104 protein-coding genes and 2 pseudogenes (1 of these 106 cut by a window edge) are annotated in these 115,343 nt (G+C 36.1%); 32 read left to right on the forward strand and 74 right to left on the reverse strand.

From position 1 onward, the window contains the following. Nucleotides 1-1,462 carry the 5' portion of an anaerobic ribonucleoside-triphosphate reductase gene (gene nrdD, locus ACWNCI_RS09050; protein WP_120232205.1) on the reverse strand. The gene continues 332 nt to the left of window position 1, outside the view, so the window shows 1,462 of its 1,794 coding nt (coding positions 1-1,462); the start codon lies at nt 1,460-1,462; its stop codon lies beyond the left edge, outside the window. Nucleotides 1,463-1,841: 379 nt separating this feature from the next. Between nrdD and ACWNCI_RS09055 the strand changes: the two genes are divergently transcribed. Then, the gene (locus ACWNCI_RS09055) at nt 1,842-2,927 is read left to right on the forward strand and encodes an NADH:flavin oxidoreductase (RefSeq protein ID WP_083862212.1); all 1,086 of its coding nucleotides are present in this window, start codon (nt 1,842-1,844) and stop codon (nt 2,925-2,927) included. Nucleotides 2,928-3,295: 368 nt separating this feature from the next. On the opposite strand, the gene ACWNCI_RS09060 is transcribed toward ACWNCI_RS09055, so the two are convergent. From ACWNCI_RS09060 to pckA, 8 genes are all read right to left on the reverse strand, one after another. Further along, the gene (locus tag ACWNCI_RS09060; protein WP_120231278.1) at nt 3,296-3,736 is read right to left on the reverse strand and encodes a Rid family detoxifying hydrolase; all 441 of its coding nucleotides are present in this window, start codon (nt 3,734-3,736) and stop codon (nt 3,296-3,298) included. Nucleotides 3,737-3,799: 63 nt separating this feature from the next. Then, a complete protein-coding gene (locus ACWNCI_RS09065; protein WP_120231279.1) occupies nt 3,800-4,708 on the reverse strand; it encodes an alpha/beta fold hydrolase in 909 nt (302 codons plus the stop codon). A gap of 116 nt (nt 4,709-4,824) precedes the next feature. Beyond that, nucleotides 4,825-5,646 (reverse strand): alpha/beta fold hydrolase, encoded by an 822-nt coding sequence (locus ACWNCI_RS09070; protein WP_116032918.1) that lies wholly within the window; start codon nt 5,644-5,646, stop codon nt 4,825-4,827. A gap of 211 nt (nt 5,647-5,857) precedes the next feature. Next, nucleotides 5,858-6,685 (reverse strand): helix-turn-helix domain-containing protein, encoded by an 828-nt coding sequence (locus tag ACWNCI_RS09075; protein ID WP_120231280.1) that lies wholly within the window; start codon nt 6,683-6,685, stop codon nt 5,858-5,860. Nucleotides 6,686-7,264: 579 nt separating this feature from the next. Then, the gene (locus ACWNCI_RS09080) at nt 7,265-7,834 is read right to left on the reverse strand and encodes a class I SAM-dependent methyltransferase (protein WP_231128661.1); all 570 of its coding nucleotides are present in this window, start codon (nt 7,832-7,834) and stop codon (nt 7,265-7,267) included. A 133-nt stretch (nt 7,835-7,967) separates the two neighbouring features. Continuing rightward, nucleotides 7,968-9,068 (reverse strand): glycine cleavage system aminomethyltransferase GcvT, encoded by a 1,101-nt coding sequence (gene gcvT / locus ACWNCI_RS09085; RefSeq protein WP_449388062.1) that lies wholly within the window; start codon nt 9,066-9,068, stop codon nt 7,968-7,970. 4 nt (nt 9,069-9,072) lie between these two features. After that, entirely contained in the window at nt 9,073-9,453 is a 381-nt protein-coding gene (gene gcvH / locus ACWNCI_RS09090; protein ID WP_153394596.1) for a glycine cleavage system protein GcvH, read from the reverse strand. Nucleotides 9,454-9,471: 18 nt separating this feature from the next. Further along, nucleotides 9,472-11,067: a phosphoenolpyruvate carboxykinase (ATP) gene (pckA, locus tag ACWNCI_RS09095; protein ID WP_153394598.1), complete on the reverse strand. Its 1,596-nt coding sequence runs from the start codon at nt 11,065-11,067 to the stop codon at nt 9,472-9,474. 161 nt (nt 11,068-11,228) lie between these two features. On the opposite strand from pckA, the gene ACWNCI_RS09100 reads away from it, so the two are divergent. Further along, complete coding sequence (locus ACWNCI_RS09100; protein WP_449388063.1) at nt 11,229-11,807, forward strand: hypothetical protein; 579 nt, start codon at nt 11,229-11,231, stop codon at nt 11,805-11,807. A 17-nt stretch (nt 11,808-11,824) separates the two neighbouring features. On the opposite strand, the gene ACWNCI_RS09105 is transcribed toward ACWNCI_RS09100, so the two are convergent. Together ACWNCI_RS09105 and ACWNCI_RS09110 are read right to left on the reverse strand one after the other, a co-directional pair. Then, on the reverse strand, nt 11,825-12,544 hold the full coding sequence (locus ACWNCI_RS09105) for a YoaK family protein (protein ID WP_449388064.1): 720 nt from the start codon (nt 12,542-12,544) through the stop codon (nt 11,825-11,827). Between the two features lie 81 nt (nt 12,545-12,625). Continuing rightward, complete coding sequence (locus ACWNCI_RS09110) at nt 12,626-13,663, reverse strand: PLP-dependent cysteine synthase family protein (protein WP_100375721.1); 1,038 nt, start codon at nt 13,661-13,663, stop codon at nt 12,626-12,628. 319 nt (nt 13,664-13,982) lie between these two features. Between ACWNCI_RS09110 and ACWNCI_RS09115 the strand changes: the two genes are divergently transcribed. After that, on the forward strand, nt 13,983-14,663 hold the full coding sequence (locus ACWNCI_RS09115) for a Crp/Fnr family transcriptional regulator (protein ID WP_153394606.1): 681 nt from the start codon (nt 13,983-13,985) through the stop codon (nt 14,661-14,663). A gap of 224 nt (nt 14,664-14,887) precedes the next feature. On the opposite strand, the gene ACWNCI_RS09120 is transcribed toward ACWNCI_RS09115, so the two are convergent. From ACWNCI_RS09120 to ACWNCI_RS09185, 14 genes are all read right to left on the reverse strand, one after another. After that, the gene (locus tag ACWNCI_RS09120; RefSeq protein ID WP_449388065.1) at nt 14,888-16,078 is read right to left on the reverse strand and encodes a DUF3570 domain-containing protein; all 1,191 of its coding nucleotides are present in this window, start codon (nt 16,076-16,078) and stop codon (nt 14,888-14,890) included. Between the two features lie 24 nt (nt 16,079-16,102). Then, nucleotides 16,103-16,330, reverse strand: a complete 228-nt coding sequence (locus ACWNCI_RS09125) for a DUF4266 domain-containing protein (RefSeq protein WP_153394610.1) — start codon at nt 16,328-16,330, stop codon at nt 16,103-16,105. 40 nt (nt 16,331-16,370) lie between these two features. Beyond that, complete coding sequence (locus tag ACWNCI_RS09130) at nt 16,371-17,297, reverse strand: FAD:protein FMN transferase (protein ID WP_449388066.1); 927 nt, start codon at nt 17,295-17,297, stop codon at nt 16,371-16,373. Nucleotides 17,298-17,303: 6 nt separating this feature from the next. Continuing rightward, nucleotides 17,304-17,750: a thioredoxin family protein gene (locus ACWNCI_RS09135; protein WP_449388067.1), complete on the reverse strand. Its 447-nt coding sequence runs from the start codon at nt 17,748-17,750 to the stop codon at nt 17,304-17,306. Between the two features lie 70 nt (nt 17,751-17,820). Beyond that, nucleotides 17,821-18,210, reverse strand: coding sequence for a hypothetical protein (locus ACWNCI_RS09140; RefSeq protein ID WP_449388068.1), 390 nt, complete (start codon nt 18,208-18,210; stop codon nt 17,821-17,823). A gap of 43 nt (nt 18,211-18,253) precedes the next feature. Beyond that, on the reverse strand, nt 18,254-20,761 hold the full coding sequence (locus ACWNCI_RS09145) for a cation-translocating P-type ATPase (RefSeq protein WP_449388069.1): 2,508 nt from the start codon (nt 20,759-20,761) through the stop codon (nt 18,254-18,256). 71 nt (nt 20,762-20,832) lie between these two features. Then, nucleotides 20,833-21,297, reverse strand: a complete 465-nt coding sequence (locus tag ACWNCI_RS09150) for a heme-binding domain-containing protein (RefSeq protein WP_153394618.1) — start codon at nt 21,295-21,297, stop codon at nt 20,833-20,835. A gap of 28 nt (nt 21,298-21,325) precedes the next feature. Then, a complete protein-coding gene (locus tag ACWNCI_RS09155; RefSeq protein WP_153394621.1) occupies nt 21,326-22,480 on the reverse strand; it encodes an efflux RND transporter periplasmic adaptor subunit in 1,155 nt (384 codons plus the stop codon). A gap of 2 nt (nt 22,481-22,482) precedes the next feature. Further along, a complete protein-coding gene (locus ACWNCI_RS09160) occupies nt 22,483-26,826 on the reverse strand; it encodes a CusA/CzcA family heavy metal efflux RND transporter (protein WP_449388070.1) in 4,344 nt (1,447 codons plus the stop codon). Between the two features lie 135 nt (nt 26,827-26,961). Then, a complete protein-coding gene (locus tag ACWNCI_RS09165) occupies nt 26,962-27,348 on the reverse strand; it encodes a hypothetical protein (RefSeq protein ID WP_449388071.1) in 387 nt (128 codons plus the stop codon). 203 nt (nt 27,349-27,551) lie between these two features. Then, complete coding sequence (locus tag ACWNCI_RS09170) at nt 27,552-28,133, reverse strand: TlpA family protein disulfide reductase (RefSeq protein WP_322924708.1); 582 nt, start codon at nt 28,131-28,133, stop codon at nt 27,552-27,554. Nucleotides 28,134-28,139: 6 nt separating this feature from the next. Then, nucleotides 28,140-28,844: a thioredoxin domain-containing protein gene (locus tag ACWNCI_RS09175; RefSeq protein ID WP_449388072.1), complete on the reverse strand. Its 705-nt coding sequence runs from the start codon at nt 28,842-28,844 to the stop codon at nt 28,140-28,142. Nucleotide 28,845: 1 nt separating this feature from the next. Next, nucleotides 28,846-29,142: a thioredoxin gene (gene trxA, locus ACWNCI_RS09180; RefSeq protein ID WP_322924704.1), complete on the reverse strand. Its 297-nt coding sequence runs from the start codon at nt 29,140-29,142 to the stop codon at nt 28,846-28,848. A gap of 12 nt (nt 29,143-29,154) precedes the next feature. Further along, nucleotides 29,155-29,391, reverse strand: a complete 237-nt coding sequence (locus tag ACWNCI_RS09185) for a hypothetical protein (protein ID WP_322924702.1) — start codon at nt 29,389-29,391, stop codon at nt 29,155-29,157. Nucleotides 29,392-29,500: 109 nt separating this feature from the next. Between ACWNCI_RS09185 and ACWNCI_RS09190 the strand changes: the two genes are divergently transcribed. The 3 genes from ACWNCI_RS09190 to ACWNCI_RS09200 all read left to right on the forward strand — a co-directional run bounded on the left by ACWNCI_RS09190 (nt 29,501) and on the right by ACWNCI_RS09200 (nt 31,756). Continuing rightward, nucleotides 29,501-29,974, forward strand: coding sequence for a hypothetical protein (locus ACWNCI_RS09190; RefSeq protein WP_322924699.1), 474 nt, complete (start codon nt 29,501-29,503; stop codon nt 29,972-29,974). Between the two features lie 8 nt (nt 29,975-29,982). Next, complete coding sequence (locus ACWNCI_RS09195; RefSeq protein WP_449388073.1) at nt 29,983-31,266, forward strand: alginate export family protein; 1,284 nt, start codon at nt 29,983-29,985, stop codon at nt 31,264-31,266. Nucleotides 31,267-31,336: 70 nt separating this feature from the next. After that, nucleotides 31,337-31,756 (forward strand): RrF2 family transcriptional regulator, encoded by a 420-nt coding sequence (locus ACWNCI_RS09200; RefSeq protein WP_322924696.1) that lies wholly within the window; start codon nt 31,337-31,339, stop codon nt 31,754-31,756. Here ACWNCI_RS09200 and ACWNCI_RS09205 read toward each other — a convergent pair. The 13 genes from ACWNCI_RS09205 to ACWNCI_RS09265 form a co-directional block, all read right to left on the reverse strand. Next, entirely contained in the window at nt 31,740-32,945 is a 1,206-nt protein-coding gene (locus tag ACWNCI_RS09205; protein WP_449388074.1) for a hypothetical protein, read from the reverse strand. The two genes, ACWNCI_RS09200 and ACWNCI_RS09205, sit on opposite strands and share 17 nt — an antisense overlap. Continuing rightward, nucleotides 32,945-33,172, reverse strand: coding sequence for a hypothetical protein (locus tag ACWNCI_RS09210; RefSeq protein WP_449388075.1), 228 nt, complete (start codon nt 33,170-33,172; stop codon nt 32,945-32,947). The genes ACWNCI_RS09205 and ACWNCI_RS09210 overlap by 1 nt, the downstream gene beginning before the upstream one ends. Nucleotides 33,173-33,276: 104 nt before the next feature. Beyond that, nucleotides 33,277-33,729: a hemerythrin domain-containing protein gene (locus ACWNCI_RS09215; RefSeq protein ID WP_449388076.1), complete on the reverse strand. Its 453-nt coding sequence runs from the start codon at nt 33,727-33,729 to the stop codon at nt 33,277-33,279. 93 nt (nt 33,730-33,822) lie between these two features. Next, nucleotides 33,823-36,072, reverse strand: a complete 2,250-nt coding sequence (locus ACWNCI_RS09220; protein WP_449388077.1) for a nitric-oxide reductase large subunit — start codon at nt 36,070-36,072, stop codon at nt 33,823-33,825. Between the two features lie 111 nt (nt 36,073-36,183). Continuing rightward, entirely contained in the window at nt 36,184-36,909 is a 726-nt protein-coding gene (ric, locus tag ACWNCI_RS09225; RefSeq protein ID WP_449388078.1) for an iron-sulfur cluster repair di-iron protein, read from the reverse strand. Nucleotides 36,910-36,998: 89 nt separating this feature from the next. After that, nucleotides 36,999-37,418 carry a c-type cytochrome gene (locus ACWNCI_RS09230; RefSeq protein ID WP_322924684.1) on the reverse strand — a complete coding sequence of 140 codons (420 nt, stop codon included), beginning with the start codon at nt 37,416-37,418 and terminating at the stop codon, nt 36,999-37,001. Nucleotides 37,419-37,438: 20 nt separating this feature from the next. Next, nucleotides 37,439-38,002: an SCO family protein gene (locus ACWNCI_RS09235; RefSeq protein ID WP_449388079.1), complete on the reverse strand. Its 564-nt coding sequence runs from the start codon at nt 38,000-38,002 to the stop codon at nt 37,439-37,441. Next, nucleotides 38,002-38,838 (reverse strand): formylglycine-generating enzyme family protein, encoded by an 837-nt coding sequence (locus tag ACWNCI_RS09240; protein WP_322924680.1) that lies wholly within the window; start codon nt 38,836-38,838, stop codon nt 38,002-38,004. The genes ACWNCI_RS09235 and ACWNCI_RS09240 overlap by 1 nt, the downstream gene beginning before the upstream one ends. Before the next feature lie 36 nt (nt 38,839-38,874). Beyond that, on the reverse strand, nt 38,875-39,912 hold the full coding sequence (gene nirK, locus ACWNCI_RS09245) for a copper-containing nitrite reductase (protein WP_322924679.1): 1,038 nt from the start codon (nt 39,910-39,912) through the stop codon (nt 38,875-38,877). Between the two features lie 103 nt (nt 39,913-40,015). Then, nucleotides 40,016-40,447, reverse strand: a complete 432-nt coding sequence (locus tag ACWNCI_RS09250; protein ID WP_276161540.1) for an RrF2 family transcriptional regulator — start codon at nt 40,445-40,447, stop codon at nt 40,016-40,018. Between the two features lie 431 nt (nt 40,448-40,878). Beyond that, the gene (locus ACWNCI_RS09255; protein WP_449388080.1) at nt 40,879-41,316 is read right to left on the reverse strand and encodes a RidA family protein; all 438 of its coding nucleotides are present in this window, start codon (nt 41,314-41,316) and stop codon (nt 40,879-40,881) included. A gap of 63 nt (nt 41,317-41,379) precedes the next feature. Then, nucleotides 41,380-42,288, reverse strand: a complete 909-nt coding sequence (locus ACWNCI_RS09260; protein WP_449388081.1) for an alpha/beta fold hydrolase — start codon at nt 42,286-42,288, stop codon at nt 41,380-41,382. A gap of 124 nt (nt 42,289-42,412) precedes the next feature. Further along, complete coding sequence (locus ACWNCI_RS09265; protein ID WP_449388082.1) at nt 42,413-43,234, reverse strand: alpha/beta fold hydrolase; 822 nt, start codon at nt 43,232-43,234, stop codon at nt 42,413-42,415. Nucleotides 43,235-43,418: 184 nt separating this feature from the next. On the opposite strand from ACWNCI_RS09265, the pseudogene ACWNCI_RS09270 reads away from it, so the two are divergent. Then, a pseudogene (locus tag ACWNCI_RS09270) lies at nt 43,419-44,957 on the forward strand (cbb3-type cytochrome c oxidase subunit I); the annotation flags it as partial. Here ACWNCI_RS09270 and ACWNCI_RS09275 read toward each other — a convergent pair. From ACWNCI_RS09275 to ACWNCI_RS09315, 9 genes and pseudogenes are all read right to left on the reverse strand, one after another. Beyond that, nucleotides 44,883-45,148 (reverse strand): annotated as a pseudogene (locus ACWNCI_RS09275) (glutaminase); the annotation flags it as partial. The pseudogenes ACWNCI_RS09270 and ACWNCI_RS09275 overlap by 75 nt on opposite strands. Before the next feature lie 49 nt (nt 45,149-45,197). Further along, nucleotides 45,198-46,448, reverse strand: a complete 1,251-nt coding sequence (locus ACWNCI_RS09280; protein WP_322924668.1) for a chloride channel protein — start codon at nt 46,446-46,448, stop codon at nt 45,198-45,200. A gap of 66 nt (nt 46,449-46,514) precedes the next feature. Next, nucleotides 46,515-46,880 (reverse strand): DUF488 domain-containing protein, encoded by a 366-nt coding sequence (locus ACWNCI_RS09285; RefSeq protein ID WP_322924666.1) that lies wholly within the window; start codon nt 46,878-46,880, stop codon nt 46,515-46,517. Between the two features lie 85 nt (nt 46,881-46,965). Next, the gene (locus ACWNCI_RS09290; protein WP_322924665.1) at nt 46,966-47,367 is read right to left on the reverse strand and encodes a hypothetical protein; all 402 of its coding nucleotides are present in this window, start codon (nt 47,365-47,367) and stop codon (nt 46,966-46,968) included. 11 nt (nt 47,368-47,378) lie between these two features. Then, entirely contained in the window at nt 47,379-47,639 is a 261-nt protein-coding gene (locus ACWNCI_RS09295; protein ID WP_322924663.1) for a hypothetical protein, read from the reverse strand. A 1-nt stretch (nt 47,640) separates the two neighbouring features. Further along, entirely contained in the window at nt 47,641-48,636 is a 996-nt protein-coding gene (locus tag ACWNCI_RS09300; protein WP_449388083.1) for a cytochrome c, read from the reverse strand. After that, nucleotides 48,636-50,369, reverse strand: coding sequence for a cbb3-type cytochrome c oxidase subunit I (locus tag ACWNCI_RS09305; RefSeq protein ID WP_322924659.1), 1,734 nt, complete (start codon nt 50,367-50,369; stop codon nt 48,636-48,638). Before ACWNCI_RS09305 ends, ACWNCI_RS09300 begins: the two co-directional genes overlap by 1 nt. A gap of 92 nt (nt 50,370-50,461) precedes the next feature. Next, entirely contained in the window at nt 50,462-51,061 is a 600-nt protein-coding gene (locus ACWNCI_RS09310) for a Crp/Fnr family transcriptional regulator (protein ID WP_449388084.1), read from the reverse strand. A 47-nt stretch (nt 51,062-51,108) separates the two neighbouring features. After that, nucleotides 51,109-51,993 (reverse strand): AraC family transcriptional regulator, encoded by an 885-nt coding sequence (locus tag ACWNCI_RS09315; RefSeq protein ID WP_322924655.1) that lies wholly within the window; start codon nt 51,991-51,993, stop codon nt 51,109-51,111. A gap of 98 nt (nt 51,994-52,091) precedes the next feature. On the opposite strand from ACWNCI_RS09315, the gene ccoN reads away from it, so the two are divergent. From ccoN to ccoG, 3 genes are read left to right on the forward strand one after another with little or no spacing between them, the layout of a single operon-like run. Beyond that, complete coding sequence (ccoN, locus tag ACWNCI_RS09320) at nt 52,092-54,353, forward strand: cytochrome-c oxidase, cbb3-type subunit I (RefSeq protein ID WP_322924653.1); 2,262 nt, start codon at nt 52,092-52,094, stop codon at nt 54,351-54,353. A gap of 11 nt (nt 54,354-54,364) precedes the next feature. Further along, a complete protein-coding gene (locus ACWNCI_RS09325; protein ID WP_322924652.1) occupies nt 54,365-54,541 on the forward strand; it encodes a cbb3-type cytochrome c oxidase subunit 3 in 177 nt (58 codons plus the stop codon). A gap of 30 nt (nt 54,542-54,571) precedes the next feature. Further along, complete coding sequence (ccoG, locus tag ACWNCI_RS09330; protein WP_322924650.1) at nt 54,572-56,029, forward strand: cytochrome c oxidase accessory protein CcoG; 1,458 nt, start codon at nt 54,572-54,574, stop codon at nt 56,027-56,029. 862 nt (nt 56,030-56,891) lie between these two features. On the opposite strand, the gene ACWNCI_RS09335 is transcribed toward ccoG, so the two are convergent. From ACWNCI_RS09335 to ACWNCI_RS09355, 5 genes are read right to left on the reverse strand one after another with little or no spacing between them, the layout of a single operon-like run. After that, on the reverse strand, nt 56,892-57,248 hold the full coding sequence (locus tag ACWNCI_RS09335) for a hypothetical protein (RefSeq protein WP_449388085.1): 357 nt from the start codon (nt 57,246-57,248) through the stop codon (nt 56,892-56,894). Between the two features lie 13 nt (nt 57,249-57,261). Next, complete coding sequence (locus ACWNCI_RS09340; protein ID WP_062676339.1) at nt 57,262-57,669, reverse strand: hypothetical protein; 408 nt, start codon at nt 57,667-57,669, stop codon at nt 57,262-57,264. Between the two features lie 23 nt (nt 57,670-57,692). Continuing rightward, on the reverse strand, nt 57,693-59,282 hold the full coding sequence (locus tag ACWNCI_RS09345; RefSeq protein WP_322924646.1) for an efflux MFS transporter permease: 1,590 nt from the start codon (nt 59,280-59,282) through the stop codon (nt 57,693-57,695). Further along, entirely contained in the window at nt 59,283-60,341 is a 1,059-nt protein-coding gene (locus ACWNCI_RS09350) for an HlyD family secretion protein (protein ID WP_322924644.1), read from the reverse strand. 3 nt (nt 60,342-60,344) lie between these two features. Then, nucleotides 60,345-61,667, reverse strand: coding sequence for a TolC family protein (locus ACWNCI_RS09355; protein WP_449388086.1), 1,323 nt, complete (start codon nt 61,665-61,667; stop codon nt 60,345-60,347). Nucleotides 61,668-61,796: 129 nt separating this feature from the next. On the opposite strand from ACWNCI_RS09355, the gene ACWNCI_RS09360 reads away from it, so the two are divergent. Next, a complete protein-coding gene (locus tag ACWNCI_RS09360) occupies nt 61,797-62,588 on the forward strand; it encodes a helix-turn-helix domain-containing protein (protein ID WP_449388087.1) in 792 nt (263 codons plus the stop codon). 565 nt (nt 62,589-63,153) lie between these two features. Then, nucleotides 63,154-64,260 (forward strand): linear amide C-N hydrolase, encoded by a 1,107-nt coding sequence (locus tag ACWNCI_RS09365; protein WP_449388088.1) that lies wholly within the window; start codon nt 63,154-63,156, stop codon nt 64,258-64,260. A gap of 110 nt (nt 64,261-64,370) precedes the next feature. On the opposite strand, the gene ACWNCI_RS09370 is transcribed toward ACWNCI_RS09365, so the two are convergent. The 4 genes from ACWNCI_RS09370 to ACWNCI_RS09385 all read right to left on the reverse strand — a co-directional run bounded on the left by ACWNCI_RS09370 (nt 64,371) and on the right by ACWNCI_RS09385 (nt 72,134). Next, nucleotides 64,371-66,170: a hypothetical protein gene (locus ACWNCI_RS09370; protein ID WP_449388089.1), complete on the reverse strand. Its 1,800-nt coding sequence runs from the start codon at nt 66,168-66,170 to the stop codon at nt 64,371-64,373. A 212-nt stretch (nt 66,171-66,382) separates the two neighbouring features. Beyond that, on the reverse strand, nt 66,383-67,789 hold the full coding sequence (locus tag ACWNCI_RS09375) for an efflux transporter outer membrane subunit (RefSeq protein WP_449388090.1): 1,407 nt from the start codon (nt 67,787-67,789) through the stop codon (nt 66,383-66,385). A gap of 29 nt (nt 67,790-67,818) precedes the next feature. After that, nucleotides 67,819-70,932 (reverse strand): efflux RND transporter permease subunit, encoded by a 3,114-nt coding sequence (locus ACWNCI_RS09380; protein WP_449388091.1) that lies wholly within the window; start codon nt 70,930-70,932, stop codon nt 67,819-67,821. Between the two features lie 32 nt (nt 70,933-70,964). Then, the gene (locus tag ACWNCI_RS09385) at nt 70,965-72,134 is read right to left on the reverse strand and encodes an efflux RND transporter periplasmic adaptor subunit (protein ID WP_449388092.1); all 1,170 of its coding nucleotides are present in this window, start codon (nt 72,132-72,134) and stop codon (nt 70,965-70,967) included. Between the two features lie 292 nt (nt 72,135-72,426). Here ACWNCI_RS09385 and ACWNCI_RS09390 point away from each other — a divergent pair, with 292 nt between their 5' ends. Both ACWNCI_RS09390 and ACWNCI_RS09395 read left to right on the forward strand, forming a co-directional pair. Continuing rightward, entirely contained in the window at nt 72,427-73,473 is a 1,047-nt protein-coding gene (locus ACWNCI_RS09390; protein ID WP_449388093.1) for a sensor histidine kinase, read from the forward strand. Then, entirely contained in the window at nt 73,470-74,234 is a 765-nt protein-coding gene (locus ACWNCI_RS09395) for a LytR/AlgR family response regulator transcription factor (RefSeq protein ID WP_346984568.1), read from the forward strand. The genes ACWNCI_RS09390 and ACWNCI_RS09395 overlap by 4 nt, the downstream gene beginning before the upstream one ends. Before the next feature lie 224 nt (nt 74,235-74,458). On the opposite strand, the gene ACWNCI_RS09400 is transcribed toward ACWNCI_RS09395, so the two are convergent. The 5 genes from ACWNCI_RS09400 to ACWNCI_RS09420 all read right to left on the reverse strand — a co-directional run bounded on the left by ACWNCI_RS09400 (nt 74,459) and on the right by ACWNCI_RS09420 (nt 80,588). Beyond that, entirely contained in the window at nt 74,459-75,013 is a 555-nt protein-coding gene (locus ACWNCI_RS09400; protein ID WP_449388094.1) for a DNA-3-methyladenine glycosylase I, read from the reverse strand. 496 nt (nt 75,014-75,509) lie between these two features. Continuing rightward, nucleotides 75,510-77,087 (reverse strand): DHA2 family efflux MFS transporter permease subunit, encoded by a 1,578-nt coding sequence (locus tag ACWNCI_RS09405; protein WP_346984566.1) that lies wholly within the window; start codon nt 77,085-77,087, stop codon nt 75,510-75,512. Between the two features lie 455 nt (nt 77,088-77,542). Beyond that, nucleotides 77,543-78,646: an HlyD family secretion protein gene (locus ACWNCI_RS09410; RefSeq protein ID WP_346984565.1), complete on the reverse strand. Its 1,104-nt coding sequence runs from the start codon at nt 78,644-78,646 to the stop codon at nt 77,543-77,545. Nucleotides 78,647-78,664: 18 nt separating this feature from the next. Next, nucleotides 78,665-79,978: a TolC family protein gene (locus ACWNCI_RS09415; protein ID WP_449388095.1), complete on the reverse strand. Its 1,314-nt coding sequence runs from the start codon at nt 79,976-79,978 to the stop codon at nt 78,665-78,667. Further along, nucleotides 79,962-80,588 carry a TetR/AcrR family transcriptional regulator gene (locus tag ACWNCI_RS09420; RefSeq protein ID WP_346984563.1) on the reverse strand — a complete coding sequence of 209 codons (627 nt, stop codon included), beginning with the start codon at nt 80,586-80,588 and terminating at the stop codon, nt 79,962-79,964. Before ACWNCI_RS09420 ends, ACWNCI_RS09415 begins: the two co-directional genes overlap by 17 nt. 157 nt (nt 80,589-80,745) lie before the next feature. On the opposite strand from ACWNCI_RS09420, the gene ACWNCI_RS09425 reads away from it, so the two are divergent. Then, on the forward strand, nt 80,746-80,970 hold the full coding sequence (locus tag ACWNCI_RS09425) for a hypothetical protein (RefSeq protein WP_449388096.1): 225 nt from the start codon (nt 80,746-80,748) through the stop codon (nt 80,968-80,970). Nucleotides 80,971-81,005: 35 nt separating this feature from the next. On the opposite strand, the gene ACWNCI_RS09430 is transcribed toward ACWNCI_RS09425, so the two are convergent. Then, nucleotides 81,006-82,124 carry a DNA polymerase III subunit gene (locus tag ACWNCI_RS09430; protein WP_449388097.1) on the reverse strand — a complete coding sequence of 373 codons (1,119 nt, stop codon included), beginning with the start codon at nt 82,122-82,124 and terminating at the stop codon, nt 81,006-81,008. A gap of 159 nt (nt 82,125-82,283) precedes the next feature. Here ACWNCI_RS09430 and ACWNCI_RS09435 point away from each other — a divergent pair, with 159 nt between their 5' ends. Together ACWNCI_RS09435 and ACWNCI_RS09440 are read left to right on the forward strand one after the other, a co-directional pair. Then, nucleotides 82,284-84,557 (forward strand): hypothetical protein, encoded by a 2,274-nt coding sequence (locus ACWNCI_RS09435; protein ID WP_449388098.1) that lies wholly within the window; start codon nt 82,284-82,286, stop codon nt 84,555-84,557. Beyond that, the gene (locus tag ACWNCI_RS09440) at nt 84,550-85,542 is read left to right on the forward strand and encodes a DUF5991 domain-containing protein (protein ID WP_449388099.1); all 993 of its coding nucleotides are present in this window, start codon (nt 84,550-84,552) and stop codon (nt 85,540-85,542) included. Before ACWNCI_RS09435 ends, ACWNCI_RS09440 begins: the two co-directional genes overlap by 8 nt. Before the next feature lie 130 nt (nt 85,543-85,672). Here ACWNCI_RS09440 and ACWNCI_RS09445 read toward each other — a convergent pair. Further along, a protein-coding gene (locus ACWNCI_RS09445) for an IS3 family transposase (RefSeq protein WP_449386732.1) occupies nt 85,673-86,763 on the reverse strand; the annotation gives its coding sequence in 2 pieces (ribosomal slippage) (nt 85,673-86,511 and nt 86,511-86,763; 1,092 coding nt in all). 356 nt (nt 86,764-87,119) lie between these two features. Here ACWNCI_RS09445 and ACWNCI_RS09450 point away from each other — a divergent pair. From ACWNCI_RS09450 to ACWNCI_RS09460, 3 genes are read left to right on the forward strand one after another with little or no spacing between them, the layout of a single operon-like run. Next, entirely contained in the window at nt 87,120-88,418 is a 1,299-nt protein-coding gene (locus ACWNCI_RS09450) for a hypothetical protein (protein ID WP_449388100.1), read from the forward strand. Between the two features lies 1 nt (nt 88,419). After that, nucleotides 88,420-89,013, forward strand: a complete 594-nt coding sequence (lptC, locus tag ACWNCI_RS09455) for an LPS export ABC transporter periplasmic protein LptC (protein WP_449388101.1) — start codon at nt 88,420-88,422, stop codon at nt 89,011-89,013. 3 nt (nt 89,014-89,016) lie between these two features. Further along, nucleotides 89,017-90,060, forward strand: coding sequence for an anhydro-N-acetylmuramic acid kinase (locus ACWNCI_RS09460; RefSeq protein WP_449388102.1), 1,044 nt, complete (start codon nt 89,017-89,019; stop codon nt 90,058-90,060). A 27-nt stretch (nt 90,061-90,087) separates the two neighbouring features. On the opposite strand, the gene ACWNCI_RS09465 is transcribed toward ACWNCI_RS09460, so the two are convergent. Beyond that, a complete protein-coding gene (locus tag ACWNCI_RS09465; protein ID WP_042722070.1) occupies nt 90,088-90,477 on the reverse strand; it encodes a hypothetical protein in 390 nt (129 codons plus the stop codon). A gap of 36 nt (nt 90,478-90,513) precedes the next feature. On the opposite strand from ACWNCI_RS09465, the gene ACWNCI_RS09470 reads away from it, so the two are divergent. Beyond that, nucleotides 90,514-91,122, forward strand: coding sequence for an NUDIX hydrolase (locus tag ACWNCI_RS09470; RefSeq protein WP_346984552.1), 609 nt, complete (start codon nt 90,514-90,516; stop codon nt 91,120-91,122). Here the strand turns inward: ACWNCI_RS09470 and ACWNCI_RS09475 are convergent. Next, on the reverse strand, nt 91,119-92,390 hold the full coding sequence (locus ACWNCI_RS09475) for a UDP-N-acetylmuramoyl-tripeptide--D-alanyl-D-alanine ligase (protein WP_449388103.1): 1,272 nt from the start codon (nt 92,388-92,390) through the stop codon (nt 91,119-91,121). The genes ACWNCI_RS09470 and ACWNCI_RS09475 overlap by 4 nt on opposite strands. A 64-nt stretch (nt 92,391-92,454) precedes the next feature. Continuing rightward, a complete protein-coding gene (gldJ, locus tag ACWNCI_RS09480) occupies nt 92,455-94,050 on the reverse strand; it encodes a gliding motility lipoprotein GldJ (RefSeq protein ID WP_449388104.1) in 1,596 nt (531 codons plus the stop codon). Between the two features lie 163 nt (nt 94,051-94,213). On the opposite strand from gldJ, the gene porU reads away from it, so the two are divergent. The 3 genes from porU (at nt 94,214) to ACWNCI_RS09495 (ending at nt 101,958) form a co-directional block, all read left to right on the forward strand. Next, a complete protein-coding gene (gene porU / locus ACWNCI_RS09485) occupies nt 94,214-98,110 on the forward strand; it encodes a type IX secretion system sortase PorU (protein ID WP_449388105.1) in 3,897 nt (1,298 codons plus the stop codon). 60 nt (nt 98,111-98,170) lie between these two features. Then, nucleotides 98,171-99,334 (forward strand): type IX secretion system outer membrane channel protein PorV, encoded by a 1,164-nt coding sequence (gene porV / locus ACWNCI_RS09490; protein ID WP_346984548.1) that lies wholly within the window; start codon nt 98,171-98,173, stop codon nt 99,332-99,334. Between the two features lie 341 nt (nt 99,335-99,675). After that, nucleotides 99,676-101,958 carry an FUSC family membrane protein gene (locus ACWNCI_RS09495; RefSeq protein WP_449388106.1) on the forward strand — a complete coding sequence of 761 codons (2,283 nt, stop codon included), beginning with the start codon at nt 99,676-99,678 and terminating at the stop codon, nt 101,956-101,958. Here the strand turns inward: ACWNCI_RS09495 and ACWNCI_RS09500 are convergent. Continuing rightward, the gene (locus ACWNCI_RS09500; protein ID WP_449388107.1) at nt 101,939-102,553 is read right to left on the reverse strand and encodes a 4'-phosphopantetheinyl transferase family protein; all 615 of its coding nucleotides are present in this window, start codon (nt 102,551-102,553) and stop codon (nt 101,939-101,941) included. The two genes, ACWNCI_RS09495 and ACWNCI_RS09500, sit on opposite strands and share 20 nt — an antisense overlap. Nucleotides 102,554-102,739: 186 nt before the next feature. After that, a complete protein-coding gene (locus tag ACWNCI_RS09505; protein WP_449388108.1) occupies nt 102,740-103,267 on the reverse strand; it encodes a HugZ family pyridoxamine 5'-phosphate oxidase in 528 nt (175 codons plus the stop codon). Nucleotides 103,268-103,434: 167 nt separating this feature from the next. On the opposite strand from ACWNCI_RS09505, the gene ahcY reads away from it, so the two are divergent. Then, nucleotides 103,435-104,748: an adenosylhomocysteinase gene (gene ahcY, locus ACWNCI_RS09510; protein ID WP_449388109.1), complete on the forward strand. Its 1,314-nt coding sequence runs from the start codon at nt 103,435-103,437 to the stop codon at nt 104,746-104,748. A 95-nt stretch (nt 104,749-104,843) separates the two neighbouring features. On the opposite strand, the gene purE is transcribed toward ahcY, so the two are convergent. Next, nucleotides 104,844-105,347, reverse strand: a complete 504-nt coding sequence (gene purE, locus ACWNCI_RS09515) for a 5-(carboxyamino)imidazole ribonucleotide mutase (protein WP_346984543.1) — start codon at nt 105,345-105,347, stop codon at nt 104,844-104,846. Nucleotides 105,348-105,492: 145 nt separating this feature from the next. Between purE and ACWNCI_RS09520 the strand changes: the two genes are divergently transcribed. The 5 genes from ACWNCI_RS09520 to ACWNCI_RS09540 all read left to right on the forward strand — a co-directional run bounded on the left by ACWNCI_RS09520 (nt 105,493) and on the right by ACWNCI_RS09540 (nt 110,502). Then, a complete protein-coding gene (locus ACWNCI_RS09520; protein WP_449388110.1) occupies nt 105,493-106,398 on the forward strand; it encodes a DMT family transporter in 906 nt (301 codons plus the stop codon). 358 nt (nt 106,399-106,756) lie between these two features. Next, entirely contained in the window at nt 106,757-106,906 is a 150-nt protein-coding gene (locus ACWNCI_RS09525; protein ID WP_449388111.1) for a hypothetical protein, read from the forward strand. Nucleotides 106,907-106,920: 14 nt separating this feature from the next. Next, on the forward strand, nt 106,921-107,484 hold the full coding sequence (locus tag ACWNCI_RS09530; protein WP_449388112.1) for a hypothetical protein: 564 nt from the start codon (nt 106,921-106,923) through the stop codon (nt 107,482-107,484). A gap of 7 nt (nt 107,485-107,491) precedes the next feature. Continuing rightward, complete coding sequence (locus ACWNCI_RS09535) at nt 107,492-109,615, forward strand: cation:proton antiporter (RefSeq protein WP_449388113.1); 2,124 nt, start codon at nt 107,492-107,494, stop codon at nt 109,613-109,615. Between the two features lie 257 nt (nt 109,616-109,872). Beyond that, nucleotides 109,873-110,502, forward strand: coding sequence for a hypothetical protein (locus tag ACWNCI_RS09540; protein ID WP_449388114.1), 630 nt, complete (start codon nt 109,873-109,875; stop codon nt 110,500-110,502). Between the two features lie 45 nt (nt 110,503-110,547). Here the strand turns inward: ACWNCI_RS09540 and ACWNCI_RS09545 are convergent, their stop codons facing one another. Both ACWNCI_RS09545 and ACWNCI_RS09550 read right to left on the reverse strand, forming a co-directional pair. Beyond that, nucleotides 110,548-111,660 carry a 5-(carboxyamino)imidazole ribonucleotide synthase gene (locus tag ACWNCI_RS09545; protein ID WP_449388115.1) on the reverse strand — a complete coding sequence of 371 codons (1,113 nt, stop codon included), beginning with the start codon at nt 111,658-111,660 and terminating at the stop codon, nt 110,548-110,550. Between the two features lie 72 nt (nt 111,661-111,732). Beyond that, nucleotides 111,733-112,284, reverse strand: a complete 552-nt coding sequence (locus ACWNCI_RS09550) for a DUF1543 domain-containing protein (protein WP_346984538.1) — start codon at nt 112,282-112,284, stop codon at nt 111,733-111,735. Nucleotides 112,285-112,369: 85 nt separating this feature from the next. Here ACWNCI_RS09550 and ACWNCI_RS09555 point away from each other — a divergent pair, with 85 nt between their 5' ends. Together ACWNCI_RS09555 and ACWNCI_RS09560 are read left to right on the forward strand one after the other, a co-directional pair. After that, the gene (locus ACWNCI_RS09555) at nt 112,370-113,200 is read left to right on the forward strand and encodes a sulfite exporter TauE/SafE family protein (RefSeq protein ID WP_346984537.1); all 831 of its coding nucleotides are present in this window, start codon (nt 112,370-112,372) and stop codon (nt 113,198-113,200) included. Further along, nucleotides 113,200-113,583, forward strand: coding sequence for a DUF1634 domain-containing protein (locus ACWNCI_RS09560; protein ID WP_449388116.1), 384 nt, complete (start codon nt 113,200-113,202; stop codon nt 113,581-113,583). The genes ACWNCI_RS09555 and ACWNCI_RS09560 overlap by 1 nt, the downstream gene beginning before the upstream one ends. 4 nt (nt 113,584-113,587) lie before the next feature. On the opposite strand, the gene bla is transcribed toward ACWNCI_RS09560, so the two are convergent. The 3 genes from bla to ACWNCI_RS09575 are packed head-to-tail and all read right to left on the reverse strand — an operon-like array spanning nt 113,588 to nt 115,315. Continuing rightward, nucleotides 113,588-114,448: a subclass B3 metallo-beta-lactamase gene (gene bla, locus ACWNCI_RS09565; RefSeq protein WP_449388117.1), complete on the reverse strand. Its 861-nt coding sequence runs from the start codon at nt 114,446-114,448 to the stop codon at nt 113,588-113,590. A gap of 28 nt (nt 114,449-114,476) precedes the next feature. Next, on the reverse strand, nt 114,477-114,854 hold the full coding sequence (gene gloA2 / locus ACWNCI_RS09570) for an SMU1112c/YaeR family gloxylase I-like metalloprotein (protein WP_346984533.1): 378 nt from the start codon (nt 114,852-114,854) through the stop codon (nt 114,477-114,479). Nucleotides 114,855-114,862: 8 nt separating this feature from the next. Further along, nucleotides 114,863-115,315, reverse strand: a complete 453-nt coding sequence (locus tag ACWNCI_RS09575) for a nuclear transport factor 2 family protein (protein ID WP_449388118.1) — start codon at nt 115,313-115,315, stop codon at nt 114,863-114,865. Between the last annotated feature and the right edge of the window lie 28 nt (nt 115,316-115,343).

A 115,343-nucleotide genomic window follows, 5' to 3' on the forward strand; every position in this document is an offset into this window, starting at 1 on the left:
AGAATTTATCGATTAGGTTTTGGCTTTCATCTTCAACAATATAGAAGTAAGAATTGTAGCAGTCTCTCGGAACGTACAGCCAGTCTTCTTTATCCCATTTGGCATTTTTTACACCCAGGTTTTCGGCAGGAACAAATTCTGTATTGAACATATATCCATATTTTTCTTTGGCTTCTTTATTTTTCGTAAAAATCAGTTTAAGATTTTCATTGATGAAGTTTTTGTAGCGCTCATTATCTGAAATTTCAATGCCCAGAAATTCTGCAGCTTCCACCATTCCGTTGATCCCAATGGTAAGGAACTGTTTGTCAAGAGAAATGAAACCCGCATCGTATACCGGAAGCATTCCCGCATTCTTATAATCCTGAATAAGACTTCTGAAAGCCACTTGATATTTATGAATATTATCAATCATTGTCTCTAACGGAATTTCTTTCTGATAAAGACGATTCATATTGATGGTGATTACATTGATGCTTCCTGTAGATACTCCTCCTGCCCCCAAAGAATAGCTGAATGTATTGTCTGATATTTCGTTTCTCAGTCTGCAACAACTTGCCAGAGAATCAGCGTTTTCGGACTGATAAATGAAGAATGAATTTCCTTCGCTCAACTCTTTTGAACAGAAATCTGCAAAGGCCTCATCATAGACTTTTTTGTCCCTAGTGAGCATTGCTGCCGTAATTACAGGGAATGTGAGTACTGCTTTGCAACGTTCTTTATTGAACCATTGCATGAAAAATTGCTGAAGTCTGTCCAAAAAGAAATAATCAGGCTTGCTTCCATCAGGAAAAAAGAATGTTCCGAACATTGAATCGAAGTAAGGTCTGTCGTACAAGGAAATATTCCAGAAAACGGACTGGTAACCGCGGGCTGCAGCCGGCTGATTGATAGCGTATACAACGTGTTGAAGCTCATTTTCAATCATTTCGGCATGTGTTTGAATATAATTTTCACCAAAATCTTTTCTTGCAAAGTGATCGAAATACAGCAGAAATTCCACGGTCGCCACAGCACCTGCGAATTGTGAAGATACTGAAAAAAGAAAATTCACAAAGGAGCCACAGAAACTGCCCAAATGTTTGGGGGCTTTAGACTCGCCACCAAGCTTTGTCAATCCGTCCAAAAGCAACGGATACATGGATACACTTACACAGTATGGTTTTAGACTTGTTTCATCATGAACATAGATTTCATGTTCTTCCAACTGTCTTATATATTCTTTGGCAAGGCTTGCTCCAAAGAGTTCTTCTATCTTATTACCAATAAGATTGCGATTGATCTGGATGTTGATATCTTTGTTCAATTCTGCTTCCATGGTTGCAATATTTTTGGTGGAAACATTCGCGTTCGAGTCAAATATTGCTCCACTTGCGGCATTTTGAGATGCCAAATAGTTTTCAATGAAATTGCATTTGCTGGCCAACTGTTGTTCTGTAAGTCTTGTGAATTTGTTTTTCATAATATTCATTTAATAAGATATAAAGATGTTAATGTCTTTTATTTAGATAGAAGAAAGTTACATTGCCAAACAGGAAAATCCAGTAAAAATGAAACAGACTTCCAAAATCTATTAACAAAAATATAAAATAGTTTTACATACTCTCTATAAAAATACAACTATTTTCATTAGATAATTTAGTAAAATTTGCATCCTTTAGATTCGATCTGTAGATATTATTATTAAAAGAATTTAATTTAAAGTATAACTAGTGTGTTAATAAACCAATCTTATAGAAACATCCATTACAACGTAAAAATAATCCATTTTTAAAGACCTTGTAAAGATCCAACTTTGTAACAGATAAAATTGATAAGTAAAACCATAAAATTTATACAAAATGTCTGTTTCTGATTTATTTAAACCCCTCACTTTTCTGCACGGTTCGCCGATGAGAAACCGTTTTATGTTGGCTCCCCTGACCAGTCAGCAAAGTGATTTTGATGGTACAGCCTCCAAATACGACCAAATATGGATGGAACAATTGGCAAAGGGCGGCTACGGATTAATCCAAACCAGCGCATCTACAGTAGAAGCCGGAGCCATTGCATTTGAACGGCAGTTGGGAATTCACAGTGATAAACATTTACCTGGATTAACGAAAATGGCAACAGCTATTCGTGGAGGGGGAGCTTTATCGGCTGTACAGCTTCATCACGCTGGACACCGAGCCAAACCAGAGTTTGGAGGAATTCCGGCTCCTGCATCAAGCAAAACATTGAAAGATATTAAAGCAATCTCAACCGAAGACGTGGAAAGAATTCGTGACAGTTTTATTGAAGCGGCAAAAAGGGCGCAATTATCTGGTTTTGATGGCGTTTCTGTTCACGGTGCTTTTGGTTGGATTTTGTCTGAATTTCTCTCACCAAACCTGAATGACCGAACCGATAAATATGGAGGAAGTATAGAAAACCGGGCACGATTCACCATTGAAGTGATTGAAGGAATTCGCAAAGCTTGTGGAAATGATTTTCAGATTGGATGGCGCTTGTCGATTGAACGATACGGACTTCGTTTGGAAGAATTACGTGAAATTACCACCGAAATTTTTGATAAAGAATTGATTGATTATCTGGATTTGGCACTTTGGGATTCGGCTCAGCTTGTAAGGGAAGGAAGTTTTAAAGGCAAAACGATGTTGAGTGTTTTTACAGAGCTTCCAAGAAAAGGCGTTCGCCTGGGTGCAGCCGGAAAAATTATGAGCGCACAGCGGGCCGGAGAATTACTGGATGAAGGTTGTGATTTTGTGTTGATTGCCAGAGCTGGAATCCTTCAGAGGGATTTTCCGCTTCAGGTAAAAGCGAATCCGTTGTATGACAGTCCACAGTTGCCTGTAACAGCCGGTTTTCTTCGTGAAGGCGGACTGAGTGAACGTTTTATTGAAACGATGCGAGGCTGGCAAACTTTTGTAAAACCCGGATCATAATAAATTTGAATTTTACTTTGAGCGAACTTTTTAACTAAAGTTCGCTTTTCTATGAATATTAAAGGACCAACTAAAAAAAATCTCCATTACAAAGTAGAAATGATCCATTCTTTAGCGTACTTTATTCCCACATCTTTGCAGTGTAAATTAAATTTTTATACAATGAAAAAGACAGCAATTATTATTCTTTCTGACCCAAAGTCTGGATCGGAAGAAGCTTTTATCAAAACCCACCTTTAAACAAGTAATTATCTTCTGATATGACGATATTATTTTTTTCCATTAACATCTTATTGTCGGGGGTTCACTAGTTATTTTATAACTATAAACATAATCTTAATATAAATCTCATAAATCTATCAAAACAATTAGTTTTTCTGAGTGGCAATGCATTCTATTTCGATGCTTGCATTTCTTGGTAATGACTTTATCTCAACTGTACTGCGTGCCGGAAAGCGGTTTTTGAAATAATGATTATATATCTTATTTACTGTTTCAAACTGTTTCATATCAGTAATGAATATGGTGGTTTTGACAATATGATCAAAATCGGAATGATTGTCCTTGAGAATAGTTTTTAAGTTTTCAAAAATCTGTACTATTTGTTCTTCAAAACCTTCTTTTAAGCGGTTTGTTTTTGGATCTATTCCTATCTGGCCCGATACAAACACTAAATTTTCATAGCTGGTTGAATGGCTGTAGGGACCTATGGCTTTTGGTAAATCCGTATGTTTTACTGCTACAATCTGTTTATTTGTACTGCATGACAACAATGTCAGGGCTAAGAAAAGTAATATAAATCTGTGCATTTTAATTCATTTAATATTAAAAAAGAGGTTAGCTTTTTAGACTAACCTCATACTATAATTATCCTATTTTTTGATGAAGTTTAATAATTCGGTATTAAATTTATCCAACTCTTCGATGAACAAGGCATGACCGCTTTTTTCAAAAGGAACTAAAGTTGAGTTTTTAAGCAAAATATTCATTTGTTCCGCAAGATCATAAGAACAGATTTTATCTAACTTACCGTGTAAGATTAAAGTAGGAATTGTTATTTTCTTCAAATCATTACGCAAATCGCTATCTCTCAGAGTTTTTAATCCTTCAGCCATTGCATAAGGTGATGCCTGAGCCTGAATGCCTCCCAACCAAGCGCCATGACCTTGAGAAACGCTGGTCTCATTGGCTGGAAATATCTTACCGAATGTAGCAAATAATTCTGGACGGTTAGTGTTGTTCAGATTGATCAAACCATTAACATCTTCTTTAGTCCACAGGCCATAATTAAAGTCTGCACGTTTTGTCCAGATCGGTGCTGCCGCTCCAAATAATGCCATCTTGGAAACGTGGGCAGCATTGTATTTGGCCACATAGTGAATCACTGTAGCGCCACCCATGGAAAATCCGCCGATAGTCGCATTTTTAATATTCAATTTGTCCAAAACAACCTTGATATCATCTGCAAATACATCATAATTATATTTGCCTCCCGGCTTATCAGATAACCCGAATCCTCTTAAGGTGATACCAATCACACGATATCCTTTTTGAATAAAATCGGCATACTGATATTCGTACATGGCATCACTCAAGGGCCATCCGTGGATCAAGACAATAGGTTCTCCCTCACCAAGGTCGGTCACATGTAGTTTCACATTTTTCTCTACTTCAATATATTCTTCTCTGCCATAAGATGCAGGCGTTCTCTTCGTTTGTGATAAAACTGTATTTGAAATTAATGTTGTAAATAATACGACTGCTAAAATTAAATTTTTCATGTTTCTTTAAATATTTATTATTGTTGTTATTTTGACACTACAAAGTTGCTCTTATTCCTCAGGCCTTCCAATGGACGGCTTTCGCTTTGAATTGTACTTTTTGCCTCTCTTGATTTCTATTCTTTTATAAATGATAGGATATCCTCGTTGATGACATCGGCATTAATAGTGGGCATTCCGTGGGAGAAGCCCGGATATATGATCAGCTTGCTGTTTTTCAAAAGCTCAGCGGCTTTAACAGCTGTGGTTGCATAAGGCACAATTTGATCATCGTCACCATGCAATACCAACACAGGTATTTCTACACTTTTTAGATCTTCAGTAAAATCGGTCTCCGAAAATACTTTGATACAATCATACTGCGCCTTGATACCACCCATCATTCCCTGTCTCCACCAGTTGTCCTGTATTCCTTTTTTAATAACCGCATCTTCCCTATTGTAACCATAGAACGGAACTGTAAGATCCTGGTAGAACTGTTGTCTGTTATGACGTGTATTATGGCGGATATCGTCAAAAACTGCAAGTGGCACCCCTTCCGGATTATTGGTATCAGCAATCATATAAGGTGTAATTGCGCTGATCAAAACCACTTTGGATACCCGGTCTTTTCCGTTTTGGGCGGCATACCTGATCGCCTCGCCACCACCTGTTGAATGCCCTACATGGATAACATCCCTTAGATCCAGGAACTCTACCAGTTCTGCAACATCAGCTGCATAAGTATCCATGTCATTTCCCTTATAGGTTTGAGTGGATCTTCCGTGACCTCTTCTATCATGGGAGATTACTCTAAATCCTTTTTCAAGGAAAAACATCATCTGAGCATCCCAGTCATCGGATGATAATGGCCATCCATGGTGAAAAAATATCGGCTGTCCTTCACCTAAATCTTTGAAATAAATTTCTGTTCCGTCTTTTACTGTAAACTTGTTCATGTCTTTATTATTTAATGTTGTTTTATTTTGACATTGCAAAGTTGGGGTAAATTCAGGGGCCTATCAATGGATGGTTTTCGCTTTGAATTGCACTTTTTCCCCCGACGAAGGTTATTTGGTGTTAGATAGCATTATCTACAGTTCGAAAGGGTATAATAATGCAAAAAGCACAACCCAACAGGTTGTGCTTTTTGCATTATTTGATAACGCTCTATTTAAACTGTTTTCTAAAGTTCGTTGGTGATATTCCGGTATGTTTTGTGAAAAAACGGACAAAGTACGCATCGTCCTCATAATTCAGGCTGTAGGCAACTTCTTTCACATTCATGGTGGTATGTGCTAAAAGGCGCTTGCTTTCCAGAATTATCCGGTTTTTTATAATATCATTTGGCGTTTCTTTACTGACCATGCTTATTTTTTTGCTGAGGTTCTTTGGTGTAATACAGAGCATGTCAGCATAGTCGGCCACAGTGTGATGCGTTTTAAAATGCTGTTCAACCAATTTGCTGAATTTCCGCAAAAACTGTACGTCAGCCTGTTGCACGCTGTCAGATAATTGGTGCTGTTGCTTCCAGATCCTTGTCGATTTTAATATAATCAGTTTTAACAATGTTCTCAGCATCTCTTCAGTACTAGAATCTTCGTTCCCCAGTTCGGACTGAATATCGCTTATGATCTTTTGGATCTCAACAGACTGCTCTTCGTTTAAACTGATAAAAGGAATCTCAAATACATTATTGTATAAAATACCATCGCAGGCAACTTCATGATCGTGAATTTCTACACAATAAAAATCTTTGTTAAAATGCATCAGCTGTCCACCTATAGTTTCACAGGGCTTTAAAATCACATGTGGATTAATAAACAATAAGGCATCGGTTTTCATGGCTATCTCCTGAAAGTCGACCTGGATGATTGCATTTTTTGGGATAAACAGGACTTTAATATGCTCGTGTATTTTATTCAGGGAATCGTTCTGAGCCGAGGTTTTGCTGAATTCCAGCTTACCAAATTTCTTATATGAAAATTCTTTTATCATTTAATGATTTAAAAGATTATTATGTAGATATCTTTAGTCAAAAACTCTGCTGTAAAAATAGATAATAAAATATCAAAAATGCGATAGTATTTCGTGTTTACTCAACAATGCAAGATGTTTTAGTTTACATCCAGCCAATTAATGGACATTAAATAGATTATTTCACTGTAACATTGCTCATTTACACACCATTGACCAGGTACTATTACCTTTTGCATACAAGTAATGGTTTATCTTTTTTTACAATATAGGTAGCAAGTTCGGAAGCTCTAACCTTGCCAATATTTTTTGCGAAATGATTTTTTCGTGTCGGAACGAAAAGTACTTCATCTACTGTCAGGATAATAGTTTTTTTGCCTTCCAACTGATATATTTAAATATAGCTTCTAGCACTTATACGAAGGAATATAATACCGTAACTATACAAACTGGAAAAAGTATTACTGCAAAAGATTACAGTAATACTAAAAAAAATACATAATATTCAGACCTATGTATTCTGCCGGCAAATAAGATTTCTCAATATTGCCATTTTATTTTTCTTTGATACACTAAATATTGTTCAGGAGTATTTCATTTTTACATTACTTTTTCCCAAAAATTCAATAATTTATCACAGGCGGTATCGATTAAATTAAAGCTATTGGGAATTTCATCCCACTTACTCCAATAGGTAACCAACCGAGTTCCTATGGGTGTTGCATCAAGCTGTTCTCTCACATATGCTGAATAATCGTAGTATAAATCTCTATCATGAATAATTGTATCATCAATTGAGCATGACGTATCTATATTTTCATAAAAAGAATTAAAAAAATAGAATGCTTCGTACTCTAAAAAGGAGATTTCTTTTATGTTTAAATTAATAAAATCAACATTAGATATATTATGTTTATCGGCTATTTTTTTTGATATTTTAGTTAGGGATGCCCTTTGTTCAACTCCGTAGAATATCCCATCTGTAGAAGCTGCCCCTACGAGACAAAATTTACCTGCTCCGGATCCTATATCCAAAACTTTTCTATCGGTATCATCAACTAAGTATTTAGCAGCCATCTTAGCAACATCAACAGGAGTCCAATGACGTTGTGACAAAGCTTTTATATGTTCTGGATAGATCTCATTAAAAGTATTATCATCAATATCCATATTTAATTTAAGGTATTCAAAAATCATCCTATCATTTCGTTATACTCTTCACAGGTTAAGAATTTATTTTTACCAATCACGGGTAAATAAAACAAAATCCAACAATTAAAAAAATTGATACAATCGGATTAAGCTATTTTACATTAATAAAAGGAAGAGCCACTATTATTGCTTTAGTCGGTTTATTTCTAATATTAATAAAAATTTCATTTCCTGCAGCTGAATTTTCAACGGAGATGTATCCCATCCCAATTGCTTTCTTAAGGGTTGGTGACATTGTTCCGGAAGTAACTGTTCCTATGATCTCATGGCTCTCATTCCAAATTTCGTAGCCATGACGAGGAATTCCTTTATCAGCCATTTCAAACCCTACCAACTTTTTGGATACTCCTTTTTCTTTTTGGATTTTTAAAAATCCACTATGAACAAAGTCTTTATTAAATTTAGTAATCCAGCCTAGTCCAGCTTCTAAAGGAGAAGTATAATCATCAATATCATTCCCATACAAACAGTAGCCCATTTCCAAACGTAATGTATCTCTGGCTCCTAAACCTATAGGTTCTATTCCTTCTTCTTTTCCTGCTTCAAAAAGAGCTCCCCATACATGGGCAGCATATTTATTTTCCATGTATATTTCAAATCCTCCTGCCCCTGTATATCCTGTGGAAGATACTAAAGCATTAGGAACACGAGCCAGTTCACCGATGGTAAAGGTATAATATTCCATGTCTTTTAAACTGATATCTGTCAATTTTTGTAAAACCTTCTCTGCTTTTGGTCCCTGAACCGCCAATAATGAAATAGAATCTGAAATATTGCTAACTTGTGCATCAAAGGAATTCTGTCCATGAATCCAGTTCAGGTCTTTTTTTATATTTGATGCATTAACGACCAATAAGTAGTCATCCTTACTGATCATATATACTAAAAGATCATCAATTATTCCTCCGGTATCATTAGGCATACAACTGTACTGTACTTTTCCCGGAAAAAGTTTTGCTGCATCATTGGAAGTAATTTTCTGGATTAATGACAAGGCTTCTTTTCCCTGTATCAGAATTTCCCCCATATGAGAGACATCAAATACTCCCACATTATTTCTTACAATTTCATGTTCATGGTTTATACCCCTGTATTGAACAGGCATTTCATAGCCTGCAAAATCGACCATTTTTGCTCCAAGCAGATGATGCGTTGCATTAAATGCTGTTTTCTTAATTTTTACTGTTTCCATCCTGTTATAAACCAATTAAGGAAACATATGATTCAGCTTTCAAGAGTCCCTCTGAATCAGACATATTATTAATCTTTATTTTAATCATCCATCCCTCTCCATAAGGGTCAGAATTTACAAATTCAGGATTTGATTCCAATTTCGGATTGATTTCTAGTACTTCACCTGCGAGCGGCAAAAAAAGATCTGATACTGTTTTCACTGCTTCAACTGTCCCAAATATAGCATGTTGTTGTAAATTCTCTCCAAGAGTTTCAATTTCAACATATACAATATCCCCCAATTCACGTTGTGCAAAATCAGTTATTCCAATATATGCAATATCATTTTCTATTTTCACCCATTCATGGTCTTCAGTATACAAAAGGTTTTTAGGAATTTCCATTTCTATTTGCTCTTTATTTTAATTGATTTTTTTTTGAATAGGCCCCCCTTCTATAATTTTATTACTGGCAAAAGATTCAAACTCTTTAAAGTTCTCCGTAAATTGATTAGCTAGATGTAGGGCTTTTTTATCATATTGAGATGGGTCTGCCCAAGTATTTTTAGGATTCAGGATTTCAGAAGGAACACCTTCACACTGTACAGGCATTTGAAGACCAAAAACAGCATCACTTATAAAACTTACATTTTCGAATTTGTTTTCTAATGCTGCAGTAATCATAGCTCTCGTGTAAGACAGTTTTATACGTTCTCCTACTCCGTAAGAGCCTCCTGACCAACCTGTATTAATCAACCAAACGTTTACATTATTTTCATTCAGCTTTTTCCCTAAAAGTTCAGCGTATTTTGTAGGATGAAGGGGAAGAAAAGGTTTTCCGAAGCATGCTGAAAATGTGGTCTGTGGTTCAGTAATTCCATCTTCGGTTCCGGCTACTTTTGCCGTATATCCCGAAATAAAATGATACATCGCCTGCCCAGTTGTTAGTTTTGAAATCGGAGGCAGTACACCAAAAGCATCACAGGTCAAAAAGAAAATATTATTGGGAATACCTCCAACAGAAGGATGGATTGCATTATCAATAAAGTCGATCGGATAAGCAGCTCTGGTGTTTTCAGTGACAGAAGTATCATCATAATTAACAATGTCTGTTCCCTCAAAAAACCGTACATTTTCAAGCAAAGTACCTGGACGAATCGCAGCGAAAATCTGAGGTTCTTTCTCTTGACTTAAATTCACACATTTAGCATAACATCCCCCTTCAAAATTAAAAACATTGTCGTTATCCCATCCATGCTCATCATCTCCTATTAATTTTCTGGCCGGATCTGCTGAAAGTGTCGTTTTTCCTGTTCCGGAAAGTCCAAAAAACACAGAGGTATCTCCATCCTGGCCAACATTGGCTGAACAGTGCATTGATAAGACTTGTTTCTCATGTGGAAGAATATAATTCAATACCGTAAAAATGCCTTTTTTAATTTCACCGGTGTATGCACTTCCTCCGATAAGAATGATTTTTTTTGTGAAATTGATAATCGTAAAATTATGCTGACGGGTTTTATCAGTTTCAGGAACAGCTTTGAAACTTGGTACTGCAAGGATGAGCCATTCGTGTTTAAATACTTCAAGCTCTTTTTCATTAAGCCTTAAAAATAAGTTGTTGGCAAATAAGCTTTGCCATGGATTTTCAGTAATAACCCTGATATTTAAACGATATTCAGGTTTTGCACAAGCATAAACATCTTTAACATAAATTTCACTTTCTGAAAGATGAGCAACTACACGATTATATAATCGGTCGAAATCTTCAGGCAAAAACGGATGATTTACTTCTCCCCACCAAATCGAGTTTTGGGTATTTTCATCTAAGACTACATATTTATCTTTTGGGGAACGCCCCGTAAACTCACCAGTATCACAAGCCAGTGCCCCTGATTCTGTTGTAATACCCTGCCCTTTTCTTAAGGTTTGCGAAATTAACTGGGCTTCTGATAGATTCCAAAAGATCTCTTTTGAGTATAAAATTCCGATTTCCTTTAAACTTTCTAAATGATTCATTTCAAGATCACCTTTTTACTTTCAGGCAAAAGTAGTCTCTTTGTGAACAAAATTTAATGATCTATCTTTTTGTAAAATTTGATTTAAGTCAAAATTTTAGGTAATCAAAATAACGTACTTTAATAAGAATTTTTCACTATTTTAATCTCGAATTATTACCAATGGTACATCTACAAAAAGATCTTACAAAAACGGGATTCAGTATTAATCCGTTAAGCTATATTATCAAAAAGAGACAAGGAAAATCAGATTTTAATACATTAGAATATTTTTGTATTCTATTTGTACTTGATGACCTTACCATTACTATTGAAGATCAAACTTATTATATAAAAGGAAACAGTGTTGTTTTTATGGGACCTCATAAGACGCTCTCATTTAATGATTATAAAAGACAAGAAATCTATATGGTTTCTTTTTCCTCTCTTTTTTATGAACACTATTCTAATAACTCCGTTTGTTTATATTCAATCTTATTTTTTAATTCAAGAAGGAATATTTTTATTTTTCCATATGCTCATGCATCCAAAAACATAATAAGATATTCATTGATAGACCGACTTTACAATTTTCAAAATAAAAATAAAAAACTCTTTATTTCTGCAGTTTATACAACAATTGAATCCCTAATTCTTGATGCATCATTAGCTCTCAATAATAGAATAAACAATACAGCTGGAACCTCAGAAAACAGTACTGATATTTTAACTTCTTTCAATATGAAAATTAGCCAAAATTAGCTTTCAAAGGAGCAAATTCATCTTAATTTTCTTTTTAGCACATAATATCTATATAATATTCTATCGTACCGGATGACGAAAAAAAGTACGCCTACAGAAAACAATAATGTTTTTAAACGAAAGGCTTCGTGAATAAAACCACCTATTACACCTCCCAAAAAAAAGCATAGTACAATCACAACTTTCAGCATAATACTTTTTCTTAGTTGGTTGTATACAATTCCGTTACGATAAAAAAATAATTTTGATATTTCTATCCCTAAGTCAGTAAAAATACCCGTAAGATGTGTCGTTCTTACAACTGACTGTGATATTCTTGTTACCAAAGAATTCTGCAATCCCATTGCAAAAAGCAAAAGGCAGGCAATTGTATTCGGGCTGATTGTTATTTTAAAATCCGCTGATAGCGCTATGAAGCTTAAAATGAAAATTTCTATTAATAAAGGAATGAAATGAGATTGTAGTTTTCTGAAACCAGATACAAATTCTACCAGAAGGCTCGAACAGAAAGCTCCTAGCAAAAAACATCCAATAAACAAAAGGTAGACAACAGCTGCATAATAATCTTTCAGCACTACTTCTTCAGAAAAAAAAGCAAAATGCCCAGTAATATTCGTTGTTAATATTTTAATTGATAATACTCCAACAATATTAACTGTCCCTGCAACAAATGAAAGAAGTGATGCTAATTTAAGATTATGAAAATAAGTTCTGTTTTTTCCTCTATGTCTAAACATATCTACCTTAATTTCAACAGTTACAATAAATACTTCAATATCTGTTACAGGATTCTCTCAAAAAAATCTTAAACTTTCATTTTATTTAATGAATTCTGTTTTGAAAACTTCATCGTAATTATGAACACAGTTGTTTACAAATCCCTGCTCTGCCATCCATTTGTCACTATACACTTTGGTAATGTATCTTGACCCATGATCAGGATATATTAAAACAATGATATCGTTTTCAGAAAACTCATGAGATTGTGCGTATTGCATTAATGCCTGAGTAACTGCTCCTGTAGTATAACCTCCCATAATCGCTTCTTTTAAAGCTATTTCGCGGGTTCTGTAAGCAGACATTTCATCGTTTACTCTTACAAATTCATCTATTTTATCAAAAAGCAGGGCAGAAGGAATTAAATTTTTTCCCATTCCTTCGATCTGATAAGGGTGAACATCTTCTTTATGAATCTCACCTGTCTCATGATAGCTTTTGAGAATAGAACCGTCGGCATCAACACCGATCACCTTGATATCAGGATTTTTCTCTTTCAAGAATTTTGCTGATCCCGATAAAGTTCCACCAGTTCCAGTGCAGGCAAAAAGGTGAGTGATCTTACCTCCTGTCTGCTCCCAAATTTCAGGTCCGGTAGTTTGGTAATGGGCATCAATATTTAGCTCATTAAAATACTGATTGATGTAAACTGAATTTGGTGTTTCTGAAGCGATTCTTTTAGCAACTTCATAATAAGATCTTGGATCATCTGCTGGAACATTGGCAGGACATATATAAACTGTAGCTCCAAGTGCTTTCAGATAAGCTATTTTTTCCGGCTTTGTCTTATCACTTACAGCAAGTATACATTTATATCCTTTAATGATGCAGACCATTGCAATAGAAAAACCTGTATTTCCGGAAGTAGTTTCTACAACTACAGAATCTTCTTTTAATAAGCCTTTTTTCTCAGCGTTTTCTATAATGTGAAGTGCAATTCTATCTTTAGTGGAATGTCCAGGATTATATGATTCTAACTTGGCATAAACGGTTGCAGGAATATCTTTTGTAACAGTATTAAGCTTCACCATAGGAGTGTTTCCTATTAGGCCAAGGATATTATCGTAAACATTACTCATTATTTGTTATTTTCAATAAAAAACAACTGGATAAATAAAAGATTAAAAAAATTTAGCTATATCAGTATGTATATGAAGAGTACATGTTTATTATTTATCCAGTATATTTGAAAAGTCGTTATATAATAATTTATCTCTAGATTCTTCATTATATTTGGTTCATTTCTTAAAAAAGACTTTCTTTCCCATTTCAAGAGCAATTTTCTTACTTTTGCAAAAATAATCTGTTTAGAAAGAAAACTTGGTGATTTAAGTAGGCTTAAAATGTGATTTAGGTTAAATTTTGAGTTCTTTTTCAATATTTAAGAAGTAAAAAATTATGATTTCAAAATTTATTTTTAATAATCAATATCTTTTTAACGAGCTTCCTGAGTATGATAAAAATTTACTCGTCACTGCGATGAAAAGTAAAAACTACCGTAATCATGAAGCTATATTTACAGACGGTACAAAACCCACCGGTATTTACTATTTAAATGAAGGTAAAATAAAGAAGTACAAGGTAGATAATGATGGCAGAGAGCAAATTATTTACATTTACAGTTCGGGGGAATTTTTCGGATATTCTGCTATTTTAAGTAATGAGACTTATGGAGATACCACATTAACCCTTGAAAATTCTGTAATCTCATTTATTTCAAAAGAGGATTTCTTACACATCCTTGATCAGTCATCAGTTTTTTCAAGACTATTACTAAAGTCCCTTAGTCACGAGTTTAGTGTCATGGCCAACCTCATGGCTGTATTATCACATCGAACCGTTAGAGAACGGGCCGCTCTCAGCTTATTGATCCTTCATGATAAATATACATCTAACGAGTCCAAGGAAAATGTTTTTATCACGCTATCCCGAATTGATCTAGCCAATATGGTGGGAACTGCAAGAGAAACATTAGCCCGTATTCTCAATGATTTCAAGCAGGAAAAACTAATCAAAATTGAAGGACGTAAAATTCGTTTAATCAATATTGAACAATTAGTCCGTATTGCCAATTTTTAAAAGACTATCTGCTTTTAGTATTATTTAAGCCATCAACGAAAAGAGATTTACCCTATTTTTGAAATAAAATTTGGTAACTATATAGATTTTACTTTACATTTTTTTACCCAATCGCCTAGTCAAGGTAACAAATAGCCAAAAGGCGCCACTTGTTTTAAGTAGCGCCTTTTTCAATACACATCTTAATAGGAGTTTAATCTTGATTATTATAACCAGAAAAGATTTTATTTGAATCTCAGGTTTAATGAAATAATATCTGATTTCATTCCAACAGATTTTGTATAATGTCCATATCTGATTTCCAGCATATTCAGCCTTTCCACTCCAAATAAACCATTTTTCGGACTGATTCTGATTCCTGCTCCATAAAAGTGACTGTCAAATTTTGAAAGATCGTAATTACTCGTATAAAAGTCATCAAAAGCAGTATGCTGCTGATAAGGCGCAAAATATTTAGCTGCTGTCTGAGAATAATATCTGTAAAACGGACTTACCGAAACAAAAGGCGAAATTTTCACCGGTGTTTCCAGGCTGAATGTATTGGACTTCAACCCCCAATCGTCGGTATAATAACGATAATACGCTCTCAGAATAACTTTATCCCCCAGGAAATAATTCGCTCTTACCCCCAAAGGAATTTTAAATCGTTTATCAGGCAAAGCTTCCTGATGAACTGAATTGTCCGCAAAGTAAACACGATGGAAAGGCAAACTTAAATATCCTGTCTGCTGAACTCCATCCGCCAAAAATTCAACCTGAAAATTCTGGTTAATGATCTGTGAATAAGACAGGGACAGTGCAAAAGTATTTCTTCCGCTGGTTCCGTAGTTTTCGTGTTCCCCTCCTGTGCTTCCATTTGTTCTAAGCTCAATCGGGGCAATCAGTTTTACCTGATCGAGATAAGCCTGAAATTTCGCTGTAAACTCTCCCATTCTATTTTTTGTTTTTTGCGAAAAGCCGATATTGGCGCCATAAGACTGATAATCAAACTCTGTTGAAAACGAAACTCCAGCCATTAAAGTGGTTCCCTTCGTATCATTTTCCCAACTCCAGCTAAGAGCAGGATAAATTCTATTGTCTGCACGGGAAGCGGATGAATTGGCCTTTAAATCTATCATATCGGAAGAAGCAGATGTATAATGATCTATCCCCACGCTGAAATTAAATTTATTTTTTCTGGCTTTTTTATCATATTTTACCATTGTTACATCAATGGTATTAGAAATGTCAGTTAATTTTTCTGTTCCTATTCCGCCCGTAACCGCCGAGTTATTTCCATCCTGCTTATAATAACTGGACACCAAATTAGCTTCATCAAAACTAAGCTTTTTAGGCTGTTCATTATTTGAGTTTTCCTGTGCTTTTGCGTTGAAAATTCCGAAAAGAGCGAAAATGCTTATTATAATTTTTTTCATTTTAAATCACACTTAAATTTTACTTTAATTACAACCGCATCCGCCTCCTACTTTCCCTGCATTAGCTCCCGAAGAACCTTCTCTGTAAGATTGAAAGCTGAGTTCTGTTTTTTCAATGGTTCTGTTTCCCAACACCATTTCAGCATCATTAAGTTTATTTTTTTCATATTCTTTTACGGTTGTGCAAGAATGCATCGAACCAACCAGGAAAATAAAAAAGCCTGTTATTATTATTTTTATAAAATTTTTCATTTGACTTGAATTTGTTTTAGTTATAAAATGAAATCTAACTTCATTTTAAATTAATATTTTGAGAGGAATATATATTGTCCTGATCATCAATAATGATACATTCCAGATGATTGATCTGGTTTACCATATTAAGTGACGCATCAATTCCCATAATGCTTACAGGAGTTGCCATTGCATCAGCAATTTCTGCATTAGGACAAAAGATGGTAACACTTTTCACCCCCGAAACAGGCATCCCTGTTTTTGGATTAATGGTATGAGAATATTTTTTACCGTTGATGATCACAAATTTTTCATAATTCCCAGATGTTGCTACCGCCATATCAGTAATATTCATGTAAGAAAATGGTTTTCCGGCGTTATCAGGATCAGCAATTCCAACCGTCCATGGTTTTCCGTCCGCCTGATTTCCCCAGGCTGTTAAATCACCTGATGCATTTACAATTCCTGATTCTACACCTCTGTTCTGAAGAAGTCTTTTTGCCATTTCCGCTGCATAACCTTTCCCAATTCCCCCAAAACCTATTCTCATTCCTTTTTCTTTTAGGAAAACTGTTTGATTGTGATGGTCAAGAATGATGTTATGATAATTAACCAATTTCAGATGTTTTTTGATCAGTTCAGGATCAGGAAGCTGTTGCATCTGCCGGTCAAAATTCCAGAAGCTTTTGTCGATTCCACCGTAAGAAATATCAAAATATCCGTCTGTAATTTTACTGATTCTCAAACTTCTTTCAATTAAACCAAAGATTTCCCCATCTACTTTCACAGGCTTTATCCCTGCGTTTTTATTGATAAGATGGGTTTGGCTTTCGTCGTTGAAAGTAGTTAAAAGTCTTTCAATCCTCCGAATTTCGTCAATAGCTGCATCAATATGCTGATTAGCCAAATTTTCATTGTCACTTACAACGGTAATTTCAAAAGCGTTCCCCATTAATTTCTGAAGTCTTTTGAATTCTCTCAACATATGATCTTATTTATTTTGGTTTTCTTTAATATCCCGTACTTCTTTGGTGAAAGCTAAAGCATTTTCAGATGGAAGCCCTTCCCAGCTTTTCAAAACCTTTCCCTCCGAATTCAACAAAAGTGTATAAGGAAAAAGTCCTTTCGGATTATATTGTTCAGCAAGCACTGCATTTTCTTTTTTCAATTCCGGAGAAAGCTGATTCTTTTTGTTTCTTGGAAAATCTGCATTGATGTAAACGGCGATATTTTCTGTTTCCAGCTTTTTAAATTCATCGGTTTCAATAATATTCTTATGAAGTTTGATGCATGGAATACACCAATCTGAACCTGAAAAGTTCAGTAAAATAAGTTCTTTATTTTGGGACGCCAGTTTTTTGGCACTTTCCAAACGACTCTGCGCATGAATGCCAAAAGCGAATACAACCATTAATATGGCTGAAAATAGTGTTTTCATTATTTAATTTTTATAATGATTTTAGAGAATAATGATGTTGTTTGATTGCAGATCAATCAAATTAAATAGATTATATGGACAAAGATTTCGGTGGTTCCCAGACGGATCCTGTAAATCCTTTGTAACAAAAATCTTCATCTTTTGAAGGAATTTTATGAGATTGTAATGGCCTGAAACTTTCAGCCTTTGCTTCAAAATAAAAGCCTGGGTGAATCGTGAATATCAAAGTTAATGGGGCAGAATGAATTACAAACGGCAGTTTCTGATCTTTACCATAGTCTCCGTCTTTAATGGGATTTTCATAATGAGTTTTCAGAAACGCTGTAAGAGACATTTCCGGATTCAACTTTTTGTGTTCCCAATAATGTTCTATCAAAGTCGGAATTTTCAACAGCTGATATACTTCAGTTGTTGAAATTAAATACAGTGACAATAACAGTATGGAAATCAATTTTTTCACAAATCAAAATTATAAAATATTTTATTTAAGAATGACTATTTTTTTATTTCCTTTCCAAAAGCCTTTTTAGAAGCTTATAGATCTCAAACCACAGCACAGAAACTGCAGCAGTAAGGAATGTTAATCCTAATTCTTTTACTGTAAGAGGCGCTACACTAAAGAATCCTGATACCGGCTTTACATATAGAATAACAAACAATAATACAAGAACCAACGCGGAAATTCCTGCTAATAAATAATTACGATTTTTAAAACTTTCAAAAATACTGTAATAGAAAGATCGATTTACCAAACTCAGTAAAATATTCGCAAATATTAAAGTACTGAACACCAAAGCTCTTGTTGTAGGCTCATCATTCCCCAGGTGAACAGAATATTGATACATCCATAATATTCCTGCTGTGATAACCAATCCCTGAATAATACTTACCATAAGCTCTCCCCAGTTCAGAAATGTATCTGTAAGCACTCTTGGAGGTCTTTGCATTGCATCTTTTTCAATAGGCTCATTTTCATATACAATAGAACAGGTAGGTCCCATTACCAGTTCAAGAAAAATAACGTGAACCGGGGTAAATATGTGAGGGAATACCCATCCCAGGAATAAAGGCAAAGAAACTGTAAGGATAATGGGAATATGAATAGAAATAATATATTGAACAGCTTTTTTGATATTGGCATAAATTCTCCTTCCCGCAGCAATTCCTACTACCAGCTTTTCAAGATCATCATTCGTAATGACGAGTGCTGCTGCTGATTTGGCAATTTCGGTTCCTTTATTTCCCATTGCGACTCCTATATGGGCCGCTTTTAATGCAGGTCCGTCGTTCACTCCATCTCCCAACATGGCCACTACGTTACCCTGTGCTTTCAGCGCATTCACCACTTCAAGCTTTGCTTCAGGAAACATTCTTGTAAACAGAGTCGTTTTTTCAGAAAGCTTCATTAAATCCTCTTCTGAACTTGCGGTGACCTCACTCCCATTAACTGCAGGAGCATTATTGATAATCCCGGCCTGCAATGCAATAGCCTTTGTGGTATCCGCATTATCCCCCGTAATTACCTTTACCTTAATCCCTGCATTATAAATATGCTGAAGCACTTCTTTTATTTCTTTTTTAGGAGGGTCATAAAATGCTGTCAGTCCTAAAAATTCAAAACTAAAGTCCTGCTGGTTTTCAGGGAAATTATTTCCTTCGAAATGAGATTTGGCAACTCCAAGAACCCGATATCCCTGTTCACCAAACTCTTTTACGATATTTCTGATTTTATTTTTTTCATCTTCTGAAAGCTCAGAAACAGTAAGGATTGCTTCAGGAGCACCTTTTGCCGCAATAATTCTCTCTTTTTGTTCATTTTCAAAAAGATGGGTCATCATAGGAGGTTTTCCTTCCAACGGATATTCATGAAATAACTGATAATTTTTTCTGTCGTCAGAATCCTGAGTCTGCTCATAAATCTTATGTAAGGTTATTTCCATCGGATCAAACGGAACTGGCTCACTGCTCCACATCGCATAATCAATAAGTTCATCAAGCTCTTTTGTCTTGAAATTCTCTTGTTCATAAATCGTATCAGACTTATAATCATAAAGATGCTTTAGCTGCATTGAGTTTTCGGTAATTGTTCCCGTTTTATCCGTACATATCACTGTAACACTTCCCAACGTTTCAACAATACTGCTTCGTTTGATAATAATTCCTTCCCGCATCAGCTTCCAGGCTCCCAAAGCCATAAAGGTGGTAAAAGCTACAGGAATTTCCTCAGGAAGTACAGACATTGCCAAAGTCAAACCACTTAATAAGCTGGTCACAAAGTCTTCTGTTTTAATATAGCTGAAAACACATACCGCCATAAAGATCATCAATCCAATAATCGCCATACCTTTTACAAAATTCCGGATCTGGAGCTGTAAAGGAGATATTTCTTCCTTTATCCCCAGTATAGACTGCCCTATTTTTCCTACTTTGGTTTCTTTTCCTATTTGCTCTACCTCAAAAACTGCAAGTCCGGAAACAGTAATTGTTCCGCTATATACTTTATTATCTTCTGATTTGCTGTCTTTAAAAACAGAGAAGCTCTCCCCTGTAAGTGAAGACTGATTAACGGAAAAATCATTGCTATGTACAATAGTACCATCTGCATTGATCAGATTTCCTTCTTCGGTAATACAGAGATCTCCCACAGCAATTTCAAAAGTGGGTATTTTAATAATCTTTGAATTTCTTATGACCGTACTTAAAGGCTCGTTCAATTTTTCAAGTTCTTCCAGGGCCTTTTTACTTCGGCTATCCTGATAGAAAGAGATAGCCGTAACTCCTATTATCGCAACCAACATAAATAAAGCCTCACCATAGTCACCTATGATTACATAGATAAGTGAAACACATATCAATAAAATAAGCATGGGTTCTTTCAGAATATCAATAAGCATATCTGCCCATGTTTCTTTTTTAACCGCTTCCAGCCGGTTATATCCGTATTTTTTTCGGGAAGCTTCCACTTCCGCTTCTGTAAGACCTTTGAGATTTTCAGGGATATTGTAATTCATGTGAAATGGATGTAGTATTAAAATTACTGAATGTTTTTGTCATAACAGAACAATATTGATGATTTTAATTATTAATTGATCTCCTTTTTAACCTGAATCACCCATTTTTCTATTTCCGATTTATCCGTAGAAGATAATTTTGCATTATGATGGATTATTGTATACGAACTAAGTGGCATTTCTCCCTCTTTAACGGTTTCGACAATTTCATCTAATTTCTTCAATTTTTTTTCTTTAGTATAGGTATTAAATTCATCAAAATTCAAATGCCTCTTCCCTGAATTGACGTGATCTGCCAACCACCATTTTACCGGCTGTATATTACTATACCAGGGATATGCCGTATTATTAGAATGACAATCGTAACAGCTTGTTTTTAATAAGCCCTGTACGTGGGATGACACCTGATAATGTTTTTCAATTGCATTTTCAGAAGGAGTGGCTGATATATTCTTATCAGTATCAAAAAATTGGATAACGATGAGAAACAGAACTATAAAGCCTGCTCCTATTTTTATTAAAGATGATGTTTTCATAATTTGTATTTATCTATAAGTTCTTTTATTATTCATCTGCAGTGTTCTTAAGTTTCATAAGAAGGGTATAAGCATTCTTGGTGACAATTTTCTTATTTTTAAAATCATCGGTATTAAGTATCTGTATGAACCCGTTCTCTGTTTCACCCAATGTTACAGGTGTCAGGCGGTAGGTACGTGTTTTCTCTTCCACAAAAACAAAGCTTTTTCCTTCAAAATTGACAATGCTTTCTTCAGGAACCGCATTGGAAAAAGAGGTACTTGTTTCTATTTCTGCATTCATATACATTCCCGGTACAAGGCTCTGGTCATATTTTTCAAAATGACAGTGTACTTCAGCCATACCTCCCGGGTTAACATCCTTACTGATCAGAATAATCTCTCCGTAATATTTCTTATCAGGAGCTGCATTCGTGTAGGCCGTAAACCGTTGTCCCATTTTGAGGTTTCCAAGATCTTTTTCATATACTTTAAGGTTAAGATGTATATCATCCGGATTGATGAGTTCAAAAAGGACATCCGAAGGATTTACATATTTTCCGATATTCACATTTACTTTACTCACAAACCCATTGATGCTGCTGTAAACCGGAACGCTTTTTTTAATATTCCCGGAATTCAGCGATGCTGGGTTAATATTGATAAGGCGGAGCTGCTGTGCCAGGGAGTTCATCAGGATTTTCTGGCTGTTCATTTCAGACTGGGCTTGTTGCATAACTTTATCACTGGTAGCCTGACTTTGATTAAGGGTTTTCTGACGGTTGTAGTCCAGTTCGGCAAAATGCATTTTAGACCTTGCCATTAAATAATCCTGCTGAAGCTGGATAAACTGCGGGTTTTCAATAACGGCAATCACCTGTCCTTTTGAAACCGGCTTTCCTGGCAACAGACTGCTGGATTTGAGATATCCGCCCAGTGGAATACTTACTGAAACCAGGTTTTGCGGAGGAACATCAATCATTCCATTAAGCTTTAAAAGCGAAGATATCTTCTGTAAAGAAAGGGTTGTAGTTGCTATAGGAGCATTTTTTAATTGGGCTTCAGTAAGCGTTACTACGTTTTCATCTTTGGAAGAGACTGCTGCTGGTACCGGCTCCGTTTTTCCATGGTCTTTACACTCATAAAACATGAGCAGTCCTATTATTGGCAGAGAATATGATATGATTTTAAATTTACGTTTCATTATTATGGGTTTAAAGTAAGATATTCCAATTCTATAGCACTCTGATTCAGTTTCCAGACTGCATCGGTATAACTGTTTTTTAAGGTGACTGCCTGGTTGACCAATATTACAAATTCGAGGTAGTTGATCTCTCCGGCAAGAAACTGTTTTTTAGCTGTTTCAGTGATAACATCAGCGTTTTTAAGTTCTGCGCTTTCATAGCGGGAAACAATGTCAAGATTAGCCTGATAAATCCCGGATGCTTTTTTACGCTGATTCTGCAGGTTGAATTCCATATTGGAAATATCATTTTCAGCAACAGATTCTGCAATTTTAGCAGCCTGAATTCTGGCTTTCTGTCCACCTGAAAAAACAGGAACCGAAACACCCAGCTGTACGGAATGAAATTGTGGTGCAGAGCCGTACACTTTGTCATCCGCCCCCGTTCCTTTAAAACTGTTAAGATTGTAAGCAAGCTGCAACCCCGGAAGCAGCTTAGCTTTTTCAAGAGCTGTCTGCTGTTCGGAAACTTTTTTCTGCTGCTGCAATACCTGGATTACAGGATGTGAATTAAGCTCTTCTTTAAGTCCTCCGCTAAATAACTTTTTATCTTCAGGAACAAAATCTGTTTCAGTATTCAAAAGCCATTGCAGCTGATATTTCAAAACTGAAAGCTCCTGATTCAATTGCTTCAGCTGGATTTCAATAGCAGATTTCTGGTTGGAAGCAGTTGTTTTTTCTAAAATATTACTTTCTCCTGCTTTCAGACGAATGCTTGCTTTATCTAGAAAGTCGGTATACAGCTTTAATGTTTCCTGCAGAAGCTTTTCTTTTTCTTTCCAGTAGAGAATATTATAAAAAGTAAGGCTTACGGCTTTCTTTAGCTCATATTCTTTAAGGGAAACATTCAGCAGAGACTTTTTCCATTCTTCCGTATAAAGATTCTTTTGTTTTTTATATACAGTAGGAAATGCTATATTCTGAGAAATACCGAATTTCATATCTGTCAGGGCACTGTTGATTTGGCCATAATCCATCGTAACTCCTGTCTGAGGAATATCTGATGATGATCTGATAAGTTCCTTTGAATACTCAGATTTTAATTTTTCATTTTTAATAATCCGGTTATTTTTCAAAGCTACATCAACGGCTTCCTCCAAAGTAACAGGGGTTTGGGATTTTACTTCAAGTCCAATAAAACAGAATAAAAATACCAATACGGAAGCTATATTTCTGTTTTTCATTTTTTTCATTTTGATTCCTTTTTCAATATTTACATAAAGCAATGGTAAAACAAACAGAGTAAGGAAAGTTGCCACTATTAATCCTCCGATAACAACTGTAGCCAGTGGCCGCTGTACTTCGGCTCCGGCCCCGTTACTCAATGCCATCGGGATAAAGCCCAGCGAAGCAACAAAGGCAGTCATAAGGACCGGGCGGAGACGTGATTCTCCTCCGTCAATAACAATTCTTACAATATTTCTCATTCCGCTTTTGTAAAGACGGTTAAACTCAGATATTAAAACAATTCCGTTCAGTACAGCTACTCCGAAAAGCGCAATAAATCCTACTCCGGCACTGATACTGAAAGGCATTCCTCTCAGAGCCAGAAAAAATACTCCTCCAATGATGGAAAGAGGAATTGCAGTATAAATAAGTAAGCTTTCCTTTACAGATTTAAATGCAAAAAACAGCATTACAAAAATAAGTGCAAGTGCAATAGGAACCGCAATCATGAGGCGCTGTTTGGCATTGTTGAGGTTCTCAAAAGATCCTCCATAGGTCATATAGTAACCCGTAGGGAGCTTCATTTTCTGATCTACTTTTCCCTGCAGCTCTTCAACAATGCTTTGTACATCCCTGTCCTTTATATTAAAACCTACAACAATTCTTCTTTGGGCATTTTCTCTCTGAATCTGGTTGGGACCATTCTTCACTTCCACTTTGGCAAGCTGAGACAGCGGAATCTGATTTCCAAAAGGTGTGGGAACCAAAAGATTCTTAATATCGGTAACATTTTTCCGGTCTTTGGTATCCAGGCGTACTACCATATCGAAGCGTTTTTCACCTTCAAACACCAGCCCTGTACTTTGTCCGGCAAATGCCGTATTGACAATTCTGTTAATATCTGCAACAGATAGGTGGTACTGGGCAATTAAAGGGCGGTTGTATTCTATAATTACTTGAGGCATCCCGGAAATAGGTTCGATGTAAAGATTCTGTGTTCCTTCAACAGTTTCTATAATTTCACCAAGTTTCTGAGCATTCTGGGCAAGAACATCCAGATCATCACCAAAAATTTTCACTACTACATCCTGTCTTGCTCCGGTCATCAATTCATTAAAACGCATCTGCACAGGATATTGAAAGCTGGCTGTAATTCCGGGTACTTCCTGAAGCTGTTTCCCCATTTTATCCGCTAATTCGGGAAAAGTAGAGGCAGAGGTCCATTCTTTTTTATCTTTCAGGATAACCATCATATCCGAAGCATCCATCGGCATTGGGTCTGTAGGCACTTCCCCGCTTCCGATCTTTGTAACGACCTTCTGCACCTCAGGAAATCGGGATTTGAGAATGTGTGCCGCTTTTTGGGTACTCTCAATTGTTGTGGTCAAATTACTTCCCGGAAGCACTCTTGTGTCTACGGCAAAATCTCCTTCTTCAAGGGAAGGAATAAATTCACCTCCCATTTTGGATAAAATGAAAACGGCTGTTATAAATAAGACTGCCACTACCCCAAAAACTATTTTAGGTACTCTGAGAAGTTTGAGCAAAACTGCAAGATAGATCTTCTCTACCTTTTTCATCATTCTGTCTGATAAAGTAGGTTTATTGCTTCTTTTTCTCAGCAATACCGCACTCATCATCGGAATATAGGTCAATGAAAGTAAAAATGCTCCAAGCAGTGCAAAAGCTACGGTCTGTGCCATGGGTTTGAACATTTTCCCTTCAATTCCCTGCAGGGTAAGAATTGGCAGATAAACAATCAGAATAATAATCTGTCCAAAAACAGCACTGTTCATCATCTTTCCGGCAGAATCAGTAACTAAAGCATCCATTTCTGTTTTGCCCACAGAAAATACTCTTTTGAATTTTGAATTATGGGTAAACTGATGCAGAACAGATTCCACAATAATAACTGCCCCATCAATAATAAGCCCGAAATCCAAAGCCCCAAGGCTCATAAGGTTCCCGCTGACTCCAAAAAGGTTCATCATGCAGATCGCAAACAGCATAGCCAGTGGAATTACTGAGGCTACCAAAAGCCCGGCGCGGACATTTCCTAAAAACAGGACCAGTACAAAGACTACGATCAGGGCTCCTTCAGTAAGGTTCTTTTCTACCGTTCCAATAGCATTATTTACCATTTTGGTACGATCCAGAAAGGGTTCTATGACAACTCCTTTAGGAAGTGTTTTCTGAATCTGGGTAATTTTTTCTTTTACATTTTTTATAACCTGATTACTGTTTTCACCTTTAAGCATCATCACCACAGCTCCTGAAACTTCTCCCTGGTCATTAAAGGTCATGGCTCCATAACGGGTGGCAAAACCTGGTTTCACTTCAGCAATATCTCTTATGAACAGAGGAACAGTATTTGTTTTTGTTGCAATAGAAATATTGTTGATTTCTTCAATACTTCCTACCAAGCCTTCACTTCTGATGTATAAAACGGTAGGCCCTTTTTCAATATAGGCACCTCCGGTATTCTGATTATTTGCCTGTAACGCATCAAATATATCATTGATCGTTATTCCATAGGCATTAAGCTTGTCTGGATTTACGGCAATCTCATACTGTTTCAGCTTACCGCCAAAACTGCTGACTTCCGCTACTCCCTTTACTCCCAGCAGCTGTCTTCTTACAACCCAATCCTGGATAGTACGAAGCTCTGTGATATTGTATTTTTTTTCATATCCCTTTTCAGGTCTTACGACATATTGGAAAATTTCGCCAAGTCCTGTAGAAATGGGACCAAGCTGGGGATTTCCTATTCCCTGTGGGATAACAGCCTGTACCTGCTGGAGCCTTTCAGCAACCTGCTGCCTGGCCCAGTAGATATCAACATCATCTTCAAAGACAATGGTGACCAGCGATAGTCCAAATCTGGAAAAGCTCCTGATTTCCTTTAATCCTGAAATATTATTGTTGGCCTGTTCTATAGGAAAAGTAACAAGCCGTTCTATATCTGTTGCACCAAAAGACGGGGCCATCGTAATAACCTGTACCTGATTATTAGTGATATCCGGAACAGCATCTATCGGCAACTTGGTGACCTGATAAGAACCAACTCCGATAAGCCCCAGTATCAACAATGCAATAATGAGTTTATTCTTTACAGAAAACTCAATGATTTTTGTAAGCATAAAATGATTAATTATCTTAATTATTGTAATGAAATTCTGGTATCCTGAAACGTAGCCACAAGCATCTACATTTCATGTAAACACCTATAAGGAACAGAATACCTTCCCAATCAAAAAATGACTGAGAAAAACAGATTAAGATTGACAGAATCTTGGCGGCTGCCAGATAGAATTGAGAATTTCTTTATTGTAAAGAGCACTCTTATAAAAGACCTTTTTGATCTCGATAGGGCTAAATACTTTCCCTATATAATGAAAATCTAAGGAAGGATTAATAGTGAAAACGACAGATAACAGGTTTGCATGTGAAATAAAAGGTAATTTCTGGTCCTGATCGTGGTCACTATCTTTCACAGGATGATCATAATGAGTTTTCAGAAATGCAGTAAGTGACATTTCAGGATTCAGGTTTTTATGCTGAAAATAATGCTCAATGAGAAGCGGCATTTTCAAAAGCTGATATAGTTCGGTTGTAGAAACCAAATACAATGTTAACAACAATATGGAGATCAGCTTTTTCACTCTATCAAAATTATGAAATATTTCATTAAGAATGATTTTAAATAAAAGAATGAGAAATTATTTCGGCTTATATTATTCATGAAGATTTAAAAATAAATTCTCATATTTTACATGTCGTCAACTTCGAATTCCTTTCGTATATAAAGTTACAAAGTCTGTCATAAAAAATGACAAGTCAATATTTTAAGTGAATTTTTTCATTACTATTCATTTAAAAGCTGATTGATTTCGTCATAGAATGAATCTTTGCTGTAATCTGCCATTCCGGTATGATGCATTCTTATATTCCCTGATTTGTCCAGAACTACTGTTGTCGGAAGTGAACCGTTAAAAAAAACCTTTGGAACAAATCCTTCCGAAACCAGAAACGGCACATTAAATTGTTCTTTATTAAGATATGCTTTTCCTGCAGCAGCGTCATCTTCAAGGTTAATGGTCAGAAAAACCAAATCTTTATTTTCTCTGTACTTCTCGTAAAACTTTTGAATCGACGGAAATTCTGCACGACAAGGAAGACACCACGACGCCCAGAAGCTAATGAAAACCACTTTTCCTTTGAGTTCAGAAGTATTGGTAAGCTTTCCGTTATCATTTCTTATACTCAAACTCTCTGTAATTCCGGGTTCTGTTTTCTTTTTTTCAATCTTTGAATTCAGAAGACCGGTAGAGATAATCTGGCGCATCAACCACGCTTTTGTATCAGGACTTACAAGCAATACTATGAATATTGAAAATAGAAGTACAGTGCTCCAGCTTTTCAGGAACCATATTTTAAGTTTATTCATTTAAGACTATTTCAGAATCTGTTTCTTCACTTCTTCTTCAATCACAAATCCGAGATTATCCCACACTACTCTGTCATTTTTATACAGCTTTAAAACCGGAAGTGCTGAAACATTCAGTTCTTTGCAAAGTTCTGTGTTCTCATCAGCATTAATTCTTATAATTTTTACTTTTTCCGGCATTTCAGCAGCCATTTTTTTTAGGTAAGGCTCCATTTTTTTGCAGGGAGCACACCATTCCGCATAAAAATCTACCAAAACAGGTGTACTACTTTTTAGCATTTCGTTGTATTGGGCAAGACTCATTCCTGCAGAATGTGACACTTTAACTTCCGGAAGACTGGCATCTCTCCACTTCATCATTCCGCCCTGCATTTCATAGACATTTTTAAAACCCATTTCCTTGAGTCTCGCAGCTGCGGCCATACTTCTCGGTCCGCTCATACAATATACAAAAACAGGTTTGGATTTGTCCAGGGCTTTTGCTTTTTCATTAAAATCACCCGCACTCCAGTCGATATTGATCGCATTTTTCAGATGTCCGTTACGGAATTCTACGGGGGTTCTTACATCCACAAGCTGTGCCTCTTTGGTCTGGTCCAGTCTTTTAGAAAATTCTGTGGCAGGAAGACTGCTCTCGCTTTTGGTATTCTGGGCTTTTCCGCATCCTGTAAGTACGATAAGAAAAAATACAGCGATTAAGTTTTTATACATTTTAACTGTTTTGCTTGATTAATCTCTCCAATTCATCCGCCTGAAAAACACCGGACTGTTTCCATTTCACTTCGCCATTTTTGAAAATCATCAAAGTAGGAACACTCCGGATTCCAAACTGTGCGGCAACAGCCTGATTTTTATCAACATCAATCTTAACGATACTGGCTGCATCGCCAATATTCTTTTTTAAATCCTGAAGAATAGGAGCCTGCATTTTGCACGGGCCACACCATTCTGCAAAGAAGTCAACCAAAACAGGTTTATCCTGATTAATAAGTTCTTGAAATTTATTCATTTTGCTATCCTTTTATTTAATTTCTTCATATTCAGTGTCATCATTTGTATTGTTTGAATGACGGGTGGGTACGGAACAATTACCTGTTGCACAACATCCGATATTCAATAATGGCATTGCAACAAAAACTGCTCCAACAGCAACTAAAAACCACATTCCTGATTTTACCGCTTCCACTACAAGAACAATTCCCATTACGAGGCGAAGCAGTCTTACAAAGTTCCAGTTTTTTATTATATTTTGTATCATTTTAAATTCATTATTGGTTTCACATGATTTTAACACTAAAAGTAAAAAAAAAAATTAAATAAGATGTTTTTATCCGATTTAATAATATCTTTGCAAAAAGACCTCAGACATGTCAACAATAAAAAGAAAATACTTACTTATCCTATCCCTGTTATCGCTGCTTCTTAATGCAGGACTGCTGTATGTGTTCTTTTACAGGGGCGATAAAGCCGTTGTAAGTCCGGACGGAAGAACGGAAATAAAAATGCCGGAAGAAAACCGGGCTTTTATCATGAAAGAAATGCGCGGTTTCCTGGAAAGTGTCCAACAAATAAATGAAGGAATTGCTAAAAACGATCCGGAAATTATTGCCAAAGTCGGTAATCAATCCGGAACATGTAAAGTGAATCAGGTTCCCCAGGGAATGATAAGGTCTTTACCGTTTGGATTCAAACAAATGGGATTCGGAACCCACGAGCTTTTCGATGAAATGGCAAAAATGGCAAAAGAAAACTACAACCGCCAGCAGACACAAGAAAAACTCAATCAACTGCTTAACAACTGTGTCGCATGTCATAAAACATACAAAATAACTGCTGAATAATCTTTACAATGTATACTCATACCATTATTATAGGTCTTTTACTTACATCAGGAATGGCTCACGCACAAATCGACAGTCTGAAAATGAATATAGACCTGAGAACCAGAGGAGAGCTTGATAACGGTGTCAAAACCCTTATTGCAACAGGAAAATCTCCTGAAACGACGGTTGCTTCACGGGCCCGCTTCGGAATTGATTACTATTATCAAAAGCTGGAGGTTTATGTCTCCGCGCAGGACGTAAGAACCTGGGGTGAAACCAACTCGGTTGCTGCAAAGAATCAGAATTTTACCTTACATGAAGCTTGGGCAAAATATCCGTTTTCTGAAAAATTTGCGGTCAAGCTTGGAAGACAAATCCTGGCTTACGATAATGAGAGACTAATCGGTGCTTTAGACTGGGCCATGCAGGGAAGAAGCTTTGACGCTTTAAAAGGAATATATACAATTAATCAGAACTCAAAGATTGAGGCTGTATTAACGTACAATAACGATGACAATGACGCAAATGACCTTCCTGATAAGGAAATTTACAGCATTGTAGACGGTGGAGAAATAACAAAATCGCTACAGGTTATCCATTACCAGTTTTCCGGACACCATAAATTCCTGTTTTCTGCTATTGCCATGAATACTGTTTTACAGAATCCTTCCGGAACGCATTACGATATGATAACGGTTGGCGTTAATTCTAAAAAATATGTTGACGGTATAGAATTTTTCGGATCTGCGTATTACCAGACCGGTAAAAATACAGACGGACAAACAAAGAATGCCTACGAGCTTTCTTTAAATGCAGATTTTACAGTTTTACCGGCACTTCATCTGACAGCGGGCGCCGAATGGCTTTCAGGGAATAATTATAATACGGAACCCGGAAAAAATCAGTCTTTCAGTCCGTTGTATGGAACCAATCACCTGTACAATGGTCTTATGGACTATTTCTACTCCGGTACCAGTCATTTCAATACATATGGTCTGAATGATTACTATCTTAATTCTACACTGACTTTCAATTCAAATACAGATTTAAAAGCCGCGCTTCACTCCTTTACGACAAATGGAAAAGTAGGATATGACAAATCCGGAAACGATTTATCATCCTATCTGGGAACTGAGCTGGATTTGATTTTCACGAAGAAATTAGGAAAAATCATTACCGCTAATCTTGGCCATTCCTTTATGTTGGCAGGAAGTACAATGGAAGTACTGAAAAACAATCCTGATCCTAAAAAACTACAGACCTGGACCTGGCTTGCATTTAAAATCAACCCGAATTTCAGGTTAAAATAATAATTCCTAAGGTTTGAGTAATCCGCACTCGTTCTTAAATTCATTATCTTTACATTCACAAACCATATAAATGCTGATATTTTCAAATACCTGCCAATATGCTATTAAAGCCTGTATCGTTCTCGCAGAGGAAAGAGAAAAGACAGGCATCCGGGATGTTTCTGAAAAAATCGGAACACCTACTGCTTTTACTTCTAAAATTCTGCAGCATCTGGTAAAAAAAGGTCTGATCTCTTCCGGAAAAGGAAAAGGCGGAGGTTTTTATATGAACGAAGAACAGTATGAAAAGCTCAGCATCAGGGATATTTATGAGCATTTCGAAGGTAAAGAAGTCTTGGAATCATGTCTGCTGGGACTGAAAAAATGCGATGGAAACAATCCCTGCCCTATTCATCATCAGGCCGCTGAAATAAAGCAGAAAGTCGTCCTTATGTTTCAATATAAAATAAAAGATCTTAAAGATTTCGGAAGTGTTATGATGCAGGAGTGAGCTCTTTCAGAAAAGAGGCGATAGAAAGCATGATCAGCACAGAAGCAAAAAGAAGCACAAAGGATGCATACGGAAAAGGGATATAAAAAGCGGAAAGAGCACCCGCCACTACTAAAATAATTTCGTTTAGTACAATACCGGAAATCATCAGTATAATACTTTTTTGAAACATTTTGCTGATTTTTACAGTGTACAGCTCTACAATAATCCAAATCAAAAAGAGACTTACACCCATCAACAGCACCAGGTGAAGATAGGCAATAACTATATTAACATTGCTGAATACTATAGTACCCAATGCGGGAACTGCCGACAAAGTCTGGAGGATACATTTCAAAAAAAATGCGAGTCCGGAAACTGACAAAAGAATTTTCTTTATAAAATCCTGATTCCTGAATACATTTGTTTTTTTACTCCATATTAGCAACTTCATTATTCCCAATACCTGAAGAATGGATATAAAGCAGAAGAATGCCCGACAGATGTCCTCCATTGCGATCCACAGGACAGAAAGACCATAGCCGAATAAACAAGCGGTGAATAAAAGGTAAAAGATGTTTCTGTTGAGTTTTCCCGGGATGCAGATTTTATACTTCTTTAGTACGGTCAGAAACAGTCCGATACACGAAAACATAAAGAAGCCATTGTACTGATAATGCAGATAAAAATAGGTTGATGCCTTAAACAAGACATCATATTCATCTTTTTTTCCTGAAAAATACGCCAGTCCAAAAATTCCTACTGAAGAAAAGATCGCGAAAAAAGCACCTGCTTTCAGCCAGATGACTTCAGGGTTTCTGTTTTTTTTGGTGTCCATCATCAGAAATATAAAATACGCAAAACCAGTAAACAAGACCACCGAAGAGAAAACAATGGAAAGCCAGAAATAGCCTCCGTAGAGAAAAGAAAACAGCATTCCGTAAGATCCCAGTTGGTTGAAGATCATCAAAATTTCGTATTTCCTGATTTTAATTTTATTGATATGCTCGCTGAGATACCGGGTTACAAAAATATAAATAGCAGCACTTACCCATCCGTAAAAAGCAAAATGGGAATGCGACTCCTGCATAAATGTATGGCAAATTCCCCGAAGAGAAAATACCATTCCGTACCTCATCATCACACCGATAACCGATACGATAAAGAAATTAAACACGCAAAGCTTTATCCAAAATCCGGAATTTTTCATTAATCCGGATTTTTGCTTATTGTGCTGCATTTCACTTTATCACCTGTTTTTACAACCGAAACATCAAGATATTGTACAGCTCCGCAGCTGGCAACTTCAAACTCTTTTGCTTTTTTGTCAGCGTATTCGTAGGTATATCCGATTCCCATTACAACCTTGTGGCCATTGCATTCTCCCATAGCCATATAAAGATATTCTCCCAATTCGGGTTTGATTATCGTATTCATTTTTATTCAATATTTAAGTTTACATATATTTAATTTTCAGGTCTTCGACAGCTGATTTTTATACACTTATATCAGTACAACTTTCATCGTATGATTTTTTTAATTTACTTCCAAAATTCATCCGGATAGCTATCTTCCTCTTTTCGATGAACCTGCAGGATATGTTCTCCGATGGTATCCAGCTCCTCTCCAGAAAGCTGCTCTTCCAGATAAGGGAAAATCATTCGTTCTTCAAAACGGATATGTTTATGTAAGGCATCGGCAAAATCAGACAGTAATTCCCTGCTGCCGGCCTGACTAATACTTTTAATAAGCTTCCTGATTTGCCTGTGTTCATCCTGCATCTGGATCTGCAAAGGCTCATTATTAACTTCAGGAAGCACAAGGTCTTCGATGTCAAAATGCCGGGTTAGATTTTTTCCCCAATAATCAGCGACATAATTTTTAATTCTTTCATAAGGAATATTTTTTTTAATTCCTTGTCTGATTTTCCAGCAGCACAGCAATCCAAAGTGATGGTCTCGGGATAGAGGCACTAAATTTTCGTTTCTTTTCATAAAGATATTTTTACGGTAGCTCCTGCTCTATTGTTAAAATATGTAAAGAACCGCCACTGCTTTGCAGCAGCAGTTCTATAATCAGATAATCTATTATCGCTTTTCTTTTAAAGACCAACCTGTTTTCAGTCCGATGATAAATATTACCAGCAGTAATTCTCCGACTGCAAGCAGAATATCACCAGGCACGCGTAACCAACGTAAGGTTTTCATAAGATCAGTATGCATAAATTCTGCAGAACGCGCATACCAGTATCCTTCTTTAATGGAAGCGACAGATTGCATAATTCCTATCGGCAACAGACTGATGGTCACCATCACCAAGAGCCCAATATTGGTAAGCCAAAATGCCCAGCCAATTAGCTTATCGTTCCATTCCCTGTCAGGATATAAGCCTCTCAGCATAAACATCATCAGGCCTATTCCCAAAATTCCGTATACCCCGAACAGTGCGGCGTGGCCGTGAACCGCCGTGGTATTAAGTCCCTGAATATAGTAAAGTGCAATAGGAGGATTAATGGCAAATCCGAAGATTCCGGCACCCAGAAAGTTCCAAAAACACATGGCGATAAAGCAGTAGATCGGCCATTTGTATGCTTTAATCCACTTGGTAGATTTGCTGAGCTGATAATTCTGCCAGGCTTCAAAGCCAATCAGTACCAGCGGAACGATCTCCAATGCACTGAATGTTGCTCCCAATGCTAAAACAGCCGTTGGAGTTGCACTGAAATACAGATGGTGAAATGTTCCCAGAATACCACCGGCAAGAAAAATAATCGTAGAAAACAATACAGCGTGAGTTGCTGATTTCAGCCTTAATAATCCCAACCTTGTAAAAAGGAAAGCAGCTACGACAGTGGCAAAAACTTCAAAAAAGCCTTCCACCCAAAGATGAACTACCCACCATCTCCAATATTCTGCTATAGCCATATGAGTTTGTCTTCCGTACATGAGCCCCGCTCCGTAAAACATGGCAATAGCTACCGCTGAGAGTGTGAACAGCAATAATAAATGTCTGTCACCGTCTCTCTTCTTAAGTGCCGGAAGCAATGCCCGGATCATTAAAATCAGCCAGAGAATAAGACCAACCAGCAATAAAATCTGCCAGATTCTGCCCAACTCCACATATTCATAACCGGAGTGGCCCCAAAGGAAATTATCGACATAGCCCAATTTCTGCATTACTCCCATCCATTGTCCTGCCAACGAGCCGAAAACAACGATCAGCAGTGCCCCGAACAATATATTGACACCCAATACCTGATATTTGGGCTCGTATCCGGAAACAGCGGGGGCAATATACAATCCGGTAGCCAGCCAGGAAGTGGCAATCCAGAAAATAGCCAGCTGAACGTGCCAGCTTCTGGAAATGGACTGGGGAAGAATTTCATCAAGCGGAATTCCGTAAAAGGCATTTCCTTCCACTCCATAATGTGCCGTGACTACTCCGGCAAGCATCTGAACCAGAATAAGCAGCGCCACAACCCAGATATATTTTAATGTAGCTCTCATCGAAGCCGTAGGTTTCATATTCCTGAGCGGATCTTCCAGAGGCAGCATTTCCCTCTCATTGATTTCTTCTTCTTTGTTTCTGGCGTGATATAATACCAGCAGACCGACGCAGCCAAGAAGCAGCAATACACTGAATCCGGACCAGAGGTGCAGCGATGGCGGCGGAACATTTCCTATGGTTTCATCGTGCGGCCAGTTGTTGGTATAGCTGACATCATCACCCGGACGGTCTGTGATGCAGACCCATGCCGCCCAGGAGAAAAAAGCATTCATTTTAGCCATTCTCTCCGCTGTTTTCACGGTATTTTTCGGTATAGCATACTGATCGCGCAGCTTCGCCATTTCAGGAGCATTCATGAAAATTTTAGTATAATATTCGGCTAATTCTGCCTGTACTTTTGCCCGCTCCGGAGAAATGACAATCGTGTTTGTCGTCTGATCCAGTGTATTTTTCCGAAGTTCCTTTTTCAGAAGTACTTTGTATTTTGCCTGCTCATCGTCCGGTAAATCTTTATATACTTTACCGTCCTTTTTAGCAAGTTCTTCCAGCAAAAGCAGCGATTCCCGATGGAGGTAATCAGCACTCCAGTCCGGTGCAATATAGGCTCCGTGGCCCCAAATACTGCCGACCGTCTGTCCCCCAATTGATTGCCATACATTTTGTCCGTCTTTAATGTCCTGTCCAGTAGCAACTGTCCTCCCATCGGTAGTTATTACCTTATCGGGTATGGGCGGAATTTTCCGGTAGATTTCCACTCCATAGAAAATCAGGACTATAAAGGAACCTATGATTACAGCGGCAAGCCAGGTCCATAATTTTTTAGGTGTCATATATTTTTATATTTTAATTCTTAGAATTTGTTTAAATGGTCAAGGTGATGATTCTGTGTTAAGAATTCCTCATTTTTACACCTTAATGACCAATGTTAAACAAACCGCGTGTTAATATGTTGCTGATAATTCTTTTTCCAATTCGATGGCTTTCGGAAAGAGGATGTTATTCTCAAGATGAATATGCCGGTGAAGATCGTTTTCGAAATCCTGAAGCATTGCAAAGGCTACTTTATAGGTATTGCAGGCATCTGCAGGCGGCGTATATTCATCAGTAAGCTCTGCAATTTTTCTCAGGCGTTCACCTTCTACCGTATGCTCGTGCTTCATCATATTGACAGGATTTTCCACGGTACCGAAATGGGGCTGCGGAATGGCGCCTCCATCTATCTCAGACTTCACCATATTTTTGATGAATGGGAAAAGCATTAGCTCTTCTTTCTTCATATGTGCTCCTAAATCTTGAGCAGAAGTATCAAAAAGTTCCCTGATCTGAAACAATTCGGGGTGATGCCCTCCGTGTACTTTGCAGAGCTTATCTAAAAACTGTTGAAGGACAGGTGTCTTTTCTGCTACATAGCGGTGGTGTGTTTTCTCTATATAGTCTGCCAGTAAATCAAGGGGCCAGCTTTTAAAATCAATGGATGATGCAACATTTTGCGGGAGATTTTCAATCTCTTTATAGATGTTTTGTGCATCCAGCTTTTTGGTTTCACAGGCATTTTCAATTGTTCTGTCTCCTTTGCAGCAAAAGTCGATACCATGTTTCTTGAAAATTGCTGCCGTTCTGAAATCTTCTGCAACAATCTCTCCTATAAAATCTGTTTTGATATTCATAATTAAATACTTTTTTATCTTTTATTATTATAAATTTTTTTTATTTTTTTGCCTGTAAAGCAGCGTAACTGCAACGAGCCTTTTAACCATTATTTTTTCATTGAAAGGATATATTTCACCATTTTTTGTGCATTCTCTTTACTGAGTCCTGCATGCGGCGTCATCGGAATTTCTCCCCAAACACCTTTACCTCCGTCAATAACTTTCTGTGCAAGGTGATCTATATCAGCATCCGTATATTTTCCAGCAACATCCTGGTAAGCCGGACCTACTAATTTGGAGTCTACTTTATGACAAGACAGGCAGTCTGCCCCTTCCACAAGAGCTTTTCCTTCGGCTTCAGGAGATGCGGGTGCTTCTTTTGCGGCAACGGCTGCCGAGTCTACCGGTTTCGGCTCTTCCAGCATGGTATTGGATTCGGCAACGGGTACAGGATCAGTATCTTTTTTATCTGAGCAGGAGATGATCGTGAGCGATAACAGCATTGCTGTCATAAATACATTTTTCATTGTTTAAAATTTTTAACGGGTTACAATTCTATTTGTTTTCTAATTTCTTTTACGATGGCATCATTATCCGTGTCCAGCCCTTCCTGCTGAAAAGCAAGTGTTCCTTTTTTGGAATAAACACTGATGATATTGGAGTGTGAAAATTCTATGGGAGAAATTTCTTTGTATTTCACTGCCATTATATTGGCAAGTTCACGGGTGTCGACTTCATTGCTTCGGATGAAGGTCCACTTTTTGTCATCAAATCTGTTGACTGCTAGATAAGCTTTCATCACTTCCGGCGTATCGGTTTCCGGGTCAATGGAAATCAGCAGGAAACTGATGTCTTCCGGATTTGTTTTTCCCACTTTTTCTGAAATTGCCCTCATTTCGGCTGTCAGTCTCGGGCAGGCCGTTTTACAGGAAGTAAAAATCATTACGGTAACAATCACTTTTCCTTTGAAGTCGGAAAAAGTAATGGCATTACCATCCTGTTTCTGCCATTTTGAACTGACGTTGTAAATGGAATCCGAGCTTATTTCTTCATTTTTTTTACTGCAGGATAACACTGTCATCGCAAGCAGAATGTATAGTATACTTTTCATTATTTAAAATTTTTATAATCTTTGGCACATCTGAAACCTAGATTGTTGAGACAGTAATTTGCTTTTAGGCTTCCTCTTAATGCATAGCGCACGAATGCAGCATAATTCCTGAGGTCTGATGAAGTAACTGCTGCTCCTGCACAAAAAAGATTCTCATTGGTGGTGTTATCTTTTCTCGATTCCCCGCTCATCATTACCGAATTAAAATCGTAGGTCCATTCCCAAACCATACCGTACATATTGTAAACACCGTAATAATTGGGCTTTTCGTGTTTTACCAGCTGTCTGGTTTTGTCCTTTTTCTGATAAGATCTCAGCACATAGTCGGTAAACTGCGGTTTTTTTGACGCATTGCGCGAATTTTGGTCGGCCAGTGCCACGTATTCCCATTCATCAATGGTGGGAAGACGTTTTCCTACACTTTGGGCATAAGCTTCCGCTGCAAACCAGGATATATTGGTTACCGGCGATTCGGGATCAAGGTTTTCAGGTATTTCATAATCGTTTTTCCAATGCTTCAGATAGGTACTGTCTGCATACAACCGCAGCACTTTGCTTCTTGCCCATTGTGGATTTTTCTTCAGGAACGTGAGATACTCCGAATTGGTTACTGGACTGTCATCCATATAAAAAGATTCTACTTTTATAATTCTCCCTGTATCTTTACCAATGAAAGCTTCATATGTCCCGCCCTGAACCTTCACCATTTTCTTAGCATCTGCAACAGGCTTCAGTACAAAAATCTGAGGTTTCGCATCAGGAATAGTTTTGTTTTGGCCACAGGAAATTAATGCGGTAACCGTAAATATTCTTAATATGCTGATTAGAATTTTCATTTTTCCCAGAATTAAAACCTCAGTAAACAATATTAACTATGGATTTTTTTTGTAAACAGCAGGATTTTCTGGTCCGGTCACTTTTATTTTACCTAATGCACCTTTATTAAAGGCTCGGAAGATCGCGTGATCAACAATTACATATTCTCCAGGAACCGTTGCTTTGAACTCTACAATAGATGCTCCTCCTGGAGGAATTATTGTAGTCTGTACATTTTCATTAATTTTGCTACCTCCTTCCATATATACTCTATCAAAAATTTCTCCAATGACGTGGAAAGATGAAGTAAGATTAGGTCCGCCATTCCCAACGAAGAAACGAACGTTTTCCCCTACTTTTGCCTGCAATTCTCCATCTCCCAGCAGGGTGCCTGTTTTTCCGTTAAAAACGACATATTCAGGATGTTCAGCAATTGCTTTGTCCATATCAAACTCCTGCAAACCTTTGTCCCCGAATTTTCCTTTGGTATAGAAATCTCCCTGCATGATATAGAATTCTTTATCTACTTTTGGAAGCCCGCCTTCAGGCTCAATCAGGATGAGGCCGTACATGCCATTGGCAATGTGCATTCCTACAGGTGCCGTTGCGCAGTGGTATACGTAAAGCCCCGGATTCAACGCTTTAAAATTGAATATTTTTTCTGTTCCCGGAGCAACAAAAGTAGCTTCTGCCCCACCGCCGGGACCATTTACCGCATGAAGATCGATATTATGTGGGAATGTATTGTTTTCATTATTCTTTAGGTGAAGCTCGATCTCATCTCCCACTCTGGCGCGGATAAAACTTCCAGGAACCGTTCCGTTGAAGGTCCAGAAATGATATTGTGTTCCGTCTGCAAGATCTCCTGTCTTTTCAATCGTCTCCAGCTTGACGATCACTTTTTTCGAAGCACGGCTTCCAACCGGTGCGGGAACATTTGGCGGAGCAACAGACTGTTGAATTTCTGTTGTCCCGTCTGTTTTTATTTTTTCAGTATCAGTTTTATTTTCAGAGTTGTCGGAAGCATTTTGCCCACAGGAAATCAGGCTGATAAATGATGACAAAATAGCGGTGATGAACAGTGTCTTTTTCATGATGGAATTATTATAGTAATTTTAACTTACGAGGTTTTTTATTGTATCAATTATATTTAATAAGATAAAAACACCTTTTAGTATTTTATTAAATTAATTTTTTTTATTTTTTCAGGAATGTAAGCTTTAAATCCAGGTTTTCTACAAACAGCTGAATCTTTGATCCTTCCAGCATTACTTGTATAGCCTGCCTTATGTGCTTAAATTCATTATGAATAGGACAAGGATGATTTTCCGAGCATTCCTTTAATCCCAACCCACAACCTGAGAACAGCTTGTTACCATCAATTTCCCTCACAATATCGGCAATGGATAATCCTAAATTGTTATCATCCATATAAAAACCGCCATTAGGTCCCTTGGCCGATTGCACAAAGTCTTTTCTGCTTAAATCCTGAAGAATTTTTGCAATGAAATATTCCGGTGAATCAATCCCCGATGCAATATCTTTAATCCCGATCCTGCTTCCGTCTTTAGACTTCTGCGCGACATAAATGAGTGCACGGATGGCATATTCACAGGTTTTGGAAAACATTCTCTATTATTTTATATGACAAAAGTAAAACAAGTTTTTCAAATAAAAGAGTAAAAGGTATTTTATTTTTAATGATTATTGTCATAATTTGCTACTCAGCACATTACCATTGGGTAATGCTCCCTTTCGTTGCAGGAAATCTATTTCTCGGGAAACATTTTTTTATAACAAAAAAATATATCTATAGGAAACGAAAAAGTATCATCTTTGATAACGCAATTTTAGTAATAATTTACCATTTCAATCATAATTACAAGGTAATATTGTGGGTATTTCTGTCGGACAAAGATTGATAATATCATTTTTGTAGTGAGTATCCTTTTCGAAGGACGAGGATTTTTATAGATAATCAGCAATTGGAAACGACGGACTGATGATCAGAAAATCTGCCATTCCACACCTATGAAGATCTATATCCTGTATTAAGAAAGTCATCTTTTAACAGCAATACATTCAATCTCAACTGCCGCACCTCTAGCTAATGAAGAGACTTCAACCGTACTTCTTGCAGGCAAACTATTTTTAAAATAACTGCCATAAATTTTGTTGACAGTTTCAAATTGTTTCATATCCGTCAAATAGATTGTTGTTTTGGTAATGTGCTGAAAATCGGATTGATTATTTTTTAAAATAATTTTCAGATTTTCCATGATCTGAACCATTTGTTCCTCGACACTTCTTTTAAGTGTATTGGTTTTTTGGTCTAAACCAATTTGACCCGATACAAAAATAAGATTGCCATAACTGGTTGAATGGCTATAAGGGCCTGATTCTATTGGCAAGCTGGTATGTTTTAACGCTATTATCTTTGATTTTGTGCTACACGAAAATAATAGCAGTGTTGTTAGAAGTAATAGGAATTTTTGCATTCTAATTGATTTTACACAAAAAAATGAGATTAGCTTTTATACTAACCTCATGCTTGAATTATCTTATTCTTTGATGAAGTTTAATAACTCGCCATTAAATTTATCCAGCTCCTCGATAAACAGGGCATGACCACTTTTTTCCAAAGGAACCAAAGTTGAGTTTTTAAGTAAGGAATGCATTTGTTCAGCAAGGTCATACGAACAGATTTTATCCAACTTACCGTGCAGGATTAAAGTGGGAATGGTTATTTTATTCAAATCACCGCGCAGATCACTGTCTCTCAATGTTTTTAGTCCTTCAGCCATTGCATAAGGTGATGCCTGTGCCTGGATGCCTCCTAACCATGTGCCCAGACCTTGCGAAACGCTGTTCTCATTTGCTGGAAATATCTTACCGAAAGTGGCGAATAGTTCCGGACGGTTGGTGTTGTTCAGATTGATCAATCCGTTAACATCTTCCTTGGTCCATTGACCATAGTTAAAGTCAGCTCGTTTTGTCCAGATCGGTGCTGCTGCTCCGAAAAGAGCCATTTTTGAAACGTGAGCGGCATTATATTTAGCCACATAGTGAATTACTGTTGCACCTCCCATAGAAAAACCACCTATTGTTGCATTTTCAATTTTTAGTTTATCCAGTATAACTTTGATGTCATCCGCAAAAACATCATAATTATATTTTCCTCCCGGTTTATCAGAAAGGCCGAAGCCTCTCAATGTAATCCCAATCACGCGGTATCCTTTCTGTATAAAATCGGCATATTGGTATTCATACATCGCGTCGCTTAAAGGCCAGCCGTGAACCAAGACAATAGGTTCTCCCTCGCCAAGATCCGTTACATGCAGTCGAACATTTTTTTCTACTTCGATATATTCTTCCCGGCCCAGTGATGCCGGAGTTCTTTTAGTTTGTGCTATTAATGAGCTTGAGATTAAAGTTGTAAACAGTGTGAATGCTAAGATTAAATTTTTCATGATTTTTGATATTATATTATTCTTGTTGTTTTTTTGTTATTTTGATAATACAAAGTTGGATTAATTTCAACCGCGCAACAATGGATCGTTTCCCCTTTGTATTGTACTTTTTGCCCTTGAAATATTACCCGTTGATAAATGCTAGAATATCACGGTTGATCACATCAGCATTAATGGTAGGCATTCCATGGGAGAAACCGGGATAGATGATGAGTTTTCCATTTTTAAGGAGCTGTGCTGCTTTAACCGCTGTCGTAGCGTAGGGAACAATTTGGTCATCATCACCATGCAGGACAAGTACAGGTACATCTACAGTTTTTAGATCTTCTGTAAAATCAGTCTCTGAAAACACCTTGATACAATCATATTGCGCCTTGATACCACCCATCATTCCCTGTCTCCACCAGTTGTCCTGAATGCCTTTTTTTATGTCAGTACCTTCCCTATTGTAACCGTAGAAAGGCACGGTTAGGTCATGATAGAATTGCTGTCTGTTGTGCAGGGTATTGTGACGGATATCATCAAATACAGCTAAAGGAACTCCTTTCGGGTTATTCTCATCTGCTATCATGTAGGGAGTAACCGCGCTAATCAAAACTAACTTGGAAACCCTGTCCTTACCATATTTAGATGCATATCGAATCGCTTCACCCCCACCTGTTGAATGTCCTACATGGATAACATCTTTTAAATCCAGGAACGCTACCAATTCTGCGACGTCAGCTGCATACGTGTCCATATCGTTTCCCTTATAGGTTTGAGTCGATCTTCCGTGCCCTCTTCTGTCATGTGAAATAACTCTAAATCCTTTTTCCAGGAAGTACATGATCTGTGCATCCCAATCATCGGATGACAATGGCCATCCATGATGGAAAAATATGGGTTGTCCTTCGCCTAAATCTTTGAAATAAATTTCTGTTCCGTCTTTTACTGTAAACTTGTTCATGTCTGTATTATTTAATTGTTATTACTATTGTTTTCTTTTGATATTGCAAAGTTGGGGTAATTTCGAAGGCGCATCAATGGACGGTTTTCACTTTGAATTGCACTTTTTGCCCAAAAGAGTTTATAGCCTCCTCGAATAGCTAATTGTAAGGAACAAAACATTAAAAAAGCACAGCCTTAGAGGAAGGATGGCCAGAATGAATGCCTTTTTTGCATGGAGTACCTGGGTTTGCATCACAGAAAGACCCGGAGATGATGTCACCTATACCAACAACTGGCCTCATGATGAGGCTGTAGGAAATGTTCCACCTCCATCGCTTCACCTGTGGTCAGGATTCAGTGTATTGTTACTGTTGGCTTGTGTTGGACTTCTGGTATTTTATCACGCAAGGAATAAAGAGGAAGAAATCAACGAAGCGCTTCCTCTTGAAGATCCTCTGCGGAATATGAAGCCTACTCCATCTATGAAAGCTACTTTAAAATATATCTGGGTGTTTGCCTTACTAATCCTGGTTCAGATGCTTGCCGGAGTCATTACAGCCCATTATGGAGTCGAAGGAAGTGGTTTCTACGGCATTCCTTTAGATCAGTTTCTTCCTCAATCTGTTTCCAGAAGCTGGCATGTCCAACTGGCAATATTCTGGATTGCTACCTCATGGCTGGCTACGGGATTGTATATAGCACCAGCGGTTTCAGGATATGAGCCCAAATATCAGAAATTGGGTGTCAATGTATTGTTTGGAGCGTTACTGATCGTTGTGTTAGGATCTTTAACCGGGCAATGGCTGGGAGTGATGCAAAAATTAGGGTTGGTAGATAACTTTTTATGGGGACATCAGGGATATGAGTATGTAGAACTGGGGAGAATCTGGCAGATTTTATTGCTGATCGGGCTGATTCTCTGGCTGATTTTGATGGTAAGAGCATTACTTCCTGCTTTAAGACGTAAAGACGGAGACCGCCACTTACTCCTTTTGTTTACTCTTTCTTCTGTAGCAATTGCCATGTTCTATGGCGCCGGTCTGATGTATGGAAGGCAAACTCATATGGCTATTGCCGAATATTGGAGATGGTGGGTTGTACACCTTTGGGTAGAAGGTTTCTTTGAAGTTTTTGCTACCGTAGTGGCGGCATTCTTATTTACAAGATTGGGATTATTACGCCTGAAATCAGCTACCAATGCCGTATTATTTTCTACTATTATTTTCCTTGGCGGAGGTATTTTAGGTACTTTCCATCACCTGTATTTCAGCGCTACGCCTACTGCTGTGCTTGCTTTGGGGGCTACCTTCAGTGCATTGGAAATTGTACCTCTTGTCCTGATTGGTTATGAAGCCTATCAGAATTATCAGCTCAGCAAATCTACAAAATGGATTCAGGCTTACAAATGGCCAATATATTGTTTTATCGCCATGTGCTTCTGGAATTTCCTAGGAGCAGGAATCTTCGGATTTGCCATCAATCCTCCGATTGCCCTGTATTATATCCAAGGATTAAACACAACGGCCGTTCATGGCCATGCTGCCCTGTTCGGCGTATATGGAATTTTAGGAATCGGATTAATGATGTTTGTCCTCAGAGGTCTGTACCCGGACCGCCAATGGAATGACAAATTAATTGGTTGGGCTTTCTGGCTGACCAATATCGGATTATTGGTTATGGTGACGATAAGCCTTCTTCCTATAGGTATTATGCAATCGGTAGCCTCTATTAAAGAAGGATACTCTCGTTAATTCTTCCAAGGATTTCATTCCTCTGTACGAGTTTCCTTTTAAATTTAATTTTGGAAACCATACCGAAACGATATAATGTTTAGGCATGTTGCTACAATTTCGCTCCGTACGCCACTTTTTCCAGGCAAACCAACTCGGAAGGCAAATTCTCCTGATTCGTCATAAAACCCGTATGTTTGCATAAATTATTTGTTTAATTTACACACTTTTAAGAAAAGAAAACAGACATTATTAGCTTTTAATATCATATGAATATACATTATAGGGTATAATTCTCCTAGCTAAGTTTTGCGAAGCCCAACATCCTAATAATACTGGAAAGAATAACACATATCCGTTAGGTGCTAGATTACATACCAAGAAAAGTGCAGTTAAAGGAGCATAAATAGATGCTGATAAAGTAGCGGCAGCCCCAACCAACACAAAATTTACATAAATTAAAGATGTTCCAAAAAAAGTATTGCAAAAAAGAGCAAAGGTAAGTCCCAAGAATGCACCTGCAACAATACTAGGCGCAAAAACACCACCATCTCCTCCAGCGCCAAGAGTTAGAGCAGAAGCTAATGGTTTTAATAAAATTAGAAAAAGAAGAAAAAGAAAGGAGTAACTCTTGGGATGGTTGAGAATTTCCGATAATGAATGATAACTATCGCCATACAAAAACGGAAAACAAAATATTAGCCCCCCTACAATTAAAGCTCCTAAATTTACCCTCAAAAAATTATTGGAAATTCCTGAAAAAAAATCTTTAATCTTAATAACTAAAACTGTAAAATAAACAGATAAAACACCTCCTAATAAACTTAAGATTACAAAAAACGGAAGCGCAGTCCATTTCCATCCAGTAATTTCAAAAGAGAGTAATGGTTCACTTTTTATAAAACAAAGAAAAATAGCGGAAATGGTAGCAGATGCAGTACAGCTTATAAAAAGTGTTTTATTAAACTTTCTTGCAATTACTTCCATAGCAAAAAGCCACCCAGCAATTGGACTTCCAAATAAAATACTTACCCCAGCAACAACCCCAGCACTAATAAGTTCCAATTTATAAATATTTGCAGAAAAATGTTTTTCGTATATCGTATTTCCTAGAGTTGCTGTTGCAACGACCGTAGATACTTCAATTCCAGTGGAACCGCCGAAGATTACAGTAAGAAATCCATTAAAATAATGTGATGGAATCTTGAAAAGAGGTAGATGATTTTTTCTTTGATCAAGAGTTTTGTAAATTTCGGTGATTCCTTTATTTTTTCTATTCAAAAAAAAGTATTTTCTTAAAAAGTAGATTGCTGTAATCCCAATCGTTGGCAGAAAAATAAAAATTAAGGTATTTTCTTCTTCTGCAAAATGAAATATGAGCTTTTGAAAATATTCAGTAATTAACTTTAATGAGTATCCTAGAAAAGAAGCGCAGATACTTATTATGATAGAAATTAAAATTAATCTGAAATAATGGTGTCTTTGTATGCTTTTTCTTTTCATTACCAATATAAATTCAATTTTTTCACAAAATTAGGTGCTGGATAGATGGATTCAAAAAGAAATCTATCATATTTTATCATTTAAAATCAAATTTTCTAAATATTTTTTTAAAATCAAAGGATGGCAATGCTGCTCATCTTTAGCACCATAGACCAAAGTGATGATATCTTGTTTTTTATTTCGATTTAGAAATTCTTTTCCAGAACCATTTTCTTTGAGTTCGGTTTCGTATTTTTCTGAAAAACCCTTCCAAAGTTTAGGATCATGGTGAAACCACTTTCGGAGTTCATTAGAAGGAGCTAACTCTTTATTCCATTCTTCAATATGGGCATTTTCTTTAGAGATTCCTCGAGGCCATAATCTATCTACTAAAACACGGTATCCATCTGTAGGAGAAAAAGTTTCATAGATTCTTTTGAGTTTTATTTTCATTCAGTGTAGTATTAATGTTAAATAAATTAAAAAAATCGTCAAAATTTATCGTGACTAGGTTAATAAAAATAGACAAATATTTAATTTAAAGACTAAAATTCGTAACAATATAAAAAGCTGCCCAAGCTATAAATATCAAAGCGATAACCCAAACCCAAACTGGAATAGTTCTCGGGTTTTCACTTCCTTTAATAATAAAACTCTGATTTCTACCTGTATCATACGCATTGATCATCAATGGTAATATTCCGTTGACGGTTTCATTGTTAGATAGCCCCTCCATATGAATGATCGGTCCATTACGCACATTAAAACGAGTAATTTTCAGGCCTTCTTTATTATCAAATTTGCTAACAATTTTTAAAGTGTGTTCTCCGTCTGCCAATTTCGTGGTATCGAGATTGAAAACTATAGGAGTCTGAAGTTCAGCAATAGGATTCGGTTCCTCATCTATATATAAAAAGACTACGGCATTATGTTTTGACATTTTTCTAAGATTTAAAAATCCAATATATTATTTTTGATATGTTTCTTGCTATTCTCGTTTGGTTTGATTAAGAATTTGAAAGAATAAAACAATGTTCCTAGGGTAATTATTGTAATAATTGTCACAATAACCCAATCCCAGTTTGATTCAGGACCCGTACCATGTGTAAAGTTTTGGGTTATTTTGGGTTGCTGAAGCCTACAGGCATCACAAGCCTGAACATATTCAGTCCAAAGAACAAAAATAGGAATTATAAACTTTAATTTTTTCATACTATTTTATTTTATCCATGATTGTTTTTACTTCTTCAGCAGTTACTTTCTTACCATTATTTCCCCAGCTTGTTCTTTCATGATTAATGATAGCAGCCACATCTTCAGGTTTGAAATTAGCATTGGTCCCTACTGCTGGCATTTCTCCAAATTGAGGTGCCAGACCGTTATATCCTTTCATAATAATAGTAACATACAGTTCCAAATTATCTCCTAAGACTACTTTGTCACCTTTCAATGGTGGGAATGCTCCCGGAACTCCTTCTCCGGTTGCCTGGTGACAGGTGGCACAATTGGCTACAAATAAAGCTTCTCCATCAGGAAGATTATCTCCTCCAACACTTCCTTCAGTTTTTTTCTCTTCTTTTTTGTACAAAAATTCTCTTGCCGGAATACTCTTAGGAAGTTCGGTCTGTTTAAGACTGAGAAGATATGCCACCAGGTCACTGGCATCTTTTGATGGAACAACTTTTCCTTTAATTCCTTTTTTAAATGCGTCAGGAAGACTGATTTCCTTATCTCCAGGATCAAGTTGATCTTTAATTAGGAATAACCATTTATAAGAAGGCATGATCGATTGGGGAACTACAGATCTGGGGTTGAATAGGTGGGAGTATTGCCAGTCTTTACTAGATTGTCGGGCTCCGATATTGGTAAGATCGGGACCTGTTCTTTCTGTTCCCATGAGGGTAGCAGTATTCTGGAAAAGATTGAGTCTTTTGTTTCTGGCATAATCTGCAGCCAGGCTTGGACGGTTACCGAATACTTGGTCCATGTCTACATTACGAACCTGCTGAGTATGACATGCTACACAACCTTCACGGATATAAATTGATTTCCCACGGCTTTCTTCTTCTGTAAGAGGTTTACTTCCCTGTAAAGGTTGATATACTTTTTGGTTGTTCAATGCAGGAAATATGCATATAAACAGGGTCAGAAAAAGGAAAAATGCCAATGCTGAAGAAAAAAGTTTCTTATGATCACTAAAAAAATCCATTATGCTTTTGTTTTTTTATTGTGAATGATTTCTAAAATATCGTCTGGTGTCTGAGGAAGTTTAATTTCTTTTTTGGGCTTTATCATTCTGTAAAAATTATAAGCAAAGATGATGTGTGACAACCACATCATTGTTCCCCCGATCGCTCTCCAGAGCCAGAAAGGCATCATATGCATAACTCCTTCAATAAACGGTTGTTTCTCCATCCACATCATTCCTTTTTCTGTAGAGCCTATCATTAGTGAAACGGTATATACTAAAACCCCAACCAAAGCTAACCAAAAATGTAATCCGACGGTAATACTTGGTGGTTCACATGAAGTAAGTCTTGGTACTAAGGTATAAGTGAAAGACCATAGCATAAATGTAATAATCCCGTACATCGTTAAGTGTGAATGGGCTACCGTAAAATCAGTAAAATGCCATAATAGATTGGTAGATCTGAAAGCTTCTGCCGTTCCTTGCATTGAGCCTGTAAAGTAAAAAATAATAGAAACTACATAAAAAGGTAGTACATAACTCAGTTTCAAGCGATGCCATGACCCACGAATTGTCATCATAAAATTAATACTACCTGCTGCAACAGGAATCACCATGCCCACACTAGCAACAATAGCAATAGTCTGCATCCACCATGGGATAGCACTAAAAATAAAATGATGTGTCCCAATGAGAGTATAAAATAAAATCTGTGTCCAAAACGCAAGTATACTCAAACTATAAGAATACACCGGACTGTTCAACTCTTGTGGAAGAAAATAATACATTAATCCCAAATTGAAAAACATAAACCACATCCCCACTCCCTGATGCATAAAATAACCCTGCGTTATGGTTTCTCCCAAACCGTCTTGCCAAAATGGAAGATAAGCAACCACCAATATGACTACAACAAACATCATAGCCGAGACTACATACCAATTGGAAACATAGATTTCTTCTGTTTTTCGGAACGCGATCGTATTGATATGATTATAAATACTAATTATAATTCCTGTAGCAAAAAGTAACATAACTGGCCAGATATATTCCCTGTACTCTCCGCCACTATTATTGATTCCCGCCATTAAGCAAACGCTACCAAGAAATACAGCAGAATTCATTAATATTAAAGTCACATATCCTATCTTAAGATTGAAAATTTTTGTATTTCCCACCCTTGGAATGACATAATATGAGAAACCTACCATTGCCATAGATGCCCATCCCCAAAAAACCATATTGGTATGTACGGGTCTAAGCCTTCCGAAACTCAACCAGCTGATATGGTCAGCATCCGGAGCGACAAATTTTATTCCAAGATATTCACCAACCGTGGTTCCCATAAAAAGCCAGAATACACTAGTGCCAAGAAACCAAAGGATTAATTTTTTTTCCTCATCCGGAATTTTAATATTCCTTCCCTCCTCTCTTTTGGTTTGCAGAAAACGGATTTCATGAATTTCATTTGCTTGGTCTATTAACCCACGCGGGTCTTTTACTTGCTTATTTGCGGAAAGTTCGTTTCCTGAAAGTTGGAATTCAAGTTCTTTTTTTCGTTCCTCCAACGCAGAAATTTCGCCTGGCTGCAGATGACTCAGATGCTCATATATCCTTTTAAGTTCTTTTTTTTTCAATGTATCAGAAATCATCCGATTTACTCTTATTAAAATAAGAATAAGTGCAAAAATGATGGGAATCAAAAAAAGAACAATTGTAATTTGTAAACCAGGCTCATTAAGAAGTTCGTTCATAGTATAAGTTTTAAGAAACAACTTTATTTACTTAAAACTACTTTGAATGCTTAATTTTCTATTATGATTGAAATCACAACTGGTTAGTTTATTTAATAGTAAATTAATCCTTTTTTTATCTTCAGCAGATTATTTTTTTCCATTAATTTAATAGTTCGTATAACAGTTTCTACACGCAATCCGGTTAGATTTGCCATCTGTTGGCGGGTTAACGGAACAATATATTCGGAATTTAAACCATTTTCTATGCAATAGATATTCTTAAAATAATTCATTAAAGTTTTAAGTCTCGTAGTAGGGTCATTAGAAAATATATGTTGAGACATGATCATTTTATAATATAACCTGCGTGAAAGGCTTTTGTTAATTTCTATCGCATATTTAGGATATTCAGTCAACAGTTTAAAAAAATCTTTGGAAGAAATCTGTATAATCTCACAATCTGTTAAGGCTATGGCATTAGTTGGATACTTTTCATTAATAAATAATAAGACTTCGCCAAATCCTTGTGGTGCATTGATAATATTCTGAATGAATTCTTTTCCATCTTCACTGTAATTATTAAGCTTGACCGTTCCTGATATAATTTGAAAATAACTCTTACAGGTTGAATTTTCCTCATAGATAAAATCTCCACTACTATACTGCGTGATATTGTAATTATAATCTTTTATATGTTTTTCAGAAATCATTTCTATTAATCGTAATTTATTAAATTTATAATACTATTGAATGATTTTTAATACTTATTATAATATTGCTTTCGGAAGGCCTCGGGGGTAAATGATGTATATTTTTTAAAAAATTTTACAAAGTAAGACGGGTCTGAATAATTTAATGCTTCAGCAATATTTGTAATTGATAAATCAAAATTCACCAAAAGTCTTTTAGCTTCCAGAATAATCCTATTTCTAATAATTTCACCAGCTGATAGGTTAATTTGTTGCTTACATATAAAGTTCAATTGGTTAGGTGTTATATTTAGAGAAGTTGCATAATCTTTGGGTAATTTATATTGATGAAAATTAGTTTCTAAAATCTCTATAAACTGCTTTAATATTAAAGAATTATAATTCGTGTCAATAAATATAGTTTTGGAGATAGTATCTTTTCCAGCAAGTGCACAAATCTGAAGTATTAAAGATGCAATCATTATTTGTGACCAAGATTGAATGTCAGTCATTTCTGTAATAATATTTTCAAAACAAACTTTCAACTTACGTTGGTTTTCCTTTGAAATATTTACCATCTGGTCACTTTCAAATAAATTAAAAAATGGAAATTGATCAATTAACGAAGAATTGATCTTCAACTGATCAAAAAAAGTAGTGGAAAAATTAATTACATAACCTTCTGTATTTTCAGCCAATCTCCAACTATGAACCTGTCCCGGACGCATAAAAAAAATCTTTTCTGGAGCAACGTCGTATGTTTTGAAGTCGATTAAATTTTCACCATATCCTTTTACAAAATAGGTAACATGATAAAAAGAATGGCGATGAACTTTTGTTGTTCCAGGATTTTGATCTAAAAATTCTGAAAATCTATCAATGGTAAATACTTCATTAATTGAATTACACGTCGACAGACCTTCAATTTCAAATGTTGGATAAACCTCCTTCATACTTTATTGCTGTAATATTTTAATCATCATAAAAATAGCTATTTTTTCGATGATTAACACCATAAATAAATGATAGTGGTATATTAACTTTGAACATAATGGAAACACAGAATTTTTACTATGATAACACCATAGTACGTGCATTTTTATATGCAACAATAGTTTTTGCGTTAATAGGATTCGTCTTTGGACTGACTGCAGCTCTGCTTTTGTTTTACCCTGAACTGCCTGAATTCATTTTTGGGACAGATGACCAATCTATTCATATCTTGAGAAACGGAGGTATCCAAGCATTGATAGATACTAATGGAGCCTTCGGATTTGGTCGAATAAGAATGTTGCATACAAATACTGTAATCTTTGCATTTGTTTGTAACAGCTTTTTTATTGGGGTATACTACTCTGTACCTCGCCTCTTAAAAACAGAAATGTTTAACAAAACATTAAGTTGGATTCATTTTTGGACGTGGCAGTTAATGGTCGTAGTAACATTTATTACTTTCTTCATGGGAATCAATACATCAAAGGAATATGCGGAACATGAATGGCCAATCGACATACTTCTTACTTTTTCATGGGTAATTTTTGGACTTAATATGTTCGGAACCATCACAAAAAGAAGAGTTAGACATCTATATGTTGCAATTTGGTTTTATTTGGGAACTTGGATTGCAGTAGCAATGCTTTACATATTCAATAACCTTGAAGTTCCCTTATCATTTACGGGGTGGAAATCATATTCTGCGTATGCTGGAGTAAAAGATGCTATTGTACAATGGTGGTATGGTCACAACGCAGTTGCATTTATTTTAACCACTCCAATTTTGGGATTAATGTATTATTTTTTACCAAAAGCAGCCGAACGGCCTGTTTTTTCGTATAAACTCTCAATTATTCATTTCTGGTCGTTAATTTTTGTGTATATCTGGGCAGGACCACATCATCTTCAATATACAGCAATACCAGCATGGGCACAAGCTGTAGGTACTGGTTTTTCAATTATGCTGATTGCCCCATCATGGGGAGGAATGCTGAATGGACTATTGACTCTGAGAGGATCTTGGGATAAAGTACGAGAAAATCCTATTTTAAAATTCTTTGTCGTTGCAGTTACTTGTTATGGTATGGCAACTTTTGAGGGACCACTACTGGCGACTAAAAACATCAACAAAATTGGTCACTTTACCGATTGGGTGATAGGTCATGTTCACCTTGGAGCATTAGGATGGAATGGTTTTATGGCTTTTGGAATGATCTACTACCTTATTCCAATCCTATGGAGAACAAAAATATGGTCTGTTAAGCTGGCGAACTGGCATTTCTGGTTAGGAACTTTAGGAATTATTTTCTACGCAGTACCAATGTATATTTCAGGATTTACACAAGGATTAATGTGGAAACAATTTAACCCGGATGGGACATTATTATGGAAAAACTGGTTAGATACAGTAACGGCAATTATCCCTTATTTTAAAATGAGATTTTTAGGTGGGTTATTTTACTTTTCAGGTGCTATCTTAATGGTCATTAATCTTACAGCTACTATTAGAAAAGGCTCTTTCCAAAAAGAAGTGCCTGCCGAAGCACCGGCCTTAGCCAATATTAGTAATAAAAGGAAAGAGGGAGAAGGTATCCATCTTTGGTTGGAAAGATTGCCCGTCTTATTCACAGTCTTATCTTTTATTGCAGTATCAATTGGAGGAGCTGTAGAAATTATACCAACTTTAATGCTTAAACAAAATATACCGACAATTTCAGCGGTAAAACCATATTCCCCATTAGAATTAGAAGGTAGAGATTTATACATCCGCGAAGGCTGTAATGCCTGTCACTCTCAAATTGTAAGACCATTCCGAGATGAGATTGTAAGATTTAATGGCAAAAACGGCCAGTATTCTAAGGCTGGGGAATTTGTTTATGACAGACCATTCCTTTGGGGTTCAAAAAGAACAGGACCAGATTTACATAGAGAAGGTGGTAAAAACCCAAGTTCTTGGCATTATAAACATATGTATAACCCTAGGTCCACATCCGCCGGTTCTATCATGCCTCGATATCCATGGCTAATAGCCAATAATTTAGATCGATCTAAAATGATCGATAAGCTAAAATTTATGAAAAATACATTTGATGTACCTTACACAAAAGCCCAAATTGATTCAGCTGATAAATGGGCCGATAATCAGGCATCTATAATAGTGAAAGATATTTTTTCGGAGGCTACAGACTTGAAAGAAGCCTACGCCAAAAGGCCACAAGGTGAACTAGAAAAGAAAGAAATTATAGCCCTTATAGCCTATCTGCAAAGATTAGGTACAGATATAAAAACAAGCGATATAAAAACAGCTGGTAACAATTAAATATACATGAAATGATTCCTCAAAACTTTAAAGACATTTTAGCAAATACTGATTATGCAGGATTTTATCAAACGTTATCCATGATTATTTTTTTATTTTTTTTTGTTATTCTCATACTTTATGTTTTCACAAGACCAAAAAAATTTTATCATGAAGCAGAGCGTGCTCCCCTCCGTGATGATCAATAAGAATTACAATTTATATATACTAACACTGAAATGTCAGAAATAAATGAAGAAGTCGTTCGCGGCGGACAGGGGCAAGTTTTAAACCCTGAGACCTATAGAGATTCTATAGGAACAATGGAACAATCAGGTAAGAGAAAATGGGTTTTTCCAAAAAAACCAAAGGGTAAATACACTAATTACAGAGATCTAGTAAGTTATACTCTTTTGATTATGTACTTTGTCATTCCATTTATTAAAATTAATGGAAACCCTTTCTTTTTGTTAAATGTCATTAATGGAGAATATTTTATTGCGGGGCAACCTTTCTATCCGCAGGATTTTTTTATTCTTACCCTAGGTGCTATCGCTTCTCTTATTTTCATTATTGTTTTTACTATTGCCTTTGGAAGAATTTTTTGTGGTTGGATATGCCCTCAAACAATTTTTATGGAATCAGTCTTCCGAAAAATAGAGTTTTGGATTGAGGGTGATCGCAATAAACAAATGAGACTTGATCGACAGGAATGGAATACTGAAAAAATTTGGAAAAGGACTCTAAAATGGGCTATTTATATTATCATTTCTCTCATCATAACCCACATTATGTTTATGTATATTGTTGGTTACGAAAAAGTGTTTAAAATTATCTCGGAAGGACCATTTGAGAACATCACCAACTTTATTGTTATGATTCTTTTTACAGCCACTTTTTATTTTGTATTTGCATGGTTTCGAGAGCAGGTTTGCACATTGGTTTGTCCATATGGAAGGTTACAAGGTGTACTAATTGATAAGGAAACTATTAATGTATTTTATGATTTCAAAAGAGGTGAAAACCGCTCTAAATGGAGAAAAGGGGAAGACAGAAAAGTTACAGGAAAAGGTGATTGTATCGATTGTTATCAATGTGTTGCAGTTTGTCCTACTGGAATCGATATTAGAGACGGACAGCAATTGGAATGCGTAAATTGTACTGCATGTATAGATGCATGTGACGAAATAATGGAAAAAGTAGGTTTGCCAAAAGGTTTGATCAGATACGCATCAGAAAAAGAGATTGAGACCGGGACTCCTTATAAGTTTACTAGCAGAATGAAAGGTTTTGCAGCAATTCTGATATTGCTGATCGGGTTCCTTGGATTCCTTCTGTCAAGCAGAGGTGATATGGAAGCGAAGTTTATCAAACCTGCAGGTAGTACATTTTTTGTAAGAGAAGGAAAAATTATCAATACGTATAATTACACATTTCTTAATAAGACAAATAATAAAAAAATTGTTACTATAAAAGTTATCGAACCGGCACATGCTGAAATTAATTATAGTGCTTCTAGTAAAATAGTCGTAGATCGTGATAAAATATCAAAAGGAACCATCAACATCAGCTTTCCAGAATCACAAATGAATCTTTCCAAACAGAATATTACTATAGGTGTATATGATTTAAATGGGAAGTTAATTGATTCTTATCAGACTTACTTTGAAGGGCCTTTTAAATTACAAATACCTTAAAAGTCATCATAGCAAACGTAGCCAATATTAAAAGTGTTTTAAACTATAGCTTTAGTCATTAATTTATCACCTATTCACACATACATTTAAAAAGATGAAACTGGATAGGTACTCTTTTTTTAGTGAACTACGTTAATTTAGTTTAAAATATTTCAATAACTTGATGTAATGTCAGAGTGAACAAATCGTATTTTCTCAACATAAAAAAACTTGTTTTAATCACAATATTCCATACTCATCAACAAAGAATTAGATACTTTTTTTAAGATAAAACATATTCGCATTGTTTATAACTGTTAAATTACAATTCTTTACCAGACAACCTGTTCAGTAATTTGTTTTAAAGAATCAAGACTATTGTTCAGTGTACAAATTTATTTGTGTTTTGTCATAAACGAAAAAGAAATTTTGATCATTGTTTCGATTGATAATGAAAAAATAAAAGTCAAAAGAATTAATACGCAAATAGAATTTTGATATAATAGCAGAATCTAGATCTTTATGCAAGATCGTGATTGAAAAGTCAAAATTTTGTTTACAATATCTACAAACTATTGTTTCAAAGGTCAAAGACTTGATGGAAGATGAAAATCCGTTTTTACGAACAAAAACACAAGAAAATTGATTCATATAAAAACTATAACCTGTCTTCTTATATGCCTGTTTACTATCTTAGATTTTTTTGAAAAGTAGCCCATAGTAATCCACCGAAAAAATAATAAAAGCTATTCTAAAAATTTCTTAAGCTATTAAAGGCTCAAAATATAGAATAACTCTTAATTTATTCACTTTCGGTCATAAGATTGCATTACGCAATCTTATGATTAATTTTAATTAATCATAAGTGATACTAAATTAATTGTTAAAATATTTTATTATTATTTATTCCAAAAACATAATTTCCGAATTTCTCTATTCCTTTTCTAATTTTCTTGAACAATTCCGAGAACTCAATAATGTTTTCATCTACGCGAATTGAAGTAGTTATTCCTTTTATATTGTTATTTGAATTTGATATTGCAAAAACATAAATTATTTCAGAATTATCGTCATAACATTTATATATTTTATCAACTTTGAACCCAGAAGCTGGAATTTCAGAACCTTTTGTTTTAATATTTTGTATTAAATTTAAATATTCCGTTAGTTCATTTTGTAAAAGATACCCACTGTCTAGGAGTTCTGATATAGTTTCACTAAAAATTCTTATTTCCTCCATACTTGTTTTATTCTTAGTCCCAGGTGCCTTGCATCGAAATACTTAAACTATCGTTTTCAATTTCCATATCAATAGGGAAAACAATTTTATAGTCATCCATATCAATATCACACCTTCCAATATATCCTGAAATCCCGCCCCAAAGCTCCAGGTGGTAATTTTTCCCGTATAGGTTCATGCTTGGCGAAGGATACATTTTTAGAGTTGCCGGCAATGGTAATGTACTTGGATATTCTTCAGTTTGCGCAATCGACTCTGGTAAATCATCAGAAAAAGCTTTTATATACAGCTTTTGTTCGGGTAAATTCTTTGAATATTCAAGAAGCTTCACTGTTTTCAGATGAAAAGTATTGTCATCATTATTACAGGAAAAAAGACCATTTAATATCAAAAGAATAATTAATATATGTTTTAATTTCATAATATAAGTATTGATTAAAAAGTTTAAGCCGGTGAAAGTCTTCGGGATCTAAGATATACACGAGTCCTATTAACATACGGGAATATTGCAATAAGTACCATAATGATTAATAAGAAAATAGCCATCATCTCATAATAATCCATAGCAAAACGGATCTGTGTTTGCATAGTAAGATTTTTAATAAGTAATTTCTCAGAAGCTTTAGAAGATATTCCCTCCAGCATACCTTTGGTACTAAGTTTTGTATTTTGCTTATGCAAAAAGTTTTTTACCATAGGATCTATTTTTGTTAAATGATCCTGAAAAGCATTATAATGCATACTTTTTCTGAAAAGCTCGAAATAATTTATAATAGCAATACTTACAGCATAACCAAAATACCTTATAGCTAATGCAGCAGCAGCAGCAGATGGACCTAACGAGACTGGTACAGAGGCAATAATATAAACAATTGTGGGTACCATAATAAAACCTACACCCATTCCCTGAAGAAATAATGGTAGAAAATAATTAAATTCATCAGCTTGTATATCAAAAAGATAATACATCCTTACGTGGAAAACAAACAATAAACAAAATCCTAATAACCAAATATTTCTGATTCTTTTTTTCTGCAGAATCATCGCAGCAGAAATAATAACTCCAGCTATTATCCCTAAAATATTAAAAACATTCATGTAAGAGAGGTAAAAAGGATCAAACTTCAATACTCCCGTGAAATAGCTATTGGTAATACCTGACGCAAACCGACAGATATACATAACAAAAAGCACAACTAAACCTACTTTACAATTTCGATAAGAAAAAATACGTAAATTGATATAGGGTCGCTTCAATGATTTCTGACGAAATATAGAAATAATTAACAGAATTATTATAGCTAATACACTACCGGAAATCCTGACATCATCAAGCCAATAGTACTCTTGTCCAAATATGGTAATATAACCTAAAAGTGACAGAATAGCACTGTACATTACAAAGCTTTGCCAATCCAATTTGTATAAAGGAAATTTAACGTGTAACCGAAATGAATTCATTCCTGTTATTATAAACAGTAAACCTGGAAAGAAGGAGAATATTGCAGACTTATAAACGATGTTAAAGTTGTAAGAATCTATTAATTCCGCGGTAACCAAATTGTTGAAAGGCAAAGCACAGAGCAAAGTTCCAAAAAATACTGAAAAACCAATTTCTCTCGCACGTTCACTTTTCAACCTTGTAAACATTAAAGATAAAGAGATATTCACATTGGATGCAAACAACATTCCTTGTATAAACCTTACGGGAAATAATATATAAACATCTTTTGTAATGTAACATACCAAACAAGCAAGCATTTGCAGAGTAGTAAAAATTATAAAATATTCTTTCGCAGCTAGAAAAGTAAAGAACCTTCTTTCCAGAGAATAAAATCCTACGTATCCGGCGTAAAAAAGAGCCACTGCAAACTGCATATCTGCGGGTTCACTTCCATAATAGCCTGCTGCTGCATTGATGTTAGCTAGAGGAAGAAAGAAAATCACAATTCCAGGTAGGGTCATACTGAAAAGTACTATTTTCACCATCCAGTCAGGAATCCAAGATTTAAATATTGGGATTGCTGTCTTCATTTAACTATGCTTTTTAGACGCAAATACGTTAACATTCATACCTACCTTTAAAACATCTATTTCTTTCCTCGAACCATCTACTCGTATTCTTATGGGTATACGTTGAACAATTTTAACATAATTACCTGTAGAGTTATCAGGTGGGAGTAACGAGAAACTAGAACCCGTAGCAGGTGAAAGAGAAATAATAGTTCCTTTAAACTCTTTTTCAGGATATGCATCTGCGATAATTTTTACTTCATCACCTATTCTCATATCTTTAATTTGAGTTTCTTTATAATTTGCAACGACCCATTTATCTGTATCGTCATTTACAATAAAAGCAAGAGTTTCCCCTGCATCAATCATTTGACCCACTTCAACTGTACGTCTTCCCATTCTGCCATTATAAGGAGCTGTAATGTACGTATAAGTAACATCTAATTTATGTCTATTTAGCAATGATTTCAACCTTTGAATTTCAGCCTTTACAACATTTCTTTCTGCGCGAATATCTTCTATTTTTGAAACTGATGCAGCGTAGTTTTCTTGAGATGATCTATATTCACTTTTATCTACATCAAGTTGTGCCTGAACTTTTTCGACTTGTTGTTTAGTAGCAGATTCTTCATTATATAGTTTCAGATATCTATCATAATCCAATCCTTGTTTCCATACCTTCGCTTTATTTGCGGCAATCTGTGCTTGAGAAGAAGAAGCTTCATTTTCCAATGTATTAATTGTACTTCCTAAAACGACAAGCTGAGCCTCAGCTTTTGCAAGAGATGCTTGTGTTTGTTCTTGTTGAAGAACATATTCTCTATTATCAATCACCAAAATTGTGTCTCCCTTTTTTACGTTTTGATTTTCTTCAAACTTAACATCAACTATAAAGCCTCCAGCCCTAGAAATAACAGGATTAACATACTCTTGTATTTGTGCATCATTTGTTTGCTCATATTTATAATAATCCATTAAGGATCCTCCCCCCCAAACTATAAGCCCCAAAAGAATTAAACTTGCAATCCACCCTGTAATTTTAGTAACAAATCTATCAGTTACCGTATATTTTTTTTTCATGATTTATAAAATACCTATTATATTTTGTAGTAAGTAATATTTATTTTGTGCCATTATTTTTGCTGCTTCAAGCTCGAACTTTGTCTGCAGAAGTTGTACATCTGCATCTAACAAATCTGTAATTAAAGAAGTCTGATTAAAGTAAGTATTTTTAATAATTCTTGCATTTTCTTTCGCATGAGCCTGATTAGCCTCAGCAACTTTTATCTGTTCTAAAGCCTCCTGATACCTCAGGTAAGCTTCTTTTACTTGTTGTCTTACCTTATCTTCGGTATTTTTATAACTTTCTTCTTCTTTTTCAAACTCTATTTTGGCAGCTCTTACCTTATGGGTATTATGATAAAAAGATGATAAATTGAAAGATGCTCTTAACCCTATTACCCCCAAAGAATACCAATATGGATTGTAAGGAAATAAGAAAATTTGTGGATTTGCATAATAAAATTCTCCATACATTCCAATTTTGGGTCTTACATTAGATTTAATTTGATCTATTTTTATTTTACTGAGCTCTGTTTTGTGTTCTGAAATGTGATAATCAAATGAATGTTCTAAGGCCGTTTTTAAATATTCTTCGTAGGAGGTGGTATTGTTCCAAATGTAAGTCGGTTCGTCTGGAACTACAATTTGTTCGTCAGGAACTCCAATAATAATATTCAGTTTTTGAGTAGCAATAAGAATATCATTTTCTATCGTAATTAATGCCATTTCACGTCTGGAGAGCTCAAGCTCTATTCTCAAAACGTCACTCTTTAGTACAACACCGTTTTTTAATAAGCTACGTATTTCTTTCAGCTGTTTTTTTTGGTCTTCAATATCCTCTTTTATAAGTTTTCTGAAAATTAATATTTTTTGTAAGTCTAAATACAAAGCAGCCGTCTTGTAGTGAATATCAGAAACAGTTTGCTCTCTCTTAATTTCAGAAATCTCGTGAAGTATTTTTTCTTCTTTAATTTGTAGATTAAGTTTATTTCCATTATAGAGATTAAGATAAAAATCAGCACCTGCTCTGTAGAGTGTATGTATTACTTCATGTTGACTTGGTTTTGAAAATAAGCCATTTTCATAAATCGGTATATTGCTTGCTTTTTCTGCACTTCCTTTTATCTGCACTTCGGGAAGCCGCTCCGCTCTAAGATCTTTTACTTCTTCAGCAGAAATACCCACTTCCAAATGTTTTATCTTAATATCGCGACTGTGTTCCTCTGCTTTGTTCCAAGCGTCTTTTAGTGAGAGTTTTAATGTGTCTGCATTCCAAACAGAACTCTGGGCCCAAGTCGAAAAAGTTATTCCAAACATTAGAAATCCAGTGAGATAATTTTTCATTGAAAATTTTAGAATCATTGTATTGCAAATCTACATTATTTACATAAAAAAAATTTATCGACAATAGTCATTCTTTTCATGATTCCGGCCAAATTCATTATCTTTGTTATCAATAAATACAACATTAGTATGGGATTAATTAATTTACTACCAGATATTGATAAGAACGATAAAAGTGTATTTGTAATGCATGAAAAATCTGAAAAATTGATCCCGGTTCATAGACATACCAAAGGACAACTTAGTTATGTTGAAGGAGGTATCGCTTATATTACTATAAATAATCGGACATATGTTGTTCCCGCAAGACATTTCTTCTGGATTCCGCAGGGTTTGGAACATATTTTACAAATTGGTCATTCTGCAACAGTATTACGATCATTATATTTCTTTGCTCATGACGATTTGTCTGATCCTTTTTTCAGTCGTCTTGGTATTTATCCTGCCACAGAACTTTTAATACAAATGATCAAGTATACTGAAATATGGGATGAGAGACATGTAATATCTACTGATGAAAATTTTGAATTTTTAGTAGCATTAAAAAAAATTCTACCCAAAACCCATCAACAACCCTTGCCCATTATTCTTCCTGCCACCAAAAACAAGATGACTAGGAATATTGTTTCTTATCTTGAATGTACAATAGAAGAAAAACACAGTCTTGCTAGTATAAGTAAAAAATTTGGATTGAGTGAACGCTCTCTATCGCGTCTTTTTAAAACAGATTTGGATATTTCTTTTCTCCAATACTTAAAAACTTTAAGAATTATTAAGGCCATTGAACTTCTTCTTAATACAAATAAGTCCATTAATGAAATTGCATATAACGTGGGTTATAATTCTGTAAGCTCATTTAGTGATACTTTCCGCGAATTTACCAGATCGAGACCTTCAGATTTAAGGAAATTAAATAATTGAAATACTATACCTGAAAATATTCAAAAATAAAAATATTTCAACGGACAGTACCCTGCAAATAATTAAATTTTAATAAGACATTTTTAGCATACTCAATATATTAACTAATTCTTCTTTTTTTGGGAGTATTTTCCAGGTAATATTTCAGAAATTCTTTCCAAATCTTCCACCAAATGTTTCGATATTTCTTCGGTTATGGGTACAAAAAAATCCTCTGAAACTATTGTTATCAGAGGATTTTTATTTTAAAGGGTGGCTACGATTTCATCTACATTCAATTTGTTTTCTATTTTAGCAATTATTATTTCAATTCGAATAATCAAAAAATGCCGTGTATTTTTATGATAGCACGAGCAAATAAAATGGATAATTATATAATTTAATGTACCAAAATATATTTTCAATATAAATTAAATTTTTAAGGTTCGTTAAGCTAATACTTTTAGTTAAACACCGTCATATTTTATACAACTAAGCAAGTATTAAATTTAATTACCTTTAAAAAATACTTTTAATGAATCTTATTATATTTGTTGATTATAAATAAATTCATAAATTATTTAATATGAAGTTTTTGTTCCTGCGAATATTTGCAATTTGTACTCTTATTCTATCCAATCAAAGTCAGGCCTGCTCAGCGTTTTTACTTACAGGTAAAAATTATAATGTCATTGGTTTCAATGAGAATTGGAAAACAATGCCCGGAATGATTGTAGTGAACAAGCGTGACGTTCTTAAAAGAAATATCAGCTGGCAAAACTTGACAACAGATCATTTACAATTCAATACGCAATGGACTTCAAAATTCGGATCCGTCACCTTTAATCTTTTGGGATATGATTTCCCTTGCTATGGAGTAAATGAAAAAGGACTTTTTTTAGTGGAATTATATTTAGAAGAAACCACTAAAGTTTATAATCCTAAGCAACCCAATATGTTTTGGGCACAGTGGATTCAGTATCAGTTGGACAATTATAAAACTGTAAAAGAAGTGATAGACCACCTTCAGGGCGGTCCAAATATTGATTGGTGGCCCAATGCAGCTGGTAGTCATTTTTTTCTGACCGATGCCAAAGGAAATTCCGCAACTATAGCTTTGTTAAACGGTAAATACAAAGTATTGACGAATAAAGAAATGCCAATGCCTCTTTTGTGCAACAATCAATATCATAAGGACCTGTCTACTGCTAAAAAATTTGATTTCCTTGGTGGAAAGGAAAAGTTTAATTTTGATCAAAGTACAAAATGGGAAGACCGCTACAATCGTGCCTACTATATGTTGAAGAATTATAAGTACGACGAAAGACCTGTTGATTATGCCTGGAATATTTTGAATTCTATACATCCGGGAGAATGGCAGATTGTTATTGATACAAAGAAAATGAATCTATACTTTAGATCAGATTTGAAAAGAGAAGTCAAGACAATAGAGATTAGCAAATTGGATTTTTCTAAAAATGCTCCAGTAAAATATTTAGACATACACACAGATGAAACTGGAGTTGTCAACAAAAACTTCCAAAATCTTACAGAGGCAAAAAATATTGAATATGTTGACAAAGGATTTCCGATCGGCTACGACAACAAAGAATTTGGAACTTCCGATATTTTTGAGAAATTGAAAAAGAATATCGTTAAATTCTTTCACAATATTTTACCGGAATCTTACTGAGATTTATATTATACAAAATTCGATTTATTAAATATCCGGAATTTTATTTTTGTCAATAGCATGTTCGTGAACTATATTAAATATTATATATAATTATCGTAAAATCTAATTCAATTCCCGAAATTTACAAAATGCGGAATATCGGTACCAAAACTATTCATTGATAAAACGTTATTACGGTTGCTGTTAAAATCAAAAAGCGAATTATTATCAAACGGAACACGAGGATAATACATAAAAGAAATTTGAATCCTGTTGAAAACCAGATACGGATTATTGATCAAAACCCCAATTCCTATTTTAGTGTTTGTTCTTGTTTTCAATAATTTCTCGTCAGGCATACTTAGCCATCCGGCTGCCGCAGTTAAATATGGACTGAAATGAAAATTCTTCCAGGTCTTATTAATGAAAAGCTGAAGCTGATATCGTAAAACCAATTTTTTAGTCCCTATATAATCTGCATTATAAACCGGAAATTCATCCCCTGAAGAAAGATTAATTCGGTCTATGTAAGAATAATTATGCTGCGGGTTTCCCAATGCCAAAGTCGGAGAAAAGAAATGTCTTGCTTTTGCAAATTTCCAATCCATCAGATTTGTAAAATACATTCCATCTAAACGGAAAGACTCACGGTCTTGCCGATCCTCATTAAAAAAACGTCCTAACTGAGCTTTCAGACTGAAATAACCAAGTTTTATAAAGCTGCCATACGTTGCAGAAATTCCGGCATACGGTATCATTTTATTGCTTCTAGATAAAAAACCGGCAGTAACATTCACAGCAGTTCCATAAGCGATATCTTCCGGCAAATCATATTGAAAAATATTTTTCTGCAGTTCAAATTTTCTCTGAATAAATCCGGCGGATGCCAGAAAACTACTGTATGAACTGAAATACTGATACTGGTCAATTCCCGGGCTGTCTTTATACTGATAATTTTGAAATCTTCCGATCAGGGCAATATTACTGGATATTTTTTCACTGGAATTCGAAGAAACGGGAATCTGATAACCGCCCCATAAATCCTGACTATAGACTTTAATCTGGACTTCCGGAAAAGTGGTATCCGTTTCTATCGGAAGCGCAACATTCCGCATAAAATATTCAAAAGAAAAACCACCTGCCCATTTCGTTAATGGTGAGAAAAAATCTCTTCTTACATTAAAATTGATTCTTTCATTTTTAGAGAAATCTCTTTCTCCCAACACCTGAGCATTAATATAAGAACCAAAAAGATTGTAGGCCGTATAACTTCCAAAAAGATAGTCTTGCTTTTCTTTAGAATCGTTTCTGTAAAACAAATCTAATTCATGCCCTAAACCGAGTACATTTTCTTCGGTAACTCCCAAGCCAATTTTGCTTCCGGAATAACTGACTCTCGGTTTCAAGCTCCAGGAATCCAGAACTTTTACCACTACATCCACAGAATCTTTAGTAGAAGTACTGTCCGAAATACTGATATTAACCCTGTTTATAAAAGGCATTGTTCTAAGCAAACGCTCAGATTCATAGATTTTTTGCGCATTATATTCTTCTCCTTTTTCAAAAAGCAGATAATTATTAACCGTAGAAATTCTTGTGTTGGAATGCAGATGATTTGTAAACCAGTCGTACCATCTGGATTTCTCTTTTTTGTCTTTGGAACCATATCCAAATGGATCAATTGTTTCTACCCGAATATTTCTTATGTACTTTCCGTTGTAAGTTTCCTGCGACAGTTTTTCAGTGGTTGTTTTTACAGAAGTCGAATCTGCTTCTCTACGAAATATGAAACGATGAATGAATTTGGTAACTTTCCTTTTGTCCGAAAATTTTTCAATTTTATAATAAATCGAATCTTTTTTCTCCTGTGCGTAAAAAAAAGAAAAACAGCTTACAAAGAAAACCAAAATTACAACCGATTTGTTCATCACTCCACCAGAAATTCAATACCGTTCATACTATCAATTTATAAGCCAAAAAGATATGTAAATATGGGCACTAAATCCAAAGAAATGTCAGGTAAATTATATCAAGTCCTATTTATTATAGTAGCTCAAAATAAACATTAAGAAAATTGTCACAAATGTATCTAAATGACACCATTTTAAGGTCGTGGTGCCATTCTAAAGCTATTAAATAACTAATATAATCCTCCACCCAAAGCAATATAAAGATCCACAATCGCCTGTAACTCCTGTAACTTATCACTTATTCCTTTCAGGCGGGCTGCAAGTAAGCTTTGCTCAGACGTCAAAACATCGGTGTAATTGGTATTGGACGTGAAACGCAGTAATTCCTTGGTAAATTCTACCGATTTGTTGAGATAGACCAGTTGTTCTGTTCGGATCTTTTGCTTTTCCAGAGCATTTTCATACGAAAAAAGAGCATCGGAAACTTCCTGTCCGGCATTCAGTATGGTTTGCTGATAGGTGTTATAGGCAGCTTCCTTTTGTGCTTTCGCAATGGCTAAGCTCGCTTTATTCTTACCTTGTGAAAAAATGGGTTGCGCCAAACCTCCTATGAGATTATAAAAGACAGACTGATTAAAAAAATCTTTAAGTTTTAAAGAAGCAAAGCCTCCTTCTGCAGTTAATGTAAGACTTGGATAAAAATTAGCTTTTGCAACATTTACATCTTCAAAAGCTGATCTGAACTGCAGCTCTGCCTGCTGGATATCCGGACGTCTTTTTAACAGATCGGAAGAAACTCCGGTACTGATGCTGCCGACTGAAGTCTGGTCATCCAGTGAACCCCTTTCTATCTTGCCAGGTGTTCTTCCTAGAAGTACACTTAATGCATTTTCGGTTTCACGAATCTGTTTTTTCAAATCCGGAACAGAAACTTCGGCAGAAAATTTATTGGCCTGGCTTTGTACCACCGCAGCTCCTGTCACTACAGCACTTTCCTTCAGCGCCCTCATTGTTTCTACATCTTTCGTTCTGTTTTCTATAGTTTCCTCTGTAATTTCCAGTTGTTTATCCAATGATAATAATTGATAATAATACGTGGCTATACTGGAAATCAATTGGGTCTGAACAGCACGCTGCGCCGCTTCACTTTCTAAATAATTGGCCAGAGCCTTGCGTTTTAAACTTCCGATCTTTCCCCATATATCAGCTTCCCAACTTGCTGATAATCCCAACTGATAGGTCGTCGTTTTAAGATTGATCTGATTACTTAATCCACCCAAATTCAGCGATTTGGCTGATTGTTTTGAGTGAGTGACCTTAAACGATCCGTCTAGTGTTGGATAATAACCTAATTTAGCCTGTGTCAGACTTGCCTGCGATTCCGATATTTTCAGAATCGCATTTTTGATGTCTGTGTTATTATTCAATCCTTCCTGAATAAGATTTTGCAACTGAGCATCAGTAAAAAGCTCTTTCCACGACAGATTGGCGATAGAAGTACTGTCTTCTGCCGGTCGGTCTGTCCTGTAAATATTTTCTGTTTTCGCAGCTGGTTTCTGATAAGCATCTGTCACTTTACAGGAAGTCACACTGAGAACAGCCACCAATACTATGATATGATTTTTATTTAATTTCATAATGATTCTTATTTGTTATAAATTGATGATCAGCTTTTTCTAAATCTTTCCTGTAAAGACTGAAAAATGACAAATAAGGCAGGAGTGACAAAAACACCGAGAATTGTCCCAAACAGCATTCCTCCAACAGCCCCCGTTCCTATCGATTTATTCCCTACGGCACCCGCACCTGTCGAAAGCATCAGAGGAAGCAATCCTAAAATGAAAGCGAAAGAGGTCATCAGAATCGGTCGGAGTCTCGCCACCGCACCTTCTACAGCAGCCTGAACGAGGCCTAAACCTTCTTTCCTCCTCGCTAATGCAAATTCTACAATCAGAATTCCGTTCTTGGCTAAAAGCCCAATCAGCATAATGAGGGTAATCTGAAGATAAATATTGTTTTGCACACCAAATATTTTAGCAAAAATGAACGCTCCCGCCAAACCTAAGGGTAATGATAACAACACCGCAAAAGGAATGATATAACTTTCATATTGCGCACTCAACAGGAAGTAAACGAATACCAGGCAAAGCACGAAAACATAAACAGTCTGAGAACCGCTGGATGTTTCTTCACGCGTCAATCCGGAAAATTCGTATCCGAAACCCACAGGAAGTTCTTTTTTGGCCACTTCTTCAATCGCTTTAATGGCATCTCCTGAACTATAACCGCTGTTTTGCGAACCCTGCACTGCAATAGAGGTAAATAGGTTGAAACGGTTGATCGCTTCAGCACCATATATTTTTTTCATTGTGATGAACTGGGTAATCGGAGCCATTACATTATCATCGGTACGGACATAAATTTTATTCAGGGTTTCAGGATTCGCGCGGAACTGATCATCTGCCTGATACATTACCCGGTACTGTTTTCCAAAATCATTAAAGTTGGAAGAATAAACCCCGCCATAATAGCCCTGCATCGTACTAAGAATAGTACTGACGGAGACATTGGCTTCTTTTGCTCTTTCCACATCAACATTCATTTCATACTGTGGGAAATTGTTATCAAATGATGTTGTAGCGAACTGAATTTCCGGACGTTTGCTCAGTGCGGCCAGAAATTTTTTACTGGTATTGTTAAAGGTATTCAAATCTCCGCCGGTTTTATCCTGAAGCTGAAATTCGAAACCACTGCTGTTTCCGAAGCCCTGAAGTGTAGGTGGAGCAAAGAAAACGACATTGGCAGAACGGATATTCCCCGTCATTCCAAAGAGTTTCCCCGTGATACTGTTGATATCCTGACCTTTCCCTTTTCTTTCATCCCAAGGTTTAAGTTTTATGATTACCATTCCATATGAACCTCCGGCTCCGGCGATGAAATTCTGTCCGTTAAGTCTGAGTGTCGTCTGTACTTCCGGTAATTGTTTTATCAAGTGATCGACCTTCTCGGTGACCTCAGCTGTTCTTTCCAGCGATGACCCCGCAGGAAGACTGATGTTTGCAAATAAAACACCCTGATCTTCGTTGGGTACAAATCCCGATGGTGTTGTTTTCATCAGCCACCAGAAAAGTCCTCCAAATACAACGATGGAAACAATTGCAAGCCATTTTCTTTTGATTAAAAACTTTACGCCGCCTTTATATTTTTGAGTCATTCCGTCGAATGCAACGTTGAACGAGGTATAAAATCTATGTAAGAAACCCTTTTTATGATGCTCAGAATCCTGATGAGGCTTTAAGAAAAGAGCACATAATGCAGGACTTAATGTCAATGCATTAACCGCCGAAATGACAATCGCTATCGCTAATGTTAAACCAAACTGCTTATAAAAAACGCCTGTAGAACCAGAAATAAATGATACGGGGATAAACACCGCAGCCATTACCAAAGTAATCGAGATGATCGCTCCACTGATTCCGTTCATCGCTTTGGATGTTGCTTCCTTGGCAGATTCTACTCCCTGGTCCAGCTCAGCATGAACAGCTTCTACCACAACAATAGCATCATCCACTACAATTCCAATGGCCAGAACCAATGCAAAAAGTGTCAAAAGATTAAGCGTAAATCCAAATAAATTAAGGAAAAAGAACGTCCCGATAATCGCAACCGGGACTGCAATGGCCGGAATCAAAGTTGAACGGAAATCCTGCAGGAAAATAAATACAACAATAAAAACAAGAATAAAAGCTTCTATCAGCGTATGGATTACTTTTTCTATCGACGCATTAAGGAAATCATTAGCATTCATCAATTCTGTATATTTGATGCCATCAGGAAATGACTGGCTTGCTTTTTCGATTGTTGCCTGACATTGCTGAATCAGCTCATGGGCATTTGACCCGGAAGTCTGCGAAATTCCAATACCCACCGAAGGTTTTCCGTTAGTTGTTGACGAACTCGAATAACTCTGCGAGCCCAGTTCTATCCTGGCAACGTCCTTCAATCTCAGAATATTAGCTTTTGAATTCCCTTTAATAATAATATCTCCAAATTCTGAAACCGATTTTAGACGGCCTGTATATTTAATTGTAAACTGGAAGGCCTGATTTCCTTTTTCACCGAATTTCCCAGGTGCCGCTTCTACATTCTGTTCTGCCAAAGCATTGCTGATATCAGTCGGAATTAATCCATAATTCGCCATTGCATCAGGTTTTAGCCAGATACGCATGGAGTAATCCATACTTCCGAAGACAGATGCATCACCTACTCCATTAATACGCTTGAGCTCCGGAAGCAGATTGATATTGGCATAATTCTGAAGGAATTTCTGATCAAATGACGGGTTATCGCTGTAAAGAGAGAAGATCATCACATTGCTGCTCTGTTGCTTCTGTGTGGTAACACCCGATTTGGTAACCTCCTGAGGCAATAAACTTGATGCTTTGGACACTCTGTTCTGAACATTGACTGCTGCCAGATCAGGGTCCGTTCCCAATTTAAAATAAATAGAGATCTTTGCAGAACCATCATTGCTCGCCGTAGAAGTCATATAGGTCATATCTTCCACACCGTTGATCTGCTCCTCCAAGGGAACGATCACGCTATTCATCACCACATCAGCATTCGCTCCCTGGTAAGAAGTCGAAACAACAACTGTAGGCGGCGCAATCTCAGGATATTGTGAAATAGGAATTGACGAAAGACCAAGATATCCCAGTATCACAATAATCACCGAAATTACTGTTGACAGAACCGGGCGGTCTATAAATTTTTGTAACATATCTTAGATTTATGTATTGATTGACTATGAGTTTAATTGGCAATGTATGCGTTGGTATTTTCCGGTTTGATTTTGGTACTATTTTTCAATGTACCGGCTCCGTCAAAAACAACTTTGTCTCCTGCTTTCAGGCCTTTGGTCACCACGAAATATTGATCTTTCGTAATATCCATTACCTCTACCTCAACACTTTTCACAGTGTTATCAGCATTCACTACATAAACAAATCGTTTTCCCTGTAACTCGTAAGTACTTTTTTGCGGAATCATCACTACCTTATCTAAATGCTCTGTAAGACGGATCGTTCCACTTGCCCCACTTCTGATCAGTCCTTTCGGATTTGGAAAGTTGGCTCTGAAACTGGACGATCCTGTCTGGCTGTTGATCTGGCCCAGAACAGCTTCAAGAGTACCTTTCTGGTCGTATTCGGAACCGTCGGAAAGTAATAATGTAACCGATGGACTGCTTTTCAATTTCTCCTGAACCGTCGCTCCGGGAGTATCTCTCAGAAATTCCAAAAGCTGCTTTTCACTCATTGAGAAATAGGCGAATACATTTCCCGTATCAGAAATTGTGGTCAGCGGTGTGGTACTTGTACTGCTTACATAACTTCCCGTCTTCATTGGAAGACTTCCCACGACACCGTTAATTGGACTTGTAATACGGGTATAATTGAGATTGGTTTTCGCAGTTGCCACCTTAGAGTTCGCCTGGTTAAGCGCTGATTTTCTCATCTGTAAAGTATATTCTGCTGACTCCAGCTCAAACTTGCTGACAATGTCTTTCTGTACCAAAGGTTTTACTTTTCTTACCGCCATATCAGCCGAATTAAGATCTGCTTTAGCACTTATTACGGCTGCCTGGGCATTTTCCAGCTCCTGCTGATACTGAGGATTAAAAATGGTAAATAAGGTTTGCCCCTTATGAACCACAGCGCCTTCATCAATATAAACCTGTTTGACGTAGCCGTCAATTTTTGGCTGAATGTTGACCACTTCCTGTCCGTCTATGGTTACCGGATAATCACGATAAAGATCTGTGGAGCGAGACTGCACTGTAAAAACAGGATAAGTCTGTTCTCCCTGTGGCCCTCCCATACCGGGAGTACCCGAATTCTTATTATCTCCGCCGCAAGATGTCAATAACGATATTGTCATAATGCTCAGAACAGAATTTTTTATACGTTGATTAAAGCTGTACATTATATTTGATTTTGATTAACGTTGCTGAGGAAATAATGTCATTGGAAAACATAATTCCTCTTTTCAAGCATCAAAACAAGTTCAATCAAATCACAAATTTTCGGTTTACAGACCTACAGCAACAACAAATAGATAAAAACCAGAAATCGTATCGATGAAAAATGAATAATCAAAAAATCTCATTTCGTCGGTAAAAACCTTTGGATTCGTCGGTAAATCAGTGATTTTGGGAAGATTCTGACGAAAATTGATTTATTTTGTTTTTATTTACTCCACAAATTTTAAAATCAGAATGAAAAAGAACCTTTTGTGGGCTCCTCATTTATATATCATAATCCCACTTTTTTTATTTTTACTGTTTCCGCTGACATTTCAGATTTCTTTTCCCGAGGAGTTTTGGGTTCTGCAGATCTATCAGCTGATTCTTTATTTTGGGACATTTTATCTGAACTATTATGTCATAGTTCCCAAAATATTATTCAGGAATAAAAGCTTTGTTTTCATCATTGTTTTATGTTTGATCATCAGTATTTCTGCTACTCTCAATTATTATATTGCCGTTTTCTACAAAGTCCATTTAGTAATGGAAAAAATGGACAGCACCAACCAAAACAGCAGAGTCAACTTTCTCACGATCAACAGCTTTATATTTTTGGTTGTCACACTGTTTTTAATATTCATAAGTACGACCGTAAAGGTCAATGAGAGACTGAAAGATATCAGCAATCGCCGCAAAAAACTGGAGCAGGAGAAACTTGCTTCTGAACTCGCCTTCCTGAAAGCCCAGATCAATCCGCATTTTTATTTCAATGTCCTTCATGCCATCTATGCATTAACGGAAACCAATGTAGAGAAGGCTCAGGAAGCATTGCACAGCCTGTCATTGATGATGAGATATGTGATCTATGAAACTAAACATCACTCCTCGATGCTGAGTAAGGAAATTCAGTTTATAGAGCATTATATCAAATTGATGCAACTCAGAATTCCACAGAATACCAAGATTATTTTTGAGAAGCCAAAGTCTGTTCAGGATTACCCCGTTTCTTCGATGATTTTACTTCCTTTTGTAGAAAATGCCTTCAAACACGGAATCACTCATCATAAGGAAGATGAAATTACCATCCGTATTTCACAGGACGAAAACATTCTCTTTTTTGAGGTTTTCAATCCGATTGCAGAAATTAGCACGAAGGATCTGGAAGAAAGCAACGGAATCGGTCTTACCAATACCAAACGGCGTCTGGATCTGCTCTATCCCAATCATTACGAACTGGAAACTACTGAAGATTTAGAGAAAAAAGAATTCAGAATTATCCTTAAATTGCATCTTGTATGAAAATAAGCTGTATCATTATCGATGACGAACCGATTGCACTGGATCTGATCAAAAGATACGTGCTGCGTACTCCTGAACTGGAATTGTCAGCAGAATTCTCGTCCGGTATGGAAGCTATTTCATTTCTAAAAAGCAATAATGTGGACCTGATCTTCACAGACGTCAGAATGCCCGAACTCAGCGGAATGGAAATGGCACAGATCCTTGATAGAAAGCAAATCAGTGAAAAGCCAAGAATCATTTTTACTACTGCCTATGACACTTATGCTTTGGAGGGTTATTCTGTGGATGCATTAGATTATCTGCTAAAGCCTTTTACCTATGTAGATTTCAGCAAAGCGGTCCTTAAAGCTGAAAATTATTTTAAATTGATCAGACAGACTCCTGAAATAAAAGAAGAAAAACCAATTTCTGTTTCTACGGATTCAGCTCCTATTAGCGATCCATTTCTCTATATCAAAGTAGAATATCAATTGGTAAAAATCGTGAAAGATCAAATTTTGTATATCGAAGCAATGAAAGATTATGTCAAAATTTATCTTGAGAAAGAAACAAAACCAATTCTCACTTTAACAACCTTAAAAAGCATCGAAGAAAAACTAAATCCTCACAAATTTTTAAGAATTCACCGCTCTTATATCGTTTCATTAGATAAGATCACAGCAGTAAAGAAAAATTCTGTACAAATTGGACGAATGGAAATTGCTGTCACAGATTCTTACCGGGAAGCCTATAATGAGTTTATGGATCGGTGGAAATAGTTATTTGGTAATTAAATAATATAAGAAAGCTAATATTTCAATCCCGACAACTGTGAAATTCTCTCTAAATCTTCTACCAATATCCCGATTTCTTCGATCTTGAGTACAAAATCATTAAAAACCCCTACCTAATTTAACTTCTTAAATCAATCTTAATGGTTTTATTTCTCAAAGAAGAATTTATTTTAACCATTAAGATTTTAAGAAGTTAATTTTAAAAATCATCACTCAGCTTCCAGCCACTTCGGGTTTTGCTGCAATACGATTTCATGCACGGGGCAGTTTTCAGAATGAGAGCCTTTCAGGTAGCCGATGCTCATCAGGAATTCGTTAACGATTTCTCCGCCGGTGAATTTGAAGGTTTTCTTGAACAGCTTCATCCATTCCGGCAATGTTTTCGGATGGTGATGTTCCAGCCATTTTTCAAATGATCCGAATTCCTTCTGAAGCGCAATGATGGTTTTTGCATTTTCGATGGCAGCGTTTACCTTCAGTTTATTCCTGATGATTCCCGGGTCACTCAGCAGTCTTTCGCGGTCGGCTTCCGTATAGGCGGCTACTTTTTTAATATTAAAATTCTCATACGCTTTTCTGAAGCCTTCTTCTTTTTTCAGGATCGTCTCCCAACTCAGCCCGGCCTGGTTGATCTCCATGATCAGTCTGCCGAACAACTCATTATCATCATGAATCGGGAAACCGTAGTGGTTGTCGTGGTAATTTTGATGAAGTGCCTTGCGATCTTCGGGGGTCATTCTTTCTATTGCTGAACAGTAACTCATTGATAAATATTTTCGGTTTTAGTAAATTTTTTCCGGAGCAGTGCTGATGCAGACCCCGGTGTGACCTGCTAAGTTCACATTTATTCTGTAAATGTACAACCTAATGATGACAGATGTATGTCAGGAGACATTTTTCAATGGTCCGGACAGGTGAATCAGTGGTCATTATACGTCTAAGATATATCGCTATACGTCTTAAACATATCTTTATACGTTTTAGTAATGTTTTTATATGTTTTAAATATATACAGATCCGTTTAATATAAATACAGATATATTTTATATATATCATTCTACGTATAAAACGTATAAATATCTTTCTAAGACGTATAAAAACCTATCCGGAAGACCGCCCGACTACTGATGAACCATTCCATTTAGGTAAATTATAGGTATTAATCCTTTAAAAACCCGGCCGTATTGTTATTGTATCAGAATTTTCAGGATAGATATGAAGACGGATAAAAAAACCTCCGCAAAACGGAGGTTATTTATGTTAATGCATGGCTTCACTAAGATCGATTTTCTGTTTACCTTTTCTTTCTTTAATAAAGAGGATAAACGGAATACAGATCAGGAATATTACCCCGAGATAGAGGAACACATCCATATAAGAAAGTACAGTAGCCTGTTTGGTTACGGAAAGATCAAGCATTTTGTAGGCGGCATTCATCGCAGCATCGGGCGTCATTCCTTTAGCCATGAAGCTTCCTTTTAAAGCCTGGAGTCTCTGCTGAACCGCAAAGTCTGTTTCATCAAGATGAGAGATGAGGTTGACCCTGTATTTCTGACTGGCATTGGCAATGAATGTCGTGATGGCTGCAATCCCGAAAGATCCTCCCAGCTGTCTCATCATCCCGGTAAAGGCTGCTCCCTGACCGATTTCCTGACCTTTCAGCGTACTTAAAGATAAGGAGGTAATTGGAATAAATAAGAGTCCAAGCCCTGCTCCTCTTACGATCAGCATCCAGAAGAAGGCATCTTTACTGGTATCGGGTGTCAGAATTTTATACCCCCAGAAACTGTAGACAAAGAATATAAACAATCCTAAGGCGACAAGAATCTGTTGTTTGGCACCGGCTGATAATAACCGTCCGATAATCGGCATCATGAAGGCTGTTGTAAGTGCCGCAGGAATCATCAGCGCACCAGACTGCAGGGCCGTCCAACCCAGAATACTTTGGGTATAAAGCGGAACGATGAATGTAGAACCATATAAACCGAATCCCAATACAAAGGACATGACTGTACCGATCCTTAAGTTGCTGTTTTTCAAAACCCTTAATTCCACAATAGGATATTTGAAGGTGAGTTCCCGCCAGAGAAAAAGTATAAACCCTAAAACTGCTGATGCTGTAAAGAGTACAATCCATCCGCTTGCAAACCAGTCTTCTTCATGACCTCTTTCCAAAATATACTGTAACGACCCAACGGTAATAGCTAATAGAGCGATCCCGATCCAGTCGACATCCGAAGCTTTACGCTTTTCCGCATATTTTGGGCTTTTCACGAACTGGAGCGTCATTAAAGTTGCGGCAATCCCGATAGGAATATTAATATAGAAAATATACGGCCAGCTGAAATTATCTACAATATAACCTCCCAATGGTGGGCCTAATGTAGGGCCAATAATTACCCCTAAACCATAAATCGCCTGCGCCATACTTCTTTTTTCAATCGGGTAAGATTCTGTAATAATGGTCTGTGAAGTTACCAATAAAGCGCCCCCACCGATTCCCTGCATCAATCTGAAAAATACCAGTTCCCAGATGTTGGTGGCATTTCCGCAGAGAAATGAGAATACAGTGAATATAATGATGGATGCTGCAAAGTAATTTCTACGCCCAAACTGCTGGGAAAGCCAGCTCGTCATCGGCACGATAATCACGTTTCCGATCGCGTAGGCGGTAATGACCCAGCCGACTTCGGAAAGTGTGGCTCCCAGGTTCCCCTTCATTTCATTGAGGGCAACATTTACAATCGTGGAATCCACAATTTCAAGCAAAGCACAAAGAATCGCTGTAATCGTGATGATTACTCTCCGCGCTCCATATTCTACTAATGAATCTTGCATGTTTGTTTTAATAGTATTAAAAAAATTAAGAGATTAGGAGATTCAGAAAAATGAGAAATGAGAATAAGCATTTTTACGAACTAACTTTATTCTTAATCATTAATTTCTGTATATGTGAAGGTTTTAAAATATTGTCAGTAAAAGCAATTGAATATTACTTTTTAAATTTCATTTAATTTTTAACCCATCACGGATACAGCAATTTCTGAATCTCGAAAAATCTTAATTTAAAAGTGAATTGTCAATGTTCATCAACATTATTGTTTTTACTGCTTCATTTCAACATCTTCATTGATTTCCATCTTCATTGCCGGAATCATCTTCATCCTCAGCCTGCTTCTTCATTTTCCTCCTGATGGCTGACTTTCATCTGCAAACCGTCATCAACTTCATGACCTGCTTCCTTAATATTCATCATCAATTTACCTCCGCAAACTGACAATTCACTTATATTTTTATTTCAATGAAACTTCTGCTTTCACATTCATCCCTGTTCTGAGTTTTTTTGCAACATCCTTATCTAGGTTTACAAAATCGATCTTTACAGGAAGTCTCTGTACTACTTTTACGAAGTTACCGCTCGCGTTGTCCGGAGGAAGAATGGAGAATGTAGCACCGGTTGCAGGGGAGAAAGAGCTTACTACGCCTTCAAATTCTCTGTCCGGGAAGGCATCAATTTCAATTTTCACCTTTTGTCCTTCTACCATCTTATCAACCTGCGTTTCTTTGAAATTGGCCACTACCCATTTCTGATCATCTTTAACCAAAGCAAATAACTGGGATCCTGCCTGTAAGTATTGTCCTGCCTGAATCGGAACTTTTCCTACAAATCCGTCTTCAGGAGCCACTATTACTGTGTAAGACAGGTTTAGTCTTGCATTTTCCACATCCACTTCTCTCTGCTTGGCTACAGAACCGGCCACGCTGATTTGCTGTGAACTTGCTGCTGTCTGAGATGATGCGATATTGGTTTGTTGAGCGATCTGATTTCTTTGGTCAATTAAAACCTGAAGCTGTTTATCCGCCGTTTGTTTTGCTGCTAAAGCCTGCTCGTATTGCTGTTCTGTAATGGAATGATCTTTTACCAGATTGGCATATCTTTTCAGATCCTGCGTAGTTTTCCATACGTTTACTTTTGCGGCTTCGATCTGGGCATTGGCTGTTGTGACTGCTGCTTCGGATGAACCGATGTTTTTGGATGTGGCCGTTGTACTCGCCTGCGCGTTTGAAATATTGCTTTTTGCGGTAGACAAAGCTGCTTCTGCCTGCTCAAGAGCCATTTTCTGATCTCTGTTGTCGAGGATTACCAGTGTATCACCTTTTTTTACGAACTGGTTGTCTTTTACTTTTACTTCCGTTACGTATCCTGAAATTTTTGAAATAACCGGCGACATATTGGAAGCAATCTGTGCATCGTCTGTTTCTTCATGTACCTGACCGTAAGAATAGGTTCTGTATCCATAAATTCCTCCGCCGATCAAAACAACCGCTAAAATAATAGGGAAAACTAAACTTTTTTTCTTTTTAGTTTCAGTGACTTGTGTAGTATTATTTTCCATTTCGGTATCGTTCTTAATTTATTTAGTTGTTAAAGTTCCTGTAGTTTGTAATAGTTTTCTGTAGGCGAGTGCCGCATCTGCTTTTGCATTAATAACGCCTACATTCGCTGAGATCTGTGCTGCATCTGCATCCAGGAGTTCTGTCATTGTAGCCAGACCGTTATCGTATTTGTTTTTTGTAATCCTGTAATTTTCGTTGGCCTGCTCTGCAGATTTTTCGAAAACTGCGATTCTCTTTTTAGAATAATCGGTATTCTGATATTCTCTGTTGACATCTAATTTGATGTTATCATTTAATAATTCATTGGTTGCCGAAAGCTGCATTTCTCTTGCTTTTGACTGTTTTAATGAAGAATTTTCTTTCCAAAGATTGGATAGGTTGTAGGAAATTCCGACTCCGACATTTACCGCATTATAAATGGTTAAAAATTTCGGAATATCAGCTGCTACATATCCACCGGTAAAAGCGATGGAGGGAAGATTTTCTGCTTTTGCCGCTTTTGTTCCCAGTGCTGCAGCCTGTCTCTGCTTATCTAAAGCCTGAAGGTCTTTACGGTTTTCTCTGGCAGTATTGATATAATAGTCTATCGTTTTTACTTCGTTGCCTTCTTCAATATAATTCTGGTCTACATCGATTTCTGTGGTTTCTGGCAGTCCCAATAGCAAATCCATATTGATATTGGCAATATTGTAGTTGTTTTTGGCTTCCAATAATTGCAATTCGATATTTGAGGTCTGAAGGTTGGCCTTTAATCTGTCGTTTCTTGCAATGACGCCATTGTTTTCCATTTTAAGAAAAGTTTCATCTCTTTTTTGGGAAGCAGTAAGGTTCTCTTCTAATACCTTAATGGACTGATTGGCTTTAAACAAATTATTGTAAGCCTGAGCAACGTTGTAGGCAATAGCGACCTTATCATTTTCAGTGCTTAGCTTTGATGCTTCCACCAGATATTTTGCAGATTCGATTCCGTACTTTATTCTTCCGCCGCTGTAGATGGGAACGCTGAGGTTTGCAGATCCGTAAGCAACCTGATGTACTTCGGGACCACCATCTCCTGAAACTCCGGGAAGTTTAATGTTGATATTCGGTTTTAAGGGAAGATACATATAACTTCCTGAAACTTTCAGCTCGGGCAGTTGTCTGTTTTTAGCTTCCAGAAGATCGGCTGTAGCTTCTTCGATTTTTGCGGCATCGATCTTCAGATTTTTGCTGTTCTGGATGCCTAACTGCACAGCTTCGTCAAGAGTAAGTGTTTTTTTCTCCTGTGCATTTGCGTTTGCAATTCCCACAAACAGTGCCAGCGCAATGACTGAATTATTTATTTTCTTCATAACCCAAAAGGTCTTTAAGTAAGTATTTAATATGTGTATTAAGTTCTGTGTAATACTTTTCGTCGAAAATTTCTTCTTCATCCGTATTATTAAGGAATTCCTTGTACATTTCTTTGGCATTAGATGCGTAAAATAAAGTCCCGCTCACCGTAGAATGAAGAAGATAAATCGGTGGATTTTTAGTAAAAATTCCTTTCTCCAGCCCGCTTGCCAATATTTTTGAGTACATGGAAATAAATCCTAATTTGGTTTGCTTCAGAAAATCAACAATATGAGGATTCTGTGTATGAAGCTGCTCTCTCTGCATGATCCTGTAAAAACATTTGTGATGTCTTACTCTTCCTGCAAACTGGTCTACGATCTTTTCTATTTTTTCCCAGTCATTAATGTCCGTTCTTTCTAAAATGTCTTTTGCAAAAAACTGTCCTTCATTCATCCTGTACTCCACCAGTTTTTCATACAGCTTTTCCTTTGAACCGAAATAATACGAGATCATAGAAATATTTACATTGGCCGCTTTGGCAATCTCCCGGATGGAAGTTCCTTCAAAACCTTTTTCTGCAAAAAGCTTTTCGGCAGCAAATAATATATTTTCTTCTTTTGAAATCATTTCTTATTCTCATTTTTTGAGCATGCAAATGTACATCCAATTTTAAATAAATCAAACGATTGATTGATTTTTATTTAAAAATTAATATCTTTTTAATATTCGTTAATTTTAATTACCTGAAATTGTTATATTTGAAGTTTAAAAAAATAAGATTCAAATGAAAAAATTTATTTCAATTTTAGCTTTATTAAGCGTATTTACCTTGAATTTTGCACAGGAAAAAGAAGGATGCTGTGCCGGAAAAGACAAAAAACACGGTTCTACAGCAGATAAGAAAGCCAATGCAGATTATCATAAAGGTTGTGACAAAAAAGAATCTAGAGCACAAAGCAATGCCAAAGCAAAAAGCGCTAAAGAGAGAAAGGCAAAAAAAACTGCTTAATTGTAAAAATAAAATCCGATCCAGAGTCGGATTTTTTATGCATTTTTATGAATATATCTTGATAATTTTATTCCCAAATCTGTCCATATGATTTTTGGATTTCCGTTTCGGGTTAAATGCAAATCGGCCGTACTGATTTCTTCCAGAATGCTTTCGATATTGGCACCACTGATAAATTTTGAGAACCCAAGCCAGTTGAAGCCATTGGCATCAATTTTTTTATAAACCAGGTCTTCAGACTGATAATTCTGCAAAAGAGCCAATCTGAAAATTTCTGAACAGTAATTTAAAAAATTCTTTTGCTTTTCACGGTTCCAGCCTGCGATTTCTCTTGCCCAGAAGATAATGCTTTTTAAAAACTCCGGTTTCTTTTTTACCATGAATGCATCACGGACCCACTGAACAAAAAGTTTTTCAAACTCATCATTTTTACTTCCCGACTGAAGAAGCTTTACAGCGTCATTAAGATCTCCCTGCGACTGGTGGATGACCTCTCCTATTTTATCATCAGAGACATTGAAATTATTTTTAAGATAAATTCCGAGATCTTCATCGTTAATTCTCGGAACTTCTACGATCTGAGTTCTGGAAAGAATGGTCGGCAAAATATCATTTGTGCTTTCCGCTGTAAGGATAATGATTGTTTTTGCAGGAGGCTCTTCAAGAAATTTAAGGAATTTGTTGGCTGCGGCAACGTTCATTTTATCTGCCCGCCATACAATGAGAATTTTGGTTCCGCCTTCAAAGCTTTTTAAAGAAAACTTCTGATTCTGATCATCGATTTCATCTGCCGAAATGAAGAGCTGTTTGTTTTCAGATTCCAGAAAAGCGGTCCAGTCGTCATAGCTTGAATAAGGAAAATCCATAATCATCTCCCTGAATTCTTCAAATTTATTTTTGCTTAAAGAATTTCTGTTATCCGTAAAAACCGGAAAGCTGAAATGAAGATCAAGGTGGTTGAGATGTTCTATTTTTGAAGCGGCATGTTCATTTTCTCTGCTTAAAATTTCTTTTGCGTATGCCAAAACCATCGGCAACGTTCCATACCCTTCTTTTCCTACGAAAAGCTGCGCGTGGCTTACCCTGTTTTCAGCGATACTATCTCTCAGAAGTTTCTTGAGATTTTCCTGTCCGGCAATGTTCTCCCAATTCATGGCTCAAAGATAAAGAATTTTTGGAACGAATGATTTGTGAATCGTGAATTTTGCGTTGCAAATAAATCGTGAATTATGGCACAGATCTTTTGTTTTAGAGTTAGTAATTTTTACAATTATTCTTTAGAAATTAATTTCATATTCAATAATTTAATAAATTTGAAAAAACCAAATGATGTAAAAATGCCTAAAAAAGGAGTTTCAGCAATATCAGGAAACATCTCTCCCGTTGTTGGAGAAAAAAACACTTACCATGTCTCAGATTGGTATCCTGATACCCCCAGTTCGGAAAGAGATTTGAAAGCGGTAACCTGGGAACTTTTCAGGAAAAGAAGCAACGGAAAATTCACCACTACACACGTCAGGAAAAAAGGAGACAGCAGCTTTACTTTTGGAGAAGCATCTTTAGGGCACACCTATAGACTGGAAGGCTATCTCCATGAGCCGGAAGGCGGCGGGCTTATCATTACCCCAAAACCAAATAAAATCCCACAGATATGTAAGACAGAGCTTTATTATACAGATGGCACAAAAGGCAGTACATTCAGCTTTATGGAAAAACTGAGAGCCAAAGCTTATTGCGTGAATATGTTTCATAAAGAGGTAGTCTTTACGCTTTGGGAGGACGACGCCAAAGGAGCGGGCCATCATGCAAGCAATACTGTCATAGAAACCCAAAAAGCAAGAATAGATGAAAACGGTTTGGCAGCTGCAGAGTTTATGCTAACTAAAGTGTTGATGCGAAAGGCTCTGAAGGGTGAAGCCAACACCAAAGAGCTTGAATTTTATGTAACGGTGGAATATTACAAACATAATAAACACGCAACAGAAAATGTAGAGGTCGAAAACCCTTATGCGCAATATTACAATCCTAAACCTTATCAACCACCTGTAATACCCAAAGCGAAAGGTTCTCCCGCAGCGCAGAAACCGACAAGCCAAAAGGAAGAAAAAGGAATTGTAGATACTGCTATCGATAAGATGAAAGAACTCTGGGATTGGGGAGAAAGCAAAGGAACCGCTACAAAAGAAAAATCGCCAACGATATCTAAACCGGAAGGTAGGAGCGCTGTGGCTGTGGGTGGGGTGAAAAAGGAGGAGAAGAAAGAAGAGAGCTGTTTTTGTAAGCAATATGATTTGGTTTGGGGAGATAAAATAGGCTGTAATGAAAGAAAAAAAGTTATAGAAGTTGCTAAAAATCTCGATGTCAACCCTAATTGGCTGATGACTGTAATAGCAATAGAAACTATAGAATCTTTTAATCCTGCAATTCAAAATAGCTATGGTTATACAGGATTAATCCAAATAGGTAAAGATGCCGCAGACACAATAGGTACTACTATTGATTCTCTAAAAAAAATGACTTTTGTAGAACAAATGGATTACGTACAAAAACACTTGATGTCTAAAAAAGATAAATACAAAACTCTTACTGATTTATATTTGGCGGTCTTATATCCCAACGCCTGTGGGCATGGTTCAGAAAGAGATTACGTAGTTTTATATGGTACAGCATATAGAAATAACCCTTTATTTTTCAAAGAAGAAGGAGAATGGCAATATAAAATAATTGATAAAGATGGAAAAAAGATAAAAAAGGTTGTTCCAACTGATTCTAATGGGCATACCTATGTTTGGGAAGTTGCAATGGTAGCGCAAGAAAAATTTACAAAAGGGCTTGGAATTAAAGAAAATTTCTTTAGCTGTAATGAAGAAAAAAATAATACAACGAATTCTCCAGAGGCTGACATAGAATATCATATTTTTAGTAAAGGAGGTGACATTCATTATAAGATACGTAATAAAAAAAGACAAACATCAGAGTACTTTTATTATGATTTAAATGGTAAAATTCATAATCTGGGAAAATATAAACTAAATAAAATTTCTGATAATTATGGAGGAACCTATAAAGATAGAATTGGAGGAGATAATATTTATTTAATAGACATTAGAAAAATTAAAAATTATTCAAAAGGAGATATTAAATTTAAATTAAGTATAAATACAAATCGTTATTACATTAATGATGTAGCTTTAGGAGCTTTATTTGGAGCAATGCTTGATTGTAGTTATACCGATTTTACATTTAATGGATTTAGTAATGAAAAAGGGCAATCAATAGGAGGAAGTAAATCTCATAAAAATGGAATGCATGGCGATTTAAGATATTTGAGAAAAGATAAATCAGGAAAAGGAGCTCATTTAGATTTAAGTTCTGAAATAGGAGATCCTTGTGGCTGGAAAGGCATGGATGAAACCAGGCAGAATAAGTTCAATGATGCATTATATAAATATGGATGGAAAAGTATGTTATCATGGCAGTATAATAGCAAAACATTGCATCATTCGAAACACTTCGAGAATCACAATCATCATTTACACGTACAATCATTTAAACCTAATTTAAAAGAAATTCCTGAAAATGAATAAAAATAACATATTCAGTTTACTATTGCTTCTTGTTCTTGCTTTTATGTCTTGTAAAAAATATGATTCTAATAATGCTGCAAAAGAATCTATTACCAATAAAACACAGATTATAAAAAAAAATAAAACTCCAAAAGATACAATAATAAATAGCATTAATCTAAAAAGATTGAGTAATATTAAAAATGAGAATAAAGAAAAAATTGTTCACTTATATCTTAATAGTTTTAAAAAAGATGGAATAGAACCCAATGTAGCACTTGACCAAATAAAAAATAACTATAATATAATAACTGTAAAAAAATATATTGATTTGAACATTAATAAAAATCCTTATACAGTATTTTTTTTGTCATTTCCGTACGAGAATGATGAAGTTTATAAATCACTGATTCTTTCAAATAAAAATATGGATGATGGTCTTATATTATATGAAAAAATTGTAAATGAAGGAGAATACTTAAGAATTTCTGAAATTAGTGCATATAAAATAAAAAATATACTCTATAATATTGATTATTACAATTATGACAAGGACGGTAATATAATATCCAACAAGAAAAAAAGAGATTCTATTATTATAAAAGAAAACTTTTTTACAATTAACAATAGTATTTTTGAAAAACAGCTTAAAGCAAATTTTAAATCTTGGTATGGAAAATACATTTTTACTATTAACAAAGAAAGTCCTGAATGGAGAGATATACAGGATGTAACATTAACAATTAAAGAAGATTCAGCGATCTTTCATGTTGAAGGCCATCAAATCGATCAAAATTATTCATTGTCTTATATTCAAGAAGAAAATAAATTGAGATTATTTTATAATAAGTCTTTAGATAATTTTGAAAGTGCTGTTTTACAAAAAACCAAAGATTTCGGAATTCTAAGTTATAATGGCAAAAATTATATTTGGAGTTGCCCTTATATAGACGATAGTTTTACAAATAGAAAAAAAATAAAATATAAGTTGAAAAAAATAAAATGAAAGAAATAAATTTAGTTTTTATTCTATTCTTTTTAATAGGTTATAAGCAGAATGCTCAAAATATTCACAAAAGAACAAATAATAATCAAAAGCTATATAACGTTGTAAGCTACCCAATTTTGTGACCATTCTAAATGATAGATTCTTTCATTTTTTGTTTATATTTTTTAGGGCTTATATTTCCTAATGCTTCGTGCGGTCTGTTGTAATTATATTCTATCCACCACTGATTTGCTTTTTCTTCGGCATCCTGTAGATTTTTAAAGACATACATATTGAGAAGCTCATTTCTACAGCTTTTATTCAGTCTTTCAATAAGGCTGTTTTGTGTAGGTTTCCCTGGTTGTATATAATGGATCTCTATTTTATTTTCCTGAGCCCATAGCTGAAGATTTTTAGATATAAACTCAGGGCCATTGTCAACTCTTATGCGTTTAGGCTTACGCCCTTGTTGTTTTAACTGTTCTAAAACTCTCACTACTCTTGCAGAACAGATACTTGTATCAATTTCCATAGACAGTAATTCCCGGTTATAATCATCAGCAATATTTAATATTCTGAATCTTCTCCCGTCATATAAACTGTCGCTCATAAAATCCATACTCCAACATTCATCAGGCTCCAGAGGAATATTGATGTTTTCTTTGATTCTGGTGGGAAGTCTTTTTCTTACCCTTCTGCGAATGCTCATTTTTAAGGCCACATAAACCCTATGAACCCGTTTATGATTCCAAATATATCCCAAATTCCTAAGTTTATGATATAGCTTCCAAAAACCATAACCTGGATGCTCTTGCGAAAGTCTGGTCAGAGCATCAATTAATTCATCGTCGTTCTTTCTGCTTTTGTACCGATAGCTGCGCCTGCTGATACCAATTGTTAAACAACTTTTCCTCTCACTGAAATTATATTTCTCCCGGATAAAGTTGACAATTTCACGCCGTCCAGAAGGCTTTACCACTTTTTTGACAGAACATCTTTTAAAGCTTCAATCTCTAAACATCTTTCTGCATAAAGTTTTTTAAGTTTAGAATTTTCGGATTCCAGATCCCGCATCTTTTGAATATCCGAACTTTCCATCCCAGAATATTTACTCTTCCAACGATAAAATGTACCTTGTGTAATACCATGAGTACGGCATATTTCTATCACACTCTTCCCAAGTTCTTGTTCTTTCAAAATTCCAAAAACCTGACTCTCTGAATACTTACTCTTTTTCATATTTAAATTTAAAGTTTTTTAAAGCAAAAACTCTATCTTTAAATGGATACATTTTCAGGGAAGTTTACAACGTCACTGCCGATCCTGAAAACCCCAAAGAATTAAAATTCGATAAATCGATATTAGCCAAAAATAATATTTTTAAAATATGTGAAATAAAAACAAAAGAATTAATCTAAAAAGTCAATCAAGTATTACAACATTTTATCTTTATAAAAATAATAACTGGACTGAAGTAGCAAAAAGCGATACCGTAAAATTATCAATATTCATCCCCCTTAACAAACTTTAACCTCATATAATTTTTACAATTCATTAATATTTAAGATATTTGCGCATTATTTTAAAAATAAAGAATGAAAAAAATCTTTGTACTATCATTAATATCAGTTGGATATTTCCTAAACGCGCAGAATCTGAGTAATTCACCTTATGCGACTTACGGAATCGGAGATGTAAAATATGATAATACGATCGAAACGTCCTCTATGGGGGGAATATCAACAGCTTTTATAAGCGATTTTACAAGTAATTTTAATTTTGCAAACCCCGCAAACAATGCTAATTTCGAGCTTACCAGTATCAAGCTGGAAGCGACCAACGAAAATAATTACTTCAAAACAGATTATAACAATACGAAGTCTACCAAACATTCTACGTATTTATCTAATATTTCACTGGCTTTTCCATTATCTCCAAAACTGAAAATGGGACTTTCTTACCAGCCATACAGTTCAAAAAGCTACGATATCTTGCATATAGATGAGCTTAAAGACGAAAATGGTGTCGTATATGCCAATAGAGCCAACAGATTCAAGGGAAGCGGAACTTTAAATACCGCACAGATTGCATTGGGATATAAAGTCAATGATAAATTTGCTGTAGGGGCAAGAGCCAATTATTATTTTGGGAATCTTTATGACCTTAATGAGCTTGCTTATTCCAATGCGGAACTTATCAATGGTTATGAAACCAAAAACAGTATTAGAAACTTCAACTTTACATTAGGAGCAAGCTACCAGAACCTCAATACAAGCACTGACAGAAAGCTGACGATTGGTGCCACCACAACTTTCGGTAACACAAGTAACATGGTAACCGATTATCTGAACAGCACGTATTACTATTCGGATGCAGGACAAACTGTAAAAGCAAATGAAAGTATTATTGAAGAGAAAAATACAAACTCAAGAAATCTTTTACCACTACAAGCATCCCTCGGTGTAGGATATGGTGAAGAGAATAAATGGTTCTTATCTGTGCAGGGAGATTACAAAAAAGGCGAAAGCATAGCTTATTTTGGTCAGTCTCTTGATCTTCAGGATTCTTACAGAATTTCTGCCGGAGGCTGGTATTTACCAAACTATAACAACTTCAGAAGTTATTTTTCAAGAATCGTTTACCGCTACGGAGCTTTTTATGAAAAAGGAAGCTTACAGATTGCTGGACAGAATATTAATAAATTCGGGGTTTCTGCGGGCGTTCTTCTTCCTTTCAAAAACAGCAGTATAACAAGAATGAGCGGTCTTGAGCTTGGTCTTGAAGTCGGAAAAAGAGGAACACTTAAAAATAATCTGATCAACCAAAACTACGTTAACCTGAAAGTTGGTTTCAATTTTGCCGATAAATGGTTCAGAAAGACTTTATATAACTAGCATGAAGCTTTTCAGAAACATATTAAATAAAAACAATATAGCATACCTTTTCAGTTGTGCTATATTTTTTATGATAATATCCTGTGAAGAAGATCTTACAAAAAGTAAAGGTAAAAACAATAAGAATTTCCCTTCACAGATCATCAACAATGCCAATATTATTCAAAGAGATTCAGGTTTTGTAACTATGAGAGCGAAGGCTCCAATCATTGAGAAGTATGAACTCATTGACAGTCCGTACACCGTTGCGAAGAAAGGAGTAAATATCCTTTTTTACGATAAAAAGAAACCGAAAATCCCTGGAACGATCAAGGCGAAATATGCTAAATTTTATGATTACAAGCAATTCTACGAAGCAAGAGGCGACGTAAGAATTACCACCAATGAGAATGAAAAATTTGCGATGCAGAGTGTATTTTGGGATCAGAGAAAAAAGAGAATTTATACACGTGACACCGTTTACGTGACGATGAAAGACGGCTCCACCCTGATAGGAGCTCATGGAATGACTGCCAAAGATGACTTCTCCGAATATGTTTTTTATCAGAATTCAGGAGATTTCAGCACCGACAAACTGTCTGAAAACAAACGATAATTTATGATTTTTCATGCCATAGGATTGATGTCCGGAACGAGTTTAGACGGATTGGATATTTGTTTTGCCAAATTCGAAAAGAAAGATTCATGGAAATTTGAAATTATAAAAGCTGAAACACTTCTCTATTCCGCAAAATGGGAAGAAAAACTGAGGAATTCAATATATCTTTCAGCCGAAGAATTATTGGAACTCAACTCCGAGTACGGTTTTTACTTAGGAAAAGCTGTTGAAAATTTTATTGAAAAAAATCAGCTTGAGAATGTAGATTTAATCGCATCTCACGGTCATACGGTATTTCATCAGCCTCAAAAAAAATTCACTTTACAGATCGGCGACGGGAGAGCAATAAAACTAGAAACGAATCTTCCGGTCATTTTCGATTTCAGAAGTCAGGATGTACTGATGGGTGGTAACGGAGCTCCACTTGTACCGATCGGTGACGAACTGCTTTTTTCGCAATACGACGCCTGCCTTAATTTAGGTGGATTTTCAAATATTTCATTAAAAATTAACGATCAAAGAATTGCTTTTGACATTGCTCCTGTAAATATTGTCCTGAACAAACTAGCTCAAAAATTCAATAAAAATTTTGACGAAAACGGAGATTTGGCCAAGAAAGGAGAAATTAATGAAGAATTACTTTTAAGATTAAATTCATTAGACTTTTATAAGCAACCCCATCCAAAATCATTGGGTATTGAATGGTGCAATGAAAATATTTTTCAACTATTTAAAAATATTGGAACCATTGATCTGCTTGCGACCTTTACAGAACATATTTCTCATCAGATCTCGAAAGTTTTTAATGAATATCAATTAAGTAATATACTTTTTACAGGCGGCGGAACTTACAATCAATATTTAATTGAAAAAATTAAAGCAAAAACTAATGCTAAAATTATTATTCCCGAAAAGGAAATCATTGACTATAAAGAAGCTTTAATTTTTGCCTTTATGGGAATTCTTAGGATGAATAATAAGATCAACGTTCTGGCATCGTCTACAGGCAGTTCCTGTGATCACAGTTCGGGAATTATTGCATAAAAAACCTCCATTTTGCGGAGGTTTAATTTATTTATAAGCTTCAATCTTATCGGTCAGCGTATTGATAAAGTTCTGAAGAGGTTTTTCCACCATCATTTTAATAAATGGGTTAAACTTACCTTCAAACAACATCTGAACCTCTGTCTGATTTTCGTTAAGAGGCTGCAAAACTGCAGTCAATGAAAAATCCAGACTGGAACTTGCCGACTTCAAAACTGCTTTCTGATCATTCACTTCATCTATTTTCAAGGCGATTTCCGGCATTCCCTGCAACCCAAATTTAAATCCGTCCTCTCTCGTTTCAAACTTCTGAAGACCATCCGGCATAAAATCTTTGTAATTTTCCGGTGATTTCAGTATTTCTACAAGATCTTTAGATGATTTATTGACAATAATCTTTCGTCCTTCTAAATTCATTTTTTATTTTTGTATTTAAATTCTTAATTCTTACAAATGTATAAAGTTTTTGTGAACGAAAAAAAATTATTGTTGTCTAAGCAATCTGAAAACTTAGAAAAAACGCTTGGATACGAAGGTGTCACAACATTGGAGATCGCATTGGATCTTCTTGAAAATACATCTGTAAAGGAATTAAACGTTTTCGGGGATAATATTGCTGTAATCTGGTCAGAATTCCAAAAACTCTTCAGAATTATTGAGGCTGCCGGTGGTATTGTAAATAATCCCGCTGGTGATGTTCTTTTCATCAAAAGACTGGGAAAATGGGATCTTCCGAAAGGAAAAATGGAGAAAGGAGAATCCCGGGAAGAATCTGCCGTACGGGAAATTGAAGAGGAAACTGGTCTTGCCGACGTGGAACTGGTAAAGTTTATCAATACAACCTATCATATTTATGTAGAAAGGAATGGCGACAAAGTTTTGAAATGCACGCATTGGTTTGAAATGAATTTTAATGGTGAAGACACTTCAAAACCACAAATAGAAGAAGGGATTACTGAAGTTGCCTGGAAAAACACCGTTCAGATTGAGGATGAAGTTTTTCCAAGCACATTCAAAAATATTAAATTAATTATCCGAGAATTCTGGAGTACAAAATCTTAAATAAAATCTATTGCTTTTTCCAGAGCAATGCCTCTGGAGGCTTTTAATAGTATATTTTCTGAAGATATTGTATTTGTTTTAAGATATTCCGTTAATTCTGATGTGCTTTCGAAGCATGGCGTAGAATGATTAACAGCCATGAAATTTTTGCCAACAGTAATAATTTGATCAAAACCTAGATTTAAAGCTAAGTTTAATATATTATGGTGTTCAATTTCACTCTCATCTCCCAGTTCAAGCATATCACCAATAATAATTGTTTTTGAGCCTTTGAATGTAACAAAATTGTGTAAAGAGGCAGTCATTGAGCTGGGATTAGCATTATATGTATCTAAAACGAGTGTTTTACCTCCTTTTTCAGCAATCTGAGAACGCATATTTGTTGGCATATAGTTTTTAATAGCATGGCCAATTTTATCAAAATCAATTCCGAAATGAAGCCCTAAACTGGCAGCAGCACAAAGGTTGGTGAAATTATATTCTCCCGTAAGTTTTGAAAGAGCTTTTTTGTCCTTATACATTAAACCTACAAAATGTTTTTCTGAAAAAAGCTCAAACTGATAATCTGATTCGGCTTTACCAAAGGTAATTTTGATTGGATAATCCATTGTTTTCTCAACCTGAATAGGATCGTTTTCGTTAACAAGAATTGTCTGATTATTATTTTTAAGATATTCATACAGTTCAGATTTTCCTCTAATAACTCCTTCAAGACCTCCGAATCCCTCTAAATGCGCCTTCCCGAAATTGGTAATATATCCGAGATTTGGCTGTGAAATTGAGGATAAAAATTCAATTTCTTTCTGATGATTGGCTCCCATCTCGATTACTGCCATTTCGTGTTCCGGTCTGATAGAAAGAATAGTTAAAGGAACGCCGATATGATTATTTAAATTGCCACGTGTGTACTGCACATTAAACTTTTCAGAGAGAACCGCATGAATAATTTCTTTAGTTGTCGTTTTTCCATTACTACCAGTTAATCCGATGATAGGAATTTGAAGATTATTTCTGTGATATACAGCAAGCTCTTGTAAAAATTCTAAAGTTGAAGGAACATAGAAAATATTCTTCTCTTTATTTTCGTAATCCTGCTGTTCTACGATAACAGCCAAAGCTCCTTTATGAATAGCCTCTTCAGCTAATGTTGCAGCATTAAAATTCTCACCTGAAAAAGCAAAGAAAATATCATTCTTTCGAATTTTTCTGCTGTCGATAACAACATTTTCGGACTGTAAAAACAAAGGATAAAACTGTTCTGTATTCATGGTTCAAAAATAAAAAAACCTTCCAGAATTCCGGAAGGTTTTTTGAAAATTATTTTGATAAATATTATCTTCTTGTTCTACCCTTGTCACTCACTCTTGCATCCTGAGCTACACGGAATCCGATCCATCCGTAGGCTTTGTTTTGATTTTTATATCTTCTTTGTCCCGGATCCAGCCAATATGCTGTATCCTGCCAAGAACCTCCTTTTACAACTCTGATATCGTTGGAAATTTCAGAAGTTCTTTCCTTTCTGTCTTTCTGTAAAACTACTCTACCACTGGCATCTACAATAAATCTTGATTTAGGAGAATTGTACATATCATAAGTAGTAGCTGAATCAGATGCATTTCTGTAATCTAAAGATGACATTCTGTCACCATCTCTGTAGTTTCTGTAATCAGCGATAGTTTCTCTTTCAAACTGACCAGGTAAAGTTTTGTAAACTAATCTTCCGTCTGCCAGAGTATCATATTTAATGCTGCTTTCATCTACCATTTTGTAAGTTCCGTCTCCGTTTCTTACGATAGCCTGAGGCATGTTTCCTCTGTAGTAGTTGAAGTCGCTAAAATCTTCATCGATAATCGGTCTGTACACATCAGCAGTCCATTCTGATACGTTTCCGTACATTCCATAAATACCTAAATCATTTGAAGGAAACTGTCTAACGTCAGAAGTTTGCGCTGATCCGTCATTTTTCCAGCCTGCGATACCTGAATAGTCACCGGCACCCATTTTAAAGTTTTCAAGGAACATTCCTCTATCTCTTCCTTTAGTTCCTCTTAATTTTTCAATCTGAGGTGTTTTACCTTTATATTGGTTGTACTCTCTGTTTTTAGCTAAACCTAAAGCTGCATATTCCCATTCTACTTCGGTAGGAAGTCTGAATTTGGTAACCATGGCAGCGTTCGGAGCTCTGTTTGCAGCTAACAATCTTTGGTTTGTAGTTTTCAAACCTGTTTTTTGCTGCATTCTTTTTTCGTTGATGTATCCTTGCATTTCAGGATCATTCGATTTGAATTTATCCATATTGAATGCAGTTCCACCCTGATTATTAGATTCGTTGATGTACAAATCTTTGGCAATAATTCCGGATTGCATCAGAGCCTTTTCATTGGCTCTGTCTGATAACCACTCGCAATATCTGTTTGCCTGAGTCCAAGATACACCCACTACAGGATAGTAATCAAACTCCGGAGAACGGAAATACGTCTCGTTGTAATCATTTCTAGATAATTTGTTGTCCCACAATAAGGTATCCGGCAATGCGCCATTGTAGATTTCCTTGAAGCTAGGATCGCTTGGAGGGAATACATACTTCAACCATGTAAGGTATTCGCGGTATTCGTAGTTAGTAATTTCTGTTTCTCCGATAAAGAATGAACTTACCTGCATTCTGCGTGGTGAGTTATTCCAATCGTGCATAACATCATCTTTCACTAATCCCATTGTAAAAGTTCCACCTTCTACATATACCATCCCCGGCCAACCTTTCTGTTTTTGTTGCTTTCCTGCAAAAAACCAACCTTGTTTTTCGTTTGGTTTCCAACCTGTTTTGCTGACAAACTTTTTAGTACCGCCGCCATTATTAGATCCTCCGCAACTGGTTAATGCAAGTGTAGAACTTAATGCTATTAATGAAAACAACTTTAGTTTTTTCATAGTCGATATAAATATTTTCAAAGTACAAAGAAAAAATAAATTATTCAATAAATCAAGTAAAGAGTTGATTTTTTTGAAAAACGTTAACAAATTAATTTTATTGTATCACAATTTAATTATAAATTTTCATTTATTTTGTAATTCAGAAATTTCAAAAATAAACATGAAACAAAAAATCTCGCTTTTATTTTTATTAAGCTTTGTATCAATCCTCTGGGCTCAAAGAATCTCCATTGAATGGGATGGCTCTAAAATCCGGGATTATGGTGATACGAAACTCAATCTCCCTAATTTTAAAAATCAAGGATTTTCATTCAGCCAAAATAACATTTTTATAACTACCAAACAACAGGTTGGCGAAAAGCAGTTAAAAGTTTCTAATCCTGTATGGGAAAATATTTCTGCTAAAGATTTATTTGAAATAAGTAAAGATCTGCTTCCTGATTATGAGGTGAAAGATGTTACTTATTATAATCTGGAAGGAGAACGGTATGCCAGCATCAGTGTTGCTTTATTTAAAAAGGTGAAAGGTCAGGTTCAGAGATTATCTTCATTTGAAATTTCAGAAACAAATGCACCTAATAATTTATCCGGCACCTTAAAGGTAGGTACCACTGCCAATCCTTTATCAACAGGAAATTTTTACAAGATCAAGGTAGACAAATCCGGAATTTTCAAGATCACGAAACAGTTTTTACAGGATAACGGCATCAATCCTTCTTCTGTAAATCCTAAAAATTTCAGAATCTACGGAAACGGGGGAATTATGCTTCCGGAGTATAATCAGGATGCAAGATACAGCGCTCTTCAGGAAAATGCGATCCAGGTTGTAGGGGAAGATGACGGCGTATGGAATGATAACGACTATGCCTTATTTTATGCTCAGGGACCGAACGGATACAACCTTTACAACTCGTCAAACGGAAATGGTTTTAAGAGAGTCGATACGAGAAATGACAGAAGTGAAAACGTAAAAAACATTTACGAAGATTATTCTTATTATTATATAAATTTTGATAAAGGTCCGGGAAAAAGAGTTCAGACAGTAGATGTCACCCTGCCTTCTACTGCACCCATCACGAGGTTTGACAATTATCAGGTGATAAATAATGACCAGAAGAACCTGATGAAAGTAGGGAGGCTTTGGGTAGAAGAAGCTCCGTTTACAACCGATAAGGCGGTAACTTTCAATACAGCTTCACCCATTCAGAGCGGTGACGTCATCCGATACAGGGCGCAGGTCGTTGCGTACAAGTCTCAGCAAAACAGCATCAGCTTTGACATTAATACACAAAACCCATCTACAACTCCCATTCCTGCTGCAAATTCCGGCGGAACCAACGAGTTTTATCCAGTAAGATATACGGGGACGATTTCGGGATTAAGCGGAAGCCAGATAACCTTTAATATCAAACCTAATATTACGGTTAACCCCAACGGAAATTTTTATGTGGATTATCTTGAGGTACAATATAAAGACAATCTGAATTTCAACGGAACCCAGATGAACTTCAGGGATTTTTCATTAGAAAGCGGAACAAATACTACTTACGGATTCAGTCTTTCCAATGCCGCTTCTGCTGAGCAGATCTGGGATGTTACTGATATTACAAATGCCAACAGAAGAGTAAATAAGGCGGCAGGAAATACAACTTTTAATTTTGCATATACTACGGCAGATCAGAATTTCAATAATGAATTTGTCGCTTTTAAAGCTGATGCTGCCTATTCCCCGCAGTTTGTAGGACGCATCAATAATCAAAATCTTTCTGCACTTCAAAATGTGGATTATCTGATTATTACGGTTCCTGAAATGATGGGACAGGCACAGAAACTGGCTAATTACCATCAGACAAAAAACAATTACAATGTACAGATCATAGATACTGACAAGATTTATAACGAATTCGGAAGCGGAAGCAGAGATCTTACGGCAATCAGGGATTTTGTCACAAAGCTGAATACCCCTGCCGGAACACTAAAATATGTTTTCATTTTAGGAGATACGTCATACGATTTTAAAAACAGAATATCAAACAATTCCAATGTTGTGACGAGCTATCAGAGTGAAGAATCATCTGACGTTGTACGGTCTTTCGTGACGGATGACTATATTGTAATGACAAGTCCACAAACGAGTGAATTTATTACGAACAATTTACCTGATCTCCCTGTAGGAAGACTTCCGGCGGCCAATGTAACGGAGGCGTCCAACATGATTGACAAAACTTTAGCGTATTACAATAACCTTTCCGGGCAGTCAACGCCTTTCGGAGAGTGGAAAATGAAGCTTGATTTTGTGGTAGATGATGATAATGATGGTGGTACACCTTTCCACACGGTTATGAATAATTCTCTGGTAACTGTTTTTGAGCAACCATCAACAGATCTTAAGGAATATAATGTACGAAAATTGTATCTGGATGCTTTCCAGGCACAAAGTACTGCCGGCGGTCAAAGATATCCTCAGGTAAATCAGGCAATTTCAAATGATATCGGAAACAGCTTGTATATTTTCTATTTCGGACACGGAGGTATCAACGGATGGGCCCAGGAAAGAGTTTTAACTTTATCTGAAGTTCAGAATGCCAACAATTTCTCTAATGTGTACAGCAGATTTCCTTTTGTATCCACCATTACCTGCGAATTTACCCTTTGGGATGAACCTGAGACAGCCTCTGCCGGAGAACAGTTTATTAAGTTAAAACAAGGAGGTCCGGCCACCATGATTACTTCAAGCAGAGCTATCGATGTAGGATACGGAGTAGATTTCACGAATCTGTTTACCCAGAATATATTTAAACTTACCAGCGATGATTTTGAAACTTTAGGATACGCACATTTAAATGCTAAAAAACAGAAAGGTTCGGCTACAGATCACATGAAAGTTAATTTCCTTGGAGATCCGGCCATGAAACTAAGCAGACCGAAGCGATTACTCGTTATCGATAATATTGAAACTCCGGTACCGGGACTGATCAGAGGATTGGATTTCGTAAAAGTAAAAGGACATATCAACAATCCCAACGGAACGGTAAATACCACTTTTAACGGACGTGTTGTCATCAATATTTTTGATAAAAGATTAAATAAAACCACATTAAATAATGACGGAGGGTTAACACCTGTTCTTCAATATACAGAAGAAGGGAGTGCCATTGTAAAAGCTTCCGGAACAGCTGTGAATGGGGTATTCACTGTAGAATTTTATGTGCCGAAGGATATCAATTACGCTATCGGTCAGGGAAGAATCTTAGGATATGCAGATAATAAGGCCAGTGATGTATTTAATAATCAGGCTGTGCAGGTCGGAGATATCAACCCGAACGGAATTAATGATAATGAGCCGCCAAAAGTGAAGCTGTATATGAACAATACCAACTTTGCGGAAGGTGGTATTACAGATCAGAATCCTATGCTGCTGGCATGTATCACCGATGATACAGGAATTAATTCTACAGGGTCTGGTATCGGTCACGATATTACAGTATATTTGGACGGACAAATTATCAACACCATTGTACTGAATGATTTTTATGCATCAGGAGAAGGAAACGGATGTCTGAGTCCGAGTCTGGCAGACTATCAAAAGGGAAATGTAACCTACCCTTTCAGGAACCTGTCAGTGGGGCAACATCAATTGACATTTAAAGTTTGGGATATAAACAATAATTCTACAACTGCAACGTTAAACTTTGAAGTTAAGGATGAAGCAGATCAGCATTTGGTTATCAACAGACCGTTGAACTGGCCGAATCCGTTTACCAACAAAACATATATCCAGTTTGAGCATAATTGTGATGATATCCTTGATGTGAATGTTCAGATTTATACCATTACCGGAAAATTGGTAAGAACTTTATCTCAGCCTGTGGTCGCAGAACCCTTCCTACAGGGCTTTAGAACGCCACGTCAGGCAATAGAATGGGACGGAAGAGATGATTTTGGTGCCACAGTTGCAAAAGGTACGTATATTTTTAAGATATTTGCAAAAAGTCAAAATCAAGAAAAATGCAAAGGAAGTGCTACAGCTGTAGAAAAAATGGTACTTTTGAAATAATTTTAAAACAATAACAATAATAATATCAACAAAAAACTGATAATATATAAAAGACAACATATGAATTTAACTACTAAACTGCTTTTAGGAATTGGGTTAAGTGCTGGCTTTTTAGGCTATTCTCAAGATTTAAGCCTTGTAAGACCTGTATTAACCGGAGCTCCTTTCTTAAGAATCGCGCCAGATGCCAGAGCTGGAGGTATGGGGGATCAGGGTGTCGTAACCTCTCCGGATGCTTTTTCTCAATTCTGGAATGCCGCGAAATATCCTTTCAGCAGAACAAGTTCTTCTGTGGGATTGAATTACACTCCGTACATGGGAAAACTTACCAATGATGTATTCTTATTATATGGAGCGTTCCATAAATTTTTAGGGCAGGAAGAAAGATCTACCATCTCCGCGAGTATCTATTACTTCAACATGGGTGAGGTGGATCTGACTCAGTTAGTAGGAAACGAAGTAACTTCAATGGGTACTTCGAAGCCAAACGAATTCTCTATCGACGTTGCTTATGCTTTGAAACTTTCTGATTCATTCTCTGCTGCTGTTACCGGTAGATATATCCGTTCAGACTTAGCCGGAGGATTCAACACAGACACGACTTTGAAGCCGGCAAGCTCTTTTGCAGTAGATGTTTCGGCGTATTATACTTCTCCAAGATTCTCAAGTTTCGGAGGGATGGATGGAAAACTGAACGCAGGTTTTGCTATTCAGAACGTAGGTCCGAAATTAGACTACACAGGAAACGAAGAATCAAGATCTTATCTTCCTACCATGGCAAGATTAGGGGTTGGTTACGATATGTATCTTGATGATATGAACAGAGTGGGTATCAGTGTTGAAGGTTCTAAAATTTTAGTTCCGGGTTCAGAATATGTAGGAACAGATCCAAATACAAGACAGCCTATCTATGAAGTTCCAAACGTGGGACCAATTGCAGGTATCGCAAAATCCTTTAAAAACCCGAACTCTATCATGATGAGTGGTGCCTTGGAATATTCTTATGACAACGCATTCTCTGTAAGAACGGGTTATTTCCACGAAAGTGAAGAGCAGGGAGCAAGACAGTTTGCTACTGCAGGTATCGGATTAAAGTACCGTTCTTTCGGACTTGATCTTTCTTACCTTATCAATATGTCTAAAATTAATAGTGCCTTGGATAACACGCTTCGTTTCGGTCTTACCTGGAACATCGGTGAAGAAACATCCAATGTAGATTACTAAGAAATACCACATACAACTGAAAAAGTCTCATATTTTTATGGGACTTTTCTTTTAGTAGCTATTTCCGGCTCTCCGTACTCGCTATTTTCTTGGTTTCGGCGGCGGCTTCGCCGCCGAAACCAAGAAAATGAGCTCAGACAAATGCTGCGATCGGGGCTAGAATGGCAGACATTTCTTACAAATTTAAGTTACCGATTACTCGTGGTTTAAAATTTGATAAATTCAAGTTCATATCGAGAAAATATTCAGTTAACATATAGCAATATTTACCATTCAAAAAAATTCACATTTGACTTACCAACTAAAACTCACAATTCACATTTAACTCTTATTTTTGTAGTATGAACTATTCTGCGGAGCTCAAAAAATTTGTCACCAGCCAATATGTATATTCTGCGATCAGGATTACACTGGCTACTGTTCTTCCGTGCTTGGTTCTCGCTCATTTCGGTATTCTGAAAGAGTACTTCCTTTTTCCGCTGGGAACAAGTTTTGTAGCGCTTACAGATCAGCCGGGTCCTTTTATTCGACGACGAAATGCTTTGTCCTTTGCCATTATCTGCTTCGTATTTGTGGCCACAATCGCAAGTCTCGTCATGAATATCAAAATTCTGGTTTTTGCAGAAATCATCATTTTCGGAATGTTCTTTTCGCTGATTGGTGTGTATGGGCAGAGGCTTGCAGCAGTAGGCTCATTATCACTGGTTGTTCTTGCTATATTTATCGACGGACATTTAACAGGTACCAATATCCTTAAAAGTCTTCTGATTTTTGCATCAGGATGTACCTGGTTTTTACTTATATTTTTAATTGTAACGACTATTCAGCCGTATAAGCTTGCCAGCCAGATGATAGGAGAAAATTATCTTCAGCTGGCAGAATTCTTAAAAATTAAAGCCAATTATTACCAGAAAAATCCCGATTTTGACAAACTCACGACACAGGTGATTGCCAAGCAGATCGAGATTAAAAACCTTCAGGAAGAAACCCGCGAAACTGTTTTCAAAACAAGAACCATCGTAAACGAATCGACAACGACAAGCAGATTATTGATGCTGATGTTCCTTAATTCAATGGATCTTCATGAAAAGCTGATGACCTCAGAAAGTGATTATCAGAAACTGCAGCAGAGTTTTGACAATACAACTATTCTGGTAAAAATTCATGATTATCTTAATCTTCTTTCCGAGGAGATTACCAACATCGGAATATCACTTCAGATAGGAACGAAAGCAAAGCCGATTTCTAATCTTGAAGAAGAACTGAAACATCTCAATCACGATTATTTTGAATTGAGAAACAAACGTATTTCTCCAGAAAATTTTGAAAACTTCATGGTTCTCAGACAAATATTGATGCGTATCAATGAGATCACCAAAGAGATCAACGAAATTTATAAAGTTTTCTCCCAAAATGTCAAACTGGCTAAAAGTCTTTCCACCGGATTAGATCTGAAAAAATTCATGCCGAATGAAGAAAAACTTAATTTTAAAGTTTTAAAAAACAATATTTCATTTTCATCATCACATTTCAGGCATGCTTTAAGAATTACGATTGCTTTGCTTGTTGGATATCTGTTTTCCCTGTTTCAGTTTTTAGGAATCGGACATACGTATTGGATTCTGATCACGATTGTAGCGATTTTGAAACCCGCCTATTCCATCACCAAAAAAAGAAACTTATTAAGACTGTACGGAACAATCGCAGGAGCAGTGATTGCCTACGGAATCCTCCATTATATCCATATTAATCAGCTTCTTTTTACCATTCTTTTGTTAAGTATGATTATGTGTTTCAGCTTTCTCAAAGGAAAATATTTCTGGGCCGTTTTGTTCATGACAATTTATGTTTTTTTAAGCTTTAACTTTTTGAGTCCCGGCAATGTAAATATTATTTTCAGAGACAGAATTGTTGACACCATTATTGCTGCAGTCATCACATCACTGGTAGCCTATGTTGTGCTGCCGGTCTGGGAGCATACACAGAATTTGGATTTAATGAAAAAATCTGCAGAAGGCAATCTTATTTATTTTCAATCCGTTATTTCAAAATTTCTGGAAGAAAAATTTGATATTCAGGATTATAAGGTAAAACGAAAAAACGCCATTATTTCATTGGCCAATCTTTCCGACAATTTCCAGAGAATGATTTCTGAACCTAAAAACCAACAGAAAAAACTGGAAGTTGTACATCAGTTTGTCGCAACATCTCATCTTATCACGGCGTACACCGCTTCTCTATCTCAATATGTAAAAGATGATGAAAAGTATCCTGAAATAGACGCTGAAGGCTGGAGCCGCAAAATAGAAGCAGAAATGCAGAAGGTAACTCATCTTTTGAATGGCGATAAAATAACAGAAACCCTTAATATGGAAAGCCGCATTGAGCCGGAAGATTCATCATTGGACGATCTCATTTTAAAAAGAAAAACCGAATTGACGGAACATGAATCCTATGACCTCAGAGATCCGAATAAAATATCGCATCTTACGGAGCTTAAAAATATTCATGATATTCTGGAACTGATTTATGATGTAGCGAAAGAGCAAAGAAAAGTAATTGAAAAATACCAGAACGAAACGGAAAATAAAGAAACTTTACAACCTATTCCTCAACAATCGTAAAGCAGTATTCGTCGAAGAACTCTACCCTAGCCTTGAATTCATCAGACATTGTGTCATCGTGCACGCGGCATTTAATATTATGAAGATATTTCAGCTCAAAAGGCCTTACTTCGTAATGCTTTTTTAACGACCAGTGCTTGGAATGATGAATTTTGTACATACTTTCCTTCACGCTCCAGATAATGGTATAGTACGTCACTTCATTATCAAAAGGGATAAAACCTCTTTCGTTTTCGTACGTGAATTTATCAATGAGCCTTAAAATTTTGGGGTTGAACTTTTCAATATCAATTCCTATTTTATTTTTAGAAATGGCAATAGCCGCAAAAGGAAAAGAATGCGTAATCGAAATTTCCGCATCTTTAGGATATAAAAACGGTTCTCTTTCTTTATATAAAATTTTTGAATGAGGTTTCAACCCTTTAAGCAGCTTACGGACCATTAAAACTTCCAGCAGCTTTTTGGGATGATAATCTTTTACTTTCTCTGCATTTTCAGGTTCCAGAAGTTTGAGGATATCCAGATCTTCCGTTTCATCATATTTCCATACGAGAATTGTGGCATTGTCATCGGAAAAGTCTCTGTAAAGTGGCATTGGTATATTTTATTCGGTAAAATTAGTGAAAAATTTTGGCTGTAAACCGTCAGTGCGATAATAGAAGTTTAGCACTGTCGTTTTCTTATATAAAAATTCACTTAAATAATAAATTTAAGTGAACGTTATTTAATTTAAAACTAAACCTGAAAAGTGTAAAAAACTTATCTTTTGTAAATTTTAAAATTATTTCGACTGATGATTCTGGTCATTTCTATGCTCAAGAATCTCTAAGTTTTCATTGACAAAATAGGCACTTCCGAAACCATTTACATAAGAACCTTTCACAGGATGCAGGCCAATAAGAATAAAATCTTGCATTTCTGCGATCACATCCACCACTTTACCGTGAGCTTCTTTTAATTTTCCGACAACCTCATTCCATATTTCGGAATTTCTTTCTATTTGTGAAGTTGAAGCCTCAAAAGTTAATCTTTCACGTGCGTAGATTTGCTTTGTGGCAGATTCGTCTTCGATAAGCATGACAGAAGTTTTCCTTCCGTCAGCCAGATTCTGAGTATGTTTTGCCATAAAAGAAACCAGAATATAGAATGTCTTGTCAATGTGTACGAAAGGCGCATAACTGGAATTTGGAGTACCTTCTGCATCTAAAGTTCCTAAAATTACACTTTTGCTTCTTTCGATTAATTCTTTTACTTTCGGTGTTAATGGTTTGGCAGCTTTCTTAGCTTCCTCGGTAGTTGTATGATTCATATGGACTTATTTAATGACAAATATAATCTATTTAGAATAAATAAAAATAATTTTATTACCTGTATAATTTCATATAGCAGATCTGGGTGTTGAGTTTTTATATCTTAATTATTAGTTGTAATTTTGCAATCTTATTATCGTTGAATTTTTAACTTATTCATTTACATATGAGTACTACAACACAATACATTCCTTATAAAGTTAAGGATATTTCCCTTGCAGAATGGGGAAGAAAAGAAATTACTCTTGCAGAAGCAGAAATGCCGGGATTGATGTCAATCCGTGAAGAATACGGACCGTCTCAGCCATTAAAAGGAGCAAGAATCGCAGGATGTCTTCACATGACCATCCAAACAGCTGTGCTTATCGAGACGCTGGTAGCTTTGGGAGCTGAAGTTACCTGGTCTTCTTGTAATATTTTCTCTACTCAGGATCACGCTGCTGCTGCTATTGCTGCTGCCGGAATTCCTGTTTACGCATGGAAAGGACTTAATGAAGAAGAATTCGACTGGTGTATCGAGCAGACTTTATTCTTTGGTGAAGACAGAAAACCATTGAATATGATTCTTGATGACGGTGGAGATTTAACCAATATGGTTTTTGATAAATATCCTGAACTAACAAAAGATATCAAAGGGCTTTCTGAAGAAACAACAACAGGTGTTCACAGATTGTACGAAAGAATGAAAAACGGAACTTTGGTAATGCCAGCCATCAACGTTAATGATTCGGTAACTAAATCTAAATTCGACAACAAATACGGATGTAAAGAATCTGCTGTTGATGCTGTAAGAAGAGCTACTGATGTAATGCTTGCAGGAAAAAGAGTGGTTGTTTGCGGATACGGAGATGTTGGTAAAGGGACAGCTGCCTCTTTCAGAGGAGCAGGATCTATCGTTACAGTAACTGAAATTGACCCGATCTGTGCACTTCAGGCTGCTATGGACGGATATGAAGTGAAAAGACTGGATACGGTAGTTGATAACGCAGATATTATCATCACAACAACCGGTAACTTCAACATCGTAAGAGCCGAACATTTCCTTAAAATGAAAGATAAAGCAATCGTTTGTAACATCGGTCACTTCGATAACGAAATTGATATGGCTTGGTTAAATAAAAACTACGGTCAGACAAAATCTGAAGTAAAGCCACAAGTTGACATCTACACTATTGAAGGTAAAGAAGTTATCATTCTTGCTGAAGGTAGATTGGTAAATTTAGGTTGTGCAACAGGTCACCCAAGTTTTGTAATGTCTAACTCTTTCTCAAACCAGACTTTGGCTCAGATCGAACTTTGGAACAATTCTGCAGCGTACAAAAACGAAGTGTACACATTGCCTAAACATTTGGATGAAAAGGTTGCTGCTCTTCACCTTAAGAAATTAAGCGTTGAATTGGAAACCCTTTCTCAGGAACAGGCCGATTATATCGGAGTAAGTGTAGAAGGACCTTTCAAACCTGAATATTACAGATACTAATTGTATTTCAGATATAAATATTAATCCCATTACTCAAAGTAGTGGGATTTTTTTTATTTAATATCCGTCAAATATCTTATTTTATTTAAATTAGATTATTTATCAAAATAGTTAGGATGCTGAGCTTTAATATCATCCACGGTTCCCAATACTTTATCTTTCAAGGAATCCTGATATTTCTGAAGATTTTCAGCTACCAATTCATCTGAAGTGCCAATAATCTTTGCCGCTAAAATTCCTGCATTCAAAGCACCATTCAAAGCAACCGTAGCCACAGGAATTCCTCCCGGCATCTGAAGAATAGACAAAACAGAATCCCATCCGTCGATAGAATTGCTTGATAAAATAGGAACTCCAATCACCGGTAATGTTGTACAGCTTGCCACCATCCCTGGAAGATGTGCCGCTCCTCCTGCTCCGGCAACAATCACTTTTAAGCCCCTTTCCTTCGCTGTTTTTGCATAGTCAAACATCCGTTCCGGGGTTCTGTGTGCAGAAACAACTGTCAGTTCGTACGGAATATCCAAAGATTTCAAAAAGTTCGCAGCCTGTTCCATAATCGGTAAGTCACTCTGACTTCCCATAATAATTCCTACCATTCTTCTATATTAGATCTTCAAAGATAAAAAATTAATAATCTTCACGCAAAAAGGCGTAAAAGTTGTTTCAACTTTGCGGAACAGCTGGCCGTACACGTCAGCAATATTTTAAAAACCGTATTTTTGTTAAACATACACCACCATTTTGAAAGATTATAAACTTACGCTTGCGATCCTGACTGTTGCGATTGTCTGGGGAACTACTTTTTTATCCATCCGTGTCGCGGTAGAAACAATTCCTGCATGGTTTGTGGCGGGTATCCGTCAGTTTTTGGCCTCTTTCATCATGCTTATGATCCTTTTATACAGAGGTCAGTTTCAGTGGATAGGTTGGAAAAATCTTGGATATCAGCTTATTTTTTCTTCATTAATGCTGATCATTGCCAACGGACTGACAACTGTTGCAGAAGAAACCCTGACCAGCAGCCTTACTTCACTGATCAGCGCCAGCTCGCCCATCATTGTCTTTCTCGGAAGTGTTGCGCTGGGTCTGCAGAAATTCACGATTAAAGCACTTATTGGTGTACTGATGTGCTTCGGAGGAATTACTTTTATCTTTTGGGACGGAATAAGAGATTTAGCCAATCCGGAATACAGATTGGGTATATTTCTTCTGTTCTGCGGTATTCTTGGTTGGGCTTCCGGAACCATTTTTACAAAAAAAATGAATATTCAAAGCAAAAATATTTCCCTCAATCTTTTCTACCAGTTTGCGTTTGCCGGAATCATTCAGCTTATTTTTGCTTTCTTATTTACCGAAAATTATAACTTCGAAAACTGGTCTGTATTAAGTGTCTCTGCAACGTTATATCTGGCATTATTCGGCTCTGTGGCTGCATTTTTCGCTTATCATTATGCTTTGACAAAAGTTTCTCCGGTTCAGGTTTCTATTTTGGCTTATATCAATACTATTATTTCAATATTCCTGAGTTGGCTGATTCTTGATGAAAAGATTTCAGCAAAATTTATTATTGCTGCCCTTCTTATTATTCTCGGCGTTTTTGTAATCAACTATAACCGTGAAATGTTCAAGAAACAGAGAATTGAATAACCTTATTATTTTATAACAATATTAAATCGTTCAAGGAGTTTGAAGACCGTTTCAACCGTTTAGAAACGACATTCAGGCATTCAGTAGAGATCATCAACCACTTTGTTAGGGCGTTCAAGTGTTTTGTAAGGACAATCAACCGATCCGTTGAGCCCTTCAACCGTTCCGAAGAAGCAATCAACCAGTCCGAAGTAACAATCAACCAGTCCGAAGAAGCGATCAACCAGTCCGAAGAGACAATCAAGTACAATTTGTTATTTTACAACACCTTACAGCCTTTTTTAAGGAAATGAAATTATTTAATAATTCATATACATTAAATTTCAATGATATTTTAAACACAAAAAATAGTACTATTATGAAAAAAAATCAGGTAATGCGTGACTTTAATCCGGCAGATCCTGTCCTGAAACAAAAAGCAGATGAAGTGATTGTAATCAACAGAAACATCGCCCGTTTCGGAATATTTAAATTTGACAATTCGCTTATTTTTCATTATATTGTTTAATCCAAAATTACAATATGCTTAAAAATTCACTATTTATTCTCATCTGTATTTCATTTTTTTTCGTTGCCTGCGATGACAGCAAAAAGGAGAAAGATCTTATGATCAGAGAAAAGCAGCTGCTTGAAAAAGAAAAACTGTTTGCTCAAAAAGAATCTGAATATCAGGTACTCCTAAAAATGAGGGACAGTATTTTTTCGAAAAAAGATTCTGTAAAAGTTGTTGTATGGCCGGATGAAATTGCCGGCAGCTGGACAGGAAAAGTAATCTGTACGGAATCTAACTGCAGTGATTATGTGGTGGGAGATCAACGCACCGATACATGGGAATTTGACAGCGATTCGATGCAGCTGGTGACGAAAATAATCAACAATAATAATCTGGTGAGAATTTATTCGGGGAAATATGAAAATAATGAGATAAAACTTAATTATAAGACAGATTCAACGGCGAAAAAACAGGTTGAAATGAATATTCTGTTGAATGATATTTCTCCAAACAAGATCAGAGGTACGAGAACAATCGCCGTAGATCAATGCACGGCAAAATTCTCTGTTGAACTTCTACGCTCCACAAAATAAAACACTTATGAACATAATGAGTATACATAATCTGAGTTTTCCCATCGAAGACCCAGTTCTGAAATTTCTGCTGGTATTGATTATTATTCTTGCAGCTCCTCTTTTATTAAACAAAATAAAAGTTCCGCATTTATTAGGGCTTATTATTGCAGGCGCTGTAATCGGACCAAACGGTTTTAATGTTCTGGCCAGAGACAGCAGCATTGTAGTTACAGGAACTACCGGGCTTCTTTATATCATGTTTCTCGCCGGGCTGGAAATCGACATGGGAGATTTTAAAAAGAACAAATGGAAAAGTCTCACTTTCGGTATTTACACTTTTACAGTTCCTTTTGTTTTGGGATATTTGGGAGCCTTTTACATTCTGGGATTTTCAATACTTACTTCCATACTTTTCGCAAGTTTATTCTCGTCACATACGCTCATTGCCTATCCTTTGGTAAGCAAACTTGGAATCGCAAAAAATCCTGCGGTCAATATTACTGTTGGAGGTACCATGATCACAGATATATTAGCGCTTTTGGTGCTTGCCGTTATTGTTGGTATGTCTCAGGGTGATGTCGGAACTGAATTTTGGGTGAAGCTTTCGGTTTCCTTTGTTATTTTCGGATTGATCGTATTGCTGATTTTCCCGATGATCGGACGCTGGTTTTTCAAGAAAGTGGATGATAAAATTTCACAATACATCTTTGTTTTGGTCATGATTTATCTTGCTGCTTTATTGGCAGAATTGGCGGGAGTTGAAGCGATAATCGGAGCATTCTTTGCAGGATTGGCTTTAAACAGGCTGATTCCGCATACCTCTTCCTTGATGAACCGCGTAGAGTTTGTCGGAAATGCTATCTTCATTCCGTTTTTTCTGATCAGCGTAGGAATGCTGATTGATTTTAAAGTATTTTTTAAAAGCTGGGAAACGCTGGAAGTCGCGGGAATAATGCTTGTTGCTTCTATCGGCGGAAAGTATCTTTCAGCTGTGGCAACGCAGAAAACTTTCAGATTATCCAAGGAAGAAGGAAGACTGATTTTCGGTTTGAGTTCCGCTTCAGCAGCTGCGACACTGGCTTCTGTCATGGTGGGCTACAACATTATCCTTTCCGAAACCGAAACAGGAGAACCCATCCGTCTATTGAACGAACATGTACTTAACGGAAGCATCCTGCTCATTCTTATTTCATGTACCATTTCATCTTTTATATCCATGTCTAGTGCACAGAATATCGCCGAACAGGATAATGAAGATACCGTTTCCGGAAACAGTCATGAAGAAGAAAACATCCTTTTAGCTTTAAATTATGAAGCAACAGTTGAAAGAATGGTCAATCTGGGAATTTTGATTAAAGCGCATTCCAATACAGAAAGTTTGTTTGCGTTAAATGTTATTAACGAAGATAAAAATGAATCTTCCGTAAAAAATGCTGAGAAACTCCTTCATCTGGCAACAGATACCGCCGCCGCCGCAGATGTAAAAATTCAGTCACTCAAAAGATATGATAATGATGTAGTAAATGGAATAAATAACGTCATCAAAGAACAGAATATCACCGATCTCATCATAGGATTGGAAGACGATAAAGGCTTCTCTCCTGCTTTTGTCTATAATCTTTACAACGGCTACCTTCAGAATGATGATGTCAACGTGCTTGTTTACCACGCTGCGCAACCTTTATCAACGATAAAAAAATATGCAGTAATGATTCCTGAAAATGCCCATAAAGAAGCCGGATTTTTCCATGCCCTATTAAGAGTATGGAATATCGCAAGAAATTCCGGTGCGACTGTTGTCTTTTATGCTGCAGAAAATATTCTGGATATTCTTCAGAGAATTATTAAAAAAGCTAATATTGAAGCAGAATTTATCATCATGAAAACCTGGAAAGATGGCGAAGAAACTGCTTCACAGCTGAAGGATGATGAAGCACTCATCCTCTTTATGGCAAAACGTGGAATGCATTCTTATATCCCAAGAATGAGGCTCATTCCTGAAATGCTGAACAAAAATCTGGCCGATAAAAATTACCTTCTTATTTTTCCTTATTCAGAATATGATGAAAACAGTTCCGAAAAAAGATCTGTGGCAAATCACGATGATTTTATGGAAATAGGGAATGTGATTAAGAAGATTTTTAAGTAGAATGATTTATTGCATACAATCATATTCATTATATTTGCGCAAAAAAAATGACCATCTTTAAAATAAAATTTCTCTTTGTCATATTTTCCATTTTATTTTTATTTTCATGTAAAAATGATGATGAACTTACACAAGAAACTAAATGTTATATTACAAAATTCAATAAGGTAACCATAGCTGTGACTGGACAACAGCTTTACAGTTCCGAATATGTTTATAATGATAATAAAATTATAAAAAAGCTAAATTATTCGTTGGTGCAAAATAATACTTCCGGGCCTCCTACTTACGAAACTCAGCTAAGCACAACTATTAATATTGAATATAATTCTATAAACCAGCCTATTAAAATTATTGAGCCCACAGATTATAATAATAACCAATATATTGAGTATCTTTCATATGATAATGAAGGAAGATTATCTGAAAAGAATAGAGTCTTAAATAATTATAATGACGGAAGCAGTTATACTAGAAATTTTAAATATAGCTATGATTCAAGCAATAAAATAATTCTTATTTCTGAAAAATCAACTACCAGCTGGGGAGATGTTTATGGTGAAAACACAAAAGCCCTTACTTATGACAGCAATGGAAATTTAAGAATAATTGAGCAAATAAGCACTGATCTTCCGACAGTTAAAATTGTAACAAAATATGATAATTACGATACTTACAAAAATCCGTATGCCAATGTAAATGTTCCTTTTGAAGATATTTTCTTTTTAAGATTATCCAAAAATAATTACAGAAAATATTCCAAAACAACTATTTATACAAATAACTCTCCTAATAATCCTCCACCTCCCTATGAAACAAATGAGATAAGTGGATATGAGTATAACGAAAACGGATATCCAAAATTTGCCGAATATAAATGTAACTAAATAGAAAGACTGCCTAAAATAGCAGTCTTTTTTATAATAAATCGATTACTCCGCGATAACCCTCACCATTCCCTTCACCATCACCAACTTTTCCATCAACTCTTCTCTGGATTCCGCCAAAACGTTGATATGTCCCATCTTTCGTCCGGGCTTGGTTTCTGTTTTTCCATATAGATGAATGTAGGTTTCAGGCAGTCGTAAAACCTCCTCCATTCCTTCGTACACGACTTTTCCGGAATAACCTTCTGCGCCTACAAGATTCAACATTCCACTGTAAATGATGGCATCCGTATCGGCTAAAGGTAAATTTTTAATCACACGATACATTTGCTCAAACTGTGAATTGGTATTTCCTTCCTGACTTTGATGTCCTGAATTGTGAAGTCTCGGTGCAGTTTCATTAACCCAGACCTTTCCTTCTTTATCCAAAAATAATTCAATCGCAAAAAGTCCCGGTGACTGAATCGCATTCAGGAATTTTTCTGTAATAGAATCAATTTGCTCTTCAATATCTTCTGACAATACAACCGGACAGATGTTGAAATCTAATAAATTTAATCTAGGATCTGCTACCATTTCCGTCACAGGAAAAGCTTTGGTTTCTCCATTTTCATTTCTTGCAACGATGACAGAAAGTTCTTTGTCAATATCCACAAGCTTTTCAATCACAGAATCTGCAATCCAGAAATTTTTCATGTCTTCCGCCGTACGGATTACCTGAACTCCCTTTCCGTCGTATCCTCCTGTATTCAATTTTTGTACGAAAGGCAATGGCATTTTAATTTCATCAGAACTTCCGTCCATTACTTCAAATTCCGGACTTGGAATATCATGAGCTTTATAAAATTGTTTCTGAAGAATTTTCTGTTGAATGGTTTTAATAATGTTGGAATTTGGAACCACTTTTATTCCCTGATTTTCAAGTTCGGCCAATGCATCTGCATTTACATGCTCGATTTCAATGGTAACCACATCTTTATCTTTACCGAAATTAAGAACCGTTTCATAATCATTGAAACTTCCTTGCGTAAAGTATGAAATATTATGGCATGGTGCATCAGAAGCCGGATCCAGTGTATAAAACTCATCGTCGTATTTCAACGCTTCCTGAATCAGCATTCTTCCGAGCTGTCCTCCTCCTAAAATTCCAATTTTCATTTTTAAATATATTTTATTTCTATTAGATTTAATTTTATAAACTTCATTATTGAATATGGTTTCAATAATAACTTACTGAACTTTATCAATTTTTAAATATCCCAGACTTACAAAATTTTCCTGATTTTCTGCATCTGATTTTACCAAAGAGATGGCATATTTCTTTTTCATATCGGAAGGTAAAATTTCCTTTACAGGAAAGATATCGTCGATATCTACTCCTAACTTTTCATCAATATGACTGGTAGCGCCTTTAAAACCCATTGTTTCGTAAAATTCGGTAGCTTTTGCTTTTTTTACGGCTTCTCCCATAGAATGGGCCACTACCAGATGCTGCTCATGAAATTCTTCAAAAAAACCTTTTTTATATCCTCCGAGATTGATGAAATACAGCTGCTCCTCTGAGGTTTCGCTACCTCTCTCGACGATTTTCACTTCATACCCATCTACAAATTTTACTTCCTGATAGCAGTCGATATGGATTTTTCCTTTTGCTTCTTTCCAAAACGCTTTCATATCTTCCACAAGATCTTTCAGGTTCTCTGCAATTCCGAAGAATACATCGTGCTGCTCAATATTTCTGCCGGGTGGTGTAGCTCCCAGAATGACATAAAATAATTTCATCTAAAATTTTGTTTATGCAAAAATACATCAAATTTATCTTTTTTAAACGTTTGGCAGACTAACGCAATAGTTTTATATTTGTAGCATGTCAGAAATCATTATTCTCTTTCTTGGAGCAATTTCGGCAGGACTTTTGGGTTCACTGACCGGTTTAGGAGGCGGAGTTATTATTATCCCTTTATTGACGCTGGGTTTCGGCGTTCCTATGCATTACGCCATCGGCGCATCATTAATTTCAGTGATCGGAACTTCTTCCGGTGCAGCAGTTGCTTTTGTGAAAGAAGGTTTTACCAATATGCGGATCGGGATGTTTCTTGAGATTGCCACAACGGCAGGAGCTATTGTGGGAGCTTTGGTTTCCGGAATGCTTAATCCAAACACGATCGGAATTATTTTCGCAAGTATTCTTCTTCTGACGGTTATTTTAAACTTAAAAGGAAAGCCCGATCATCAGGAGCCTGTCATTAAAGGAAGTCTTGAGGAAAAATTAAAGTTGTACGGAACCTTTCCCGATAAAGGTGTTTTAAAAAGCTATTCGGCTAGAAATACAGTTCCCGGATTTTTTATGATGATGTTTGCCGGTGCCATGTCCGGACTTCTGGGAATAGGATCCGGAGCATTGAAAGTTCTGGCGATGGACAATATGATGAAACTGCCTTTTAAAGTTTCAACAACAACGAGTAATTTTATGATTGGGGTTACAGCAGTTGCCAGTGCCTTGATTTATTTCCAGAGAGGCGAGATTGTTCCGGTGATTGTAGCTCCGGTTCTGATCGGAGTTGTAGTAGGAAGCTTCATCGGATCCAAAACACTTATGGTTTCCAAGACTAAAAAACTAAAAGTATTTTTTGCCATTGTAATCACTATCCTGTCGGTTTACATGATGTATAACGGGATCAATAAAAGCTTCAGATAATGAAAAAGAACTTCACGGATGTCGATCTGAACCGCTCTGTAGGAAATTTGCTGAGACTGGGAGTCATTCTTTCTGTAATAACCTCATTAATCGGTTTTATAAAACTCTTCACAGAAGGCTTTAAAATGCCTAAAAAGTACACTTCTCTCGATATGGGGAGTTCTTCTGAAAAAATTTGGGGGCAATTCTGGAGTTCACTTTGCAAAGGTGAAGGAATGGCCATCATTCAATTGGGAATTTTACTGTTGATATTTACGCCTTTAATGAGAATTATTTTTGCTCTCATTGGGTATTTAAAAGAAAAAGACTACGTTTATGTAGTCATTTCTTCAATTGTACTGGCTATTATGGCGGTAAGCTTTTTTACCGGTTACGCTCATTAATATTTTATTCGGCTGATTTTTTCTCAAGATAATCTTTTTCCAGTTCGTTCAGTTCATCCAGATATTCTTTTTTATTCATGAAAGCGTTTGGATTGTACGGATCTTTCGGCTTATGTTTTTCATGAAGGCCAAACTGACTTGCATGAGAAGCCACCCAAATATCAAAATCCAGCTTTTTCATTGCATTTAAGGTATATTCATAATCCTTGGCAATCGTAGGATAAGTTGTGACCTCAGAAAATTTCTTATCAATAATGATTGTTGGCATATTGGCAATTAAAACCTTATAATTTCTTTTATTATCCTTAGTCTCAAAAACATAGCTGCATGAGCCTTTTGTATGACCCGGATGGTGAAGCATCATCAGTTTTGTATTTCCAAGCGTTATCAAATCTTTATCTTTTAAAATAAAATCAGGATTTACAGGTTTAAATGTAACTCCGTATTTTCCCATCTCGTAATCCGATTTTCCTCCGCTTTTCAGAACATCAGCATCAGCTGCATCTACGTACAATTTTGCACCCGTTTCCTTTTTGATGTCTGCCATTGCACCCAGATGATCATAATGTGCCTGTGTCAGCAGCAATATCTTGGTATCTTTATAATTAAGCCCAAGCTTCTTAATATTGTTTTTAATGATGGGAAGTGAATTTGCCAGTCCTGTGTTGATTAGAATATTTCCTTTATCCGTTACAATAAGATACGAAGCGAGATCGTAAGTCCCCACATAATACAAATTTCCGGCAATTCTGAAAGGTTCGTAAGGCTGCGACCATTCTTTCGGGTGGTTTTTTGGCTCATTAACCGTTTGAGCATTTATTTGCCCTGTCAGAGCTATTGTCAACAGTATGATAAATTTTTTCATTATTAAAATTAAATTTATTTTAAATTATTTATATTTCGTAAAATTCCAATGGTAATTGATCAGGATCCTGAGTGAAGAAAAACTCTTTTCCTGTGAATTCATCTATCCTGATTTCTTCACAATTTAATCCTTTTTGAATGAGTTCTTTCCGTTTTTCATTAACATTTTCAACAGAAAAAGCTAAATGCCTTAAACCGCATGCCTCAGGTCGGGATGGTCTTTTCGGAGGATCAGGAAAAGAAAATAATTCGATGAGATAATGATCTCCGATGGCAAGATCCAGTTTGAAAGATTGCCTTTCTTCCCGATACACTTCGCGGATGATATGTAAACCTAAAACTTCAGTATAAAATTTTTTGGAAACTTCATATTCTGAACAAATGATAGCAATATGATGGATTTTCATTTTTAATGTTATTTGATTTCTTTGCAGTCATCTTTTCTTCTTGTATCGATTACATATTGAATTTTCCATTCTCCGTTCTGCCTTACCAGCTGAAAACTATTTGCTCCGCAATGTGAGAATTTTCCTTTGTAATAAAATGAATAAGGCGTAAAAACACTCGCAAGATTACCATCAATATGGATTCCTTCAATGGTGATTATTTCGTCCAGATCATCCAGCGCCATCTTTGAAACTGAAGCTATAAAATCTTTAAGATTTTCATTTTTAACTCCGTCTTTGGTAATGGTCTGCAAAATGGCATTTTCAACAAAAACCGACTTCAAAAGTTCCGCATCAGCATTCTTCATGGCGGCAAATAAATTTCTTACCGGCTTTTCTACATCCTGCTGATTCTGACCAAAGCAAAAATTTCCAAGAAGAAATATGACTGGAAAAATTTTATTCATAATAAATCTGTGCATTTGGAACAGTTTTAATTGTTATTAATAT

This window comes from Chryseobacterium lineare, from assembly GCF_977014045.1.

Excerpts from the sequence above, each read along its gene's own strand:
- ACWNCI_RS09055 (WP_083862212.1), top strand. The coding sequence starts at position 1,842 with ATGTCTGTTTCTGATTTATTTAAACCCCTCACTTTTCTGCACGGTTCG.
- ACWNCI_RS09060 (WP_120231278.1), bottom strand. The coding sequence starts at position 3,736 with ATGCACAGATTTATATTACTTTTCTTAGCCCTGACATTGTTGTCATGC.
- ACWNCI_RS09065 (WP_120231279.1), bottom strand. The coding sequence starts at position 4,708 with ATGAAAAATTTAATTTTAGCAGTCGTATTATTTACAACATTAATTTCA.
- ACWNCI_RS09070 (WP_116032918.1), bottom strand. The coding sequence starts at position 5,646 with ATGAACAAGTTTACAGTAAAAGACGGAACAGAAATTTATTTCAAAGAT.
- ACWNCI_RS09075 (WP_120231280.1), bottom strand. The coding sequence starts at position 6,685 with ATGATAAAAGAATTTTCATATAAGAAATTTGGTAAGCTGGAATTCAGC.
- ACWNCI_RS09080 (WP_231128661.1), bottom strand. The coding sequence starts at position 7,834 with ATGGATATTGATGATAATACTTTTAATGAGATCTATCCAGAACATATA.
- gcvT (WP_449388062.1), bottom strand. The coding sequence starts at position 9,068 with ATGGAAACAGTAAAAATTAAGAAAACAGCATTTAATGCAACGCATCAT.
- gcvH (WP_153394596.1), bottom strand. The coding sequence starts at position 9,453 with ATGGAAATTCCTAAAAACCTTTTGTATACTGAAGACCATGAATGGGTG.
- pckA (WP_153394598.1), bottom strand. The coding sequence starts at position 11,067 with ATGAATCATTTAGAAAGTTTAAAGGAAATCGGAATTTTATACTCAAAA.
- ACWNCI_RS09100 (WP_449388063.1), top strand. The coding sequence starts at position 11,229 with ATGGTACATCTACAAAAAGATCTTACAAAAACGGGATTCAGTATTAAT.
- ACWNCI_RS09105 (WP_449388064.1), bottom strand. The coding sequence starts at position 12,544 with ATGTTTAGACATAGAGGAAAAAACAGAACTTATTTTCATAATCTTAAA.
- ACWNCI_RS09110 (WP_100375721.1), bottom strand. The coding sequence starts at position 13,663 with ATGAGTAATGTTTACGATAATATCCTTGGCCTAATAGGAAACACTCCT.
- ACWNCI_RS09115 (WP_153394606.1), top strand. The coding sequence starts at position 13,983 with ATGATTTCAAAATTTATTTTTAATAATCAATATCTTTTTAACGAGCTT.
- ACWNCI_RS09120 (WP_449388065.1), bottom strand. The coding sequence starts at position 16,078 with ATGAAAAAAATTATAATAAGCATTTTCGCTCTTTTCGGAATTTTCAAC.
- ACWNCI_RS09125 (WP_153394610.1), bottom strand. The coding sequence starts at position 16,330 with ATGAAAAATTTTATAAAAATAATAATAACAGGCTTTTTTATTTTCCTG.
- ACWNCI_RS09130 (WP_449388066.1), bottom strand. The coding sequence starts at position 17,297 with ATGTTGAGAGAATTCAAAAGACTTCAGAAATTAATGGGGAACGCTTTT.
- ACWNCI_RS09135 (WP_449388067.1), bottom strand. The coding sequence starts at position 17,750 with ATGAAAACACTATTTTCAGCCATATTAATGGTTGTATTCGCTTTTGGC.
- ACWNCI_RS09145 (WP_449388069.1), bottom strand. The coding sequence starts at position 20,761 with ATGAATTACAATATCCCTGAAAATCTCAAAGGTCTTACAGAAGCGGAA.
- ACWNCI_RS09150 (WP_153394618.1), bottom strand. The coding sequence starts at position 21,297 with ATGAAAACATCATCTTTAATAAAAATAGGAGCAGGCTTTATAGTTCTG.
- ACWNCI_RS09155 (WP_153394621.1), bottom strand. The coding sequence starts at position 22,480 with ATGAAACGTAAATTTAAAATCATATCATATTCTCTGCCAATAATAGGA.
- ACWNCI_RS09160 (WP_449388070.1), bottom strand. The coding sequence starts at position 26,826 with ATGCTTACAAAAATCATTGAGTTTTCTGTAAAGAATAAACTCATTATT.
- ACWNCI_RS09170 (WP_322924708.1), bottom strand. The coding sequence starts at position 28,133 with ATGAATAAACTTAAAATATGGTTCCTGAAAAGCTGGAGCACTGTACTT.
- ACWNCI_RS09175 (WP_449388072.1), bottom strand. The coding sequence starts at position 28,844 with ATGTATAAAAACTTAATCGCTGTATTTTTTCTTATCGTACTTACAGGA.
- trxA (WP_322924704.1), bottom strand. The coding sequence starts at position 29,142 with ATGAATAAATTTCAAGAACTTATTAATCAGGATAAACCTGTTTTGGTT.
- ACWNCI_RS09185 (WP_322924702.1), bottom strand. The coding sequence starts at position 29,391 with ATGATACAAAATATAATAAAAAACTGGAACTTTGTAAGACTGCTTCGC.
- ACWNCI_RS09190 (WP_322924699.1), top strand. The coding sequence starts at position 29,501 with ATGTCAACAATAAAAAGAAAATACTTACTTATCCTATCCCTGTTATCG.
- ACWNCI_RS09195 (WP_449388073.1), top strand. The coding sequence starts at position 29,983 with ATGTATACTCATACCATTATTATAGGTCTTTTACTTACATCAGGAATG.
- ACWNCI_RS09200 (WP_322924696.1), top strand. The coding sequence starts at position 31,337 with ATGCTGATATTTTCAAATACCTGCCAATATGCTATTAAAGCCTGTATC.
- ACWNCI_RS09205 (WP_449388074.1), bottom strand. The coding sequence starts at position 32,945 with ATGAAAAATTCCGGATTTTGGATAAAGCTTTGCGTGTTTAATTTCTTT.
- ACWNCI_RS09210 (WP_449388075.1), bottom strand. The coding sequence starts at position 33,172 with ATGAATACGATAATCAAACCCGAATTGGGAGAATATCTTTATATGGCT.
- ACWNCI_RS09215 (WP_449388076.1), bottom strand. The coding sequence starts at position 33,729 with ATGAAAAGAAACGAAAATTTAGTGCCTCTATCCCGAGACCATCACTTT.
- ACWNCI_RS09220 (WP_449388077.1), bottom strand. The coding sequence starts at position 36,072 with ATGACACCTAAAAAATTATGGACCTGGCTTGCCGCTGTAATCATAGGT.
- ric (WP_449388078.1), bottom strand. The coding sequence starts at position 36,909 with ATGAATATCAAAACAGATTTTATAGGAGAGATTGTTGCAGAAGATTTC.
- ACWNCI_RS09230 (WP_322924684.1), bottom strand. The coding sequence starts at position 37,418 with ATGAAAAATGTATTTATGACAGCAATGCTGTTATCGCTCACGATCATC.
- ACWNCI_RS09235 (WP_449388079.1), bottom strand. The coding sequence starts at position 38,002 with ATGAAAAGTATACTATACATTCTGCTTGCGATGACAGTGTTATCCTGC.
- ACWNCI_RS09240 (WP_322924680.1), bottom strand. The coding sequence starts at position 38,838 with ATGAAAATTCTAATCAGCATATTAAGAATATTTACGGTTACCGCATTA.
- nirK (WP_322924679.1), bottom strand. The coding sequence starts at position 39,912 with ATGAAAAAGACACTGTTCATCACCGCTATTTTGTCATCATTTATCAGC.
- ACWNCI_RS09250 (WP_276161540.1), bottom strand. The coding sequence starts at position 40,447 with ATGTTTTCCAAAACCTGTGAATATGCCATCCGTGCACTCATTTATGTC.
- ACWNCI_RS09255 (WP_449388080.1), bottom strand. The coding sequence starts at position 41,316 with ATGCAAAAATTCCTATTACTTCTAACAACACTGCTATTATTTTCGTGT.
- ACWNCI_RS09260 (WP_449388081.1), bottom strand. The coding sequence starts at position 42,288 with ATGAAAAATTTAATCTTAGCATTCACACTGTTTACAACTTTAATCTCA.
- ACWNCI_RS09265 (WP_449388082.1), bottom strand. The coding sequence starts at position 43,234 with ATGAACAAGTTTACAGTAAAAGACGGAACAGAAATTTATTTCAAAGAT.
- ACWNCI_RS09280 (WP_322924668.1), bottom strand. The coding sequence starts at position 46,448 with ATGAAAAGAAAAAGCATACAAAGACACCATTATTTCAGATTAATTTTA.
- ACWNCI_RS09285 (WP_322924666.1), bottom strand. The coding sequence starts at position 46,880 with ATGAAAATAAAACTCAAAAGAATCTATGAAACTTTTTCTCCTACAGAT.
- ACWNCI_RS09290 (WP_322924665.1), bottom strand. The coding sequence starts at position 47,367 with ATGTCAAAACATAATGCCGTAGTCTTTTTATATATAGATGAGGAACCG.
- ACWNCI_RS09295 (WP_322924663.1), bottom strand. The coding sequence starts at position 47,639 with ATGAAAAAATTAAAGTTTATAATTCCTATTTTTGTTCTTTGGACTGAA.
- ACWNCI_RS09300 (WP_449388083.1), bottom strand. The coding sequence starts at position 48,636 with ATGGATTTTTTTAGTGATCATAAGAAACTTTTTTCTTCAGCATTGGCA.
- ACWNCI_RS09305 (WP_322924659.1), bottom strand. The coding sequence starts at position 50,369 with ATGAACGAACTTCTTAATGAGCCTGGTTTACAAATTACAATTGTTCTT.
- ACWNCI_RS09310 (WP_449388084.1), bottom strand. The coding sequence starts at position 51,061 with ATGATTTCTGAAAAACATATAAAAGATTATAATTACAATATCACGCAG.
- ACWNCI_RS09315 (WP_322924655.1), bottom strand. The coding sequence starts at position 51,993 with ATGAAGGAGGTTTATCCAACATTTGAAATTGAAGGTCTGTCGACGTGT.
- ccoN (WP_322924653.1), top strand. The coding sequence starts at position 52,092 with ATGGAAACACAGAATTTTTACTATGATAACACCATAGTACGTGCATTT.
- ACWNCI_RS09325 (WP_322924652.1), top strand. The coding sequence starts at position 54,365 with ATGATTCCTCAAAACTTTAAAGACATTTTAGCAAATACTGATTATGCA.
- ccoG (WP_322924650.1), top strand. The coding sequence starts at position 54,572 with ATGTCAGAAATAAATGAAGAAGTCGTTCGCGGCGGACAGGGGCAAGTT.
- ACWNCI_RS09335 (WP_449388085.1), bottom strand. The coding sequence starts at position 57,248 with ATGGAGGAAATAAGAATTTTTAGTGAAACTATATCAGAACTCCTAGAC.
- ACWNCI_RS09340 (WP_062676339.1), bottom strand. The coding sequence starts at position 57,669 with ATGAAATTAAAACATATATTAATTATTCTTTTGATATTAAATGGTCTT.
- ACWNCI_RS09345 (WP_322924646.1), bottom strand. The coding sequence starts at position 59,282 with ATGAAGACAGCAATCCCAATATTTAAATCTTGGATTCCTGACTGGATG.
- ACWNCI_RS09350 (WP_322924644.1), bottom strand. The coding sequence starts at position 60,341 with ATGAAAAAAAAATATACGGTAACTGATAGATTTGTTACTAAAATTACA.
- ACWNCI_RS09355 (WP_449388086.1), bottom strand. The coding sequence starts at position 61,667 with ATGAAAAATTATCTCACTGGATTTCTAATGTTTGGAATAACTTTTTCG.
- ACWNCI_RS09360 (WP_449388087.1), top strand. The coding sequence starts at position 61,797 with ATGGGATTAATTAATTTACTACCAGATATTGATAAGAACGATAAAAGT.
- ACWNCI_RS09365 (WP_449388088.1), top strand. The coding sequence starts at position 63,154 with ATGAAGTTTTTGTTCCTGCGAATATTTGCAATTTGTACTCTTATTCTA.
- ACWNCI_RS09370 (WP_449388089.1), bottom strand. The coding sequence starts at position 66,170 with ATGAACAAATCGGTTGTAATTTTGGTTTTCTTTGTAAGCTGTTTTTCT.
- ACWNCI_RS09375 (WP_449388090.1), bottom strand. The coding sequence starts at position 67,789 with ATGAAATTAAATAAAAATCATATCATAGTATTGGTGGCTGTTCTCAGT.
- ACWNCI_RS09380 (WP_449388091.1), bottom strand. The coding sequence starts at position 70,932 with ATGTTACAAAAATTTATAGACCGCCCGGTTCTGTCAACAGTAATTTCG.
- ACWNCI_RS09385 (WP_449388092.1), bottom strand. The coding sequence starts at position 72,134 with ATGTACAGCTTTAATCAACGTATAAAAAATTCTGTTCTGAGCATTATG.
- ACWNCI_RS09390 (WP_449388093.1), top strand. The coding sequence starts at position 72,427 with ATGAAAAAGAACCTTTTGTGGGCTCCTCATTTATATATCATAATCCCA.
- ACWNCI_RS09395 (WP_346984568.1), top strand. The coding sequence starts at position 73,470 with ATGAAAATAAGCTGTATCATTATCGATGACGAACCGATTGCACTGGAT.
- ACWNCI_RS09400 (WP_449388094.1), bottom strand. The coding sequence starts at position 75,013 with ATGAGTTACTGTTCAGCAATAGAAAGAATGACCCCCGAAGATCGCAAG.
- ACWNCI_RS09405 (WP_346984566.1), bottom strand. The coding sequence starts at position 77,087 with ATGCAAGATTCATTAGTAGAATATGGAGCGCGGAGAGTAATCATCACG.
- ACWNCI_RS09410 (WP_346984565.1), bottom strand. The coding sequence starts at position 78,646 with ATGGAAAATAATACTACACAAGTCACTGAAACTAAAAAGAAAAAAAGT.
- ACWNCI_RS09415 (WP_449388095.1), bottom strand. The coding sequence starts at position 79,978 with ATGAAGAAAATAAATAATTCAGTCATTGCGCTGGCACTGTTTGTGGGA.
- ACWNCI_RS09420 (WP_346984563.1), bottom strand. The coding sequence starts at position 80,588 with ATGATTTCAAAAGAAGAAAATATATTATTTGCTGCCGAAAAGCTTTTT.
- ACWNCI_RS09425 (WP_449388096.1), top strand. The coding sequence starts at position 80,746 with ATGAAAAAATTTATTTCAATTTTAGCTTTATTAAGCGTATTTACCTTG.
- ACWNCI_RS09430 (WP_449388097.1), bottom strand. The coding sequence starts at position 82,124 with ATGAATTGGGAGAACATTGCCGGACAGGAAAATCTCAAGAAACTTCTG.
- ACWNCI_RS09440 (WP_449388099.1), top strand. The coding sequence starts at position 84,550 with ATGAATAAAAATAACATATTCAGTTTACTATTGCTTCTTGTTCTTGCT.
- ACWNCI_RS09450 (WP_449388100.1), top strand. The coding sequence starts at position 87,120 with ATGAAAAAAATCTTTGTACTATCATTAATATCAGTTGGATATTTCCTA.
- lptC (WP_449388101.1), top strand. The coding sequence starts at position 88,420 with ATGAAGCTTTTCAGAAACATATTAAATAAAAACAATATAGCATACCTT.
- ACWNCI_RS09460 (WP_449388102.1), top strand. The coding sequence starts at position 89,017 with ATGATTTTTCATGCCATAGGATTGATGTCCGGAACGAGTTTAGACGGA.
- ACWNCI_RS09465 (WP_042722070.1), bottom strand. The coding sequence starts at position 90,477 with ATGAATTTAGAAGGACGAAAGATTATTGTCAATAAATCATCTAAAGAT.
- ACWNCI_RS09470 (WP_346984552.1), top strand. The coding sequence starts at position 90,514 with ATGTATAAAGTTTTTGTGAACGAAAAAAAATTATTGTTGTCTAAGCAA.
- ACWNCI_RS09475 (WP_449388103.1), bottom strand. The coding sequence starts at position 92,390 with ATGAATACAGAACAGTTTTATCCTTTGTTTTTACAGTCCGAAAATGTT.
- gldJ (WP_449388104.1), bottom strand. The coding sequence starts at position 94,050 with ATGAAAAAACTAAAGTTGTTTTCATTAATAGCATTAAGTTCTACACTT.
- porU (WP_449388105.1), top strand. The coding sequence starts at position 94,214 with ATGAAACAAAAAATCTCGCTTTTATTTTTATTAAGCTTTGTATCAATC.
- porV (WP_346984548.1), top strand. The coding sequence starts at position 98,171 with ATGAATTTAACTACTAAACTGCTTTTAGGAATTGGGTTAAGTGCTGGC.
- ACWNCI_RS09495 (WP_449388106.1), top strand. The coding sequence starts at position 99,676 with ATGAACTATTCTGCGGAGCTCAAAAAATTTGTCACCAGCCAATATGTA.
- ACWNCI_RS09500 (WP_449388107.1), bottom strand. The coding sequence starts at position 102,553 with ATGCCACTTTACAGAGACTTTTCCGATGACAATGCCACAATTCTCGTA.
- ACWNCI_RS09505 (WP_449388108.1), bottom strand. The coding sequence starts at position 103,267 with ATGAATCATACAACTACCGAGGAAGCTAAGAAAGCTGCCAAACCATTA.
- ahcY (WP_449388109.1), top strand. The coding sequence starts at position 103,435 with ATGAGTACTACAACACAATACATTCCTTATAAAGTTAAGGATATTTCC.
- purE (WP_346984543.1), bottom strand. The coding sequence starts at position 105,347 with ATGGTAGGAATTATTATGGGAAGTCAGAGTGACTTACCGATTATGGAA.
- ACWNCI_RS09525 (WP_449388111.1), top strand. The coding sequence starts at position 106,757 with ATGAAAAAAAATCAGGTAATGCGTGACTTTAATCCGGCAGATCCTGTC.
- ACWNCI_RS09530 (WP_449388112.1), top strand. The coding sequence starts at position 106,921 with ATGCTTAAAAATTCACTATTTATTCTCATCTGTATTTCATTTTTTTTC.
- ACWNCI_RS09535 (WP_449388113.1), top strand. The coding sequence starts at position 107,492 with ATGAACATAATGAGTATACATAATCTGAGTTTTCCCATCGAAGACCCA.
- ACWNCI_RS09545 (WP_449388115.1), bottom strand. The coding sequence starts at position 111,660 with ATGAAAATTGGAATTTTAGGAGGAGGACAGCTCGGAAGAATGCTGATT.
- ACWNCI_RS09550 (WP_346984538.1), bottom strand. The coding sequence starts at position 112,284 with ATGAAATTATTTTATGTCATTCTGGGAGCTACACCACCCGGCAGAAAT.
- ACWNCI_RS09555 (WP_346984537.1), top strand. The coding sequence starts at position 112,370 with ATGTCAGAAATCATTATTCTCTTTCTTGGAGCAATTTCGGCAGGACTT.
- ACWNCI_RS09560 (WP_449388116.1), top strand. The coding sequence starts at position 113,200 with ATGAAAAAGAACTTCACGGATGTCGATCTGAACCGCTCTGTAGGAAAT.
- bla (WP_449388117.1), bottom strand. The coding sequence starts at position 114,448 with ATGAAAAAATTTATCATACTGTTGACAATAGCTCTGACAGGGCAAATA.
- gloA2 (WP_346984533.1), bottom strand. The coding sequence starts at position 114,854 with ATGAAAATCCATCATATTGCTATCATTTGTTCAGAATATGAAGTTTCC.
- ACWNCI_RS09575 (WP_449388118.1), bottom strand. The coding sequence starts at position 115,315 with ATGCACAGATTTATTATGAATAAAATTTTTCCAGTCATATTTCTTCTT.